Raw genomic sequence first — 113219 nt, 5'->3', positions numbered from 1 at the left:
GAAGCGCGTGCCGACTTCTCCGCCTTCCTCGAGTTCGGCGTGCTGGTAGTCGGCGAAACCGAAGCGGAAGCGGAGACGATCGATGAAGCCGCCACCCGTGCCGAAATCGGCCCGCGCATCCACGCGCGTCTGCTGCATGTCGATGACCGGCGCCTCGGGGGCTTCGTCGGATGCTGGATCGAAGCGGACGGGAACGCCGTAGACGCTGTCATAGTGGCTCACCGCCACGCCGATGCTGTCCTTGCCCGAAACATAGGCGAGGCCAACGGAACCATCCTTGGTCTCGGCAGCGGTGTTCGGCAAGCGGCCGCGGCGATCGCCTTCAGCTGCCTGCCCAAGCGCCTCGGCCTCTTCCCGAATGGGCTGGGCATAAATGTAGCCGCCGGTGCGCAGATCGTCCGATTTCGCCCAGCTGCCATCCACATGCGCAACCAGCCCGCTATTGCCCAGCGGCACGTCGGCGCTGGCAGCAATGTTGCGTGCCTTGGCGGCCGTCGCATAGGCGGCCGTCGCATCCAGGTGCACATGGCCCTCCGGGATCGTCGAAGGGATGCGGCCGTCCTGCACGTTCACCACCCCACCAATGGCGGCCGAACCGTAAAGCAGGGCCGCCGGGCCGCGCACCACCTCGATGCGGCGGGCGGTGAGCGGGTTGATGACGACGGCATGGTCCGCCGAGGTGTTGGAAACGTCAAAGCTGCCAATGCCGTCCGTCAGCATGCGGATGCGTTCGCCTTGAAACCCGCGAAGGATGGGGCGCGAAGCGTTGGGGCCAAAGCTGGTCGCCGAAACACCGGGGAGCCGGGCCAGCGTATCGCCAAGCGTCGGACGCACGGCGCTTTGGAGCGTCGCGCCGGAGAGGACACTCACGCCTGACAGGAGATCGACCTTGTTGCGGACGATGATGCCGGTGACGATGATGTCCTGGCCCTGATCGGGATGTACGTCATCGTCCGCGGGCCGCACGTCCCCGGCTGCCTGCGCGGCGTGGAGCGGCAACAAGGCGTACACAAGGGCAGGAAAGAGCAGGGGCAGCAGGCGACGCGACATCATTTTCTCCGATTTCGATGCTGCGGGGACTTAGATGTTATATTGTATCGTCGCAAGTGCGGATTCCAACGGCTCGTCGCGCCCATTTTTCAGTGGTGTCAGGGCCCAGTGCCCGAAAGGCGACCGCCCCGCCACCTGAGAGGGGTGGCGGGGCTGGTCATGAGGCATACCGGCAGTCGGAATTGCCGGCGCCGGGGGTTCGTCCCCCGAACTTCTTTTCACACCAGGCAGTTACGCGCTGGTGCGTGCCCTGTAATCCTCACGCATCTGGTCCAGGGGGACCAGACGCCCGCGGTTCTCGACATGCCAGAAGGTCCAGCCGTTGCAGCTGGGAAGGCCCTGAACGGCAGCACCCAATTGATGGATGGAGCCAGCCCGGCCACTTTCGAGCGCCAGTGACCCATCCGGCCGTACCCGCGCCCGATGGCGGCGCTGGCGATCGGTAAGGGTGGCACCCGGAGACAGCATTCCGGTTTCAACCAGAGCGCCGAAGGCAACGCGCGGCGCGGTGCGGGCCTCGCCGGTGATCACCCGGTCTTCCGCGGCCAGCGGCTCGACGGCGGCAATGCGCGCCTCGGCGACTTTCGCGTATTTTTCCTCACGCTCGATGCCGATGAAGTTGCGGCCCAATCGCTTGGCGACGGCGCCGGTGGTGCCGGATCCGAAGAAGGGATCGAGCACCAGCTGCCCCTCGTTCGTCGTCGCCAGCAGGATGCGATGCAGCAGCGCCTCGGGCTTCTGCGTCGGGTGGGCCTTCACGCCATCCACCTTCACTCGCTCCGAACCCGAGCAGATCGGCAGCACCCAGTCCGAGCGCATCTGCAGGTCTTCGTTCAGCGCCTTCATCGCCTTGTAGTTGAATGTGGGGCGGGCGCGCGGGCTCTTCGAAGCCCAGATCAGCGTTTCGTGGGCGTTGGTGAAACGCGTGCCCTTGAAGTTGGGCATCGGGTTCGCCTTACGCCAGACGATGTCGTTCAGCACCCAGAAGCCGAGGTCCTGCAGGATCGTGCCAACACGAAAGATGTTGTGATAGGTGCCGATCACCCACAGTCCGGCGTCGGGCTTCATTACCCGGTGCGCTTCGCGCAGCCAGTCACGGGTGAAGCGGTCATATTCCTCGAAGCTGCCGAACTTGTCCCAGCTGTCGGTCACCGCATCCACATGGCTGCCGTCGGGCCGGGTGAGATCGCCGCCGAGCTGCAGATTATAGGGCGGATCGGCGAAGACGAGGTCGACACTGGCGTCGGGCAGCTTCGCCATTTCGGCGAGGCTGTCGCCGATTATGATCCTGTTCTGACGCACCGAGAGACCCCCTGATTTCGTTTCGCCCTTAGGTTGGAGTCTCAGGGATTCAGTCGTCAAGTCATGGATTTATGGCAGACTCCTCGCATGTGGAATCGTCTGGCCGACGCACACATCATGTTGAGTCTGCCGGAATCCGCGAACCACCAGATATGGAGGCTGTTGCGCAAAAGACTCAGTTCAGGAGTTTCGAGATCGGGGCGAAGGATCGGCGGTGGTGCAGGTTCGGCCCCAAGCGGCTGAGGCCGGCCAGATGCTCGGCCGTGCCGTAGCCCATGTTGGTGCGCCAGCCGTATCCGGGATGGCCATGATCCAGCTCTCCCATGCGCCTGTCGCGCGCCACCTTTGCGGCGACTGCAGCCGCCGCAATGGAAGCGACGGTGGCATCTCCCTTGACGATGGCGCGGGCCGGAAAATCGAATCCCGGCAGCATGTTGCCGTCCACCAGCACCATCGCCGGCGGGCCCATCCGGGCGGCGAGTGCCGCCACCGCCCGCACCATGGCGAGGTGGCTGGCGCGCAGGATATTGAGGCGGTCGATCTCTTCGACCGAGGCCTCTGCCACGGCCACATATTGCAGGCTCGCGGCGATGGATTCGCGGCGCTTGCGCGGCACGGACTTCGAATCGCCCAGACCTTCAGGAACCGATTCGGCGCAGAGGCACGCGGCGGCCGCCATGACCGGCCCGGCAAGCGGACCCCGGCCGACCTCGTCGACGCCAAAGACCAGGCCGGAAAAGCCCGCCTCGATGCCCCAGCAGAGCCCGTTCACAGCAGCGCGAAATTGTGGCCAAGCGGGCCATGGCCCTGCCCCAGGCCGGGCGCTGCGGCCATCGCGGAGAGCACGAACCCACGCGCACGTTCCACCGCGACCGCCAGCGGCAGGCCGGCAGCAAGGCCCGTCGCCACGGCGCTGGCCAGCGTGCAACCGGTTCCATGCGTGCTGCGGGTGGCAATGCGCGGCGCCTCGAAGCGTTGCTGGCCATTGTGGCTTACCAGCCAGTCGACGACGCGCTCGCCCTCCAGATGCCCGCCCTTCGCCAGCACGGCGGCCGGCCCCATGCCGAGCAGTTCCTGCGCCGCCAGCAGCATGTCGGCCTCGTCCGCCACGTCGCTTCCGGCGAGCACCTCGAGCTCCGGCGCATTCGGCGTTACCACCGCCGCGTGGGGCAACAGGCGGCGGAGGAGCGCCTCAACGGCCTCTTCGGCCAGCAGCGAAGCCCCGCCCTTCGCGACCATCACCGGATCGAGCACGATGGGCGCGGATACCCCCATCAGGGCGTCGGCCACCGCCTCGACCGTTGCCGCATCTCCCAACATGCCGATCTTCACCGCATCGGCGCCGATATCCTCCAGCACAGCGCGGATCTGGCCCGCGACAATCCCGGGCGGCACCGGATGCACGGCGGAAACGCCCAGCGTGTTCTGCACGGTTATCGCCGTCACTGCCGTCGCCGCATAGCCGCCCAGCATCGTCACGGTCTTGATGTCGGCCTGAATCCCGGCGCCCCCGCCGGAATCCGAGCCGGCGATGATCAGCACGCGCGGCAGCCCGCGTCGGGCATTCGAGGGCACAACAGACCCCATCAGGCGGCCTTCGCCACCGCATCGCACACGGCCTCCACCGTCGCCGTCACCAGCGCCTCGTCCTGCCCTTCCGCCATCACCCGGATCAAGGGTTCGGTGCCTGACTTCCGCACCAGCAGCCTGCCCCGGCCTTCCAGCGCCCTTTCGGCGGCGGCGATGGCTTCCTTGACGCTCGCGGTTTCCAGCACGCGCGGTTCCTGCCGCACATTCTTCAACAGCTGCGGCCAGCGGGTGAAGCAGTTGAGCACCTCGCTGGCGGGCCGCGCCTCTTCCACCAGCACCGCCAGGATCTGCAAGGCCGCCAGCAGCCCGTCTCCGGTCGTGGCATGATCGGCCAGGATGATGTGCCCGGATTGCTCGCCGCCTACATTGCATCCGTGTGTGCGCATCGCCTCCAGCACGGCGCGATCCCCCACCGGCGTGCGAATCATCCTGAGGCCAAGTCCCTCCACGAACTTCTCGAGGCCGATGTTCGACATCACCGTCGCAACCAGCGCCCCGCCCTGCAGCGTGCCGGCCTGCTGCTGGTGCCGGGTGATCAGCGCCATCAGCTGGTCGCCGTCCACCACGCGCCCTTTTTCGTCGACGACGATCAGCCGGTCCGCATCGCCATCCAGCGCCAGGCCGATATGGGCGCCAGTTTCCAGCACCGTTTCCGCCAGCGTGGAGGGGTGGGTGGAGCCGACCTGATCGTTGATGTTGAAGCCATCCGGGGCAGCGCCGATGGTCGTCAACTCCGCGCCAAGCTCCCATAGCGCCTCGGGCGCGACGCGATAGGCAGCGCCATGGGCGCAATCGAGCACGACCTTCACACCGTCCAGCCGCAGATTCTCGGGGAAGGTGGACTTTACCGCGTGGATATAGCGGCCGCGGGCATCGTCGATCCGCCGTGCCCGGCCGATGGCGGGGCCGGCCGCCAGCGCGACATCTGCGTGCAGCATCTTCTCGATGGCCAGTTCCTGCTCGTCCGACAGCTTGTAGCCGTCCGGGCCGAACAGCTTGATTCCATTGTCGTAAAACGGATTGTGGCTGGCCGACAGCATCACCCCCAGATCGGCCCGCATTTCCCGTGTCAGCAGCGCCACTGCCGGAGTCGGCATCGGCCCCACCTGGATCACGTCCATACCGACGCTGGTGAAACCCGCGGTCAGCGCCTGTTCCAGCATATAGCCCGACAGCCGCGTGTCCTTGCCGATCAGCACCCGGTGTTTGTGGCTGCCCTTCAGGAACAGGGTGCCCGCCGCCTGCCCCACCTTCATCGCCAGTTCCGGCGTCATTGTCGGGCCGTTGGCCGGCCCCCTGATTCCATCCGTCCCGAAATAGCGCTTTGCCATCACTCGCCTCGCTTCTTAAGGCAGTGGCATAGGCCCATGGCCGGGACTCAAGCAAGCGAGCGGAGGCGAGAATGGAACGGCGCAAACTCGGAAATCTGGACGTATCGGCTCTGGGCCTCGGCTGCATGGGCATGGCAGGCGTCGCTGGCATGCAGGCGATGTATGGCCCGGTGGATCGGGCCGAGGCGATTACCACGCTGCATCGGGCGCTGGAGCTGGGGATCGATTTCCTCGACACCGCCGAAGTCTATGGCCCGTTCGCCAACGAGGAATTGCTGGGCGAGGCGCTGGCGGGCAAGCGCGACAAGGCGGTGATCGCCACAAAGTTCGGCTTCAACATCACCGACGGCAAGGTCGCCGGCGTGAACAGCCGGCCGGCGCATATCCGCGACGTCTGCGAAGCCAGCCTGAAGCGGCTGAGGACCGACCGCATCGACCTGTTCTATCAGCACCGGGTCGATCCCGCCGTGCCGATCGAAGATGTCGTCGGCACGCTCGCGGAGCTGAAGCGCGAAGGCAAGATCCTTGGCCTGGGCCTTTCCGAAGCCGGGCCCGAAACCATCCGCCGGGCGCACGCCACGCATCCGATCGACGCGCTGCAGAGCGAATGGTCGCTGTGGGAGCGCACCATCGAACCCGACATCATCCCGCTGATCCGCGAGCTGGGCATCGGCTTCGTGCCCTATTCGCCGCTGGGCCGCGGCTTCCTGACAGGCCAGGCGAAGCGCGCGGAGGAACTGCCCGATAGCGACTATCGCAAGAACGATCCGCGCTATCAGGGCGCCAATTTCGAGGCCAACATGAAGGCGGCGGATGCTGTGAAGGCGGTGGCCGCAAGGCATGGCGCGACGATGGCGCAGGTGGCGCTGGCGTGGCTTCTGGCGCAGGGGCCGGATGTGGTGCCGATCCCCGGCTCCAAGCGGCGCGTGACGCTGGAGGATAACGCCGGGGCCGCCGCGTTGAAGCTGACCGCCGACGATCTCGCCGCACTGGATGCGGCCTCTCCGGTCGGCGCCACGCAGGGAGACCGCTATGGCAGTGCGGCGATGATGAAGATGGTGCGCCTTTGATCGAGGCGTCGGCGGCGCTGCTGTTGGCCGCAGGATTGTGGGCCGGGGCGCAGAATGCGCTGGCCGGCGGCGGCAGCTTTGTCACCATCCCGGCGCTGATGGCGGCCGGGCTGGATGCGCGCGTCGCCAATCTCACCTCCACGGTGGCGGTGTTCCCCGGGCAGATCACCACCGCGCTTGCCAATCGCAGGCTGGTGTCTGGCATCGGCCCGTTCAGCTTCCTGATTCTGCTGGGAATCAGCCTGGTCGGCGGGGTGCTGGGGGCACTGCTGTTGCTGGCGACGCCCACAGATCTTTTCAGCAGGATGCTGCCCTGGCTGGTGCTGGTCGCTACCCTGCTGTTTGCCCGCGGCGCCTTCGGCAAGAAGCTGGGAGACGCCCATCTGAAGCCGCTCCCCTTCGGGCTCGGCCAGTTCGGCGTCGCCATCTATGGCGGCTATTTCGGCGGCGGCATCGGCTTTCTGATGCTGGCGCTGTTCACGCTGGCCGGCGCTGCGGTGAAGGAGGCGCAGGCCAACAAGAACGCGCTCGCGTCCGCGATGAATTTCTCGGGCGCGCTGGTGTTCATCCTGTCGGGCGAAGTCGACTGGAGCCACGCCCTGCCGCTCTGCGTCGGAACCGTCATCGGCGGCTATGCCGGTGCGCGGCTGATTGCCTATGTGCCGGACAAGGCCCTGAAACTGCTGGTGGTGCTGATCGGGCTGGCGCTGTTCGCAGGGCTGCTCTGGCGCGGATAGAGACCGAATATTTCGTTTGAAATATTCTGCACGTAATTAAAGTTCAATGTTGACGCCCGCGGACGGTTGCGCGAAAGGCCGCGACCGAAAGCGAGGAACCATGACGTTCGACAAATCCCGCCTGCCCAGCCGCCATGTGTCGGTCGGCCCCTCCAAGGCGCCGCACCGCTCCTATTATTATGCGATGGGTCTGACCGAGGAAGAGATTGCGAAACCCTTTGTCGGCGTCGTCTCGGCCGGAAACGACTCGGCCCCCTGCAACACCACGCTCGATTTGCAGGCCGATATCGCCCGCGAGGGCGTGATCGAGGGCGGCGGCATGCCGCGCCGCTTCAACACCATCACCGTCACCGACGGCATCGCCATGGGCCACCAGGGGATGAAGGCCAGCCTCGTCTCGCGCGAAGTGATCGCCGATTCCATCGAACTGTCGGTGCGCGGCCACTGCTATGATGCGCTTGTCGGCTTTGCCGGCTGCGACAAGAGCCTGCCCGGCATGATGATGGCGATGCTGCGCCTGAACGTCCCCTCGATCTTCGTCTATGGCGGCTCGATCCTGCCGGGCCACTTCCACGGCAAGGATGTGACGGTGAAGGACGTGTTCGAGGCGGTAGGCAAATATGCGGCGGGCAACTGCCCGCTGCACGAGCTGATCGCGCTGGAAAAGGTCGCCTGCCCCGGCCACGGCGCCTGCGGCGGCCAATATACCGCCAACACCATGGCCTGCGTGGCGGAAGCGATCGGCCTGTCGCTGCCCAGCTCCAACATGGTGCCAGCGCCCTATGAAAGCCGCGCCGACATCGCCCGCGATGCAGGGCGCGCCGTGATGCGGCTGCTCGAACAGAATATCCGCCCGCGCGACATCTGCACGCGGCAGGCCTTTGAAAACGCTGCCCGTGTCGTTGCCGCAACCGGCGGCAGCACCAACGGCGCGCTGCACCTGCCGGCGATGGCGCATGAGGCGGGGATCGAATTCACGCTGTTCGACGTCGCCGAGATCTTCAAGTCGACGCCCTACATCGCGGACCTGCAGCCGGGCGGGCAATATGTGGCCAAGGACATGCACGATGCCGGCGGCGTCTATATGGTGATGAAGACGCTGCTGGAGGGCGGCTTCCTGCACGGCGACTGCCTGACCGTCACCGGCAAGACGCTGGCGGAGAATATCGCGCAGGTGACGTGGAAGCCCGACCAGAAGGTCATCTACCCGGTTTCCAACCCCATCACCCCCACTGGCGGCGTGGTCGGCCTGCGCGGCAGCCTTGCGCCCGACGGCGCCATCGTGAAGGTCGCCGGGCTGCATGTGCTGGAATTCGAAGGCCCGGCGCGCGTCTTCGACTGCGAAGAGGATTGCTTCGCCGCCGTCGAAGCCCGGCAGATCAACGAGGGCGAAGTCATCCTCATCCGCTATGAAGGGCCCAAGGGCGGCCCCGGCATGCGCGAGATGCTGGCGACCACCGCCGCGCTTTATGGGCAAGGCATGGGCGACAAGGTGGCGCTGATCACCGATGGACGTTTCAGCGGCGCGACCCGCGGCTTCTGCATCGGCCATGTCGGCCCCGAAGCTGCCGAGGGCGGTCCCATCGCGCTGGTGGAAGACGGCGACCGTATCCGCATAGACGCCAGCACCGGTGTCATCGACCTGCTGGTGGACGACGCCACGCTGGCGCAGCGGCGGGCGGCGTGGAAGCCGCGTCTCAACGACTATCAGTCGGGTGCGCTCTATCGCTACAGCCAGACGGTCGGCCCGGCCTCCCTGGGGGCGGTGACGCATCCGGGCGGCAAGGCGGAAACCCATATGTTCGCCGACATCTGACGCGCGACTCTATTTCACCTGCAACTTGTCCCCCGTGCGGAGCAGCGCCTGCGCGGGGGCAAGATCCGGAACGCCGTTTCCGCCCAGATTGGCCCGGAAGAAGGCGCTAGTCGCCGCGCTGACCACAGCGGTTACGTGCGGGTTCGGCACGCCGCGCCCACGCCCGCCGCCGCCACTGAAGGCGGCATGGTCAGCGCCCTCCAGCCAGATACCGACGCTGGACTTGCCGGTCGCGCTAACAGGCAGCGCCTGGAACACCGCGGCTCGCGCTGCCGTCACTTCGCCGATGTCCTTGCCCTGTGCCATCGGGCTGCCGTCGGCGCTGCCGGTCGTCGCCAGCACCGGTATGGCGATGGCGCCGAACGCCGCCGGTGCAGCCGACGCCTGGTTGCGCGGGGGCATGGGGCTCAGCGCCGCGACCGCCTTGAAGCGCGGATCGCGATAGAGGGCGCCCATCGGGCCGAATTTCTGCCCGGCCACCGCCAGCACCGTATGCGCACCGAAACTATGCCCGGCAGCGCCCATCCGCGTTGCATCGCCGCGGCCCAGATCGCAGGCACCTATCCGCTCGCCCGCCTGCACGGCGTCGGCAACCCGGCTCATATCGGCGGCGCGGTCCGCCAGCTGACGCCCATTCGCTGCCGCCATCAATTGCTTCCGGGGATTGCCGCTGCCCTGCCAGACACTGGAATCCGATCCGGGATGCTGAACATGCACGACGAGGAATCCGGCCGCCGCCCACTGCTTCGCATAGGCCGTGCCTGCCTCTACCGAACCGCCCAGCCCGTGCGAAAAGAGGAGGACCGGCGCCCTCGCCTGCCCGGTTGCGGGCATCCGGACGCGGACAGGTATGGCGCGATCGCGCTTGCGGTCGGAAATTGTCCCGTCACAAACAGGGGCCGCAAGAGCAGGCGTCGCAAACGCCAGCATCAAGGGAAGAAGCAGTCGCATGAACAGGTTACGCGAGCGGGCGTCGCCGTCCCCCGTCAGCCCTCGCGAGCGATTTCCGCAGCCCGCAAGATCGCCGCCTCCACACGCGGATAGGTGCCGCAGCGGCAGATGTTGCTGATCGCCATCCGAATGTCGGCGCGGCTGGGGTTGGGGTTCGCTTTCAGCAGCGCCGACGCCGCCATGAGCATCCCCGACTGGCAGAAACCGCACTGCGGCACCTGCTTTTCCAGCCAGGCCATCTGCACCGGGTGCGAGCGATCGTCGGAAAGCCCCTCCACCGTCGTCACGAACGTGCCCTCGATGGTGCCGATCGGCACCTGGCAGCTGCGTTGCGCCACGCCATCGACATGCACGGTGCAGGCGCCACACAGCCCGGCGCCGCAGCCGAACTTGGTGCCGGTAAGATTCGACGCTTCCCGAAGCGCCCACAGCAGTGGCGTGTCGGGCTCCAGCTCATATTCTACGGGGTTGCCGTTCACGGTGAAGCGGGTCATGCCCCGCTTCATAGAGGTTCCGGAACGACGAGGGAAGCGAGACAAGAATGGCCTACACCTGCTTCAACTATTCGGTCGCAGACCATATCGCCCACATCCAGCTGTCACGGCCGCAGGCGCTGAACACGATGAACCGCGAATTCTGGGATGAAATCCCGGCCGTGTTCGCGGAAATCGACGCGGATGCCTCCATCCGCGCGGTGGTGATCTCGTCCACCGGCCGGCACTTCACCGCCGGGCTCGATCTCAATTTCGCCGGTTCCGCGCTGAAGGAGGATGGCGGCGACCTTGGCCGCGCGCGGGAAAAGTTCCGCCGCCACGTGAAATATATGCAGCAGCCGTTCAATGCGGTGGACGCCTGTCGCGTGCCGGTGATCGCCGCCATCCAGGGCGGCTGCATCGGCGGCGGCGTGGATTTCATCACCGCCTGCGACATCCGGCTGGGCAGCGCCGACTGCTTCTTCACGATCCAGGAAATAAACATCGCCATCGTCGCCGACGTGGGCACGCTGCAGCGCATCCCGCACCTGCTGCCGCAGGGGTTGATCCGCGAGCTCGCCTACACTGGCCGCCGCTGGAAGGCCGAGGAGGCTGCAGCGCAGGGATTCCTCAACAGGGTGCTGCCGGATGCCGACTCGACGCTGGCCGCCGCGATGGAGATGGCGCAGGAAATCGCCCGCAAGAGCCCGCTGGCGATTGCCGGCATCAAGCAGGTGCTGAATGCCGGCCGCGACATGAGCATCGAGCAGGGACTGGAGTATGTCGCGGTGTGGAACGCCGGCATGCTGCAGGGAGAGGATATGCGGCGCGCTGTCACCGCCCAGCTATCCAAGGGCGAAGCGGAGTTCGACGATCTCGTTGCCTGACAAGCGGGCACAACCGCAACAGTGTCGCAATAAGCCACAAAAGCTTGTCGCCTATGACCCTGTTGGGTATGGCGCGCTCCAACAGCTACGAATCCCGGGACAGAGGACTAGGGAATGACAAAGGGTTGGGCCTCGGCCCTCATCTCCAACGGCATCAAGGGCGCTGCCATTGCGGCAGCGCTTGCATTTGCCGGTACTACAATGGCCCAGGAAGCCGCACCTGTCGCAACGACTGCCGCTGAAACCGTTGCCCCGGTGGCGCCGCCGGCCCCGGCCGAAGTCGGCGCCGCAGTCGTCGCCGGCACAGCCGAACACGCCGCCGCGCAGAACAGCGCGATTGCCGGCTATGAGCGCATGAAGCCGACGGAAGGCATCGGCATGCCGGTGCCGAAGGGCATCGCCATCCAGGAACAGTTCACGCCAATTGGCAAGGAAGCCAAATGGATGCTGGAATATATCCTGAACCCGGTGATCGCCTTCATTTCGGTCTTCGTTCTGGCGCTGCTGGCATGGGTGATCATCCGCTACCGCTCCGGCGCGGTGGAAACGCCCTCCACCACCACGCACAACTTCACCATCGAAGTGGTGTGGACGCTGCTCCCGGCCTTCATCCTGCTGGCGATCGCCTTCCCCAGCTTCCGCCTGCTGGCAAACCAGTACAACCCGCCCAAGGCCGACGTGACCATCAAGGTGACCGGCTATCAGTGGTACTGGGGCTATGAATATCCCGACTATGGCGGCATCAGCTTTGACAGCGTCGTGCTGAGCAAGGAAGAAGCCGCGAAGAACGGCGATCCGTATCTGCTGGGCGTCGACAACCGCATCGTCGTCCCTGCCGGCAAGACGGTCAAGCTGCTGATCACCGCCGCTGACGTGCTGCACAGCTTTGCCGTGCCCAGCTTCTGGGTGAAGATGGACGCTGTTCCGGGCCGGATCAACGAAAGCTGGTTCAAGGTGGATCGCCCCGGCGTCTATTACGGCCAGTGCTCCGAGCTCTGCGGCACCAAGCACGGCTTCATGCCGATCACGGTGGAGGTGCTGCCCGAGGAAGACTTCAAGCGCTGGGTGCGCATGAAGCAGCAGCAGGACGGCATCGATCCGACCGGCCCCGGCATCGCCATCGAGCGCACGCCGATCACGCCGGCCGCCGCAGCCGCAGCCGTCCGCGCTGCCGTCGCGCCCGCCACTGCCCCGCAAGTTACCAGCACCGCGCCCGCCGCGGCGCCGGTCGCCTGAGAAGGACCCGACCATGGCAAGCACTGCCGATACCCATGCCCTTCAGGCGCACGGTGACAATCACGACCACGGTTCGCATGGCGTGCATTCGCACGACGATCACGACCACAAGCCTTCGTTCTTCGCGCGCTGGTTCCTGTCCACCAACCACAAGGACATCGGCACGCTCTACCTGATCTTCGCGATCTTCGCGGGGATCGTGGGCGGCGCACTTTCCGGCTTCATGCGCTGGGAGCTTGCCAATCCCGGCATGCAGGTGCTGCCCTGGTTCACCGACGGCAACATCGATGCCGCCTATCATCTGTGGAACGTGTTCATCACTGGCCACGGCCTCATCATGGTGTTCTTCATGGTGATGCCCGCCCTTATCGGCGGCTTCGGCAACTGGTTCGTGCCGATCATGATCGGCGCCCCCGACATGGCCTTCCCCCGGATGAACAACGTCTCCTACTGGCTGACGACTGTTGCCTTCGTGCTGCTCGGCATCTCGATGTTCGTCCCCGGCCCGGCCGGCTTCAACGGCGCCGGCACCGGCTGGACGGTCTATCCGCCGCTCTCCACCTCGGGCCACCCCGGACCTTCCGTCGATCTTGCGATCTTCGCGCTGCACCTCGCCGGTGCCGCCTCGATCCTGGGCGCCATCAACTTCATCACCACCATCTTCAACATGCGCGCGCCGGGCATGACCCTGCACAAGATGCCGCTGTTCGTGTGGTCGGTGCTGGTCACTGCCTTCCTGCTGCTGCTGTCGCTTCCGGTTCTGGCCGGCGCCATCACCATGCTGCTGACCGATCGCAACTTCGGCTCGACCTTCTTCGATCCGGCCGGCGGCGGTGATCCGATCCTGTACCAGCACCTGTTCTGGTTCTTCGGCCACCCCGAAGTGTACATCATGATCCTGCCCGCCTTTGGTATCGTCAGCCAGATCATCTCCACCTTCAGCCGCAAGCCCGTCTTCGGCTATCTGGGGATGGCCTATGCGATGGTCGCGATCGGCTTCGTCGGCTTTGTCGTGTGGGCGCACCACATGTTCACGGTCGGCCTCAGCGTGAACACCAAGATGTACTTCACCGCCGCCACGATGATCATTGCCGTGCCCACGGGCGTGAAGATCTTCTCGTGGATCGCCACCATGTGGGGCGGCAAGATGACCTTCCAGACCCCGATGCTGTGGGCGCTGGGTTTCATCTTCATGTTCACCGTGGGTGGCGTCACCGGCGTCGTCCTCTCGAACGGCGGCATCGACACCTACATGCACGACACCTATTATGTCGTCGCGCACTTCCACTATGTGCTCTCGCTGGGCGCGGTGTTCGGCCTGTTCGCGGGCTTCTACTACTGGTTCAGCAAGATGTCGGGCCGCGAGTACAACGAGCTGCTGGGCAAGCTGCACTTCTGGATATTCTTCATCGGCGTGAACGTGCTGTTCTTCCCGATGCACTTCCTGGGCCAGGACGGCATGCCCCGTCGTATCCCGGATTATCCCGAAGCCTTTGCCTATTGGAACCACATCGCCTCGCTCGGCTATGCGATCATGCTCGTCGGCATGGTGATCTTCTTCATCAATGTCTTCTGGTCGCTGCTGGCGGGCAAGAAGGCTGCCGCCAACCCATGGGGCGAAGGTGCCACCACGCTGGAGTGGACGCTCTCGTCACCGCCGCCGTTCCACCAGTTTGAAACGGTGCCGGACCTGCGCAACATGAAGGGCGCGCACTGAGGCCCCGATGGCGAGCAATCCCATCTCGACCGAACAGGAAAGGGCGCCGTCAGGCGCCCTTTCGACTGCTACCCTTACCAGTCCCGCCCTTTCGGCAGCGGACTGGAGCGACTATTGGGCGCTGCTGAAACCGCGCGTGATGACGCTGGTGGTGTTTACCGGCGCCTGCGGCCTGTTCGCCGCCCCCGGCCACCTCAATCCCTTCCTCAGCTTCGTGGCGATCCTGTGCATCGCCGTCGGCGCCGGGGCAGCTGCTGCCTATAACCAGTGGTGGGAAGCCGATATCGACGCGGTGATGAAGCGCACCGCCAGCCGGCCCCTTCCCGCCGGACGCCTCGGCCATGACGAAGCGTTGGGCTTTGCCACCATCCTTGCGGTCGGCTCGGTGGTCACGCTGGGCTTTGCCACCAATTGGGTGGCGGCTGCCTGGCTCGCCTTCTCCATCTTCTTCTACGCCGTCGTCTATACCATCTGGCTGAAGCCGCGCACGCCGCAGAACATCGTCATTGGCGGCGCTGCAGGCGCCTTCCCGCCGATCATCGGCTGGGCGGCCGTCACCGGCGACGTCACCGCGCTGCCGCTTCTGCTGTTCGCCATCGTCTTTGCCTGGACGCCGCCACACTTCTGGGCGCTCGCGCTGTTCGTGCGGATGGATTACGCCCGCGCCGGCATCCCGATGCTGCCGGTGACGCATGGCGTCCGCGAAACGCGCCGGCAGATCCTTGCCTATTCCCTGGTGCTGTTCGCCGTTTCCGTGGCGCCCTGGGCACTGGGGCTGCTGGGGCCGGTCTATGGCGTGCCGGTGACGCTGCTGGGCATCGCCTTCGTGGCGCTTTCCGCGCGGGTTGCCGCCAGCCGCACCGAAGCGGCCGGCGAAATGACGGCGGAAAAGACCCTCTTCAAATTCTCGCTCCTGTATCTTGCCGGGGTGTTCGCCGCGCTGGTCGCAGACAGGTGGATGGCATGAGCTGGACTCCGCAGGAAGAAGCCGCCTTCGTCGCCAAGCGCCGCCGGCGCAACCTGGTGATCGGGCTGGTGCTGGGCGCCTTCGCCCTGCTCTTCTATGGCATCACCATCAGCCGGATCGCCGGATGAGCACGGCTGCGCCCAATGCCAATCTTCGCATTGCGCTGGTTGCCGCCGCTATTGCGATCGGCATGGTCGGGCTGGCCTATGCCTCGGTGCCGCTCTATCGGATCTTCTGTCAGGTCACCGGCTTCGGTGGCACCACGCAAAAGGCCGAAATGCTGCCGTCTGCCGCACAAGTGCGGGCCGCGCACGGCCGGCAGATCAAGGTCCGCTTCGACGGCAATGTCCGCGGCCTGCCCTGGCAGTTCAGCCCGGCGGCGCCCGTCACCGTGAAGATCGGCGAGCAGAACATCATCTTCTACAAGGCAGTGAACCAATCTGCGGCGTCGACCACCGGGTCGGCCACCTTCAACGTCTCGCCGGACTCCGCGGGGAAGTATTTCTCCAAGATCCAGTGCTTCTGCTTCAACGAGCAGACGCTGGCCGCCGGGCAAACTGCCGACATGCCGGTCGTTTTCTTCGTCGATCCGGCGATCCTCGACGATCCGGACGCCCGCGACATCGACGAGATCACCCTTTCCTACACCTTCTATCCCGTGGCTGAACCCAGCCGCCCGCCGGCCATTCGTGCCACCGGCGAGCAGCAGATTCAGGCAAAGGTCAGCTGACGATATTGCCCTTTCCCCATGGTTGGGGTTAGGGCCGTTATAACGAACATTCAGGCCCCACAGCATTCAGGCGAGGCAACATGGCTTCCGGCAAGACCCACGATTTCCACATCCTTCCTCCCAGCCCCTGGCCGCTCATGGGCGCGATTTCCGCCATGGTCATGCTCGGCGGCTCGGTCTTCTGGTGGCACAAGGAGCCGTGGGGCGTTTGGGTTGCGGCCCTCGGCCTGCTGGGCGTTCTCGCCACCTTCTTCTTCTGGTTCTCCGACGTCCGCGACGAAGCGAATGCCGGCGATCACACGGCCGTGGTGCAGCTCCACCACCGCTATGGGATGATCCTGTTCATCGCGTCGGAAGTGATGTTCTTCGTCGCCTGGTTCTGGGCCTTCTTCTCCGCCGCGCTGTTCCCGCACAAGGGCGAGCCGATCGGAGGCGTCTGGCCGCCAGTCGGCATCGAGCCGCTGGACCCGTTCGTCTATCCGCTGCTCAACACGCTGATCCTGCTGCTTTCGGGCACGACCGTCACCTGGGCACACCACGCCCTCATCCATGGCGACCGCGAGGGGCTGAAGAAGGGGCTGTGGGTCACCATCATCCTGGGCGTGCTCTTCTCGTGCCTGCAGGCCTATGAATATTCGCACGCCACCTTCGGGTTTGCCGGCAACATCTATGGCGCCACCTTCTACATGGCGACCGGCTTCCATGGCTTCCACGTGATCGTCGGCACCATCTTCCTCGCCGTCTGCCTGTGGCGCGCCTATCTCGGCGACTTCACGCCGAAGCAGCACTTCGGCTTCGAAGCAGCCGCCTGGTACTGGCATTTCGTCGACGTGGTGTGGCTGTTCCTCTTCCTCACCATCTACATCTGGGGCTCCAATTTCGGAGCGGCCGTGGTTGCCCACCACTAAGCCCACGCCCCTCGGGACAAGGGAAGCCCCGGTGCGCAAGCGCCGGGGCTTTCCCGTTGTCCCCACGCTGATGGTGGCCATTGCCGTCCCCATCCTGATGGGTTTCGGCTTCTGGCAACTGCAGCGCCTGCAGTGGAAGGAGGCGCAACTGGTGCAACTGGCGGCAAACAGCCAGGCACCGCTCCTGAAAATCGACGGCCGAATCCCCGAAGATGCACAGTTCCGGCGGATTCAACTCACGCTCTCCTGCGACAGCCATCCGACTGCGCTCCGCGCCGGCCGCAACCTGAACGGAAAGAGCGGCTACTCCCATATCGCCAGCTGCCGCACCGACACCCAAGCACTGCTGGTGGATACGGGTTGGACAGAGCGCCCGGACCCGTCGACGCCGGGCGACGAACGGCGAACGATTGAGGGAACGCTCGTCCATGCCAACGAGGGCGGCTGGCTGCTCGTCGACGCCCGGGGTCAACCGCCGCTTGCCCCCAGCGCCCCGCCCGGCCTCGATACCATCTCCAACAACCACCTCAGCTACGCCATCCAGTGGTTCAGCTTCGCTGCCATCCTGCTGGTCATCTATGGCCTCTGGCTGCGTCGCTGGCTTGCACAACAGCCGCCAGCCGCCTAACCCCCCTCTCCGCCATGCAATATCTCAGCACGCGGGGGCAGGCCCCCATCCTCGACTTCAAGGGCGCAACGCTCGCAGGCCTCGCAACCGACGGCGGCCTCTACCTGCCGGCCAGCTGGCCGCAGCTGTCGCCGGAAACACTCGAGGGGCTGGCAACCGCCAGCTACGCGGAAACCGCCTTCACCGTGATGCGCCCCTTCGTCGAGGGCAGCCTGACCGACGCCGAGCTGAAAACCCTGATCGCCGCTGCCTATGGCAATTTCGGCCACGCCGCCGTCACCCCGCTGGTGCAACTGTCCGACAGGCACTGGCTGCTGGAGCTGTTCCACGGCCCCACGCTAGCCTTCAAGGACGTGGCGCTGCAGCTGCTGGGCAATTTCTTCGGCCACTTTCTCGGTGCCACCGATAAGCTCACGATCGTCGGCGCCACCAGCGGCGACACGGGTTCCGCCGCCATCGAGGCGGTCGCCGGCCGCCCCGGCATCGTCATCCACATGCTGCACCCGGCGGGCCGAGTCTCGGAAGTGCAGCGCCGGCAGATGACGACGGTGGCTGCCCCCAACGTCCACAACATCGCCGTCGACGGCAGCTTCGACGATTGCCAGGCGCTGGTGAAGGCGCTGTTCAACGATTCCGCCTTCCGCACCGAACAGTCGCTGTCGGCGGTCAACAGCATCAACTGGGCGCGGCTGCTCGCGCAGATCGTCTATTATGTCTATGCGGGCGTCCGCCTCGGCGCACCGCACCGGCAGGTCAGCTTCTCGGTTCCCACCGGCAATTTCGGCGACGTGTTCGCGGGCTATGCCGCCTACAAGATGGGCCTTCCCATCGCTAAGCTGGTGGTCGCCACCAACGTCAACGACATCCTCGCCCGAGCCCTGAACGAGGGCGACTATTCGGTCGGAACCGTCGCCGCAACGGCAACACCCTCGATGGACATCCAGGTCAGCTCCAACTTCGAGCGCCTCCTGTTCGATCTGCACGGCCGTAGCGGCGCCGCACTTGCCGCCGCCATGCAAGGCTTCGAGAAGAGCGGCAAACTCGCCCTCTCCGCCGAACAGCGTGCCCAGGCCTCCGCGCTGTTCCTGGCCGAGCGCGTCGACGAAACGCGGATGATGCAGGCGCTGCAATGGGCCTATGGCGAAACCGGCCAGCTGATCGATCCGCATAGCGCCGTCGGCCTGGCCGCCGCGCGCCGTCGCGAGACCGAGCTTGGAGGCCCCATCGTCACGCTCGCCACTGCCCACCCCGCCAAGTTCCCCGACGCGGTCGAGCGCGCCAGCGGTTTCCGCCCGTTGTTGCCACGCCGTGTGGCGCATCTTTTCGACCGGCAGGAACGCTATGATCGGCTGCCTGCTGACGCGGAGGCCTTGAAGACCTATATCCGCTCGAAAGCATGACCCCACAGCTCACCACCCTCGCCAATGGCCTCACCGTCGCCACCCTCGATATGCCGGGGCTGGAAACGGCCGCGCTCTCGCTCAACGCCGATGTCGGCGCCCGGAACGAAGGCGCCGGGGAGAACGGCCTTGCCCATCTGTTCGAGCATATGGTGTTCAAAGGTACCCGCTCGCGCTCGGCCCGCGCCATTGCCGAAGCGATCGAGGATGTCGGCGGCTCGCTGAACGCCTGGACCTCGCGCGACACCACCTGCTTCCACGCCCGCGTGCTGGCAAACGACGTGCCGCTGGCGCTGGAGCTGGTGACCGACCTGATCGCCAGCCCCAGCTTCACCGATGCCGATCTGGCGCTCGAACGCGAAGTCGTGCTCTCCGAAATCGGCGAAGCGCTGGAAACGCCGGACGACCTCGTCTTCGATCATCTGCAGGCAGCGGCCTTCCCGGCGCAAAGCCTCGGGCGGCCCATCCTCGGCACCCGGGAAAGCCTCGCAGCGCTGGATGGCGCCTCGCTCCGCAGCTGGCAGGGATCGCACTATCGCGGGGCAGGCCTCGTGCTGTCGGCGGCGGGCAAGGTCGATCACGACGCCATCGTCCGCCAGGCCGAAGCGATGCTGGGCGCCCTCCCCTCCGGCCGCCCCGGCGCCATCGAGCAGGCGAGCTGGGTCGGCGGCCGCATTTCCGACAGCAAGCGCAACGAGCAGACCCACATCGCGCTCGGCTTCAAGGGCTTCGGCCCGCTGGACCCGGCCTTCGATGCCGCCCGCCTGTTCGCTGCCGCGCTTGGCGGCGGGATGTCGTCGCGGCTGTTCCAGGAGCTGCGCGAGGAACGCGGCCTTGCCTATTCGGTCAGCGCTTCGCACGGCATCCACGCCGATGCCGGCGTCCTCACCCTCTATTGCGCGACCCGCCCCGCCGATGCCGACCGCGCTTTGGCGCTCGCCCGCGAAATCGCTGCCGCCACCGCTGCAGACCTGTCGCCGGCAGAACTCGCCCGCGCCCGCGCGCAAATGAAGGCCGGCGTGCTGATGGGCCTCGAAGGCTGTGCAGGTCAGGCCGACTGGCTGGGCGGCTCGCTCATCACCTATGGCCGCGTCATTCCGCCCTCCGAGCTGATCGCCGCGCTGGATGCCGTCACGGTGGAGCAGGTCCGCGCAGCCGGCGCTGCCATGCTGGCCACTCCGCCTGCCCTTGCGATCGTGGGGCCAAAGGCCACGAAGCTGGCGGCCTGATGGTCGCGCTCGCCACCCTTGTTGCCGAACCAACGCCGGATTTCGCCCTGCTGGACTCCGGCCACCGCCGCAAGCTGGAGCGTTGCGGCCCCTACCGCTTCATCCGCCCGGAACCGCAAGCGATGTGGGCGCCCGCCTCTGACGACTGGCACGCCGACGGCGAATTCACAGGCGGCTCCGACGAGGAAGGCGGCGGCCGCTGGCGGCTGTCCCCGAATGTCCCCGCCAGCTGGCCTATCGAGCAGGCCGGCGTACAGCTGCACGCCCAGTGCACGCCATTCCGCCATCTCGGCTTCTTCCCCGACATGGCGCCGCACTGGCAATCTTTGGCAGACGTCTCCGAAGGCGCCGAAGTGCTGAACCTGTTCGGCTATACCGGCGCCGCTTCGCTGATCGCAGCCAGCCGCGGCGCCAAGGTCGTGCATGTCGATGCCTCGAAAAAGGCAGTCGAACAGGCCCGCGCCAACGCCCAGCTATCCGGCCTCTCAGACAAGCCCATCCGCTGGATCACCGAAGATGCCCGCCGCTTCGTCGCCCGCGAGGTCCGGCGCGGCCGCCGCTATGATGCGATCCTGCTGGATCCCCCCAAGTTCGGCCGCGGCCCCGAAGGCGAGGTGTGGGAACTGACCGAACATCTCCCTGCCCTCATCGCTGATTGCGTGAAGCTGCTCGACGCCAACAGCCGTCTGCTGATCCTGACCACTTATGCCGTCCGGCTCTCCGCGCTGGCGCTGGACGGCCTGCTGAAGCCGCTCGCTGCCCACCTGCCCGGCGAAATCACCAGCGGCGAAATGGCCATCCGCGAGGAAGGCCGCGGGCTACTCCTCCCCACCGCCATCTTCACCCGCTGGAGCCGCTGAGCGCTATTCCACGTCTTCCTGCAGCTGCCAGTTCACGTTGGAAATCTGGCCCACGCAATAGGCGGGCTTGCCGTCGCGCTCGGCAGGGATGGGAGGATGATTTGTGAGCATCGCCTTCGTTCCGTCGTCGAACAGCATCGGTGGTTCCGCAACCAGCACCCGCAAATCCTTCACATGCCGGTCTGCCGTGCGCGAATAGGCAAGTTTCACTCCACCCTGAATGTTCGCCCGCCGTAGGCTCTGGGGGTAGTCCTCCGGCTCGATAGCCAGCCCCCGAACGCGCTGGCTGTCGGCCAGCAAGCAGTGATCGGCAGACAAGCTGGCGATTTTCGACATGCGAAGCCGCAGTTCACGGTCGCTGCCCAAGGCAGAAGCGCGGGCGGGCATCGACCTCCAGCGGGAGATGGCGTCGCCCGTATCTCCCATTCGCTCGGCTCGCACAGCCATCCGTCGTCCCTCAGCGGATTTCGGCCCGCCCGCCATGGGCGCCTTTTCCAGAACAAGTCGCGGCGTGAAATAGTAGGGCGAGATGATACCGGTCAGAAAAACGGCGCCGGATTTTACCGCCTCGGCCTCCATTTCTGCCGGCGAGGGCAGGGCAGGCGGCGGTTTCTGCGCGGCTGCACCAAAGGCTGAGCCCAGCAACATGCAGGCTATCACCAGCCTACGCATACAAGTCTTTCCCATCCCCCCCGATATTGTCACAGGCAATGAAGCACGGCCCGTCGCAACTGCCAGGCAAGCGGCTCGCGGTGCCGAAAATTTCGTGCCAGTATGGAAATATTCCCTGTTCGTGAGTTGGAGTAACCGCATGCTTTTCCGCCGATTGGGTTACACAATTCTGCTGGCCGGCACGCTGCTGGCGGCTCCGGCTTCCGCCCAGCTGCGCATGCTCTCGAACACACCACAGGCACCTGACCCGCTCGCCGCGCCGTCGATCCCCGATCCGCTGGTAGAGGCGCCGCCGTTGCGTCTGTCGCTGATGCAGGGCGATCAGGACAAGTTGGGCGACGACAAGTTCCAGCCTGAAATCGGCCAGGCCGGCAAGGATGTGATCTGGGTGCCCACGCCCGACAGCCTGGTGAAGGCGATGCTGACCGTCGCCGACGTGAAACCCACCGATTTCGTCGTCGATCTCGGTTCCGGAGACGGCCGCATCGCCATCGCCGCCGCCCGCGATTTCGGCGCCCGTTCGCAAGGCGTGGAGTTCAACCCCGATATGGTCGCACTCGCCCGCCGCAACGCGCAAAAGGCGGGTGTCGCCAACAAGGTGACCTTCCTGCAGGGCGACATCTTCGAGACCGATTTCACCGACGCCACCGTCGTCACCATGTATCTGCTGCCCAGCCTGAACCTGAAGCTGCGCGACACACTTTTGAAGATGAAGCCCGGCACCCGCATCGTCAGCCACGCCTTCACCATGGGCGAGTGGGAACCCGACCGCACCATCACCACCGACGACGCCAGCGGCTATTTCTGGCTGGTGCCCGCCAATGTCTCCGGCCGCTGGGCCTTTGAAGTCGGGAACGAGCGCTTCGCCACCGAGCTCGGCCAGCAGTTCCAGATGCTGAGCGTCGCCCGCGGCGGCCCCCTGCGCGACGGCCGCGTGAAGGGCACCGGCGTCCACTTCACGCGCGCCAACGGACAGGAGCTGGAAGGCGTGGTGCGTGGCGACCAGATGGTGGGCCGTGGCTGGGTAGCCACCCGCATCCGGACCGGCGGCTGAACTTTATCCGGAGATCCAGGCGTTGAACATGGATAGGGCGCAGCCGGCGCGGCGGCTGTCGGCAACGGATGTTGCGCTGATGATTGTCGGCATCGTCGTCGGCGCCGGAATCTTTCGGGTGCCGGCGGACGTGGCGGCTGCTTCCTCGAACAATTGGGAAGTGCTGGGCCTGTGGCTGGCGGGCGGCCTGGCCGCGCTCACGGGGGCACTCACCTATGCCGAGCTTGCCACTCGCTACCCCTCCATCGGTGGCGAGTTCCACTTCCTGCGCCTTGCCTTCGGTGCCCGCGTCGGCGCGCTGTTCGTCTGGGCACGGGTAGCGGTGATGCAGACCGGAGCGATTGCGACGGTAGGCTTCGTTGCCGGCGACTATGCCGCCGGGCTCTGGCCGAATGGCCCTTCGCCGGCCATGTGGGCAGGCATCGCCGTGCTCGCGGTGTCTTTCGGCAACATGATCAGCCTGGAGGCAGGCCGGCGCGGCCAGCAGATATTCGTCGCCATCGAGATATTCGCCATCGTCTCCGTGATCGCGGCCGCGGTGATGCTGGGGATCGGCGGCGGCGGCGCGGCGCAGGTTGCCGGCAGCGGCTCTGCCATGCCCGGCACCAGCCTCGGCCTTGCACTGGTTTTCATCATGCTCGCCTATGGCGGCTGGAACGAAGCCGCCTATCTCTCCGCCGAAACGAAGGGCGGCGGAAGCGGGCTGGTTGCTGCTCTGGTGCTCGGTCTCGGTCTCGTCACCCTGCTCTATCTTGCCGTCAACGCGGCGTTCCTGTTCGCCTTCGGCCGCGAGGGACTGGCGGGAACACCCGCCCCGGCAACATTGCTGCTGGATGCCGCCTTCGGCCCGGTTGGCGCAGCACTGGTGGCGGGCGCGGTCGTGGTCGCCTCGCTTTCCACCATGAACGCCACCGTCATCACCGGCGCCCGCGCCATGTGTGCGATGGGCCGCCACCTGCCGCTGTTCGGCCCGCTGGGGCAATGGGATCAGGCGCGCTCCGTGCCACGCCCCGCCCTGCTGGTGCAGGCGCTGGTGGCGCTGGCGCTGACAGCCTATGGCGCCACCACGCGCGACGGCTTTTCGGCGATGGTCGCCTTTGGGGCGCCCGTGTTCTGGCTGTTCCTGGCGCTGACGGCGCTGTCGCTGTTCATCCTGCGCCGCCGCCGGCCGGAAGTCGGCGGCTTCGCGGTGCCGCTCTATCCGATCGTGCCGCTCCTGTTCCTGGGGGTGTGCCTCACCATGCTCTGGTCGTCGCTGGGCTATGCCGCCTTCCTGCTCGGCCAGTCGGAGTCAGGGCGGTTGGCGGGTATCCTCGGTCTCGGGCTGCTGGTGGCGGGTATCCCGCTGGTCTGGAAGGCGCGCTAGCCCGCGGAGCCGGCGGCAGGCAGCTTCTTCAGCCTTGCCATCTCGCCGCGGAACTTCTGCAGATCGGCCCCGCCCAGCTGCGAGCCGCCCAGCAGCTTCACCGAACGCGGATCGACGGGCTTGCCGTTCATCCAGACTTCGTAATGGAGGTGCGGGCCGGTCGAGAGGCCGGTACTGCCGACCCGACCGATCTGCTGCCCCTGCGAAACCTGCTGACCGTTGCGGACGCCGATCGATTGCATGTGGGCATAGCGCGTGCGCATGCCCTTGCCATGGTCCAGCACCACCACATTGCCATAGCCGCCGCCCCAGCCCGCCAGCACCACGCGGCCGCCGGCCGAAGCGAGGATGGGCGTGCCGGCTCTGGCAGCGAAATCGACGCCCTGGTGCATGCGGCTATAGCCCAGCAGCGGGTGGAAGCGCATGCCGAAGCCGGAAGATTGGCGCGCACCCTGCACCGGCGTGCGGATCAGGCCCTTTCGGACGCCCTCGCCCGTCTGCCAGAAGAATTCGCCAGAGTTGCCCCAGCGCATCAAAGACACATTGGAGCGGCCGTTCATCAGCCCGGCATAGAGAAGCTGGCCCATCTCCGTCTCGCCGGTTTCGGCGCGGCGATGGGAAACGATGATCTCGAACTTGTCGCGCTTGCCGATGTCGCGCTGGATATCCATCGCATAGCCTAGCTGCCGCATATATTCCGCGACGATGTTCGCCGGCAGACCGGCTGCACGCGCCGCGCGCTGGAGCGAACCGCCCACCTCGCCCGTCACCCTGAGTGGCGTATTGTCGATGCGGATCGGGATATTCTTCACTGCCAGCTGGCCGTCGGCGCCCCGCTTGATTTCCACCTTGTTCTCGAAGCTGGCGCGATACGACAGGAACTCCAAGGGCCTTGGCACGGCCTTGCTCTCGCGCCGGCCCAGAACGATGTTCAGACCTGTCCCGGGCTTGCCGCCGCTAAGGCTGGAAATGCCGCGCAGCAGCCCGGAAATAACCTCCAGATCGTCGCGCCCTACACCGGCCCTACGCAGCGCCCCTTCCAGCCCCCCCGAACCTATGTTGGCGGAAAGCTCCACGCGTGGGCGTTCGGGCGTTTCGGCGAGCCGGCGGACCATCGCATTGGCTGGCACCTGCCGCCCGGTGACGCTGCCAAAGGCCAGCGGCGAAATCCTGTCAAAGCGGGCTTCCTCCAGCTTTGAAGGCGAAAGCGGTGGAGGCGCCGGAGCAACCAGCGACGGCGTGTGCGACCCCAGCGCCAGCGCAGTGCCGATCAGCAGGCCAAGCGTGCCGAAACCCCGCCACCAGCGGCCGGAGCCGATCGCGTCGCCCAGATCAACTACAAGATCGGTATCGTATATTTGTGCGGCTGTGCGCGCCAGCGCAGTGCCTGAAAGAGGAAGGCCGAAACGCGGAAGTTGCGGCGCGCGCGGAAGCGATATGCGGCCCGCAGGTGCCAAAGCGAAGTCAGCAGCCGTAGCCACGGTAGCCCCTTCGCGCCTGATCGCAGTCAGTTCCATGCATCGCGGTAGAACGACCCCTCACGCAACCCTTTCACCGGCCCGTCAACTGCAGGCCTTCTTCCCTCCAACCCGCCGGCAACGTTGATTGAAACCGATAAGTTGTTGGGTGTGAACCCTGAATCATTGCACTGCCGGGGTCAACAGCTCACACGAAAAGGTTCCATGCACCTGCGACGAAGCGCCCTGTCAGGTCGGTGAGCCGAATCACGGCTGCGGCGCATGACAAATCCTGTGTCAGAATGTCACAAATCCACCCCTTGCGCCGCTGAATCGGTCATGCCACAACATATGGCGTTGGAGCTGGTGGGAGAGGCGGTCATTCGCATCTGTCTTGCCGAATTCCGGGCGGCGCGTCGGGCAACAGCCCATGCCAATACCGGATCGGACCCTGAACTGAGGCCCGTCTCGAGGTTGGCCCGTTCAAATCGGCGAAGCAATCCCCATCTGCCTTTCATGCTGCAAGCGAACAGCCCCATGCTGCAGGCAGGTTGGCCGCACGAATGACCCAGCTGGGCGCCCAGCTGACGGCCGTTCTGGGGCCCACCAACACGGGGAAGACCCACCTCGCCGTCGAGCGCATGTGCGCCCATTCCGGCGGCATGATGGGCTTCCCGCTGCGCCTGCTTGCCCGCGAGGTCTATGATCGCGTCGTCGCACTGAAGGGCGCTACGCAAGTCGCCCTCGTCACCGGCGAGGAACGCATCGTCCCGCCGGGCGCCCGCTATTTCCTCTGCACCGCTGAATCCATGGTCACCGATCGCCAGTTCCCCTTCGTCGCCATCGACGAAGGGCAGATGGGCGCCGATCCGGAGCGCGGCCACGTCTTCACCAACGCCTTGCTGCATCTGCGCGGCACCGCGGAAACATTGATCCTCGGCGCCGAAACCCTGCGCCCGGTGCTGCGCCGGCTGCTGCCGGATGCCCATATCGTTGGCCGCCCGCGCTTTTCTGAGCTGAAATGGGCCGAGCCTAAAAAACTCTCCCGCCTGCCCGCCCGCTCCGCCATCGTCGCCTTCACCGCCGAAGATGTCTATGCGCTCGCGGAGATGCTGCGCCGGCACAAGGGCGGCGCTGCAGTGGTGATGGGCGGCCTCTCGCCGCGCACCCGCAACGCGCAGGTCGAGCTCTACCAGTCGGGCGAAGTCGATTATCTGGTCGCGACCGACGCCATCGGCATGGGCCTCAACATGGACATCGCCCATGTCGCCTTCGCCTCCCTTTCCAAGTTCGACGGCCGGCGGCACCGGCGGCTCCGTCCCGCCGAAATGGCACAGATCGCCGGTCGCGCCGGCCGACACCAGCGCGACGGCACCTTTGGCACGGTGCAGCTGGGTCGCGCCGAAGAAGGGGGCAGCCCTGCCTTCACCGAGGCGGAAATCACCGCCATCGAAGGCCATGAGTTCCCGCCACTGCAATCGCTCGTCTGGCGCAACGCCCGGCTCGATTTCGCCTCGCTGCACCGGCTGGTGATGAGCCTGGAGGCAACGCCCTCTTCCCCCGATCTCTGGAGGGGTGACGACGCCATCGACCTGCAGGTCCTGAAAAAGCTGGCGGGCGAGCCGTGGCTGATGGAGCGCGCCCAGGGACGCCCCGCTCTTCAGCGTATCTGGGCCGCCTGCGGCCTGCCCGATTACCGCCGCACCGGGCCGGAGGCGCATGCCCGCCTCGTCGGCCGCATGGTGCGCCACCTGACCGAAGGCCATGGCAATCTGCCGCCGGAGTGGATCCGCTCCGAGCTTGCCGTGCTGGACAATGTCGCCGGCGACATCGCCACCCTTTCCGACCGCATCGCCGCCGCCCGCACCTGGACCTATGTGGCCCACCGCGCTGATTGGCTGGAGGATTCGACCGGCTGGGCGGAAAAGGCGCGGGTGGTGGAGGACAAGCTCTCCGACGCGCTGCACCAGCGCCTCACCCAGCGCTTCGTCGATCGCCGCACCGCTGTGCTCCTGAAGGATCTGAAGCTGCGCGATCCCGACCTTCGCGTCGAAGTCGATCCCGACGGCGCCGTGGTCGTGGATGGCGCCATCATCGGCACGCTGAAGGGCTTTGCCTTCCTGCCAGATCCAACCGCCCGCGCCGGCGAGAAGAAGCTGCTGCTGGCCGCCGCCGAACGCCGCCTTTCCTCCGAGCTTTCCGCCCGCGCCCGCGCGCTGGCCGCCGCCGCAGACACCGAATTCGCGCTCGATTTCGAGGGCGGAATGCCGCCGCGCATTACCTGGCGGGGCGAACGGGTGGCGGCACTGCGCCGTGGCCGCGATGCGCTGAACCCGCGCATCGAACTGGACCGCAGCCTCGATACGCTCGCCGCGCCGCTGCGCGCTGCCGTGCAGGCTCGCCTTGCCACTTGGGCCGATGCCACCAAGAGCCGCCATCTGGCCGCTCTCACCCGGCTGGAAGCGCTGAAGGCGGAACTGTCTCCCCCGGCGCGCGGCCTTGTCGTGCAGCTTACCGAAACCATGGGCTCGCTGCCGCGCGCCAGCGTCGCCTCGCTGATCGCCAGCCTCACGCGTGCCGACCGCAGCGCCCTTGCCCGCGCCGGGGTACGGCTTGGCGTCACCCACGTCTTTGCGGCCGATGCGCTTCGCCCCGAGGCAACCCGCTGGCGACTGGCGCTGTGGGGCGTATCCGCCGGCGTCGCGCAAATGCCGCAGCCGCCGCGCCCCGGCCTCACCTCGGTCGTTGTCGACCCTGGCGCCCCTCCCGGCTTCTACGCGGTCGCCGGCTTCTGGGCGCTGGGCCGCTTTGCCGTTCGCGTGGATATGGCCGACCGCACCGCCCGCCTCGTCCATGCGCAGCGGCTGGCCGAAAAGGCCGGCGGCAGCGCCATCCGCACCGATCCCGGCCTGCTTTCCAGCCTGGGCCTCAGCGCCGCCGATTTCGCCGTGCTGATGCAGGCGCTGGGTTTCCGGGGCGCACAGGAACGCGGCTTTGCCTTTGCCCCCGCAAAGGCTCCGCGGGCTCGCCGCCGCGCCGGCGAGCCCGCACCCGCACCCTCTTCAAACGCCTTTGCCAATCTGGGCGCCATGCTCGCCAATCGTGGAGAGACACGCGACTTATGAGAAGGAGACTGCCGCTTGGTCTATGAACAGGGCATGCGCATCGACAAATGGCTGTGGTTCTCAAGGCTGCTGGGCAGCCGTTCAGAAGCGCAGAAACTCTGCGAAAGCCGGCGGCTCCGGCTGGATGGACGGGTGATAGATCGAAGCTGTGCCACTGTGCGAAGGGGGGCCGTCCTCTCCTTCTGCCGCGGCGACCAGGTGATTGCGGTCCGCGTGAATGGCCTGGCCGAACGGCGCGGCCCCTATAGCGAGGCCTGCCTGCTCTACACCCATCTGCTGAACGGCGCAGAGGCGGAGGCTTCAGCCGTTCAGCGCGAACTGCAGCCCGCCTGAACCGTCTGCCATCGACACTGCCCATTGACGCCCGGCCGCCTGCCACGCTAGCGCAAGGGCAGAAACAGAAACAGAAGAGTGCACACCCATGGCCTATGTCGTCACCGACGCCTGCATCCGCTGCAAGTATATGGATTGCGTGGAGGTTTGCCCCGTCGACTGTTTCTATGAGGGCGAGAATATGCTCGTCATCAACCCGAACGAGTGCATCGACTGCGGCGTCTGCGAACCGGAATGCCCGGCCGAAGCCATCGTGCCGGACACCGAGCCGAACCTCGACCAGTGGGTGGAACTGAACGCCAAGTTCAGCGCCGAATGGCCGAACATCACGGTGAAGGGCGACAGCCCGGCCGACGCCGACGAGTGGAAGGACAAGCCCGGCAAGTTCGAGAGCGAGTTCTCGGAAAAGCCCGGCACCGGAAGCTGATACGGAACCCCCGGCCGCACCGGGGGTTTTCTCCTTCGACTGAAGGAGACTGGCGATGCCGCAGGGCGACAAAACCGCCTATACCGACAAGCAGAAGCGCAAGGCTGCGCACATAGCCGAAAGCTACGCGGAAAAGGGCGTGCCGGAGGACGAGGCGGAAGCCCGCGCCTGGGCGACGGTGAACACGCAGGATGGCGGCGGCAGGAAATCGGGCGCGGGCCGGAAAACCTAGCTCATCGCCAGCACAAGGTTCCGCACCTGCGGATAGACCTGGGTTTCCCACTTCGAGCCCGAAAACACCCCGTAATGGCCGACCCCCGGCTGCAGATGATGCCGCTTCAGATGCGGCCGCAGGCTTGAGCAGAGCGTATGCGCCGCCGCCGTCTGCCCGACGGCGCAGATATCGTCGCGCTCCCCCTCTACCGTCAGCAGCGCCGTCCGCCGGATCGCAGAAGGGTCGACTGTCCGCCCGCGGTGCGTCAACTCACCCCGAGCCAGCAGCGCCCGCTGGAACACGGCGTCGATGGTTTCCAGATAATAGTCCGCATCCATATCGAGCACGGCATAATATTCGTCGTAGAAATCCCGAATCTTCGCCGCCGCCTCGGCCTCTGCGTCGGCCATATGCTGATACAGCTTTCGATGCTGGGCAAAATGCTTGTCCAGGTTCATCGACATGAAGGCCGTCAGCTGCAGGAAGCCGGGATAGACCCGCCGTCCACTGCCGGCATAGCGCCAGGGCACGCGTGAAATCAGATTGTCGCGAAACCATTCGAACGGCTTTTCCATCGCCAGTTCGTTGACCACCGTTGGCGCAATCCGGGTATCCACCGGCCCGCCCATCAGCGTCATCGTCCGCGGCTGCGCCGGGTCCTTGTCCTGCGCCATCAACGCAACTGCAGCAAGCGTCGGCACGCAGGGCTGGCAGACCGACAGCACATGCGAGTTCGGCCCCAGCTCCTGCAGGAAGCGGATCACATAATCGATATACTCTTCCAGCCCGAACCTGCCGGCGCTCAGCGGCACATCGCGGGCGTTCTTCCAGTCGGTGATATAGACGTCGTGGTCGGCCAGCAGCGTCTGCACCGTGGAGCGCAGCAGTGTCGCGAAATGCCCCGAAAGCGGCGCCACCACCAGCATCTTCGGCTGCACCTGCTCGCAATCCGGCTTGGAAAAATGCAAGAGATCTCCGAAGGGTAGCGACATCGCCACGTCTTCCCGCACGGGCACCATCGCATTGCCGCTCAGCACCGGCTCAATCGCATAGGGCGGCCGGTCGTGCGTTACCTTCGTGCCTTGATAGACATCCGCCAAAGCAAACATCCGCCGGGCAAGGTCACCCCCGCTCCATTCGCCCGGACAGCTATCGCGCCACGCCAGCGCGGATGCCGCCGCCCAGCGCGAGGGCGCCATCATGTCACTCCAGGCCTGGAAGGCAGCGTACAGCAAATCTTCCCTTTCAAACGGCCGCAAGTCCGATTCGGCTTCTCCAATGACGGAATATGTGCATAAAATGCTGCTCTGCACCATTCGCAAATGCACGGGGTGCGCAGAGGCAGGGGTGACGATGTCGAAACCGACCTTGACGATCTCCAGCAAGACCTATTCGGCCTGGTCCCTGCGCGGCTGGCTGCTGTGCCGTCTGGCCGGGCTTGATGTCGAACTGCTGCCGGTCCCGAACGACGCCAGCAACCGTGCCGAGCTTCTGCTGCTCTCGCCCTCGGTGCTGGTGCCACGCCTCACCCACAATGGGATGAGCGTGTGGGACACGCTGGCAATTGCCGAGACGCTGAACGAGATGTTTCCCAAGGCTGGCATGTTCCCGTCCGATCCGGTCGCCCGCGCGCACTGCCGGGCCATCTGCGGCGAGATCCACTCCGGTTTCTCCAACCTGCGCTCGGCGCTGCCGATGAACCTGAAGGTCCGGCATACGAAATTCCCGATCTTCTCCGGCGCCAGGCCCGATATCGAACGGATCGAGACCATCTGGCAGGATTGCCTGTCGCGCCATGGCGGGCCGTTTCTGTTCGGCGCCAGACCCACGGCGGCAGACGCCATGTATGCGCCCGTCACCCAGCGCTTCCTCACCTATGCCGTCGCGCTGTCGCCCAAAAGCGCCGCCTATTGCGAAACCATCACCGCCTGGGCGCCGATGGCCGAATGGATCGCAGCCGCGCAGGCGGAACCGGAAGATATGGAAGAACTGGACGTCGAGTTCTGATGCAGGGGTAAACCCATCCCGTGTGAAGGAGCAGGCAATGGACGCAACGCCAACCACGCTGTTCTCGCACAACAAGCCCGCAGACACCGAATGGCGCGCCGACGGCCTGCGCGACTTTTTCCTCTATCGCGACCTGGGCGTGGCAGACGCCACCGGGGGGCGCGTCATCGCGCATCTGGTAAAGGCGAACATGCCGCCGCAGGATGGCACCGGCTGGCACCGCCATGTCGCAGACTTCCAGATCGTCATCATGATGAAGGGCTGGGCACGCTTCATGTACGGAGACAAGGAGACGCTGGTGGAGGCGGGCGACTGCGTGCACCAGCAGCCCGGCCTCACCCACTATCTCTTCGATTACTCCCCAGACATGGAATATCTGGAGATCGTCGGCCCCGCCGATTTCGGGACGGTGGACGCGCCGGCGCCCTGCCCCGTGCCGCCGGTTACCGCGTGGAGCTAGCGATACCCAGCGCCTTCTTCACGTCGCGCCAGTCCACCAGCTTGTAGTTCTGCTGCTTCGCGTCGGCGGTGCAGACGGCGGCATCGGGGTCGTTAGGACCGTCGCCGTCGCAGGTGTCGTGCATGGCGATTGCGCCTTCCGGATAGCCGGCGATCGGCCCGCTCCAGGCGTCGAGGCCATCGGTCTCTGTTGCCGGATCGATGGCGCCGCCGGCCACCTTGAAGCGGCCGATCCACTGATAGCCGCCGTCCTTCATTTCCCACACCGGATAGGCACTGTCGCCCTGGCTGGAGGCAATCAGGAAGCTGCGGGACCCATCGCGCATGATGGTCAGGCCCTCCACGTCGGCGACCAGCCTCTTGCCGTCCACCGAAATGATCTGCACCGGCGCCGCCTTCGGGTCCTTCAGGCTCATCCGCCAGATGCCCACATCTTCCTCACCGACATAGAGGTCGCCGGTGGCGTCGTTCACGACGCAACCCTCGGTCTGGCTGGAGACCTTCCACTGTCCCTTCGGCGTCATTGCCGGCTTGCCGTCCTTGCGCTGGGAAACCGCATAGGCATGGATCGCGCCCGACTTGTTGTTGGCGATCACGAAGGTCTCGCCGCCGAACTGGCCCATGCAAAAGCCATAGGGTTCGCCAAAGGCCGCCTCGGTCGGCATATGACCCCAGCGCGACAGCTTCAGCGTCACCGGATCGAGAAGCCAGGTGCGAACGCCGTAAACGCCGCGGTCGGCGGCCGCCACCAGCACCTGCGGCTTGCCACCGGCGGTGAAGCTGCGCTGGTCGACGTTGTTCATCGGCCCGACGGCAAAAAACTGCAGCATCTTGCCCTGCAAATCGTGGACATAGAGCCCCTTCGACTTGTCGGTGCCGATCCAGAGCGCCCGAGCAGGATCGGCCGGATCGCGCCACAGCACAGGGTCGTCGGCATCGACGGTTGGATTGTCGGCAACGATGGTCTCGGCAGCAGCGGGCACCGCGACAGTGGTGATTCTCTCCACCTGTGCGGGCGCTGGCTCCGCCGCCTTCTGCTGGCCGCAGGCAGCCAGCGCCAGCAGCGCGACAGGGGCAAGGGTACGCAGTTCCAAGGTCAGTCCTTCACTTCAGCAGTGCATTGCAGCCCATCCGGCCCCAGCCGATCAGCCGGCATCGGCTGGTCCGGCACCTGCGCCGGGCCGGTGCAGCGGCGAACGGCAGGCAGCGCCGTCTTCACGTCTTCCAGCCGATTCTGTCCATTGGCGGCCTTTATCAGGTCGAAACCGTCATAAAGCTCACCGGTATTCAGGTGCGAGCGCAGGCTCAGCCGGTCGCCGCTCACGTTCACGATCTGGAACAGGCTGGTGTCCTCGGCCACCCTGTCGGGCTGCGTGCGGGAACGGTCGTTCAGGCCATACATTTTCGCGCCCGCCACAGAAACCATATAGACCGGCCCCTGCAGCGCCCCGCCCGCGCGCGCCTTCGCGCTCGCCTCGCGGCCCTGCTCCGCCGTCAGCCGGCTATAGCAATGATCGTGGCCCTGCAGCACCAGATCGACGTTGCGCTTTTCGAAGATCGGCTTCCACGCCGCCTTCAGCACGGCGGTGTCGTTCGGCCGGGCACAGGTGAAGATCGGCTGGTGGACCATCACGATATTCCAGCGCGCCTTGCTCGCCGCCAGCGTCGCGTCCAGCCAGCCGGTCTGCGGCTTCAGCGTGCCCAGATCCAGAGCCGAGGTGCCATCCAGCACGATGAAGCGCACGCCCTGCCAGTCGAGGAAATAGCTGGTGCCTTCCGCCCCCGGCGCACCGTTCTGCGGCAGGGCGAAATTCACCGGCCAATGCGGCCCCAGCTTGCGCGCCTCCTTGCCACCCGGCAGTGGCACATCGACATATTCATGGTTGCCCGGCGCCGGCACCTGCGGAATGCTTGCCAGCGCCCAGCCGCCCGCCTGGAACCACTGACCCCATTCGTCGTCGTGCAGCATCTCGTCGCGGCTGGCGACCAGATCGCCTGCATGCAGCATCAGCTCGGGATTGCCCGCCTGCAGCAAAGCCCGACGCCAGGCCAGCGAGCCGATGTCCAGGATATGGTTTTGGGTATCGCCCAGATAGATGAAGCTGAACGGCTTCGCGTGCGCCGACGCTGTGCGGAACTGGTGCCATTCGCTCCAGCCCGCCGCGCCCTTCACCCGATAGGCATAGGCGGTATCCGGGGTAAGCCCCTTGAAGCGCACCTGATGCTGGCGTGCCTCGCCATTTTCGCTGACGGTGGCAAAGCTGATGCCCGTAACCGTCTCGGCCTTGGCGCCAAATCCGGGCGACGGCTTCATCCGCGCGATCTGCGCCTCCGGCTGGCCCCCGGCCATGTCGGTCCGCCAGCTCACCGCCATTTCCGTCGTCGGGTTGGCGCCCGGGTTCAGGATCACCCGGTCAGGGATATTGCGCGGCGCATAGGGCCTGCCGGGAGCAGGCGGCGCCTGCTCCACCGTCTTCAGGTCGATCACCACGGAAGGCACGGCGACTTGCGCCAAGGCTGGGGCGGCGATCAGCGCCGCCGCCAACAGCATTGCCCGCATCAGAAGTTCGCCTTCACACCGAACTTCGCGGTCCACTTATACTCTTCATACTGCAGCAGCCGCCGCGTCGAAGGCCCGTTCTGATAGGCGACATACTTGGCGTTGTTCAGGTTCACCAGATCGGCAAAGACGGTGAAATTGTCGGTCACGCGCAGCTTTGCCGACAGGTCCAGCTGGAAGTGCGGGCGCACATAGCGGTCTTCCTCGGCCGACGGCCCCACTTCGTCCAGATAGCTGTCGCGATAGGCGCCGGCGATCCGGAACGAGGCGATACCCTTGTCATAGCCCAGCACCGCGTTGAAATTGTGCTTGGACGACGCCGGCAGCGGGATGCGGCGGCCATCGGCCAGATCGCCCTTCGCGTCGGTGTAGGTGTAGTTCAGGTTCACCAGCAGACCGTCGAACGGGGCAGGCAACAGGGTGAAGGCCTGCGAATAGCTGGCTTCCAGGCCCAGCACCCGGGCGCTGTCGCCATTCATCGGAATGGTCGCCTCGGTATAAGGGATGCCGTTGAACGTGCCGTTTTCGAAATTGGTGTCGACGATGAAGTCCTGCACCGACTTCCAGAAAACGCCCGCCTGGATCACCGCCTTGGGCGCAAAATAATACTCCAGCGTCGCGTCGGCGTTCCAGGCGCGATAGGGCTTCAGATCGGGGTTGCCGAAGGTGCCCTCGCGCTCGCCCTCGTCATTCTCCTCGATCAGGAAGCGCGGCGCCATCTTGCCGAAGCTCGGCCGCGCCAGCGACTTGTAGACACCGGCCCGCGCCACGATGTCGGGATTGAGATCGGCGCGCAGGTTCAGGCTGGGGAGCCAGTCGGTATAGCTGTGGCGCACCTGCACCGGGGTCGCAAAGATCGTGTCCTCGTCCAGCACGACGCCGTTCCAGGTCCCACCCTCTTCGACCACATCGACGCGGTTGCCAAACATGTTCACCTGCGTGCTTTCCACCCGCAGACCACCAACGATGCGCAGTGTCTCGTTCTGGAAGCGGCCCTGCAGATAGGTCGCCAGCACATCTTCCTTGGCGTCATAATTCTCGGCAATGTTGGCAAGATCGGTGTCGAACTGGTTCAGTTCCAGATTGCCGCCATTTGCGTCCAGGAAATCCCGCGTCTTGCCGAGGTCGGGCACCGGGGCGATGTCGGCCAGCCCATAGCTCGGCTTGCCCAGCACGTCGGCCAGCGTGAAATCGCCATCATAGCCGTCATAGATGCCTCGTTGACGACCTGAACCCCATCGAGGCAGGCCGGCTGCCCGATGGCTCGCCCGATCTCTATTTCCGGGGGTTCTATTGCTGGAATTCCGAGGTGGGGGCGAAGACACTGGGGATGGCGAGCTTTTACCTCCGTGCCGTCTGCCAGAACCGCAATCTTTGGGGTGTGGAGGATTTCGAGGAGATCACGATCCGCCACTCCAAATATGCTGCATCGCGCTTTGCTCAGGAGGCGGCACCGGCGCTGACGAAGTTCGCAAACTCTTCGCCCACGCCATTCCTCAACGGCATCAAGAGCGCCCGGGAACGGATTGTCGCCCGCAGCGATGATGATCGTCAGGACTTCCTGCGCAAGCGCGGGTTTTCCAAGGCCGAGACCGCCAGGATCATCGACAGCGTTCTGACCGAGGAAGGCCGCAAACCCGAAAGCATCTTCGATTTTGTGCAGGGCATCACCGCCATGGCACGCGGCAAGACGCACCAGGATGCGCGGCTAGAGATGGAGGGCAAGGCGAAAAAGCTTCTCGATATCGCGGCTTAGCCCGGCCCGCAGATGCTGACCGGCGCCGTCCTCGAGTGAGAGGGCGGCGCTGATTTCATGACGGGTTTGAGGCTGGGGGAGGTCTTCCGGCCACCCGTCGTGGAGTAATTATCATGGCCACTACCAATACGAAGATCAGCCTTGCGGCTTCCCGCGACATTCCGTTCAACCTGCTGCAACTGAGCCAGTCGAACGTCCGCCGCGTGAAGGCCGGTGTATCGATCGAGGAGCTTGCGGGCGATATCGCGCGCCGGGGCCTTCTGCAGGGCCTGAGCGTTCGCGCCGTCGTCGATGACGATGGCAATCCGACCGACCGGTTCGAGATTCCGGCCGGCGGCCGCCGCTACCGGGCGCTGGAACTGCTGGTCAAGCAGAAGCGGCTGGCAAAGACTGCACCTGTGCCCTGCATCGTTCGGGAAGGCGGGATCGCTGAGGAAGACTCGCTCGCCGAGAATGTGCAGCGTGCACCATTGCACCCCCTGGACCAGTTCCGAGCCTTTCTTGCCCTGCGCGAAAAGGGCCAGTCCGAGGAAGAGATCGCAGCCGCCTTCTTTGTGCCGGTGGCGGTCGTGAAGCAGCGGCTGAAGCTGGCATCGGTATCTCCGCGCCTGCTAGAGATCTATGCCGAAGACGGCATCGCACTCGACCAGCTGATGGCGTTTACCGTCTCCTGTGACCATGAACGGCAGGAGCAGGTGTTCGAGCGAATGAGCCAGGGCTATGACAAGCAGCCCTATACCATTCGCCGCATGCTGACCGAGAACGCCATCCGGGCGTCGGACCGGCGGGCGAAGTTCATCGGCATCGACGCCTATGTGGAAGCCGGCGGCACCGTCATGCGCGACCTGTTCCAGGGTGATGAAGGTGGCTGGCTGCAGGATGTGCAGCTGGTCGACCTGATGGTGGCGGAAAAGCTGAACGAAGCCGCAGTCAGCGTGGGCGGCGAAGGCTGGAAGTGGGTCGAGGCCGCACCGGACTTTCCATATGGCCACCAATATGGCTTGCGGCATGTGCGCGGCGAGCAGGTCCCGATGACGCCGGAAGAGCAAGCCGAGCGTGACGCCTGTCAGTCGACGTTCGACGAACTGACCGAGCAATATGCCGACTATGATGAACTGCCGGACGAGGTTGACGAGCAGCTTGGCGAACTGGAGCAGAAGCTGGACATGCTCGATGCGCGACCGATCCGGTTCGATCCGGATGACGTTGTGCGGGCTGGCGCATTCATCAGCATTGCCAACAACGGCGAGCTGAGAATCGAGCGCGGATACGTCCGGCCCGAAGATGAGCTGCCTGTTACTGGCAGCGAAGAACTGCGTGGCGCGGAAGAGACCACCACGTCCGGCGATGGATATCAGCAAGTTTCCGGCGACGCGGAAACAGGCGATAATGGTGCTTCCGGAGCCGCCAGCGCTGACCATGCCGACGACGATGAAGACGGTCTTGCCCCGATGTCCGACAGGCTTGTGTCCGAACTGACGGCGCATCGCACGCTCGGGCTGCGGCACATGCTGGGGGACCGTCCCGATATAGCGTTTCTGGCGGCACTTCATGCACTGACCCTGCGCACCTTCTACCACTACGGGTCGGACAGCTGCCTGGAGCTGGAACTGAAGAGCGTGACGTTCGGGTCGCAGGCACCGGGTCTGAACGACAGCGTGTCGGCCGACGCCATCCGCGCCCGGCATGAGGCGTGGGCGGAAGCCCTGCCGAAGGAGTCTGACGAGCTGTGGGATACCTTGCAGGCGTGGGATGGCGACAGCCAGTCCGCGCTGTTCGCGCATGTCGTCAGCCAGTCGGTGAACGCGGTGCAGGAGCCGTGGAACAGGCGCCCGCGCGCGCTGGCACATGCCGATCAGCTGGCACAGTCGGTCGGGCTAGACCTGGCGGCACTTGGGTGGAAGCCAACAGTCGACGGCTTTTTCGGGCGGGTGACCAAGGCCCGCATCCGGGAGGCTGTGACCGAGGCCAAGGGAGCCGCGGCGGCTGATCGTATGGCGAATCTGAAGAAGGGCGAGATGGCGGCCGAAGCGGAAAACATGCTGGCAGACAGCGGCTGGCTGCCTTCCATTCTCCGGACGCGTGGGATGACGGATGCGTCGGCGCATGAAGTGGAAGCCGACACTTGCACGACCGAACCCGCCGGAGAGGAATCGGCGGCGAAGGACGGCGAACCGGCCATGGATGCGGATGAGGCAAGCGCCGAAGATATATCGGACGAACTGCCCCACGCGCAGGCCGCCGAGTAAATACTTCCTGACCGATACTGGCCCGCTGGCAACGGCGGGCCATTTTTCTGGAGGCATGTATGGCAACGACCGCCAAAGACATCGCCCACGAACTGGCGGACCGCGCGGAAGCGGTCTGCCGCCAATATTTGTCGAACGGACGACGGCAGGGCAGCTACTGGATGGTGGGCAGTGTCCACAACGAACCGGGCCGCTCCATGTTCGTGAGGTTGGCGGATGGGCCGAAGGGTCGTGCCGGAAAGTGGACCGACGCGGCCACAGGTGCGCATGGCGATCTTATCGATGTGATCCAGCAGGCGCGTGGCTTGCACGGGTTCACCGATGCGATGGCAGAAGCGCGGCGGTTCCTGTCATTGCCGGATACCGTCCCGCCAGGGGTCTCCCGATGGGCTAAGGCCAGCCAGACAAAAACCGGCACTTCAGATTCGCTGCGCTCTGCTTTGCGTCTTTTTGCCATGGCGCGGCCGATCGAAGGCACGCTGGCAGACACCTATCTGCGAAGACGTGGTATTATCCCGGAAGCGCTTCCGGGGACGCTGCGATTCCACCCGGAATGCTATTATCGCCCCGACAGCAGAAATTCGACCGAACGATGGCCGGCAATGTTGGCGGCAGTGACCGACAATCGCGGCAAAATCACTGGTATTCATCGTACATGGCTGCAACACGACGGGAGTGGCAAAGCGCCTCTCGCAACACCAAGGCGCGCTATGGGTCATCTGCTTGGCAATGGCGTCCGGTTCGGAGCAGCCGACGATATCATGGCCGTAGGCGAAGGCATTGAGACCATGCTGTCCATCCGCACAGCGCTTCCACACCTGCCGGTAGTCGCCTGTCTTTCAGCTGCACATTTGGCAGCCTTTGATCCACCTTCCAGCATTCGCCGCCTCTATATAGCGCATGACCGCGATGCCGCCGGCCTGCATGCCCGTGATCGCTTGGCGTCACGCCTGTCAGACAGTCCAATCGAGATCATCTCGCTGTCGCCCCGCCGGCACGATTTCAACGACGACCTTTGCATGTTGGGATTGGTCGGAACCCGGGACGCATTGCAGCCGCAGCTTGCCGCCGAAGATGCCGAACGCCTGATCGCCAACAGCCTCTGACGACACCTGATCGTCTGCAGGATTGCTGGTTCTGCCCATGGAGCATCCAATTCCATGGCCGCGCCCGGGCCTTCTTCAGGGCGAGGGGCCGGCAACTGCCCCAGACCGGCAATGGCTGCGGCGGACTATTTTCCGGCGCGAGCCTGAGGGCCCGCTTTCCATCGCGATTCAAAATAGCCCGCCTTCGCCATCCTCCGCTGCGCTCCGGCCCGGACGAAGGGGTCCGGGTGCAGGTCCGGGCCAGCCGCCGGCGAGCCGCTCGCCACGAAGGCCGCGAGAGGCGCGGCCACGGAAAAGGAGCGCCGCCATGGACCATTCGCACGAGCATCAACCCGACATTACATCCACCGCCCACGTGCTGGAGGAACTGCAACTGTTCGGCTACCGCCCATTCTCAGACGAACCCGATCCACGGCCATTGCCCGAAGGATACCGCGTCGCCGGCGCAATTGCCGACATCTTCGACGCGCTGGTGGCGACGCTCGAAGACACCCGGCTCGAACCCGATCTGGAAGGCCTGCTATGGTCCACCGTCAACCTGTTCCACCGTGCCGCCGACCGCATCGAACGTGAACTCGACGACAATGAACAGGCGCAGCGCCAGAGCCAGCGCGATCAGGATGGAAGCGAAATCCGCTCCGTTGAACTGGAACGGCTGTTGGCCGAAGGCCAGACGATGCTGGAACGGCGCGACGCCTTCGAACTGATGCGCGATCAGGCCGCCGACCAATATGAACGCCACACAGGATCATGTTGGCGTCCGCGCAATGGCTCCATGGTCAACCACCGCAACCTGACCTCGGCCGTCATCGACAGCCGTGACTTCCTGATGGCCCGCCAGCGCGCCAAATCGCAAATCCTGCTTCCGGAAGGCCCGAAGGTGGCATTCTCCGGTGGGGACAGCGACGACCACATCGCCATCTGGGCACGCCTCGATCAGGCGCACGCCAAGCACCCGGACATGGTGCTGATCCACGGTGGCAGCCCCAAAGGCGCCGAGAAGATCGCGTCGCGCTGGGCAGACGCCCGGCACATCCCCCAGGTCGCGTTCAAGCCGGACTGGTCCAAACACGCCAAGGCCGCTCCGTTCCGCCGCAATGACCAGATTCTTGACGCCATGCCTATCGGGGTCATCATCTTCCCCGGCACAGGCATCCAGGACAACCTTGCCGACAAGGCCCGCAAGCTGGGCATCCCGGTCTGGAGGGCGACATGAGCGCCCCAATCTGCTATGCTGGCGTTCGCGCCTGGGTGGAGGTGGATGGCGCAATCGTTGGCGTTTTTCACCGGAGGCGAAAGCCATGACCATCCTTCCCATCCTGCTGGCGATCACCGCCATCTTGATGCTGTGCTGGTTGCTGTTCACGCTAGCTGTCTATGCACTGCCGCTGTTCATGGGCGTTACGGCGGGCGCTCTAGCCCATGAAACTGGCGCAGGATGGCCGGGCGCAATCCTCATCGGCGCACTTGCCGCAGCGGTCACGCTGGTGGCCGGCAACCTGCTTTTTACCAAGGCCCGGAACCCTCTAGCCAGACTTGCGGTCGCAATGCTGTTCGTCGCGCCGGCGGCAGTCGCGGGCTATTATGCGTCCCAAGGCATAGTGCGGCACACCGAACCATCCGAAGCCTGGCAGCTGGCATTCTCCATCATCGGTGCAATCGCGGTTGGCGGCACGGCGTTTGTTCGCGTCACGCAACTCTCCGCCGCCCGGCAGCCGGGCGGGAAACCGCTGCCCGGCTAATCGCCGTTTAAGGCGATGTTCGGACAGAGATTGACAATGGCCTCTCCGTCCGTCGTCAATCCGGGCTGAAAGCACTGTTTGAAGCGGGTCAGCGGATCCTTCCCGACATACGCGAAATCTTTGGAACCTGGTCCTCCGAGCCAACATGACGGGCTGCCCAAAAGCCATGCCAGGGAAATTCACCGGCAGAAGCGCAACTCGGCACGATCCACATCTTGCCAGAGCACAGGGCTCCATTTCCGGGAAAATCTCTGACACCGGACAATGAAGGCAGCGGGTGGCCTGCGATAAACCTGTCATTCCCCGCCCGTTCCATACAGCCTCTCTCAGGGCGTGATCTGGCCGAAGACCGGCTTCGCCTCGCCTGCCTAAGGCGCAACAGTTCCGTCACGACTTTCTTCCCCTGCCGGCTCCGCCGTCATTCCTCGCGGAAACAAGAAACTCCCATCCTGCACTGTCTATGGCCCTGCGGCTGCGCCGGCAGGCGTCTCCGACCGGACGATACGCCATCGAGGCCGCAATGGTGCGGGCTCGAGGGAGAAGACAGGAACCTTATCATGGCCACCATCGGCACCTTCAAGAAGTCCGGCGAAGAGTTCACCGGCGAAATCGTCACCCTCAGCGTTCAGGCGAAAGGCGTTCGGATCGTTCCCGACACCCGCGCCACCGGCGAAAACGCCCCCAGCCACCGGGTTCTGGTGGGCCGCGCCGAAATCGGCGCCGCATGGTCAAAGCGCTCCAACGAGGGCCGCGACTATCTCGGCCTGAAGCTCGACGACCCCAGCTTCACCAACCCCATCTACGCCAACCTCTTCGACGACGAAGAAGGCGAAACCTTCAGCCTCATCTGGTCTCGCCCAACCCGCCGCAACGGCGACTAGCCCGGATCAGCGTCCCCGCCCGGGTAACCGGGCGGGGACTTGCTTTACAGACCCCTCAGACAGATTCGGCGGGCCGAAATTGGAATGATATGAAACGCGTCGGTCCAATCTTTCGATCAGCCGAGCGGAGATGGAAAGGCAGCATTGCACGTCAAAAGTACTCTGCCGGTGAGTGAGGTTCCCGCCCGATACGGGAAGCCTTCAAATTTGATGATCGTCTCGCGGGAGCATTTGACCCTGTAGCGTCAAGTGATGCATGGTTCGACCACATTGTAGCTGGCCAAATGGACACTTCATGACCAACCTTCGCATCGGTGACCTTGCGCGATCGACCGGCACGACCGTGGAGACGATCCGCTATTATGAGCGCATCAGGCTCCTGGCAAAGCCTGGGAGGACCGAAGGGAATTATCGGACCTATGGCGCACGCGATTTGAAGCGTCTGAACTTCATTCGGCATGCCCGAGGCCTAGGGTTCGAGGTTTCTGAAATCCGTTCCCTGCTGGACCTCGCCGACCATCCTGACCGGGACTGCGGCGAAGCGGACACAATCGCCACCGGCCATCTGAACGCGGTCGAGGACAAGATCGAGCAGCTTCAGCTGCTGCGCGCGGAACTCACGCGCATGGTCGGCGCGTGCCGTGGTGGGCGCGCTGCCGACTGCCGCGTGCTGGAGGTGCTGGGAGACCACAGCCTGTGCGAGGCTGACCACAAGAGTGCTTGACCCTGTAGTGGCTACAGGGTGCATGGTTGCCCCGGATACGAGTCGGAGAGCATGACGTGGCAGGTTGCACGGATGGTTGCGGAACGGATGCGCGTACGGCGCCGGCGTCGCCGGCGTGGCGTCGCGCGCTGTGGATCGCGCTGGCCGTCAATGCCGGCATGTTCATGATCGAGCTGATCGGCGGGCACATGGCGGGATCCGTGGCTCTGAAGGCCGATGCGCTCGATTTCCTGGGGGACGCGGCCAACTATGCGATTGCGCTTCTGGTCGCGGGCATGGCGCTGGTCTGGCGGGCGCGCGCTGCGCTGCTGAAAGGCCTGGTGCTGATCAGCTTCGGCGGGTGGGTCGCGTTCACGGCCATCGAGCGGGCGCTGGAAGGCGCGCCGCCGCAGGCGTTCGCGATGGGCGCGATCGGCGTGCTCGCGCTGGCCGCCAATGTCGGCGTTGCGCTGATGCTCTACCGCTTCCGGGAGGGCGACGCGAACATGCGGTCGGTGTGGATCTGCTCGCGCAACGACGCCATCGGCAATGTCGCCGTGGTGGCCGCAGCCGTTGGTGTCTTCGGCACCGGCAGCTTTTGGCCCGACATTATCGTGGCCGGCATCCTGGCCGCGCTCGGCCTGTGGGGCGGAACCCAGATCGTGAAGCAGGCGCTGGGCGAGCTGGCGCTGCCAGACGAACGGTTGCGCCGGGCATGACCACGACCGCCGGCATGATCGCGCCGCCTCCGCTTATCTATCTGGCGGGCGCAGCGGCCGGGCTGCTGGCCGACTGGCTTCTGCAGCTCGATCCGCTGCCGTTGCCAGGCATTGTCCGCTGGACGCTGTTCGCTGTCCTCGCGGTCGCCGGAGCCGCCGTCATCGCCGCGGCGCTCGGCCGGTTCGGGCAGGCAAAGACGCCCCCCGAGCCCTGGAAGCCGACGACGGCGCTTGCAACGGACGGCATCTACGCCCGCACCCGAAATCCCATGTACCTCGGCATGGCACTGCTGCTTATCGCTGTCGCGGTCGGGTTCGCAAGCCTGGGCACGCTGCTGATGACCCCGCTTGTAATCCTCGTCGTTGACCGCTTCGTCATCGCCCGCGAGGAACGCTACCTGACCGGCCTGTTCAGCGCGCCATACTCGGACTACCGACGGCAGGTGCGCCGGTGGTTGTGAGCACCCCGGCGTTGCCGAACCGACGGAGATCGGGCATGGGCCGACACGTGTCGCGCCCGAGCCTCTTCACCGGATTTCTGCGTCGCATGGCAGCGCTGCTGATGCTGGTTGCCGCCGCCGCGCTGGCGCCGGCGGCGATCGCCGGCTCGTTCGAGCTCGGCACCGATGCCGCAAAGCTTGCCGCGTCCAGCTTCTCGATCGATGCCGATGGCTGCGTCACCGACCCGAGCCTCACCTCGACCGACCAGCAACCGACCGACGCCGAGCATTGCCCGGCCTGCTGTCTGCATCACCACGGTCCCAATGGCCTGATGACCGATGTGCCGATGGTTGCGCCCTTCGCGCCGTCGCGCGCGGCGTGGACGGGCTGGGAGCCCTCGGGCCTCGTCGAGGCGCCCGAACCTGTCTTGATCCAGCCCCCTCGAGCCTGACAGCCCGCCCCTTCGCCTGATGGCGAAGCCTGGATGCTGTCTTGCTGACGAGGTTTTCCCATGCCGTTTTTCCGGCCCGTGTCGTCGGGCCCTGTCCGCGCAGGCGCAGTCGCGCTTGCCCTTCTGCTGTCATCGCCGGCATGGTCCGCACCACCGCTCACGGTCGAACAGGCTGTCCGCGAAGCCCGCGAGCGCGCCCCCTATGCCCGCGAACTCAGTGAACGCGTCCGCGCCGAGGAAGGGCGCGTCCAGCAAGCGGGCGCCCGGCCCAATCCGGAAGTCGATTTGCTGGTCGAGAATTTCGCCGGCTCGCGGGGCTTGTCGGGCACAGGGCGTGCCGAGACCACAGGCTCGCTGGCGCTGCCGGTGGAGCTTGGTGGCAAGCGCGGTGCGCGGATCGGGTCTGCCACTGCGACGCTCGAGTTGGAACGGGCCGAGACGGACGCATCCCTCCTCGATCTCGACCTCGCGGTCAGGCAGGCGCATGTCCTTGCCGCCGAGGCGGCAGCCGGTGCGCAACTTGCGGCGAGCGAGCTCGAAATCGCCCGCGCGCTGGAGGACACGGTCGGCAAGCTTGTCGCCGCCGGCCGCGAGCCGCCACTGCGGCAGGTGACGGCCGCAACCGAACGGGCGCAGGCGGAAGCGGCGGCGAGGCTGGCGGAGGCCGAGACACGCGCGACTCGGGAACGCCTCGCGGCTCTGCTGGGGCGGCCGACGGTCGACTTCGAGGTGGCGGCGCTGGCCACCGACAGTTTTTCGCAAGCTGTTGGCGTGCTGACCCCTGCCGGGCCCGACCTGCGGGCGGCCGACCTTCAGGTGGGTGCCGCCCAGCAGCGGCTTCGCCTGGCGCGGACCGAACGCGTGCCCGATGTGCGGCTGTCACTGGGGGTCCGCAGGCTCGCGGCCGAAGACGCGACTGCCATGGTCGCTGGCGTCGCCATTCCCTTCCCGCTGTTCAACCGCAACGGCGGCAACATAGCGGCGGCTGCCGCAGACGCCCGGTCCGCCGAAGCCCAGCGGGAGCGCCGGGTGCGCGAGGCCGAAGCCCGGCTAGCCGCCGCCGATGCCCGCGCCCGCGCCGCCGTCGAGCGGGTCGCGACCTACGAGACGCAGGTCGTGCCTGGCGCGGCCGAAGCCTTGCGCATCGCCCGGCTCGGCTATGCGGCGGGCCGCTTTCCCTATGTCGACCTGCTGCAGGCGCAGCGGGGCCTGGCGGCCGCCCGCCGCGACCGGCTCGCCGCCGCGCGCGACGCCGCCCTTGCACTCGCCGAGCGCGACCGCGCTGGCGGCCTGACACCTTCTCCGGAGATGCAACCATGACCCGAACCCAGATCAGCCTTGCCGCCCTGGCGCTGGCGCTCGCCGCCGGTGCCGGTGGCTTCGCGCTCAGCCGCGCGCTTCCGTCGGACCCGCCGGCCGCCGCCGCCAATTCCGAAGCCGATGGCCATACGGAAGACGAAGCGAAGAGAGAGACAGAAGGAGACGTCCCCGAAGGCATCATCGCCGCCGACGCGGCACAGATCAGGGCTGCCGGAATCGAGATCGCCCGCGTCAGCGAACAGCCGGTCAGTGCCGAGGTGCTGGCGTCCGGCACGCTGATCCCCGCGACTGATGCCACCGGCCATGTGACCGCGCGCACCAGCGGCACCGTCACGCGCCTCGTTGCCAAGCTCGGCGACCGCGTCCGCGCCGGCCAGGGGCTCGCCGTCATCGACAGCCGCGAGGTGGCCGAAGCGCAGGCGGCCTATGCGACCTCTGCCCGCGCCGAAGCACTGGGGCGCGCGACGTTCCGGCGGGAGGAAACTCTCTACAATCAGAAGGTCACCGCGCGGGCCGACTATGAGCAAGCCCGCGCCGCCTACGACAAGGCGCGGATCGAGGCGCAATTGGGTGCGGAAGGGGTGCGGGCGCTCGGCGTCACCCCCGGCAGCGGCTCTCGCCTGTTCACGCTGGTCGCGCCGGTCTCCGGAGAAGTGGCAAGCGTCAGCATCACGCCGGGCGAGTTCGTCTCGCCGGAGCGCGAGCTGTTCCAGATCGTCGACCGCCGGCAGGTCTGGGCGGAACTCCGCGTGCCCGCCGCCGAGCTGGCGAACGTGCGCGCCGGCCAGGCGGTCCGTGTGACCGTGCAGGGCTCCGATCACGATCACCCGGCGCGCATCCGCTTCCTCTCCCCCAGCGTCGATCCGGGCTCCGGCTCGGCACGCGCCATCGCCGTCGTCCAGAACCCGGACGGGGAGCTTCGCGTCGGCCAGACGGTGACGGCGCGGATCGCAACCGGGGGCGCGGGTCCGCTGAAACCCGCCGTCCCGCGTGCGGCAATCCAGGAGGTGGAGGGCAAACAGGTCGTGTTCGTCCGCACTGCCAGCGGCTTCGAGGCCCGAACCGTCACCACCGGTGCCGGCAGCGATGCCGCGCTCCCGATCCTTTCCGGGCTGAAGCCCGGCGAACAGGTCGCGGTCGTCAACTCCTTCGTCCTCAAGGCCGAGCTCGGGAAATCCGAAGCCGAGCACGCGCACTGAAAGGCCCGGCAATGCTCACCAACATCGTCAACGCGTCCGTCACCCGGCGCTATCTCGTCGTCCTGCTGACGCTTATCGCCGCCATCTATGGTGGGACCCAGCTGGCGCGGCTGCCCATTGATGCCGTGCCCGACATCACCAACAAGCAGGTGCAGATCAACACCGTCGCCCCGGCGCTCGGGCCGACGGAAATGGAGCGGCAGGTCACCTACCCGATCGAGACGGCGATGGCCGGCATCCCCGGCCTCGAAAGCACGCGCTCCATCTCGCGCAACGGCTTTTCCCAGGTGACGGTCGTGTTCGAGGAATCGACCGATCTCTACTTCGCGCGCCAGCAGGCGACGGAACGGCTGGCGCAGGCGCGATCGGCGCTGCCGCCAGGCGTCGACCCGACGGTCGGCCCCGTCACCACGGGGCTTGGCGAAGTGCTGATGTGGGCGGTCGACTTCCAGCATCCGGCCGGCAAAGGCGCGCCGCGCGCTGCAACGGGCGAGCCGGGCTGGCAGCCCGCCTCGCGAAACGGCGCGGGCGGCTATCTGACGCCCGAAGGCCAGCTGCTGCGCACGCCCGAGGAACAGGCGACCTATCTGCGCACAGTGCAGGACTGGATCATCCGCCCGCAGATGCGCACCGTGCCCGGCGTCGCCGGCGTCGATGCGATCGGCGGCTATGTGAAGCAATATCTGGTCGCGCCCGACACCGCGCGGCTCGCCGCCGCCGGGCTGAGCTTGAGCGATCTGGTTGCAGCGCTCGAGCGCGCGAACCTGTCGAGCGGCGCCGGCGTCGTCGAACAGGGCGGCGAAGGCCTGGTGGTGCGTGCCGACGCCCGCGTGTCGCGCGGCGCCGATATCGCCGATCTGGTGGTCGCCAACCGCGACGGCACGCCGGTCCGCGTCCGCGATGTGGCGGCCGTCTCGATCGGGCAGGAGCCCCGCACCGGGGCCGCCAGCCTCGATGGCCACGAGGCCGTCATTGGCACCGTGCTGATGCTGGCGGGCGCCAACAGCCGCGAGGTCGCCAAGGCCTCCTCCGAGCGCATCGCCGAGATCAACAAGGCGCTGCCGTCCGGCATCATCGTCACCCCGGTGCTGGATCGCTCGGTGCTGGTCGACGCCACCATCGCCACGGTCACCAAGAACCTCGCCGAAGGCGCGCTGCTCGTCATCGTCGTGCTGTTCCTGCTGCTCGGCAACATCCGCGCCGCGATTATCACCGCGCTCGTCATTCCGCTATCGATGCTGCTGGCCGCGACCGGCATGGTGAAGGGCGGCATATCGGGCAACCTCATGAGCCTCGGTGCGCTCGACTTCGGCTTGATCGTCGACGGCGCAGTCATCATCGTCGAAAACTGCCTGCGGCGCCTTGCCGAACAGCAGCACCGCCTGGGACGCTTGCTGACGCAGCCGGAACGACTTTCAGAAGTGAAGGAAGCGACTGTCGAGATGGTTCGCCCCTCGGTGTTCGGGCAGGCGATCATCATCCTCGTCTACCTGCCGCTGCTGGCCTTCGAAGGCGTGGAGGGCAAGATGTTCCAGCCCATGGCGATCACCGTCATGCTGGCATTGGCGGCCGCCTTCGTGTTGTCGCTCACCTTCGTGCCGGCAATCGTCGCGCTGCTGGTGACCGGCAAGGTCGAGGAGAAGGACGGCCGCATCGTCGCCAAGGCCCGCTCCGGCTATGCGCCGATGCTCGAATGGTCGCTGCAGAAGCCGTGGATGGCGATCGGCAGTGGCGTGGCGGCGTTCGCCATCGCCGCCTTGCTGTTCACCACGCTCGGCCGCGAGTTCATCCCACAGCTCGACGAGAAGAATTTCGCACTGCACGCCGTGCGAATCCCGTCGGCCTCGGTCGAGCAGTCGAACGCGATGCAACTTGCCGTCGAGCGCACGATCCTGTCGGCGCCCGAAGTGCAGCTGGTATTCTCCAAGACCGGCACCGCCGAAGTCGCGACCGATCCGATGCCGGGCAATGTGTCGGATGCGTTCGTCATCCTGAAGCCGCGCGACGAATGGCCGGACCCGTCGAAGACCAAGGCGGAATTCGTGGCCGATGTGGAGGCAAAGCTGAACCGCAACCTCGGCAACGCCTATGAGTTCTCGCAGCCGATCCAGATGCGCTTCAACGAGCTGATCGCCGGAGTCCGGTCGGATGTGGCGGTGAAGCTCTACGGTGAGGACTTCGCGGTGATGGAGCCTGCCGCGCAGCAGATCGCGTCAGCACTCCGCGCGGTGCCTGGCGCAGCAGATGTGAAGGTGGAGCAGACGGAAGGGCTGCCGGCGCTGAAAGTCGTGTTCGACCGGGCTGCGATCGCCGCCTATGGCCTTTCAGCGGGCGACGTCGCCGATGTCGTCCAGATCGCGCTCGGCGGGCGCGAGGCGGGGCTGGTGTTCGAAGGCGACCGGCGGTTCGATGTCGTCGTGCGGCTTCCCGAGGCCGAGCGGCGCGAGCTGGCCGCACTTGGCGCGATCCCTGTAGCACTCCCGGCCGAACCGGGCGCGGGCGGCCCCGATGGCAAGCCGATCACGGTGCGCTCGGTGGCACTGGGGCAGCTGGTTCGGTTCGAAGTCGAGAACGGCCCGAACCAGGTCAGTCGGGAGAATGGCAAGCGGCGGATCGTCATCCAGGCCAATGTCCGCGGCCGCGACTTGGGCGGGTTCGTGACCGAGGCGCAGGCCGCCGTCGACGAACAGGTGGGGCTGCCGGCGGGCAGCTTCATCGAATGGGGCGGCCAGTATCAGAACCTCGCCCGCGCCGAACAGCGGCTGACGCTGGTGATCCCGGCCGTCATCGCCGCAATCTTCGCGCTGCTCTATGCAGCACTTGGATCGGCGCGGCTTGCGGCGATGGTGTTCTCGGCGGTGCCGCTGGCGCTGTCGGGCGGCGTCATCCTGCTCTGGTTGCGCGGTATGCCCTTCTCGGTCTCGGCCGCGGTCGGGTTCATCGCGCTGTCGGGCGTCGCGGTGCTGAACGGCCTCGTCATGATGTCCAGCATCCAGAAGCTGCTGGCCGAAGGCCGCGAGGTGGAAGATGCGGTGCGTGACGGTGCCATGCTGCGCCTGCGGCCGGTGATGATGACGGCGCTGGTCGCCAGCGTCGGGTTCGTGCCCATGGCGCTTGCAACCGGCACCGGCGCCGAAGTGCAGCGCCCTATCGCGACCGTCGTCATCGGCGGGCTGATTACCGCAACGCTGCTGACGCTGGTCGTGCTTCCTGCGCTCGCAAAGCTGGTGCTGTCGCGCCAGCCTGGGGCCGAGGATCAAGTCGTTCCGATGCCTGCCGAGTGAACAGCGCAACAGCACAGAGGGAACCTATCGACATGGGAGCAGGTCATGATCACACCGCCGGCGCCAGCAGCCGCAGACTAAGCTGGGCGCTGGGCCTCACCGCCAGTTTCGTCGTCGTCGAGCTTGTCGGCGCCTGGTGGTTCAACAGCCTCGCTCTGCTGTCGGACGCGGCGCACATGTTCACAGACACGGCCGCGCTTGCCATCGCGCTGGTGGCGATCCGCATCGGCCAGAAGCCCGCCGACGACAAGCGCACGTTCGGCTACCGCCGCTTCGAGATCTTAGCCGCCGCGTTCAACGCCATCCTGCTTTTCCTGGTGGCCGGCTACATCCTCTACGAAGGCATCGGCCGCTTCTTCGAACCGCAGGAGGTGCAGTCGCTCGGCATGCTCGCCGTGGCGACCGCCGGCCTCATCGTCAACCTCATCTCCATGCGCATCCTGGCGCCCGCGAAGGACGCCAGCATGAACGTGAAGGGCGCCTTCCTCGAAGTCTGGGCCGACATGCTCGGCTCGGTTGGCGTGATCGCGGCCGCCGCCGCCATCTGGTTGACTGGCGCGCAGTGGATCGACCCGCTGATCGCCATCGCCATCGGCCTGATGGTGCTGCCGCGCACCTGGGTGCTGCTACGCGACACCATGAATGTGCTGCTGCAAGGCGTGCCGCACGGTTTCGACCTGCAGGCTGTGCGAAACGCGATCGGCGCCCACCCGGAAGTCGCCGGCGTCCATGATCTTCACCTGTGGTCGCTTACGGGGAATGACGGGACGCTGACTGCGCACCTCACACTGGCAGCGGGAGCCGATCCCGACCTTGTCCGCGAGGGCGTGGCGGCGGGGCTGGAAGAGAAGTTCGCCATCCACCATGTCACGCTGCAGACCGAAGGGCGCGACTACGGGGACGAGACGTCCACGCACCGCTAGCCCCATCTGCTCTACCGTCAGGCGGGGCAGGCCGGCGGTGCGGGCTGCGAAGCCGGTGCTGTCTTGCCTGGCGCCAGCTTTCGCGACGACCAGTGGATATGCGCGATGCGCCAGTCCGCCCCGGTCCGGCGCAACAGCATCGTCTCGGTTCCGATCCGCACATCGCCATCCCCAATTGGCGTGGATAGCGTCTCGGTCGCGACGAGGGTCATCTCCATGCCGATCAGGCAGCGTCGTCCCATATAGCGCGTAGCGGTTTTCGCGGCATGGGCGGCGTCGCCGGCCAGATGGCCTCCTGCATATTCCTTGGCCGAACGTTCGACGTGGCCGGCTTCGAATATCAGGGCATCCGCCGCCAGCAACGACGTGGCCGCCGCCGCATCGTTGCGTACGAGGGCCTGATGGAATCCGTCTACGGCCGACACCGGATCCGGCGCAGCCCAAGCTGCGGAGGCCGAAAGGCCCAAGGCCGCCAAGGTGACGAGATTGCGGAATGTCATTCGATCATCCTTCCATGGGTGATAGCAGGCCGATCCAGGCAACGAGGCCGAGGATGACGAGGGCCAGGCCGAACTCGACACGCAGGCTGTGGCGCAAATGGCTGTCCGATTGCGGGCCGGGTGTCGCCAAGGCGGGCGCGAACCGGAACCGGTTGAGGGCAGCAAGGCCCAGCATTGCGGCGAAGGCGACCAGCTTCAACGCCATGAGCTGCGCCCAGGGCGTCGTCAGGGACGACAGGTTCAGCGGCATGCCGAGGATCAGCAGCGCGTTGCCAACTCCCGTCACCAGCAACAGCCCCACGACGAGGCTTCCCGTGCAGTGGAACCTGCCCAACGCCCCGACCAGCAGGGCGCGAGCCTCCGGCAGCGCGCGGGACCGTGCGCCCAGCAACAGGAAGGCGGCCAGTGCTCCCGCCCACAGCCCGGCGGCCAGCAAGTGCAGGATCGTGCTCCCTAGATGCAGCCAGCCGAGCCAGCCCTCCGAGGCGCCCGCGTGGCCGAACCAGGCGAGCGTGGCGAGGGCGACTGCTGCTGTAACTATGGGTCCAGCCAGTCGGGTGGGGGCGAACATCATGATACCGACGAACAGGGTGAGCGCCGCGGCACGCAGCAGCAGCGCCAAACCCAGGCCGGGCAGCGCGAGGATCGTGCCCAGAGCCTCGCGATCGAGCGAATGCATAGGCACCGCAAACATGCGGCTGGCCATCACGAACAGACCCGCGACCGACGTCACCGCCGCAACCAGCGCAAGGATGATCAGGAGAGCCCGGAGGCTCCGTTGCCAGTGCGAGCGGTGCTTGCCTGCCAGCCCGTGCCACCCGAAGGCTGAAAGACCGAAGAGCAAGCCGAGCGAAGAATAAAGCGCGAACCGAACTACTGCCGCCAGCGGATCCCCCATGTCGATCGGCTCAGCGAACGGTGAAGCTGACGGACCCCGTCACACGGTGCGTGTCGCCGCCCACCCCGAACCAGTCCAGCCGATAGGACCCCGGGGTCAAGGCAGCTGCCGGTGTGACCGTCATGACCTTGCCGTCATCCGACAGCGCCGCCTCTGCCCGGACCGGCCCGGCTCCGTGGCCGGGCATCGCAGCCATGCCGGTCTTTGCCAGCGTTGCACCCGACATCTTCTCGAACAGCCGCTCGCTGAACGTCAGGCTTATGGCCTTTGGCGAAGCGACCGTTGCACCTGCCGCAGGTATGGAGCCCACAACCTTCGGATGCGCCAGCACCGGCGTTGCGGCGAGCGCAATGACGGCGAGCAAAAGGGTGGCGCGTAGGTTCATTTTGATCTCCTAAGGACAAATGTCGTGGGCAGATGTCAGACGAAACGCCAGCTTCTGCCGTCACGGTCGAACGCCATGACGTCGAAGGGCTCGCGGCGACCGTCTGGCACTTCCATTCCGGGTGACCCGATCGGCATGCCCGGCACGGCAAGGCCGAATGGCGCTTTCGGCCCCATCGCCCGCATCTTCGCAATCGCCGCGAATGGCACATGGCCTTCCACCGGATGTCGGTCGATCATGGCCGTGTGGCAGGACCAGAGCGCTTCCGGTACACCGGCACGCTGCTTGAGCGCCGGCATATGGGGCTGGTCCACCGTGCGAACGGCGTAGCCGGCCTGCTCGGCCAGTGCGGCCCACTTCAGGCAGCAGTCGCAGCCGGCATCGCGGAACATTGTGATCTGCGGGCGGGTCGACGCCAGAACAGGCGAAGCCGTCATGCCAAGCATGGCTGCCAAGACCGTTCGTCGTGCAATGCCGTTCTGTTCGAAGGTCATGTCGCTGATACGCAGGCGCGCACGCCTCCCCTCACATTGGATGCGGGCTTTGTTGCTGCCCTGCGTATCGGCATAGTGAAAGCACCGCACGGTGCGCAGGAGCTGCCATGACCGACCGTCTCGATTCCCTGCTGTCCCGCCTCGCCGAGGCCCCGCTCGATCGGGACCTTTCGACGCTCGAACCGCGCGTCTGGCGCCGGATTGCGGCAGCCGAGCGTGCCTTGCCGTTGGCCGGATGGCGGCTTCCCGCGGTGTCCGCGCTGGGGGCGCTGCTGGTCGGGATTGCATCGACCTCGGTGGCAACGGCGCGGCCTGCCGACACCTCGCCTTTCTCCTCAACCGTCGCCCTGGCGCCGTCCACCCTGCTGGAAGCCTCCCGATGAGCCGGCCGTGGCGGCAGACGCTTCTGATTATCCTCGTGGCACTGCTGGCTGGCATGGCCGGCACCTGGCTTGGGCCGCGCATCCTGCCGGCCGCCAACGGCAGTGGCGCTTCGCTGCATGCCTCCGTGCATCGCGACCTCGATCTTTCGCCGGCGCAGACCGCGCAGATCGAGGCGCTGGAGCGGGATTTCGCCGTTCGGCGCCAGGCGCTCGAACTGGAAATGCGGCAGGCTAATGCCGAGCTCGCGGCCGCCATCGCCAGCGAAGGTGCCTATGGTCCGAAGGTGACGGCGGCCGTCGACCATTTCCATGGCGCGATGGGCGAGCTGCAGAAGGCGACGATCGAGCATGTCTTCGCCATGCGGGCGGTACTGACGCCGGCCCAGGCAGCCCGTTTCGACCGGACGGTGGTGGATACGCTGACCGCCGATCCGAAGTGACTTCGGCGCGAGACGGCGACAGCGACGGCGCGCTCGCCCGTCGCGCCGCCGCCGGCGACGAGCCGGCGTTCGGAACACTGATGCGCCGCCACAAGGACAGCATCTACCGGACGCTGCGGCGGCTGACCGGCGATCCCGATGAGGCCTATGATCTGGCGCAGGAGGCATTCGTGTCGGCCTGGCGGAACATCGCGCGCTTCGATCCCGAGCGCCCGTTCCTGCCGTGGGTGCAGCGCATCGCGCTCAACAAAGTTCGCGATGCGGCGCGGCGCCGGGCCGTGCGCCGCTTCCTCCTGGGTCCCGCGACCGACGACGAGGTTCTTCGGGTCGTGGATGATGCGCCGCTGCAAGATGCGCAACTGGAAGGGCGGCAGGCCGTCGCTCAGCTGGACCGGGCCATCGCCGATCTGCCCTACGCGCTGCGTGCGCCGCTCGTGCTCACCGCGCTCGAAGGGCTGAGCCACGCCGAGGCTGGCACGCAGCTCGGCATCAGCGCCAAGGCGGTTGAGACCAAGGTGGCACGGGCGCGCCGGCAGCTTGCGACTATGCTCCTCCTTTGAGGGGGCGGGCGATGCCGTGCGTAGAGCATGGCAGACATCCCATGGATCCGAGGACATGATGCCACGCAAAGCATATCGGTTTCAGGCGGTCGCCGCCGCAACGCTGCTGCTGTCGGCGACCAGCGCCTTCGCCGCCGACGTGACCGTCGATCTCGTGACCAAGCGCGAGCGGCTGGAGGTGAATCCGGGCCGTCGCGACACGGTTGTCACGCTGAATGGCAACGTGCCCGGCCCGGTGCTGCGCTTCCGGGAAGGCGACACCGTCACCGTCAACCTGAAGAATGAGCTGCCGGAAATGACGGCCATCCACTGGCATGGCTTGCTGATCCCCGGCCATCACGACGGCGCGCCGGGCTTCAACGGCTTTCAGGGCGTGGCCAGCGGCGAGACCTACACCTACCAGTTCACGCTGCGCCAGTCAGGAACCTACTGGTACCACAGCCACGCCTCCACGCAGGAACAGGCGGGGCAATATGGCGCGCTTATCATCGACCCGAAGGACGGGCCCGAGGTCGCCGTTGACCGCGAGCATGTCATTCTGCTGACCGAGCATACGCCGGAAGACCCTGAGCGGATCATCCGCAACCTGAAAGCGGACGCCGGCTACTACAATATGAACAAGCGCACCTTCCCGGAAATGCTGCGCGACGCCGGCAAGTTCGGGCTCGGCAAGACGCTGTCCGACCGCGCCGCATGGGGCCGCATGCGGATGGACCCGACCGACATCGCCGACGTCTCCAATTACACGCTGCTGGTGAACGGCCAGCCGACCGCGCGCAAACCCTTCTTCGAGATGAAGGCCGGCGAGAAGGTCCGGCTGCGCTTTATCAACGGCTCGGCCATGAGCTTCATGGACGTGCGCATCCCCGGCCTGATGATGACGGTGATTGCCGCCGACGGCCGCATGGTGGAGCCGGTCAAGGTCGACGAGTTCCGAATGGGGGTGGCCGAGACTTACGACGTGATCGTCGAGCCAAAGGACGACCGGGCCTTTCCGCTGTGGGTGGAAACGATCGACCGTCGCGCGAACGCGCTCGCCGTCATGGGACCGCGTGCGGACATGGCGGTGGCCGTGCCCCAGCCGCGCCCAATGCAGATCCTGATGATGGGCGAGATGGGCCATGCGATGGGCGGCGATGCCGCGCCGTCCGCGGCCGCAAGCGGCCACGCCGGCCATGCCATGGCAGGCGCCGACAGCATGACCGCGACCCTGAATGCGGCTGCCAAGCGGCAGCCGCACGCCATGGCCGGGATGGAAATGGCGCAGGCCCAGCCGCAGGCGGGCACCTGCACCCCCGCACATGCCGCCATGGGCCACTGCAAGATGCCCGGAGCGGCCCAAGCCCCGGCTCCCGCTTCCAGCTGCACGCCGGAACATGCTGCCATGGGCCATTGCACCATGCCGACCGCGCCGTCCCCGGCTCAGAAACCGGCTGCGAGCTGCACGCCGGAACACGCCGCCATGGGGCATTGCACCATGCCCGCGACTGCGCCCGCTGCCGATCCCAAATGCCCGCCCGAGCATGCAGCGATGGGGCATTGCACCCCGCGCCCGGCGCCTAAGTCCGACGGACCCCGCACCGGCACGGCCGTCGCACTCGCGCAGAAGCCCGATGGCGGCACCCCCTTCCCCCGCGTCGACTATGGCTACGGCCGGGACCCGATGGCGGGCATGGACCACAGCAAGATGGACCATGGCGCCGATCTGGGCCGCGAAGGCGACACCGACGGCTCCGGCCGCGTGTTCGGCTGGGCCACCGGCGCTCCCTATGGCAGCCGGGTGCTCTCGATGAACGACCTGGTCGCCGCCACCCCGAACCGCGACGCGCGCGCGCCGACGCGCGAGATCGTGATCCGCATCACCGGCAATATGGAGCGCTACATGTGGTCGCTGAACGGCGTGCCGTTCGATCAGTCGCCCCCGGTCGACGTGCAGTTCGGCGAACGGGTGCGGATCACCTTCGTGAACGAGACGATGATGGCGCACCCGATGCACCTGCATGGCATGTTCTTCGAGATCGAGAATGGCGCGCCGGCCGATCGGATGCCGGAGAAGAATGTGATCGCCGTCGCCCCCGGCCGCACCCAGTCGGTCGTGCTCACCGCCGACGAGCCCGGCGAATGGCCGCTGCACTGCCACCTGCTGTTCCACATGGATTCCGGCATGATGAAGAAGCTGGTCGTCGCGAACGTCGCCGCCCCCACCGCGTCGACCGCCAGCCTGCACGCCGGACACTGAGCGGATGCGCATCCTCGCAATCGCGGCCTTGCTGGCCGCCGTGCCTGCCGCTGCACAGGATCCGGGCCGGCCGAACCCCGGGTCCGGCGAGACCGGGCAGGGACTCGCCGAACACTTCCATGGCGGTCGGACGCTCACCTTCACGCAAGCGCAGGTGGACTACAGCCGGCAGAATGGTGCTGACGTCGTCAACTGGGATGCGGAAGGCTGGATCGGCGGCGACATCCACAAATTCTGGTGGAAGACCGAAGGCGAGCAGAACGGCCCACGCTTGGAGCAAGCCGAGATCCAGGCCCTCTACAGCCGGAATGTCTGGACCTTCTTCGATGTGCAGGGCGGCATCCGCACCGATATCGAGCCCGATGCGCGCGCCTATGCCGTGATCGGCATCCAGGGCCTAGCCCCGCAGCTGATCGAGACCGAGCTGCATGCCTTCATCGGCTTCAAGGGCGATGTCAGCATCCGGTTCAAGCAATCCTTCGACGTCAAGCTGACCAACCGCTTTGTTCTTCAGCCGCAGTTGGAGACGGACGTCTACCTGAACGACGTTCCGGAGCGCCTGATCGGCTCGGGATTCTCGATCATCGAGACCGGGGTCCAGGCCCGCTACGAGATCAACCGGAAGTTCGCCCCGACGCTCGCGGTTATCTACGAAAGCCGCCTCGGTAAATCCGCCCGCCTTGCCCGTGAAGCGGGTGAGGATGCGGGCGGATGGTCAGTGCGGGGAGGCGTGCGGTTCTGGTTTTAAGGTCCAACGCGGCACATTAAGCGATTTTGAAGTGCGTACCCATGTAACAACCACCGCAAGGAGACAGTCATGACCAAGCAGATCATCCTGATGTCGCTCGCAACGCTGCTCGCGACCCCAGCGCTCGCAGCCGAGCCGGCGGCAGGCGAAAAGAAGTGTTGCTGCGACAAGATGAAGGCGGAAGGCGCCGCAACCGATCATGGCGCCATGGGCCACAGCACGCCCGCTCCGAAATGATCAAAGTGTCGGCGGAGCCATAGCTTCGCCGACACCATATGAAAGCTCATGGTGGCGCGTCCGCAGTCGCCCATCACTGGTTGCGGGTGCGATCCCGAACACGAAGAGGCCGACCTTTAGTGCACCAGCTGCTTGCCGGCCAATAAATCAAGGCGTCGCAACGCGAGCCAATCGCTGAAGGCCATGCTCGGCGATAGTCCGACCGCTGGCAGGGCGGACTAGGCTTTCACGCGCGGCCTACAAAGCCGCCAGGCGTGCTGCTCCTTTGCCTGCTGCGGGGTGTCGCTATATCGCGCGTATTCATAGCAGGCGACCGATTGGAGGCTTGACCCCGGACCATGGTCCGGGGCGCATAGGAACGCCCGGAGGTGATTCTTGGGCAAGATCGACCATCAGATGCGCATCGGCGACCTTGCCCGGTCCGCTGGCGTCGGCATCGACACGATCCGCCACTATGAACGGCTGGGACTGCTGCCAGACCCAGGCCGCCGCCCGTCCGGCTATCGCAGCTACGGCAGCGCGGAGCGGGACAGATTGCGGTTCATCCGACGCGGCAAGGAGCTGGGCTTTAGCCTGGCTGAAATCGCAACCCTGCTGGCGCTCGGCTCGAACAGCGAAGCCCGTGCCGGCGACATCCTCGAACTCACCCGGAGCCGCATCGACAAAGTCGGGCGCCAGCTCGCGGACCTCCGGCGCATCGAACGTGCGTTGGCCGCCCTGGCAGACGATTGCCCGATCGACGCTCCGGCAGAAGCCTGTCCGATCCTCGTTCACCTGAATGGCGTGCGTCCGAACCCGGCCGCCGGCCACGTCACTCCTTCGCGGCCACAACAAGGAGCCAATCCCATGGACATGAAGCATTGCATCGACCTCTGTCACGATTGCCACCGCGTCTGCCTCGAAACGCTGGCCCATTGCCTGAGCCTTGGTGGGAAACATGCCGAAGCCGGCCACATCAACGCGCTGCTTGATTGTATCACCACCTGCTCGGCCTGTGTCGATCTGATGACACGCAACTCGCCGATCCATGCCCAGATGTGCGCAACGTGCGCCGAAGCTTGCCGCCGCTGCGCTGAAAGCTGTGAAGCGATGGACGATCCCCAGTGCCGCCGTTGCGCCGAAGTTTGCCGTGCCTGCGAAGCGAGCTGCCGCGAGATGGGGGCGCTCGCCCATCACCACGCCTGAACCTTCCAAGCTTCCGGCGGAGCCACTCCGCCGGAAGCGACTTCTTTTCTTGAAAGGACCATCACATGCGATCGTCACACATTCTTCTCGCCGCCTTTCTCGCATTCGCGGTCCCGGCTGCTTTCGCACCGGCCGCGGCGCAGGGGATCCAGCACAGCCTCTTGATGCGTGGTCACATTGTGGACATCACCGATGGGGTCATCACGCTGTGCATCGGACGTGCCGACGGCGCGACGCCGGGCCAGGTGCTCGACGTCGCCCGAGTGGTTCCGACCAACCCCGCCCCCAAATCGGTCCCCACCTTCACCCGCCGCGACATCGGACATGTGCGGATCGACAGCATTGTCGACGAACATTTCGCCCGCGCGTCGATCGTGAGCGGCGCCCCTCAGGTGCATGACATCGTGGAATTGCGTCGCAAGTGAAATGGGGCGCCTTTGGGCGCCCGCTGTCGTTCAAAGGAGGCCTACATGACGACTGGTCAAACAACTGCGATCGGGATCACCCGAGCCGCGATTACAGGCGGCCTGTTCCTCGCAACGCTCTTCGCCCTTTGCTGGGGTGCTGCCATCGCAGGGATCGAGTTCACGCATGCGTTCCTGGCGCTGTTCACCCCGTCCGCCGTCGGGACGCCGGGCGCTTTCGGGATGGGGATCCTGTGCGCCGCGCTCGGTGGCGCCGTTGGGGGTGCCGTGCTTGCGCTGTTCTGGAATGCGGCAGGACGCCTGGGGCTCGGCTGACGAGTTGACCCCGACATTGTGTCAAGGTGCAGGTTCGCGCCGGACTCGAGTTTGGAGATGACGATGGCAGACCTGCACCAACATGGCGCATCCGGCCACGCCCATAACTGCTGTGGAGCGGGCGGGGCCGACACGGACACAAAGACGGCTCGCGATCCGGTCTGCGGCATGATGGTCGATCCGCACGCGTCTCCGCATCGCGCTGAGCATGCAGGGCGACCCTACTATTTCTGCTCAGCCGGGTGCCGCACCAAGTTCATCGCCAATCCGGCACAGTATCTGGGAGATGCACCCCCGCCGCCGGTCGCGCCCGCCGGCACGATCTACACCTGTCCCATGCATCCCGAGATCCGGCAGGAGGGACCAGGATCATGCCCGATCTGCGGCATGGCGCTGGAGCCCGAGATGCCAGGTGCAGACACTGGGCCGAACCCCGAACTCGTCGACTTCACCCGTCGCTTCAAGATCGGGCTCGCGCTCACCATTCCTGTCCTCATCCTCGAGATGGGCGGGCATCTCCTCGGCCTCCACCGATACATCGCGCCACAGCTATCGAATTGGCTGCAGCTGCTGTTCGCGACGCCAGTGGTCCTGTGGGCAGGATGGCCCTTCTTCGAGCGCGGCTGGGCCTCGATCAAAAGCCGCAACCTGAACATGTTCACGCTGATCGCACTCGGCACTGGGGCAGCACTCCTCTACAGCCTTGTTGCCACGATCGCGCCCCAGCTTTTCCCACCATCATTCCGCAACATGGACGGCTCGGTCCCAGCCTATTTCGAGCCCGCGGCGGTCATCGTCGTTCTGGTACTGCTCGGCCAGATGCTGGAGCTGCGCGCGCGCGAGGCAACGGGCGGCGCGATCCGGGCGCTGCTCGATCTCGCACCCAAGATTGCAAGGCGCGTCGCCGCCGACGGCAGCGATGCCGAAATCCCGCTCGACGATGTGCAAGTCGGCGATCGGCTGCGGGTGCGACCCGGGGAGGCCGTCCCGGTGGACGGCAGCCTGCTGGAAGGCCGTTCGACCCTCGACGAATCCATGGTGACCGGCGAGTCCCTGCCTGTCTCGAAGGTGGAGGGCGACCGGCTGATTGCCGGAACGATGAACCAGACCGGTGCGTTCACCATGACCGCCGAGCGAGTCGGCCGCGATACGCTCCTCTCGCAGATCGTGGCCATGGTCGCCTCCGCGCAGCGCAGCCGGGCCCCGATCCAGCGCCTCGCCGATCGCGTATCGGGCTGGTTCGTCCCCGCCGTGATCCTGATCGCGCTCATCGCCTTTGCAGTATGGGCACTTGTCGGGCCCGAGCCGCGCCTCTCCTACGCCTTTGTCGTCGCCGTCTCGGTGCTCATCATCGCTTGCCCCTGCGCGCTGGGGCTGGCCACGCCCATGTCCATCATGGTCGGCGTCGGCCGCGGTGCGCAGGCCGGCGTCCTCATCAAGAATGCGGAGGCGCTGGAACGGCTGGAGAAGGTCGATACCCTGCTCGTCGACAAGACAGGCACGCTCACCGAAGGCAAGCCGCGCGTCGCCGGCATCAATGCGGCGGATGGAGTCGACGGGGCGGAGCTGCTCTCGCTTGCTGCCGCGCTCGAACGCCAGAGCCAGCATCCGCTCGCTGCCGCCATTGTCGCCGAGGCCGCCGCGCGGGGACTTGCGCTTCTGCCGGTCAGCGACTTCGACGCCCCATCCGGCAAAGGGGTGATCGGCACGGTTTCGGGGCGGCGAATCGCGATCGGCAAGCCCGCATACCTCGCCGAGCTGGGTGTCGACACGGCCGGTCTTACCGAGGCCGCAGACGCCGCGCGGCGCGAAGGCGCAACGGCCGTTCTGGTCGCCATCGACGGCCGCCCGGCCGGAAGCATCGCCATTGCCGACCAGGTGAAGGCGTCGACGCCCGAGGCGCTTGCAGCCTTTCGCCAGCTCGGCATCCGGGTGGTCATGCTGACTGGGGACAACCGCACGACAGCATACGCCATCGCACGCCGCCTCGGCATCACCGACTTCGAAGCCGACGTCATGCCGGCCGACAAGCAGGCAACGGTCGAACGCATGCGGCGCGAGGGCCGTGTCGTCGCCATGGCCGGTGACGGCGTCAACGATGCACCGGCGCTTGCCGCAGCAGATGTCGGCATCGCGATGGGCGGAGGCACCGACGTGGCCATCGAAAGTGCAGGCGTCACCCTCATGGGCGGTGACCTGATGGGTATCGTCCGGGCGCGCCGTCTCAGCCGTGCGACCATGCGCAACATCCGGCAAAATCTGGTTTTCGCCTTCATCTACAACGCAGCAGGTGTGCCCCTCGCCGCCGGCGTCCTCTTCCCGACCTTCGGCCTGCTGCTGTCGCCGATCATCGCGGCCGCCGCCATGGCACTCTCATCGGTCAGCGTCGTCGGCAACGCGCTTCGGCTGAGGAGCGTCGATCTGCGCTGACCGTCAGTCGATGTTTGAGCAAAGTTCGATTTGAAGACACGATTGGATATTGAGCTGTTCGCATTCCCAGGCGCACTTTGTCCGAATGGTACCTTTCCTCAAGGCAAGACAACTACCTTCAATTTCGGGGTCAGCGACACCGCTCAATCGATCAGACATCAATGTAAGGGGGACGCACGCAGCCGCGGATATAGGGCATTTCGGAATATATAGGTTTTCCCACAAATTCTTTGCCGCCGCCGCCGAATGCGCCAGTAGGGGATAGTGGGTGGTCACCGGCGCCAAGCGACCGATGACACCTAAGCAGATGTGGAAAAGGCGCTTTCATTTGGAGCGTGATCCGCGGATGCGCGATCTGGCGCTGTTCGATCTGGCCATCGACAGCAAGCTGCGCGGCTGCGACGTTGTCACCATTCGCTTCGGCGACGTTGTCAGGGGCGGCAAGGTGAAGTGCCACGAGATGGTGGTGCAGGAGAAGAGCGGCAGGCCGGTGCAGTTAGAGCAGACGGAACCCGCCCGCAACAGCCTGACCCAATGGAGGGAGCGCCAGGGCGACACGCTGGCAGATTTCGTGTTCCCGAGCCGAGTGGACGCCACCGATCACCTCAGCACGCGGCAGTATGCACGACTGGTCGACGAGTGGGTCGCCGCGATCGGGCTTCAGCAAAAAGACTAGGCCACCCACTCGCTCAGGCGGACCAAGCCATGGATCATCTAAAAGCGCACCGGTAACTTCCGCGCAGTCCAGATTCTGCTTGGCCATACCAAGATCGAGATGACGGTTCGATATCTCGGCGTTGAACTGGAAGATGCCCTCCTGCTCGCTAAGGCGACGGAGATTTGATCCGCCAGACGGCCGCTGCCACCGATTGAAGCAGACGGCGGGCACTTGAGGGCGCAACCAACCTGCGGGTCATCGCCCGCGGGACTGGCAGCTCTTGGCCCTTACAAGCCGTCAGCGGCCATAACGCTATCAGCCCCTTTTCCGTCGTTCAAGACCACCTTTACGAATGACCGCTTTCGACGGCACTTGCAGACTTCCCAATGTCCGAAAAGTCGGCGGAACCAGACGCGCTCAGTTTGGATGTAAAACGTTGATGTTTTGCGCGGCCATTTTGGCAATTGCTTTTTGCATTCTTCCAGCCTCTCAGGCACCCGGTTCTAAAAGTGCCAGAAGCGCGACATCCAGAGCGCATGCCAACTCGTATAAGGTTATGATAGTTGGATTCCGCCGACCGCGTTCAAGGCTGCTGATATATTGCTGGCTGAAGCCAGAGCGAGCCTCAACATCTTCCTGTGTCAGGCCTTTTTCGTGCCTGATGCGGGCGAAGTTATGGCCGACTAGTTTGCGCATATCCATGCGCCATCAGATCGCGGCTTACACACTATGAGTTTATCAACTATAATGTGTATCGGCTTTGGCTGTTTCTGAATTGATACCCCAAGGTCAGGTTCTGGCTTGGAAAGTGCCTCAAAACAGTCAACAAAGCCGTCAGGTTGGAAAAAGGATGTCGCCATGGTCGAATCCAGCCCTGTCACCCTCGATGAGCCACCCGCCGCGGAGGCATTGACAGCATATGACCACGCGCATTTGGCGCTCTATCTGCGGCTACTGGATTTTGCCCAGTCCGGTGGTGATTGGCAGCAGGGCGTGTGGGAAATATTCGAAGTTGATCCCTCCATTGATCCGGAACGAAGCAAACATGTCTACGAGGCGCACCTGGCCCGCGCCCGATGGATAAGTGAAAAAGGCTATCGCGGACTGGTATCCGGTAGCTGAAAAACAACCCAGTGATGCGCTCCGGGCATCACGTCCCGCAGCTTTTGTAGCTTCCGACCCCTTCGAAAATCCCTCACATCCTGAAGACTTTGCATGGTTAACGGACCGGGAGGATTCGATGACTGGAGAGGGTTCGCGCTGGCGCTCGGCTGACGCATATCGCCGTATCGAACGGTTATCCCCATCGGACATTGCGTGGGAATTCCTGCGACGAAACCCGGACTACATCCGTGACTATGAGGCATTCGCCAGTTCGGGAAACGCCGCACCGCTAGCAGAGGAACTCTGCCTGCACTGGGGGTTGCGATTTCCCGGTCGATCCGGCGCTCCATCCCCCTGACGTTGCGGTTTTCTGGTCGCCACAGCTTGATACCGGCAGTGTCATTCTTCAGCCGGCGTCCCCGCTCTTTGGCGAGGAGGCAGGTCAACCAGCTATTGCGTCCCCCAAGGCCCAAGTGGATGAACTCGGGCTCAATTATCGGCTTCCGATTGGCGCGGACGACGCATTGAACGTGCTGAAAGTGGATGGCCAGACGGATAGCAAACTGGTTGCCATCGTCCCGCTGTCGATCGATGGCTTTGGCCGCTTGGCGGCGCTTCAACGCCTTCTTGCCCTGTTGCACAATCGGGCCATTCCACCCGACACCCGGATGACAGGGCAGCAGCGAACGCGTGCAGCAAAAATGTTGCGTGCATCGGATGGCCGGGCAGAAGGCGCCAGCCAGCAGGACATAGCGCGCCAGCTGCTGCGCATGGCGCGGCAGGATCGTCACGCCTGGCAGGAATCCTCCGCTCGTTTCGCCGTCATGGCTCTGCTGCGGGATGCCCGGGATATGATTTCGGGTGGTTATCGCAAACTGCTTCGTCATCGCATCCAGCCGTAGTTTTTGGCAGGCTGCGCGCGGTGTGAGAATTCCGCACCCCTAACCTCCGCACACCCTCTCACCGTTTCCAATGCGCCATGGTCGTCGCTGCCCGCCGCAGATGATCGGCGGCTTTCACAAGCAGCCGGAGACCCGATAATGCCCGCCGATTCCGCACCCCTCCCGCCACGCTACCTCCGCACCAAGGAGGCGGCGCATTTTCTGAGCCTGTCCGCCAGGACGCTGGAGAAGCACAGGACCTATGGAACTGGGCCAGCCTATCACAAGCTTGGCGGCCGGGTGGTCTACGCGCTCGACGACCTCGAAACCTGGGTGAACCGTGGCGCTGTTACGTCGACGTCAGACCCAAGAGGCTCCGTATTGCCCGCCCGCCGCCATGCCGGCCTGCCATCAATGGCGGCCCCCTATCGCCCTTTCCCGGCGCGTTGATCGGGAACCTGTGATGACCACCCAGGCACACCATCGAACGGAACGTCGGCAACTGGAGCTGTTCCGCGCGCTGCCCGGCAAGTTTGCGGCCCGCGATGCCCAGGATTTAATGGCCTATCCGTTCTTTTCGCTGAGCAAATCGCACCGTGTTGTGCCGATCAACTTTCAGGCTGGCGGCGTGTCGATCCGGGTTGAGGCGGTGCCGGACCATGGCATGGCGACGATCTGGGATGCGGACATATTGATCTGGGCCGCCAGCCAGATTGTGGAGGCCCGCGATGTCGGTGAATCCACCTCGCGTCTGATGGCAACGACGCCCTATGACATCCTGACCTTCACCGGCCGCGGCACGTCTGCACGGGATTATCAGCGCCTGAAGGCAGCGCTCGACCGACTGCAATCGACCACCGTTTCCACGACTATTCGCCAGCCTGCCGAAGGTCGGCGCCACCGTTTTTCCTGGATCAATGAATGGCAGGAGCGCACAAGGCGCGACGGTCGGCCGGCTGGTATCGAGCTGATCCTGCCCGACTGGTTCTATGCCGGCGTGCTGAACGATGCGCTCATCCTCACCATCGATCGCGGCTATTTTGATCTGACGGGCGGTCTCGACCGCTGGCTCTATCGCCTGGTGCGAAAGCATGGTGGACGGCAGGGCAATGGCTGGCGGTTTGATTTCCGGCACCTGCACCTGAAGTCCGGCAGCCTTGCGCCCTTCAAGCGGTTCGCCTTCGAATTGCGGGACATCATCCGCCGCCAGCCATTGCCCGGTTATACGCTCAGCACAGAGATTGAGCGCAGCGGCCGGGTGCTACTGGCCTTCCAGCCTGCCACCTGTGGACAATTTCCGGACAATATCGTGCTATCGGGAACCCGCGCTATCGTGCCATCAGGAACCCGATTGTCGTGCTATCGGGAACTGGAATCAGGCTCAAACCATTCCCGTGGCAGCAGAATTCGGGCGCCTAACGACTCTAACCCAGAATCTAACATAGAAGATTGCGATAGAGTCGCTGGGGATAAGTCGCCGAATATTCGATCTGGCGATCTGGTTGCCGGGAAGGGGAAGCGGCCATGAGCCAAGCCCCCGGCTATCCGCGCCCGGAAACGCTGACGCAGGTCGATCTGGTGTGGATCGAGAAGCGGCTGCAGCACTGGATCCGCTTCGGCCGTCCGGTTCGCGACGACATCCGGGACCGCAGACGGCGCACCATCTCCTTCCGTCCCGGCAGTGTGTTCGCCTTCATCCAGTGGGCGGCCAACGACTATGGCACCATCTTGTCCCGGATCGATATCCTGCGGGCAGTTGGCGCTGGAGAAGCGCTTCAGACTGTCCCCAATGTAAGGCCAGGCGGCGAGTTGCTGCTGTCCATGGACGGCTGGCCCAAGGTGCAGAGCGTGCTCCAGCACATTGATGTTATCGAGGCTGCCGACATTGACCCTTGCGAGGTGTCACCAGATCACTGGCGCCACTTGCACCATTGTCTGACCGCGAAAATCGCGCCTCGCGCCTACACGAGGACGCGTCATGCGGCATGGCTCAAGCGGCGGGAAATCGAGCGATGACCCGGCTCGGATATGCACGTCTGACATGGTTTGCAACGCTTGCTATCGCTGCCACCGCGCTGTTTACCGTGCCGGTGAAACTGGTGTGGAACGCATCGGCCAGTGTGCCGGTCGGCTTTTACTCGATCAGCAAGGCCGATGCGCCAAAAATTGGCGACCTTGTGTTGATCAGGCCTTCCCAACCCATCGCCCGTTTTATGGCCGAACGCCAATATGTCGGTCCCCGCACGCCACTTCTCAAACATGTGGTGGCGGTTCCGGGCCAGCAGGTTTGCCGCTTCGGTGTGCGGATCATCATCGACGGCAACTATCGTGGCAGTGCGCTTTCGCACGACCGGACCGGGCGCCTGCTGCCCGTATGGCAGGGGTGCCATACCCTTCAATCCGGCCAGCTCTTCCTTATGAACCATGCCATCCCGAACAGTCTGGACGGCCGCTATTTCGGGCCGACGGATGCTACTGCCGTAATCGGACGCGCCATCCCGCTGTTCGAGCGTTCGCGCCCAGTCGCATTCGGTCAGCAGCAGAACCGCCCGCTTTCAGCACAAACACCACAACAGAAGGAGACCTGAAATGTCACAGATAGGCACGTTCGAGCGCCGTGAGAACGGCTTTGCCGGACGCATCGACACCCTGATGCTGGCCAGGGACATCACCCTTGATATCGCCGAAGTTCAGGATAGCGAGAACGCGCCCGACTATCGTGTGCACGCGGGCGATACGGATGGCCCGGAAATCGGCGCCGGCTGGAAACGCACCGGCGAACGGGCTGGAGACTATGTCGCCGTCATCATCGATGATCCGCTTTTGCCTCAGCCGATCCGCGCCAATCTATTTCGGGACAGCGTCGATGGTGCGTCCTGGTCCCTGCACTGGAACCGGACCGACAGGACGGGCGGAAAGCGCTGAATCATGTCCCGTATCGGCACCTTTTCCCGCGTCGGTTTGCTGCTTTGCTGTGCATCACTTGTCAGCGGGATTGCCAATGCGCGGCCGGTCAGCACGGCATTGGACAGAGTCTCATTGGCCACCGCGATTGCAGAAGCATCTGGCAGATTCGGCATTCCCGAGAGCTGGATTCGTGGTGTGATGCGCGCCGAAAGCGCCGGAAATCCGCACGCCATATCTGTCAAGGGCGCGATGGGTTTGATGCAGTTGATGCCCGCCACCTGGGCTGAATTGAAACTGCGATATGGGCTTGGAAACGATCCCTTTCACCCACCGGATAACATCTTGGCGGGCACGGCCTATCTGCGGGAGTTGCATGATCGCTACGGATCGCCGGGATTTCTGGCGGCTTATAATGCCGGCCCCGGTCGTTACGAACAGCATCTGCGGGGCCGCCCATTACCAACAGAAACGCGCGATTATGTAACAGCGCTTGCACCACTGATGGGCTTTGGCGCGACCAAAAATACCGGGAAAATGGCCGCAATCGATCCCCTTGCATGGACGCGATCCGCCATCTTCGCCGCATCAAATCAGAGCCAATCGACCGCAAAAAAGGCGCTGGCCGATGACAATGTCGGCCCGGACTTTGAGCAGAGGGAAGACCTTCCAGCAGTGTCGCCGGCCGCCAGTTCACCCGCCAACGAAATAGCTCCAGCTAAGTCATCTGGAGGCATATTCATCGCCCGATCCCGCCCGGAATCTAGGCCATGAACCCGATCGGCATCATTCCTGGGCCCGGATACCATGGCGTGCAAAATGGTCTGAAACTGTGGAAGTCACTCAGAACAGGTTTTCGATGGCAAGATAAAAGGGCGCGAGGTGCGCGCTCGGTCGGTTGTGAGAAATCAATCACTTATGCAGGAATTTCGCGAGGTGCAGTGCAAGCATGGCACCTCGCAAACAATTCATTATCAGCATCTTTCCAAAGGCCTATCGCGATGCGCGGGGCTTTGCGATGAGCGAAGAAGATGATTTCAGCATACGGCCAGGTCGCATCAGGTCATCGCGTTCTCAGCGAGCGCGCCCATTTATTGCGCAAGTGCTTGTCGCTGTTCGCAGGCAGGGCGGAACAGTGCGCAATGCGACATCAGGCAGGAAAGCAGCCAGACATCGCTTTGGCCAAGGCAAACGAGCTGCCATCCAGGCCAATGCCCGCATAAGCGCCCGTTCGCGGATTGTTGTCGTGAAGGCACATGTCGTTCGCCATACAGCACGCCCCTCTTCGCTCGCCGACCACATCAATTATCTTCGGCGCGAAGGCGTCACGCGTGACGGGGAGAAAGCCAATCTGTTTGGCCGTGACAGCCAAGTTACTGATCTCAACGATTTTGCTGAACGCTGTGGGGAAGACCGCCACCACTTCCGTTTCATCGTCTCTCCGGAAGATGCTGTCGAAATGGTAGACCTGCGCTCATTCACACGCGACCTGATGAGCCAAATGTCCAGTGATCTCGGAACCGATCTGCACTGGGTTGCAATCGACCACTGGAACACTGACAATCCCCATGTCCACATCCTGCTTCGCGGCAAAACGGCGGGCGCCGAAGACCTGGTGATATCCCGCGACTATATCAGTGAGGGAATGCGCGACAGAGCCCGCGAACTTGTCACACTGGAGCTCGGGCCGAGAACGGATCAACAGATCCAGCATCACATCCAGCGACAGGTTGATGCTGAACGCTGGACGCAACTCGACCGGCAAATGCAGCAGGATCAGGATCGCCATGGAATCATCGACGTCGCGCCAGTTCCCGGCCGTACGCCTGATGGCATCGACGTTGCCAAGGTCGGACGGCTCCGCAAACTCGAAACACTGGGTCTCGCCAGCCAGATTGGCGCCGGCCAGTGGGCATTGGCTGAGCAGGCCGAGTCCACGCTGCGGGAGCTTGGCGAGCGCGGTGACATCATCAAGCGTATGCACCGGGCACTGGGCGAGCGCGGCATAGAGCGCGGCAGCGCGTCTTTCGTGCTTGCGGGCGAAAGCATCGATCAGCCCGTTATCGGTCGCCTCGTCGCGCGCGGCCTGGACGATGAGCTGAAGGGCAGCGCCTTTGCCATCGTTGATGGGACTGATGGGCGCACCCACCACATCCGCCTACCCGATCTGGAGGCGTCTTCCGACGCCGCACCTGGCGCCATTGTGGAGTTGCGCGCATTTGATGACGCGCGGGGGGATCGCCGGATGGCGCTCGCGGTCCGATCGGATATCGGTATCAACCGGCAGGTGAACGCGATCGGTGCCACCTGGCTCGACCGCCAGTCGATTGCGCGCGATCCACCCTCACTGTCAGACGGCGGCTTCGGCGCGGAAGTGCGCGACGCAATGGAGCGGCGTGCGGTGTATCTGGTGGGGGAAGGCCTTGCCGAGCAACGCGGCCGGCGCATTATCTTCGCCGCCCGGCTGCTGGATACGCTGAGCCAGCGCGAGCAGGACCAGCTCGCTGGCAGGATAGCCGGCGAGACGGGACTTCCGTACAACCCGTCGGCGCCCGGCGAACATGTGTCGGGCAGCTACCAGCGGCGAATTGCGCTCACGTCCGGCCGTTTCGCGATGATCGGCAACGGGTTCGGCTTCCAGCTCGTGCCCTGGTCGCCGGCGCTGGAACGGCATCTGGGCCGGGAGGTGTCGGGCATTATGCGCGATAGTGGCGGAATCGACTGGAGCTTTGCCCGTAAGCGGGAACTGGGCCTGTGATGTCCGCCCATCCGTTCTGCACGACATCCTAACCGGCGGCGCGCCCTGATCCCGAACACCGTTGCGGCCATTGGAAAACCCATGATCTGCAAAGTCGCCACTGTCCGAAGGGCTGCCCATGTCCGCCACCCGCATCCTGTGGGGCCAGATCCTCGCCGTGTTCCTGATCGTCCTCACGGGCGTGTGGGCCGCCACGCAGTATGTCGCCTGGAGGCTGGGATTTCAGGAAGGGCTCGGAACCCCATGGTTCGAGCTCGCTGGCTGGCCGGTCTATTATCCGCCCGCCTTCTTCTGGTGGTGGTATCTCTTCGACGCATACGCACCTGGGATTTTCGCGCGCGGCGGACTGATGGCCGCGTCCGGCGGGGTCGCATCGATTGCGGTGGCAATCGCCATGTCCGTCTGGCGCGCCCGTGAAGCGCGCAAGGTCGAAACCTACGGCTCCGCTCGCTGGGCGAGCCGGGACGAGGTGCGGGCAGCGCGGCTGCTTGGCCCGGACGGGGTAGTGCTTGGCAAACTCGGTAGCGACTATCTGCGCCATGACGGCCCCGAACATGTGCTGTGCTTCGCGCCCACCCGTTCCGGCAAGGGCGTTGGCTTAGTCATCCCGACGCTGCTGACCTGGCCGGGATCAGCCATCGTTCACGACATCAAGGGCGAGAACTGGCAGCTGACGGCAGGCTTCCGCGCCCGGCATGGGCGCGTGCTGCTGTTCGACCCCACCAATCCCAAGTCCGCCGCCTACAACCCGCTGCTGGAAGTCCGTCGCGGCGCCTGGGAGGTGCGCGACGTCCAGAATATCGCCGACATCCTGGTTGATCCGGAGGGTTCGCTGGAAAAGCGCAACCATTGGGAGAAGACCAGCCACGCGCTGCTGGTGGGCGCCATCCTCCATGTACTCTATGCTGAAAAGGACAAGACATTGGCGGGCGTCGCCGCCTTCCTCTCCGATCCGCGGCGCACCATCGCTGTGACGCTCGAAGCCATGATGAAGACGTCGCATCTGGGAGACGCCGGCCCGCACCCTGTCATCGCCAGTGCGGCGCGTGAGCTTCTGAACAAGTCCGAAAATGAAATGTCCGGCGTGCTGTCGACGGCCATGTCCTTCCTTGGGCTCTACCGTGATCCGGTAGTCGCGGAAGTGACGCGCCGCTGTGACTGGCGGATTGGTGATCTGGTGACCGGCCCGCAGCCAACCACCCTCTACCTTGTGGTTCCACCGTCCGACATCAACCGCACCAAGCCGCTGATCCGGCTGCTGCTCAATCAGGTGGGGCGCAGGCTGACCGAGGATCTCAGTGGCCGGGCTGACCGGCATCGCCTGCTGTTGATGCTGGACGAGTTTCCGGCGCTCGGACGGCTCGACTTCTTCGAGAGCGCCCTCGCGTTCATGGCAGGCTATGGCCTCAAATCCTTCCTGATCGCCCAGTCACTGAACCAGATCGAGAAGGCCTATGGGCCGAACAACTCCATCCTCGATAACTGCCATGTCCGCGTCAGCTTCGCGACCAACGACGAACGCACCGCCAAGCGAGTGTCCGACGCACTTGGTACAGCGACCGAAATGCGGGCCATGAAAAACTATGCCGGCCATCGCCTCAGTCCCTGGCTGGGTCATCTGATGGTGTCGCGATCCGAGACCGCCCGTCCGCTGTTGACACCGGGCGAGGTTATGCAGCTGTCGCCAACGGACGAGATTGTGATGGTGGCCGGCACACCACCAATCCGCGCCAGCAAGGCGCGCTACTTTGAGGACAGGCGGCTGCAGGGCCGGATCAGCGCGCCGCCGGTTCCGAAAGCACCAGCAGTGACGGTGCCGGATCCCTGGAACCAGCTTCCGATTCCGCCACGACCAATCGTCATTCCAGCCCAGCTGACAAAGCATAGCAAAAAGCAGGCTTCCAGTGGCGGCGAGGAACAGCAGCATGCAATGAGCCTGGGCGAAAAGCTGCCTCCGCCCGAAAATCCCATTGAGCCCAATGAATTCGACCTGGATGGCGCGCCGAGCGAGCCCGACGCGGACGTGGAATTTGCACGGCTGCAAAACCAGATGCGGCAGGTCGCGCGTCAGGCTTTCATGGACCCGGGCTCGGACAGGGGACTCTAGCATGCGCCCGAAACAGCCCCGCAAACGCCGGCTTTCGGTCTATCTGGAGCCAAACCTGCTTGTCGCGCTGGAGGAGCGCGCGGCGCGGCGTGACCATTCCCTGTCGATGATCGCCGAAGCCGCGGTTGCCGCCTTTCTCTCCCCCGACGATGGCGAGCGGCGGGAAGCAGCTATCGCCAAACGGCTGGACCAGATTGACCGGCGGATCGCCCGCATCGAGCGCGACCAGACCATAGCCGTCGAGACGATGGCCATGTTCGTGCGCTTCTGGCTCACCACGACGCCGGCTTTGCCGGAACCGCAGGCCGCAGCAGCGCGCGCCAAGGGCTTTCAGCGCTACGATGCCTTCCTCGCGGCGCTCAGCCGGCGCATGGCCAGCAGCTCCAGACTCGCCCGCGAACTGGCCGAGGATATCGCGTCAACCGGTCCAACGACAGACATGGAACGCTAATGGCCGGGGCTGCCATCTGCGCCACGGCCTGTCTTTGCACGCCAGTGCCCTACGCCCGGCAATAGCTGTTGAATCCCGTCTAAATCCGGTTCTCTTACTCGGCCCCAACAGGGGCAGCAGCGGCTGGCCCTGAACCAAGAGGGCAGCAGATGCGCGGTTCACATCATCAGGGAGAGGGTCTCAACCGCAGCGCGCGGATGCTGCGCACCGCGCTTGGGCCCGCCATTGCGGCACTGCTGGATGACCCCGCTGTCGTCGAAGTGATGCTGAACCCCGATGGCCGCCTCTGGTCTGACCGGCTGTCGCAAGGTCTCGCCGATACGGGGGAGCGGCTGTCGGCATCGGACGGCGAGCGGATCATCCGGCTGGTGGCCCACCATGTCGGCGCCGAAGTCCATGCCGGCGCGCCGCGTGTGTCGGCAGAGCTACCTGGGACCGGAGAGCGGTTTGAAGGCCTGCTGCCGCCCGTCGTGCAGGCGCCCACTTTTGCGATCCGTAAACCCGCCGTCGCAGTGTTCACCCTCGACGATTATGTGGCGGCCGGCACCTTGCGGCCGCCAGAGGCAGCCCTGCTGCGGGACGCCGTCCACAGCCGCCTCAACATCCTGGTTGCCGGCGGCACCTCCACCGGCAAGACGACATTGACCAACGCTCTCTTGGCGGAAGTCGCGGGAACCGGCGACCGCGTCGTGCTGATCGAGGACACCCGCGAGCTGCAATGCACCGCGCCAAATCTTGTCTCATTGCGAACCAAGGATGGCGTCGCCACGCTTTCCGATCTTGTCCGCTCCGCGCTGCGGCTGCGGCCGGACCGGATTCCCATCGGCGAAGTGCGCGGCGCTGAAGCACTGGACCTGCTGAAGGCCTGGGGCACCGGCCATCCCGGCGGCATCGCCACCATCCACGCCGGTAGCGCCATGGGCGCGCTGCGGCGACTGGAGCAACTGATCCAGGAAGCGGTGGTGACTGTCCCGCGTGCGCTAATCGCCGAAACCATCGACCTCATCGCCGTGCTGTCCGGGCGCGGCAGCGAACGCCGGCTTGTCGAACTCGCCCGTGTGCCGGGTCTTGGCCTTGACGGTGACTATCGCCTGATCCCGGCAACCGCGCCGGCGGCCGTTCCCACCCTTCTCACCCTCGCAGGAGACCTTGCATGACCCGCTTGCTTACCCTTGCCAACCAGCACCGTCGCCGGTTTGCCGAACGCACCTCGCTGCTGGCGATCACCTTCATGCTCGCACCCGCCGCCTGGGCCGGCGGCGCTTCCATGCCCTGGGAGCAGCCGCTGGAGCAGATCCTGCAATCGATCGAAGGCCCGGTTGCCAAGATCGTCGCGGTGATCATCATCATCGTCACCGGCCTGACGCTGGCGTTCGGCGACACATCGGGCGGGTTTCGGCGGCTCATCCAGATCGTATTTGGCCTGTCGATCGCCTTTGCGGCCTCGTCCTTCTTCCTCTCCTTCTTCAGCTTCGGCGGCGGAGCGCTGGTATGACCGGGATGGAAGAGGTGCCCGGTTACAGCGTTCCCGTGCACCGGGCGCTGACCGACCCAATCCTGTTGGCGGGCGCGCCGCGCTCGCTCGCCATCGTGAATGGCACGCTGGCGGCTGCCCTTGGGCTTGGCCTGCGCCTCTGGCTGGTCGGGCTGGCGATTGGAGCCATCGGCCATTTGCTGGCGGTCTGGGGCGCCCGGCGCGACCCGCTCTTTGTCGAGGTGGGACGGCGGCATCTGCGCCTGCCGTCCCATCTGGCGGTTTGAGGGCTGGCACCCCCATGTTCCACCTCGCCGAATACCGTCGCCACGCCACACGGCTCGCGGACTATCTGCCTTGGGCAGCCCTTGTCGCGCCGGGAATCGTTCTCAACAAGGACGGCAGCTTCCAGCGCACGGCGCGGTTTCGGGGGCCGGACCTCGATTCCGCCGTGCCGGCCGAGTTGGTGGCGGTTGCTGGCCGGCTCAACAATGCGCTGCGGCGACTGGGCTCCGGCTGGGCGCTGTTCGTCGACGCCCATCGCCATGCCGCCACGTCCTATCCCGAGAGCAGTTTTCCCGATGCTGCATCCGCACTGGTGGATGCCGAGCGCAAGGCAATGTTCGAAGAGGAAGGCGCGCATTTTGAATCGAGCCATTACCTGACCTTCTGCTGGTTGCCGCCGCCCGAAGATGCGAGCCGGGCGGAGCAGTGGATGTACGAAGGCCGCAACAGCCGGAACCTTGACCCGCACGAACTGCTGGCCGGCTTCCGTGACCGGACCGACCGCCTGCTTGGCCTCATTGATCCGCTCATGCCGGAATGCGCCTGGCTCGATGACGGCGAGACGCTGGGCTTCCTGCACAACAGCATTTCGACACAGCGGCAGCGGGTCGGAGTGCCCGAGACCCCGATGTATCTGGACGCGCTGCTGCCCGATCAGCCGCTCAGCTGCGGGCTGGAACCACGGCTGGGTAACGCGCATCTGCGCATTCTGACCATCACCGGTTTCCCCACCCAGACCACGCCCGGCCTGCTGGACGATCTGAACCGTCTGGCTTTCCCCTATCGCTGGTCGACCCGAGCGCTGCTGCTCAACAAGACCGACGCGACCAAACTTCTCTCCCGCATCCGCCGCCAATGGTTCGCCAAGCGCAAGTCGATCGCTGCCATTCTGAAAGAGGTGATGACCAACGAGGCTTCCGTGCTGGTGGATTCGGACGCCGCCAACAAGGCCGCCGACGCTGACCTGGCATTGCAGGAGCTGGGTGCCGACCATGCCGGGATGGCCTATGTGACCGCGACCGTCACCGTCTGGGACGAGAATCCGCGAGCGGCAAACGAGAAGCTGCGGCTGGTCGAGAAGATCATCCAAGGCCGCGACTTCACCGCCATCCCGGAAACGGTCAACGCGGTGGATGCCTGGCTCGGGAGCCTGCCGGGCCATGTCTATGCCAATGTCCGTCAGCCGCCGATTTCAACGCTGAACCTTGCCCATATGATTCCGCTGTCGGCAGTGTGGGCAGGCGAGCCGGGCGATGCGCATCTCGGCGGGCCGCCATTGCTGTTTGGCAAGACGCAAGGGTCAACCCCGTTCCGGCTATCGCTCCATGTCGGCGACGTCGGCCATATGCTGGTCGTCGGGCCGACCGGTGCCGGAAAATCCGTGCTGCTGGCCCTGATGGCCTTGCAGTTCCGCCGCTATCCCGGCGCCCGCGTCTTTGCATTCGACTTCGGCGGATCGGTGCGTGTGGCCACGCTGGCGATGGGCGGAGACTGGCATGACCTTGGCGGCAGCATCGCGCCTGCCGCCGACGAAGAACCTGACCGGCCGCTTAGCCTGCAACCGCTGGCCCGCGTCGACCGGGTGCCGGATCGCGCCTGGGCCGCCGACTGGGTGGCCGCCATCCTCACCCGCGAAGGCGTGGAACTGACCCCCGACGTAAAGGAACATCTGTGGTCGGCGCTGTCGTCGCTTGGCACCGCGCTGCCATCCGAGCGGACGCTGACCGGCCTTGCCGTGCTGCTGCAATCCCGCCAGCTGAAGCAGGCGCTGGCGCCCTATTGCGTCGGTGGTCCCCATGGTCGCCTCCTCGACGGCGAAACCGAGCATCTAGGAAGCGCGTCGGTACAGGCGTTCGAGACCGATGGCCTGATCGGAACGCCCGCCGCGCCCGCCGTGCTCTCCTATCTGTTCCACCGGATCGAGGACCGGCTCGATGGCGCGCCCACCCTCATCATCATCGATGAAGGCTGGCTGGCGCTCGATGATGCCGCATTCGCCAGCCAGTTGCGCGAATGGCTGAAGACACTGCGCAAGAAGAATGCCTCGGTCATCTTCGCCACCCAGTCGCTGTCCGATATCGATGCTTCACCTCTGGCGCCGGTGCTGATCGAAAGCTGCCACACAAGGCTGTTGCTCCCCAACGAGCGCGCTATCGAACCACAGATCAGCGCTGTCTATCGCCGCTTTGGTCTCAACGACCGGCAGATCGATATCCTCGCGCGCGCCACACCAAAGCGCGATTATTACTGCCAGTCCCGACGCGGCAACCGGCTGTTCGAACTCGGGCTGTCCGATGTCGCGCTCGCGCTCTGTGCGGCATCCGCGAAATCAGACCAGCCCGCCATCACCGCTCTGCATGCTGAACATGGCAGCGATGGGTTCCTGGCCGCCTGGCTTCGCCATCGCGGCCTTGGGTGGGCCGCAGATCTCGTCCCCGATCTTGTCCCAGAGGAGAATGACCAATGAACGGCAAATCCCACTCCGCGCGGATCGCGGTGGCATGGCTGCTGAGTGCAAGCATCATCCCTGTGATTGTGCCTGCACCGGCCCACGCCATCGTCGTGTTCGACCCCTCCAACTACACCCAGAATGTGCTGACCGCCGTCCGCTCGCTGCAGCAGGTGACCAACCAGATCACCTCCCTGCAGAACGAGGCGACAATGCTGATCAATCAGGGCAAAAACCTCGCCAGCCTGCCCTATTCGGCGCTCGCCCAGTTGCAGCAGTCGATCCAGAAGACGCAACAGCTGCTCGCCGAAGCCCAGTCGATCGCTTACGATGTCCAGCAGATCGACCAGGCGTTTCAGCAGCATTATGCCCAGGTCGATCCGGCCGCCACCGACGCCCAGTTGATCGCCAACGCCAAATCCCGCTGGCAGACCAGCGTTGGGGCGTTGCAGGATGCAATGCGGGTGCAGGCCGGCATCGTCCAGAACATGGACGCCAGCAAAGGCGAGATGGCCGCCCTCGTCGGCGAAAGTCAGGGGGCGTCGGGCGCGTTGCAGGCAGCCCAGGCCGGGAACCAGATCCTTGCCCTTCAGGCGCAACAGCTGGCCGACCTGACCGCAGTGACAGCCGCCAATGGCCGAGCGATGGCGCTTCAGGCCGCCGAACAGGCAGCGGCTGCCGAACAGGGCCGCGAACACCGCAAGCGCTTCCTGACCCCCGGCACCACCTATCAGCCGGGCCAGGCCAAGATGTTCTACGAGTGACAGGGCGATGGACAGCCGCACCCTTGCACGTACCGGCGCGTTCGCGTTCGTCGGCATCGCCGTCACGCTGACGGCGGTGCAGTTTACCCACAGGGAGCGGCGGGAAGAGCCGCTGGCCATAGTGCAGGCGCCGCCGCTTCCCGATCCCCGTCGCGCGGCGCTCCGCGCCTGCCGCGATATGGGGGAGGCAGCGTCCCGCGACCCATCCTGCCTGAACCTCTGGTCCGAGAACCGGGACCGGTTTCTGGGGCAGGATATCGAACGATCGCCAACTGCCCTGAGCCGGAGGGCTGATCATGGGCGGCACCGGCATCATCGACCAGTTTCTGGAGGTCTTCACCTCTTACATCGACGCCGGGTTCGGCCTGCTGTCGGGCGAGGTCGCGTTCATCGCCACTACCCTCATCGTCATCGACGTGACGCTCGCCGCGCTGTTCTGGTCCTGGGGTGCCGACGACGACATCATGGCGCGCTTGATCAAGAAGACGCTGTTCGTGGGCGTGTTCGCCTATCTCATCTCCAACTGGAACGGGCTGGCGAAGATCATCTACGAAAGCTTCGCCGGCCTCGGTCTGCTGGCAAGCGGCTCCGGCCTACCACCCGAAGACCTGCTACGGCCCGGCAAGGTGGCACAGATCGGGCTCGACGCCAGCCTGCCGTTGCTGGAATCCGTCTCCGACCTGCTGGGCTGGGTCTCCTTCTTCGAGAACTTCATCCAGATCATTTGCCTGCTGTTCGCCTGGGCGCTGATCCTGCTCGCTTTCTTCCTGCTGGCAATCCAGCTGTTCGTGACGCTGATCGAGTTCAAGCTGACGACGCTGGCAGGGTTCGTGCTGATCCCGTTCGGCCTGTTCGGCAAATCCGCCTTCATGGCCGAGCGCGTGCTGGGCAATGTCATCTCGTCCGGCATCAAGGTTCTGGTGCTCGCCGTCATCATCGGCATCGGCTCCACGCTGTTCTCCACCTTCACCCAAGGGTTCGGCGGTGAAATCCCGACCATCGATGAGGCGATGACCATCGTGCTGGCAGCGCTCTCGCTACTGGGTCTGGGCATCTTCGCGCCGGGCATCGCCAACGGCATCGTGTCCGGCGGCCCACAGCTGTCCGCAGGCGCGGCGGTCGGCACGACCATGGCCGCTGGCGGCATGGTGGCAGCCGGCGTTGCAACCGGTGGCATGGCGGCAGCGGGCGGTTCGGCAGTCCTTGGCCGCACGGCAGCCGCAGCCCGGGGCGGCGCATCCATGGCAGCCGGTGCATCGGAGGCCTATTCCGCCGGAAGCGCCGGGCGCAGCGGGCTTAGCGCTGTTGCAGGCGGTCTCGGCAATGTTACCCGCACCGGCGCACAGGCTGCTGTGTCCCCTCTCCAGCGCGAAGCTTCCAGTGGCAGTTCATCAGGCGCCGCATCGTCGGCCGCTTCGAACGAACCGCCCGCCTGGGCCAACCGACTGCGCCGCTCCCAGCGTCTGTCGCAAGGGACGCAGGCCACCCTCCATGCCATCCGCGCCGGCGACAGCCACGGCGGCGGCTCCTCCATCTCGCTCAGTGAAGGAAACAGCTGATGTTCCGGCGATCCGCCGTCCACTATGGCAAAACGCCAGAGCCCGAAACGCCCTACCAGCGCGCGGCGCAGGTGTGGGATGACCGCATCGGCTCGGCCCGCGTTCAGGCGCGCAACTGGCGGCTGATGGCATTCGCCTGCCTGGGGCTGGTGGGCGGCCTGTCCGCCGCCCTCGTCTGGCAGGCAACCCGCGGCACCATCGTCCCCTGGGTGGTGGAGGTCGACAAGCTTGGCCAGACCTCCGCTGTAGGTCCGGCAACCGAAGGGTTCCTGCCGTCCGATCCGCAGATTGCCTATCAGCTGTCGCGGTTCATGGAACAGGTACGCGGTATCGCCACGGATCCCATCATCGTGCGCCAGAACTGGCTGCGCGCCTACGACATGACGACAAGGCGTGGCGCACTCGTGCTGAGCGACCATGCCCGCGCCAATGACCCCTTCTCCCGCGTCGGCAAGGAACAGGTGTCGGTCGAGGTCAACTCGGTCATCCGGGCGTCGCCATCATCATTCCGCATCGCCTGGACCGAACGCAGCTATCGCGACGGATCGCTCATGGACACCGCCCGCTGGAGCGCGATCCTGACGGTTGCCGTGCAGCCGCCCAGCGACCCCGAACGCCTACAAGCCAATCCACTCGGCATCTACGTCGACGCCATCAACTGGTCGAAGGAGCTTGGATCATGACCCGGCCATTGTGTTTGCTGCTGCTTATTTCCACGACGGTCATCGCCGGTTGCGCGACGACGGCGACATCCGCGCCGGTGCCGCAGGTGAAGTCAGAGGTGCAGGCTTTGGCGGCCGCACCACCTGCGACGGACACCCCTGTCGCGCTCGGACCACCGCAACAACTCATAGTGGAAGTGCCCGTGCCCCTGCCGCTTCCCGGCCAGCTGAAACCACTTCCCGCAGCTGCCCGCACGCCGGAGCCGGCATCGCCTGCCACCCGCATCCTTCAGGCCAACGCCGCCTCCCGCATGGAGCCGGTACGCGACGGGTTCATAAACGCCATGCAGGTCTGGCCGTTTGTCGATGGCGCCCTCTATCAGCTCTACACCGCACCCGGCCACGTTACCGACATCGCGCTCGAACCTGGCGAAAAGCTGGTTGGCCCCGGGCCGGTCGCCGCCGGCGATACTGTGCGCTGGATCATAGGCGACACCGAAAGCGGCACGGGAGCTGCAAAGCAGGTCCATATCCTCGTGAAGCCCACCCGTTCCGACATTGGAACCAATCTTGTCATCAACACCGACCGCCGCACCTACCACCTTGAACTGCGGGCAACGGAACGGACATGGATGGCGTCCGTCCGGTGGGATTATCCGCAGCGGGCCTTGCTTGCACCACCACAGGGCAAGGCGGAACCGGAACGGCAAGCAGCCGCCGGGGTCGATCCCGCCAGTCTCGATTTTGGTTATGTCCTTTCCGGTGACCGCCCGGCCTGGCGGCCCGTGCGCGCGTTCAATGATGGGAGCCAAGTCTACATCGAGTTTGATCGCAGCATCGCCCAGGGCGAGATGCCACCGCTGTTTCAGGTGGGCGCAGACGGCAAGTCGCTGGAGCTGATCAACTACCGCGTGCGCGGGAATTACATGATCGTCGACCAGCTGTTCTCGATTGCCGAGCTGCGGATGGGAAGCGGCAAGCGGCAGGCCAGCGTCCGCATCCAGCGCGATGTCGGACACCGGCCATGAGCGACGACCCGCCACCGCCGGCAGCAGCGCCGGAAAGCTCATCAGCAGTTTCGTCGGATGAAAAATCCGCCATTGGGGAGACGCAAAGCGAGCGTCCGCGCTTGAAGGAAGTCGCCGACGCCATGCGCCTGCGACCGACACTTCCGCCAGTCACGCGGCTCTCACGCAAAGCCCTTCTCGGTCTTGGCATTATCGTCAGCATCGGTCTGGGTGGAGCGCTGGTCTATGCCCTGCAGGGCCGCGAAAATGCGAAGCGGCCGCCAGAGCTGGTGCCGACCGACAATCGCACCACACCCGATGGTCTGGCCCAGCTGCCCCGCGACTATAGCGGAATACCGCGCCTAGGGCCGCCGCTGCCCGGTGATCTCGGTAGGCCGATCCTGCGTGCCCAACAGCAGGGCAAAGATGTGCCCGTGCCGGGCATTGCGACCTCCACGCCCCCCGTCCAGCCCGTGGACCCAGCAGTTCAGCAGCGACAGCAGGAGCGCGAAGCTGCCCGGACCGCAAAGCTGTTCGCAACAGGCTCCTCCACTGCATCTTCTGAAACACCTTCGGTCCTGGCGGACGGCCTGCCCATCAATGCTGGTCAGCCGCCCGGTGCCGCTCAGCCCGCCGCACCTGTCGATCGACGCCAAGCATTCCTTGGCCAGCGAAGTGAGCCTGCCACCTCCGCCGAACGGATCACCGCGCCAACCTCCCGGCAAATCCTTCAGGCCGGTGCCATCATTCCCATCGCGCTCCTCACCGGCATTCGCTCCGACTTGCCCGGTCAGGTGACAGCCCACGTCACCAGCAACGTCCACGACAGCCCTACCGGCAGGATCGTCCTCATCCCGCAGGGCACCCGTGTCATCGGCGACTATGATTCCGGGATCGCTTTCGGACAGCAGCGCGTGCTACTGGCCTGGAACCGGCTGGTCTTCCCCGATGGCCGCTCGCTCAGTCTGGATCGCCAGCCCGGCACCGATGCGCAAGGGCAGGCCGGAATGCAGGATGGCGTAGATCGCCACTGGGGCCAGATGCTTCGGGCCAGCCTCCTCTCCACCATATTAGGCGTCGGCGCCGAACTGGGAGCCGGTTCCGACGACAACGCCATCCTCCGCGCCCTGCGCCGTGGGGCCGCCGACAGCATTACTGACACCGGCCGCCAAGTCGTCGACCGGCAGCTCGATGTGTCGCCCACGCTCACGGTGCGAGCCGGCTTCACCGCGCGCATTCTCGTGACGCGCGATCTCATTATCGAACCCTATGGAGCTATCCCATGAAAAGGCTGAAGCTCGGTCCCATCTCTGACGAGCGGCCCGTCAAGGTAACCGTCGAACTGCCGGCCGCGCTGTATCGCGATCTCATCGCCTATGGTGAACAATTGGCGCAGGAAACCGGCACAGCTGCGCCGGAACCCGCCCGACTCATTCCCGCTATGATCGGCCAGTTCATTTCAGCAGACAGGGCATTTGCTAAATCACGTTCAAAATGAACTCCTAGCTGCCTATTTTCGAGTATCCCGTCAGCATAATAATGGGAAAAATAGGTTGCCTGGTCAGACGATCCGGATGGGGAAATTCTAGCGCGATACGAGCTAAAAGCTGACGTTCTTTGGAACCTATATGATTAGGCCAAATAATGACTTGGACATCATCGTCAGAAATTGGCGGAATGCCGAACTAACCGAGAAATGTAATGCCTATATTTTCTACAATAACGATTCACGAATACCGTAGGTATATTTTCTTCAATCATTTTATATGAGATCGAATGTATGTTACTTGACGAATAGCTTTTCTTGCAACGTAAGTTCGACCCTGCGGTCGTCCGGATATGATGTTAGTACGGCGACACTCAACAGTTGTTCCCAAAAATTCCATTGAGGTATTATTTAGGTATTCCGCAACATCGAGTCTCTGATTACTGCAATAGGTGGTCCTCGATCGCACGAAGCATGCTCGAGAACCCCTTGCCTTGCGAGTAAAGCAAGATCTTGCTGCCACGATGTTCGCGAATGAAATCTGTAGCTGCATGTTTGGCAGCCAACCAGGTCATCACGAAAATATCGGAATTCTCAGCAAGTGCTCGCAAGCGCGCGGTGCCACCATGATCGGCGTTGGTGTCGACGGTCACCAACGGTGTGACTTCCTCGAGCGCGGCCTTTGCCTGCCGACTCGAGGACTCGGTCAGCGAGTAAATGGCGATACGAAGGCCAGCCAATCGGCTTGCGAGGGTATCTTCGGCCGGTACGATATCGGATGTTGGTGGCGGGGGAAGTGCCCAGCCAAGCTCGCTCGACAAGACGGTGACGGCGACGCGCTGCAGGCGGGTCAGGCGCCCCATAATCGGCGCGGTTCGAGCAAGGATGCGATGCAGTAACTGTTCTCGCGCCGCCGCGTCAGGTGACGCGGCATTCATGAAGCCCTCGACGAGTTCCAGCACCCAGTAGATCATGTCGATGCCATATCCGTCGCCGGCGATCTCATCGATGTCGGCGATCAACTCGTGATATAATTTCGCATCGAGGCTGGAGCCGAGCAACGCTTCGACAAGCACTTGGCTCGACTCATATATGGCAGCCCCCCGCGCGCTCCCCATCGCGAACAGGGTCAGTAACCCACCGTAGACCGGCGACATGGCCGCTCTTGGAAATGCCTCGTCGCGCTGCAGCCAGGCCACCAGATAGGGGAGCGCCTGGGTTGTTCGCTCGGCGGCGAGATCTTCGTTCTGGACAGCCTCGAGCGCCGCGACGAGCGCTCGGACAGCTACCGGGTCGGCAGCGGACGCACCGATGTCCCATTCGTCCTTACCTTGGCGCGCAAACTCGAGTGCGCTCGTGAACCCAGGATCAGCAACGCGCCCGAGCCAACTCAACCACGAATCCGGCGGCGCGGTCTGCGCAGTTCCTTCGGCCGCTTGAACAATGGTCCGAAACGGCATCGTCTCGCGCAGCAGCGCCAGTTCGTCAGGATTGAGCCGCTCCAGCGCTGCCATTGCTTCGGCGAGCAGATCTAGGCTATCCACCGCCTCGACTTGGATCAAGGCTTCACGCGCCGCTTCGAGGGGAGCTTCGGCTTCGACGTCCGGCGGCGCTACGGGCGAGTGCGTCGGCAGCAACGCAAATATCCAGCCAAGATCTAGCGCGTGATCGGCGAGCAGGGCGACAAGGCCCCGGCGCCCTCCATCTGACAGCGCTTCGAGACCGAGAAGACGCCACCCCCCTGCCCGCAGCGATGCCGGTACGGAGGCGATGCGCATCGCTTGGACGAAGGGCTGGACCGACACGGTGAACGCCGTGCGCGTGGCCTCTTGGTCATTTGCTTCGAAGGGACCGGCAACATGCGTTTGGTAGAGGGCTTCGAGGAGGATCGCCGTAATCGCCGGAGTCCTGCGCGCGGCGCACAGTCTCCCGAATTCCGGGAGCGCCGTAATCACACTCCAATCCTCAAAGGTTGCCAGCAGTTGGACCTCGAGGAATTTGACGTTGAGCGCGTCGAGGCGAAGTTCGCCACGAAGCCGCTCGAGCACGAGCATCGCCGCATCGCGCCGACCGACGTTCAGATAATCCTGGAACCGCGCAAGTAACCAAGAGGTCGGAAGCGGCGCCGAGCGTTGCAATTCCGGCGCGCGGGCCAATGTATCACGCGCACGAAGCACGGCGCGCAAGGCCGCAATGCGCGACCGGTTATCGCCGGGCAGGCGCATAATCCCGGTGACGGCTGGCATGGTCAGCATCAACCGCGCACCGACCGGGTCTGTGGGATCGAAGGACTCCGGCACACCATCGAACGCAGTGAGCGTTGGCCCGGCAAAAGCGAGCAAAACCAGCTTGAGGCGGCGCCAATCCGCCACGGTCGATGCGGCGACATCGATCTGCATCGCGCCCGCCCCGTCTATGAACGGTGCGAGCCCACCCGGAAAGGCCTCGGCGCCAACAGTCTGGGTGACCGCTGCGCACAGTGCTTCGATGTCGGTGCCGGTGCCCGCGCAGGGGGCCAACGCGGCGAGGTCGGCGAGAACGGCCTGGGCGGCAGCAAGATTGGCGCCGATCATGCCATCTGGCCTTCCCAGCGCGATTCGAGTTCAATCGACTGTTCGGCGACCACGGCCGGATCTGTGCGCAGGACAAGATGCTCGCCGTTGATCGAGATGCCGTTAAGCGTGAGATTCATCGACCCACTTAGGAAATAATCTGCGCCGAGCAGGCCTTTTGCGTGGAAGCTCTTCTCGACAGTCCATTTGATCTGGTCGCCAAAGCGCGCCTTCAGCGCCTGCAGACGTGCGATGACATAGTCATTGTGCCCGTCTTCGCGGATGACTAGCCTGATCTGGACGCCGCGGGTCAGGAGCGCGCGCAAAAGTTGCGACAGGCGGATCGGAGCTGCGGGCCAGTCCGGCTCGAGGGCGGCGAACTCGCGCGCCGAATTGTCGACGATCTCGACGTCGCTGATCCAGGCGAAGAACAGCCAGATCTTCGGGCTCGGGTGGATAAGTTCGGCGATGAACAGGCTCTGGAACAGGTCGCGCACTGCGCGCGATTGAGCCGGCCCGTGAAGGTCGCGCGAGGGATGAGGCATCAGCGCGCGCAACCGGTCGCGCACGATCGGCCGGGCTAGTTGCTGGAGCAACGCCTGCTGCAAACGTCCTCCCCCGCCGGTAGCGCCGACGCCGGCAGTTCCGTCCGGGGCATGCCCGTTGCCATCGGGGTCTTCCTCGGCGTCGGCGTCTTCGGTGTCTTCGGCATCGGGGGGCGTCGGTGGCATAGCGCCGAAGACATCGTTCATGACGGCACCAAAAACGGCTTCGATGCGATCGTCGTCAAGCAGATCGGCAATCGACTCCGCAAGCGGACGCTTGGTGCTCGACGCATCGGCAAGCAAGGCCGAGAGCAGAAACTGGACTAGCCATTCGCGCTGGAACTGATTGACGTCGTTGGGTAGGTCCGGGTCGAGCCGGATCAGATCTCGCACATAGGCGAGCTTGCTGGTCGCCAGCACGTCAAGCGGAAGGGTGTTGCCAGCCAGCGTTTCGGCATTGGGCAGCGCCAGGTCGAGACGGAAGCCATCGACCTCCAGTTCGAACCCAACCGCGGCCGGTCGATCGTCGTCGCTCATGAACTGCAGTGTGACGGCAAAGTCGTCCTGAAGAATCCGGACGTTCGCTTGCGCCGTTCCGGCGAAGCGGCGAACGCTCACGCTCGAGCGAAATCGGTGCAAGTGGAAGTCGATAGCGCGCACATGGTGCTGCCACTCCGATCGCGTCGGAACCGGTACACCCAGCGCGTCGCCATTGGCAACAATGTCAGATTGCCACAACAGCCGCGCATTGCTGCTCGGCAAGGCCTCGGTTCGCGCGGCTCGTTCGAGCCTCACGGTCCAAGGCCGAAACACCAGCAACGGCGCGCTATCGACCCGTTCATTGAGGCTGCCCGTGAACGTCCCGACGAACTCGTGCTCAAGGGCGTAGTCGCTGATCCGGCGGTCCTGTTCCGGGAACGCCGGGTCGACCGGGATCCAGTGCGACAGCGCTCCACGCTCATGCGCGAAGCGGCGGGTCTGCATCTCGCAGATCGTCGTACAGGCGGTTGGTGACGTCGAGATCGTCGGTGAACAGGAACGCACGCCGTCCAACAGTCCCGGAGGTATTGGTCGCGCCTGGCGGATCGAGCAGTCGCGGCAGCAGCATCGACGTCTGGATCGTGGTCGAGAGCAGCGACGCGCGCGATGCCGGATCGCCCCTCAACAGGATCTGATATTCCGCTCCTTGCTCCTCGAACTCCTCGAGCGTCGGGGTGATCTCGACGACATCGTCGAGTGCGGCGCCGGTCAAGTCCGAGAAGAAGCGCGCCGCATCGCCAAGCGTTGCGGACAGCCCGACCCAAGTGATCGGCGCACCCAGGAGATGCCGCCATCGGCGCAATGTCAGCGCGGCTTGCGCGCCTGTCGCTCCCTCATAGGTATGCACTTCGTCGAGGAGCGCGAGCAATGGCTTGCGGGCAGCCGGAAGGCCAACACCGAAGAGGCCGCGCATCCAATGGTCGGACAGGCGCTGATTGAGGATCTCGGTGGTGGTGAACAGAATGTCCGGGGGGGTGCGTTGCAGCCGGGTGCGGGTCAGCACGATCTGGTCGTCACCGATCTGCGCGCCGCATCCCTGTTGGACGCAGACGAGGCGCTCGGTGCCTGTAGCAATGTCGGCGCCTCGCCAAACGAGTTCGCCGTCGCAGAGCGTGCAGCGCATCCAGGGGCAAATGAAATCCTCGCCACGACGGACCCAGCTTTTGTCAGTGAGTTCCTGGCGTGTAGCCCGGGTCGGTGTCTTGCCGAACAGCGCCCCTATGACAAGCGGTCGGCGGCCATGCGCCGCGAGCGTCTGATCGATCGTCCGCGCCATGCGAAACGCTTCGGCGAACTGGTCCTTGAGCAATTCGATCCGCGGGTAGATCGCGATGGCCTTGACCCAATGGTCGCTGCCGGTCGCCTCGCCGATCCGGATCATGCCGGGGAGATAGAACGCGATCGTCTTCCCGCTGCCGGTCCCCGCGGTGACAATCGTCCCGCCATCGTCAGTCGCCGCTGACAAGCGCAGCGCGGCGCGCTCCTGGAATCCGGCTAGGCGCATGCCCGCCCGAGACGTCAGTGCGCTCCACAAATCCTGACGAAGCGGCGAGCTGCCGAGGACTGCCTGATGCTCGGCCAGGATGTCGGCAGGCAGGCGACGGCGTTGGGGGAAGCGCCGCGGCCGACAATCGACCCTGAAGTCGGCAACGAGTGACGGCGCGCCTTTCCAGACCGCCGAACGCATCAACGCTCAGCAGGTGATCAGTATCGATCGCGGCTTTCATCGGTGGTCGGTGATGTTTGCGCGCAAGACACTCTTCGGAACTGGCCGTTTCGCAGTCCGGATCGATGGACGTCCCGGCACCGATGAGCGCGATATCGACATGTTCGGCGACGCTAACACGGACTGGAACCTGCGCACCGTTGCGCTGATGGCGCGCGCCGGCATTCTGCGCTTGCTTGGAACTCCCTTTCCGAGGATCCAGGAAGACGGTGACTGGCTCGAGATCGAGATCATCGACGATCATCATCTCGACCTGGCCGTGTGGAAGGATCTTGTGGAACCGGTGCGCCGTGAGGGATGGCTCGCCGCCAAACGCAATCTCGATCTTATGCGCGATTATTTGCGCGACGCGCGATGCCCGGCGACGATTCTCGAAGACCTTTATGGCCCCCACCGGGTCGGGCGCACCTGCAGCCGCTGCAGCCTCTGTCGCTCGGACGAGACCTGCCGACTTCAGAGCGTTGCGGTCGGAGAACCCCGTGGCCCCTGGACCGAGGCGCTCGATCCGCTGGTCGCTGATCTGCTCGATCGCGATCTTAGGCTGCTTGTCAGCTACGATCCCGCCGATCTGGCGCGCAATGCATCGCGCCGCCTCGGCGAAACGTTGCAACGCCTTCAGCAGGCGCGTCTCGCCAAGCTGATCACGCTTGGCGTCCAGCCGTTCGACATGCCACGCGTCCTCAAATTCGCGGAAAAATCGGCGTTCTTTGTCAGCGATCTCACATCGCTTGCGTTATCGCGACTGCCGCGTGGTCCCGAACTCGTGATGGTCGGCGACCGGCAAATGTTGGAGCCGCAAAACCTCGCGCCGCGATCCGACAATCCCCGAATTTTTCTGGCGCCGGTCGATCAGCTCGCCCCCGATGGCCGAAGATTGAAAGATGTCTTTGGAGGTCGAACCCTGACGCTCGACGAATTTAATGCAAGAGTGGCCCAATGAGCATTGTTACGACTGCCCAAGCCGCGTCAGCGCGACGCTGTCCTTGCAGTCTTCGTAGGGCTTCTCCTCGACCAGGGGCGCGCTGTAGACGAGGACATTGTGGAGAGTCTCCTCAAGGTCGGCGGCACCCCGATCGAAAGCGCGCAACGAGTTCAGCGCCAATGCCTCCAGACGCACCAATTCCTCGGCGCGGAACATGCCCTTCTTGACGCCGCGTTGAAGTTTAGGGTTCTCGATCGCTTGCGGCACGCGGATCGACGTGAAGTAGCGCAGACCCAAGCCCTCGCCGGGCAGATAGTAATTCTGTTTGGCGTCCTTGAATGCGCGGAGCAGCGGCGAGGTGGTGTCGAAACTGGCGATGTCATAGCCGTGGAAGCTGTCGATATCGTCGGCCTTGGCGAAGCCCAGGATATGCAGCCGGGTCGACGCCGGCACCGCTTCACGGATCGCCTCGAGCACCAGCTTGATCTCGGGCGATTTGAGCGGAACCATGCCGCCGATCGCGAGATAGTCATAGCCCATCGTCACCAGCCGCCGCGCGGCCTCGGCCATGCTGCCCGGAGACCAGCCCTGGACCACGCCTAGAGGCGTAAAGCTCGCATCGATCGCCTTCGCCTCGCGGCGGAAGGCATCGGCATTTTCAAGCGTGATCTCGAAGCGCGCCTTGGCGTCGTCGGTGCCGCCGCTCATCCCCTGTCCGGCGGGGTTGAAATCGAAGATGATGTGATCGACCGAGCAGCCATGGGTGAAGCCGCATTCGTCGTAGAACTCGGCCATCTCCCCAGCCGAATAGGGCGGACGCTCTTCCTGGACATAGGTGAAGGCGCCGCAGTCGCCGAAGATGTCAAGATGCGCGAACTCAGGCTTGTCCAGCCGTAGGAACTTGCGCACGCCGACCAGGTGGAAACGGCGCGCCTGGCTGGCGGTATATTTGCCCTTCACGCGGTGGTCACCGACGATGCCGCGCGAGACCAATACGCCGTCATAGGGCGCATAACCCAGGATCTCGTGCGGATAAGCGTCGTCCCAATAGGGCTGACGCTCGGCCGGACTGCGGTCTCCGATGAAGTCGAACGCCGGATCGACATAATCGAGGCTGTCGGCGAAGATGAACTTCATGGGGCAGCACGCGCCAGGTCGCGCTCGACATGCATCAGATGGTCGCTGAGTTTGGTGATGTGCTGCGAGGTCGACTGGATTTCGTTCCAGACCAGACCCAAGCCCTCCCAGGTGCCGCTGGTCCAGCAGCAATGCGGCGCCAGCCGCTGCAGGGTCGCGCGGACGGCAGCGGCCTTGTCGGCGGCGGCATCGGCGCGCAGCATGACCGTATCCATCAACGCGCCCATCGCGCGAATGCCGGCCGAATGCATGAGCCGGCTTTCGGTGGCGGGCTTACCCCATGCAACGGGGAAGGTGTCGCGCACCGCGGTCCAGTAGAGCAGCATCGCGCCGTACATGGCTTCGGTGTCGTTGCCATCACCGTTATGCCTGTACTGGCCAAGCGCGCCGGCAGGGGTCTTAAGGCTCGACTTCATGGTCTCGATCAGCGCGTTATCGGAGACGATACCAATGCGGTCCTTGGCATCGGACTCGCGCTTGATAAGTTTGAAGAAGGGCGACTTCGGGTCGGTGTTGAGTGCCTCGCACAAGATGCTTGGCAGTTGCTTCGCGGCGAGGTTGCGCGGCAGCAATACGCTGACCTCGGGCAACAGTTCGTTGATGAGGCCGGTAGGCAGCTTGCGCGCCTTGTTGACCAGGATGAACTGCTCGCGCTGAATAGTGAGTTCGTCCGAGATAAAGCCGATCACTGGCACAACGATCGAGCGATCCTTGGCCGCGCCAAGTGCCAGTGAGCGCTGCTGGCCGTCGACGATCCAAGCGGCGCGATGGCCTTCGGGATAGAGCGGGATCTTGAGCGTGCCGGTTTCGCCGACTTCGCAAGCCTGATCGGGAGAACGGCCGCGCGAGCGCACGAACTCAACCTCGGGCGACATAGCCAGGATGATTGCGTTGGGAAACAGCACTGGGCCGCTATCCAGGAACGCGGTGATTTCCTTGACATGATCGCGGATCTCGCGGCGCTGGAAGCCCTTGAGCTCCTGCTCGTCGCGGTGGATGCGACTGATGTCGGCGATGCGGCTGATGTCTGATCCGTAGAGGAAGAAGGCGAAAACGCCGGTCCCCTCCCCCTGTTCCGAGCGCACGGCGCGGACCTTGAGATACTCGCGGGCGGTCATGCCTTCTCTCCTCGCACCCGGCGGGCAAGATCGGCGAACCGCCCCTGCTCACAGGCTACGCCGAGATCGTCGCGCAGGCACCGCAGCAGCCGCGCGGTGCTGCCGCGCTCGGCGTCCCAATGCTCCCGGATAAGGTCCAAAACCGCCGCATCATCAAGTCGCTGCCGGTCGAACCGTGCCGCCATGCGCCAGCCACTGATCGCGGCCGCAACAGCCGCGCGATGTTCGCCGGCCGACCGGCCATCGGTCTCACCAACGACATATTCGGCAAAGTGATGGAGCGCGCGCCCGGCAAAGTCGCCGCGCGTGCCGCGCACCGGGCTGTCGGGCCCATCAAGCCGGTCGTCATAGGGCATGACGAACGGCCGGAGCGCCGGCGCCACGCGTACCAGCGGCGCACGCGTGAACAGCCGCAGCCGCGCCAGCACCTCAACAGGCAGAGCACAAAGGTCGCCCGCGATCATCTCGATATAGGCGTCAGACAAAGCCGCGCATATCAGCCTGTCTGTCGAAGCGACCGCCGATGCCAGCGGCTGCGAGAAAGGCGAAGCTTCACAAAGCGTATGCCACCATTCTGCAACCGAGTAGTCCCCCAGCACCCGCGATGCGATGCTGTCGGGCGCATCGACCAGCACGGTGCAGGCATAGGGCGGGACACGCCTCTCGGCGCTCACCAGCCCAAGTCCTGCTGAGACGATCAGCAGTCGAGCGTTGAGCAAGTCGGCAGCGAGCAGGGCTTCCTGAAATGAGCGGCCGCCGTAAATCTCGCGCGCCGGAAAGACGTCTGCCATCGCAGACAAGTGCGCCACCCAGTCACACGCGAACTCGGCGATAGGCGCTAGGGGGCGCGCAGACACATGGAGACTTTCGGGGATTGGCTTGCGCTTGCGATTCGTACAGGTGGTGATCACGAGCGTCATTAAAAACGGCCCCCTAGCCGCCATTGTTTGGTGCATTAATTCATAAAGATCGATAGAGGTTTTGACAACATTTAATGCTGATATGCACGCTGAGATTTTGCCCAATAAATGCATCGTTCTGCGTTTTTTTTGCCGTTGAATTTGGACGCATACCCACCAGAGCAAGCCCGGCTAATACCGCCAATGGTAGACCGGTTTATTGAGGCCGATGGGGCGTTCTCCAGATTGCGCCCTCGATAGGTTGGAGCATATCCCAGCGATTGGAAGGCATCGAGTGAGTTCCCAACTGTCCAACTGCAACTACCGCTACAAATTTTCTACGCACACAGAAATTGCCATGCCGCTGTCGCGCACAATATTTTCCGCTTCAGATTTGGATTTTTCGCTGCCAACTATTACAGTTTTGATCAACTCTGGACTAATGATGTTAAGAACCTGAACTTCAGCACCCTCATCCGTGGGCATGTGGTCCAACAGTGAGTACTTTTCTCGTACAGATCCCCCAATACCAATTCGATCCTCGAACATTTTCCTTAACGCCCATGGGCCGCCTCTGAAGCCACGATGCTTTAGAATTTCCCGGGATGCCGCATTCGCCCAGCAAAACCTACATTCATGAGTCCACAAAATACTAGAATCTAGTTCAAGTATAGCCCACTCACAGAGATACTGGAGCTTTTTTGCTCTAAACATTGACCAATTTATAGAGTGGATCGATAGAGATAATCCGTTTAGCCGTCCATCAAGCCGCATCTCATCTGTTGCGACGTATGAAATTTCATGCTTTTCGAGAATTTCTCGAGATGCAAGTCCATTTATTAAAATACTCCGGACATTTTCAAATGGAGTAAAATGATATAGAAGTGAAATTTCTCTACACTCAACTTCTTGTTTAATTTCGTCAATATAGTTCACCTCTATTTACCCCACTAAATATCGAACGTAGATTATTTTCGAACATCAGTTGTCAAAAAGTCGTTTGTAGTTTTGATTTATTGTTACGAAATTTCTATTTCTAACAATTTCAATGAATGATGACTTTTCTGACAAAGCCAATTCGAGTTCGCCTCGCTTGACCAGCGAAACATAGAGCGCCACCGAATTCGCTTGGCAATTAATCGATTTTTGTGGATTGAATGCGATGTCCGTGAACACATCATAATCGGTCACCGCACTAGCTAGATCAGAGTGACGGCTAAGAGCGTTTATATACACCCAATCGTAGAAGGCCGTTGGTGGATCGTTGGGCCAATCATCACCAAAAAAACGAAATCCAGTTAGTCTTCCAGCGTCAGATAATCTTCGATCGCGCTTGGCATCAAACGATGACTTGTCGAGCAAATCGAGGAACGGCCCTCCGTACTCGAAAACTTTTGATGCTTGAAATGCACACTCGACTGTTATGATCTTTCCGAACTTCGCCGTTTTGAACGTCAGGTTGAAAGCGCTCAGCTGCACGCCCAAATTGACTTGAGACATTCGGGAAACTTCTAGAATTCTCGATTCTGGATGAACTCTCAGAATTACGTCATGTAGCGATCTCATCGACATTTGCCTGCGCGCCAGAGCCGTCCCAGCAAACCAAGTGAAATCGAATGCTTCCACCTTGACAAATGCCGTTTCTGAATCATCAACAAAAAATGCGGGCCGGTTTGCCATGTCAGCACAAGAGTCCTTTAGAAAAGTCTTGGGACAGTATCTCAAATTTGCAAGAGTGCTGCCCTGTATTCACCGTATTTGACTCCTTTTTCGCCGGTTTCGCATGCGGTTGGCTAAGCGGCGCCATATTCCAACGACTACCCTGCCCAGATCTGACAAAGGTGTAGTAAATTGTAACATTGGCAATTCGACATTACCCGTCCACCGCTTCCAACTTTCCTTCATCCAAAGGCAGTTGCAATGCCTTGGCACCTACCCAAGGTGCGGTCATCCAGATGTCCCATTCCATCGGCTCAGTCAGGATTACCGGCATGGCCTTGGGGTGGACCTGCCGGACAAGATCGTTCGGCTCGGTCGTCAAAAACCCATAGAGATCGGCCGTCACTTCGCCCTCCGCCAGTTTCCGGACTGACGTCCACCGCGTCCACAACCCGGCGAAGAACATCGGCTGATCGGGATCCACTGCCGCAAACCACTGCTTGCGGCTCTTGCCGTCTGCATCACGGGCCGGCTCCGCAAAGGCTGTGACGGGAACGAGGCAGCGGTTCTCCACCCCGAGCCAGCGCCGCCAGTGCGGGGATGCGGTGTTGCGGATGTTGGTGACGCCGCGATCGGTCTTCTTGCCCTCCAGCGCAAACGCCGGGGACGGCATACCCCAGCGCGCCATCACCAGTTCGAGTTCACCCGCTGTCCCATTGCGGATGATGGGTGCCTCCTGATCGGGATAGATTGTCGCCAGGGCAGGAAGATTGCCGACGCGATCCGATATCTTCGGGAACAGGCGGCGGACGGCCTCCTGGTTGGTGGTGGCGCTATACAAATTGCACATGCCGCCACCCTGCCACCGTAAATCTGCGCTGTCATCCAGACTCATGTTCTTTCTTTGTTCCGTTTTGTTCGATATGCTCCGCACATGCGACGCCCTGACACCATCGAGCATATGTATCTGGATTTCGACGGCTTTTTCGCGTCCGTCGAACAGCAGATCGATTCGCGGCTGCGTGGGCGGCCGGTGGGGGTCATCCCCTATGTCGGCGGCACACGGGCGATCCTGATTGCCTGTTCGCGCGAGGCGAAGGCGCGTGGCGTCAAGAACATCATGCCTGTGGACGAAGCGAAGTCGATCTGCCCCGATCTCATCCTGGTGCCGCAGAAGCCGGAGATGTACCGCCGCGCCCACAATGCGCTGGTGGCGGAAATCCACGCCGTCATTCCCATCGATACCGTGAAGTCCATCGACGAGCTTGCCTGTCGGCTTGGCACCGACGATATCGCTGACCCCTATGGGCTGGCCCAGCGGATCAAGCGCGCAATCCGCTATGGCATCGGCGCCAGTATCACCTGTTCCATGGGGTTCGCCGCCAATCGGCATCTGGCCAAGATCGCATGCGCCGTTGGAAAGCCGGACGGCTGCACCGTGTGGCGCCCGCAGGACATGCCCGGGCCGTTGATCCGCATCCCGCTGGAGGATGTGCCAGGCGTTGGCCGCCGTATGGCCCAGCGGCTGGCGATTGCCGGCGTTGAGACAACTGACTGCCTGTTACGCCTTGCCCCCAAACAGGCGCGAGCGCTTTGGCGCAATGTGTCGGGCGAACGGCTTTGGTATGCGCTCCATGGCTATGCCATCGAGGCACCGCCCAGCCAGCGCGGCATGTTCGGCCATATGCGGGTGCTACCACCCGAAGGCCGTACCTTGCCTGCCGCGCGGGAAATCGCCCGCCTGCTGGCTGTGAAGGCCGCCAGACGCATGCGGCGGGAAGGCTACACCAGCAGCCTGCTGATGCTGCACGCCAGCCTGAAGGACGGCTGGTGGGGCGGGGAACGCGCCATGCGGCAAGTGCAGGATGACGCCGCCGTTCTGCAGTCTCTCCTGCTTTTATGGTCCGAGCTTCAGACCACAGCCGGCAAAAGCCGCCAGATCTTCCGCATAGGTGTCACGCTTGGCGCACTGACCCCGGCCGGCGAGCGGCAGCTGGATCTGCTCGACGATGACGATGAAGACCGCCAGCGCTGGGAACGGCTGGGGCGTGCCATCGATGGTGCCAACGCCAAGTTCGGGCGAACGCTCGTCAGCGTCGGCCCATGGAATCCGCCGAAAGGCGGCAATGTCGGCGGGAAAATCAGCTTCACACGCATTCCGTCAGCCGAGGACTTCGCATGAGTTGGGCCGACACCCTCCAGGTACTGGACCTCGATCCATGCGATCGACTGGAAATGACATGCCTTCGCTGTGGGCATCTGCGCTACATCGAGATCGCCAGGCTTCAGGCGCACCCGCTGCACCGGCAGCTCTATCTCCGCGAGGTGGGAGCCCGTTCCCGCTGTCGCGCCCGGGGATGTCGCGGGCTTATGCGCATGGCCCTGCCACGGCCGCACCAGACGAGTGGGTTTGTGGGCGGTTTGGCCTGATCGTGTTGACCCCATGATTTCATGCTGAGGCGATTAGAGCGCGCGGTTGTTGATGCGCATGAAAGAGGAGCAGGGTACATTTGTCAGGGGGCGGTCCTGATGGCCACCTGAGGCGTGATTTGCGAACGGGCCATATCCAGCAGGCGTTGAAGCGCGGGATTCTCGTTGTTTTCCAGCCACACCGCGCTGAATGGGAGAATTTCGTGAGCAATAGGGACATAGGCAATGCCGGGAAATGCGGCCGCGATAGTCGCCTGGCTTGTCAGCGTGATCCCGATTCCGAGCGCCACCAGATGAAGCAAATTGTCTCGACCAACGCTTTGTTGCTTGATATCTGGATGATACCCCAAATCAGCAAGGCGCTTAATGAGATAGTCGTGTATTTCTTGGCCTGGCGGCGATTCACTCACGATAAAGCGGTCTCCCGCTAAATCATTTATGTCGATTTGCTCCTGCGAAGCCAACGGATGAATTGCCGGCAGCACGGCGTAAATGCGCTCATTCCAGAATTGCTGATGAACGCAGCCTGCCCATCCTGCATTTCCAGTAAGGAAAGCGATATCTGTATTGCTTTTGCGAATGGCGGCCACGTGCTCCGACGGATTGCACTCGATGAAAGTTAGCCGAACATGTTCGTATTGACGGCAGTATGTGTTGAACAACTCGGGCAAAAACCCTGACGCAAGCGATGAGAAAATTCCGATCCGCAGATCGCCCTGTTCGCCATCACTGCGTTGCTTGATTGCTGCCTTGGCCAACCCAATCTGAGATATGATTTTACGCGACCGATCGACAAAATCCCGACCAGCAGCAGTGAGCCGGACGCCAGACGAGTTGCGAACGAACAACGCACTATCAAGCTCATATTCAAGTTCTCGAATCTGCCGACTAATAGCAGATTCCTGGACCCCAAGAGCCGCCGCTGCCTTTCGCAGGCTTCCATATTCGGATGCAGCGATAACAAATTCGATCTGGCGCAATTGAACAGACATCACACAGCACCTGAACGCGACAAAGACCCAGCATGACGTTGCGGCAAGACAGCGATGCTAACAATAGACAATCGGCAAGATCACTGCCGATTTATACATGCTAACCATTTATTATGGGCTTACCCTGAATTATTGAGCGAATTCATATCCCATCAGCTTCCTCATTTTCTCCGCAGGCTGGTCGGCCGTCAGCACCAGCGCATGAGCAATGTGGACGTATCGCTGGGTGCCGCCTTGCCCGGCATGCATAGGCAGCCCGCGTTTGGCGCAAAGGCTGCCTAGTCCGCTCAACTGATCATCAATTCTGTCGACCAGGTGCTCAAGGCGAGGAGGCGGCGAAAGAGCCGTCAGGGTCAATTGCTTACAAGGCGCTTACAATTAGAATGTTTTGTCGACTGTAAGCAGCGCCAACTTCCCGATATGATCAGCAACTATCTGCGAATATTCGGAAAAATTGGAGCGGGCGAAGGGATTCGAACCCTCGACTTCAACCTTGGCAAAATATTTCGGCCACTTTTCCCAAACTTTCCTAAGTACGATTATCTACGCTAAATCAGATATTTATGATGTTCCCCTTTACGATTGTCTCCGCCCATAATACCCTCGAAACGCTTAAATCTGGAGACAAAATGGAGACAAAGCACCCCTCTGGAATCTTTGTCTCCAAATGGAGGGTCAAATATGCCGACAGCGAAGTTGAACAAGCGCAATGTGGATGCATTCGCGCCGCCTAAAGATAAACAGGCAGTCCTGTGGGACAGCGAGATCCGGGGCTTCGGCTTGCGGGCGCTGCCATCGGGGCTCAAGACCTTCATCGTTCAGTACCGCAACATCGAAGGGATCAAGCGGCGCATCAATCTTGGCCGTTATGGCGTCATAACGACGGAGCAGGCTCGGGATCTGGCGAAGATCAAGCTTGGCGAAGTTGCTGGTGGTCAGGATCCAGCAGAGGCAATTCACCAGGCCCGTAGTGGCATGACCGTCGCCGAGATCTGCGACTGGTATCTGGTTGAAGCCCGCGCCGGCAACATTCTTGGCCGCAAGAACCGTCCAATCAAGGCCTCCTCGCTCGCGATGGACGAGAGCAGGATCAACACGCACATAAAACCGATTCTAGGCCATCGCATGGCGAAAAGGCTGACAATTGCGGATGTCGAGCAGATGCAGGCTGATGTCCGAGACGGTAAAACCGCCAAGGCTAGGGGTAACGGCCGTGGTGGGCGGCCCGCTGGCGGACCTGGCGTCGCGTCGCGGTGCCTCGGGTCGCTGCAAGCCATTTTGGGTCATGCCAAGCACAAGGGGCTGATTGCGGAGCACCCAACTAGAGGAGCCAAGAAACTCGCAATCAACAAGAAAACGAGACGGCTCAGCACTGCCGAACTCGTCGCGTTCGGTAAAGCCATCGCCTATGCCGAACGTAATGGCGAAAATCCGACAGCACTTGCGGTGGTACGGACACTTGCGCTGACAGGATACAGACGGGAAGAGGCGCAGTCGATGAAGCGCGCCTGGGTGCATGCGGAGGGCGGGTTTGTCTCCTTCCCGGATACCAAAACCGATGCTCAGGTCCGCTCGATCGGCCCAGAAGCACTGAAGGTCGTTCTCGCTCAACCCGAGATTGTTGGTAACCCCTACGTGTTCCCGTCAATGACGGGCGCTGGCGCATACCAGGCTGCACCAGCCTGTTTTCGGAGAGTTTGCCAGTGGGCGGGAATTGAGGGCGCAACACTTCATACCCTTCGCCACACTTTCGGCAGCATTGCGGGCGAGCTCGGATTCACGGAACTGACGATACGGGCCATGCTTGGGCATGCTTCGCAGAACGTCACCCAGGACTACATCCATATTGATGAGGCGCTGAAGCTGGCGGTTCGCAAGACGTCGGACGAAATCGCCCGACTGCTGGCCGAGGGCGCTGAAGCATTGCGGCCGGTCAGATCGCATGCCGCTGTTGAAAATTAACCTTAAAGGTGTATTGCGAATGGGAAGACCCTGATCGATGTCGTGCTGACATTGTTCGAGAAGGATTGAAGGTGACGCAGCCACGGATTCATCCCGAGACCGGCCAGGTCCTCCGCCGCGACGCTCGTTTGCAGACGGTCAGCGTTGGGTCGATGTCGCGCGAAGTCGAGGTGCCGGGCTGGTATCCCGAGGACGATAGTGATTCCATCCATTCAGGGGCGGAGCTGCAGGCTCTGGATCAGGCCCATCTCGAACTGCGAACGGCTTACGCGGCGCGCGTCAAGGCTGTTCGCAAGAAGCTCGGCCTCACCCAGGAAGAGGCAGGCCGGATTATCGGTGGCGGACGGCGCGCATTCCAGAAGTATGAAAGCGGGGCCACACCGCCCAGCGAAGCCGCAGTAGGCTTGATCGAGATTCTGGACCGCCATCCAGAGGAATTGGAAACCCTCCGCAACCTGCGCAGCCTCGCCCCGCGGGAGGGTGTTGGCGGCCGCCTCACGCCGACCGGCAAGAGACAGACACCGGCGACGGGCGTTCGAAATGCTGCGGCATGAGCCCAGCCCAGGCGGTCGGATGGCCCCGGGACAACAATCGCGCTTCAATTTTTAGGAAGCATAACGTATCGCTGTTCGCGTCACAGGTTTGCGACGCGAGGGGATGGAAAGTAGAATAGATGTCAAACGCCAAGCAAATACTGGCGATGTTACGCAGTCGCGCGGAAGGTGACGACGCGCAGTTCTATTCTATTGCCTTGCAAGTTGCCGCATCGGAAGCCCGTCAAGGGCACCGTGACACTGCGAATGAACTTCGTTCCGCAGTCGATGCCGCCCGCGGCGCGGGCGGGGTCAAGGCATCAATTCCCGTGTCTTTTGCTGCCCCGCGCGGCGATCTCGAAGGACTGCTCGACTATCGCGATCCTGTGGTTGATCTTCAGGACGTTGTTCTGAGCGCGTCGGTGTCCGAGCGGCTCAATGGGATGCTGTTGCAGCAGCGCAAACGCGATTGGCTGCGCGAACATGGCAAGGTTCCGTCAAGAAGCCTGCTGTTCGTCGGCCCCCCGGGATCCGGCAAGACCATGACGGCAGAGGCGATCGCAGGTGAGCTGAAGCTTCCGCTCTTTATCATTCGACTTGAAACACTGATCACCCGTTATATGGGTGAGACCGCAGCAAAACTGCGTCTGGTTTTCGATGAGACCCGGCGTCGGCGCGGGGTCTATTTGTTCGATGAATTCGACGCTGTCGGCGGTCATCGCACCGCGACCAACGACGTCGCTGAAATGCGTCGTGTCCTCAACAGCTTCCTCCAGTTCATGGAAGAGAAGACCTCGACGGACAGCCCGATCATCGCAGCCACCAATCATCCGGAGCTGCTGGACCGGGCGCTCCTCCGCAGGTTCGACGACGTGCTCGAATTTGAGATGCCGACCGCAGCGCAGATTCGCGCGGTGATCAAGGCCAACCTCAAACCCCTCAAGTTCCAGCGCGCAGGGTGGGCCGCGATCGAGGAGGCGGCGCGCGGGCTTAGCCAGGCCGAAGTCGCACGCGCAGCGGATGAAGTCGTCAAGACCGCGATCCTCGAGCAGAGGAAGCAGACGACCACCCAGGAGGTCGTCGCCAAGCTCACTGAGCGCCAGGCCATGCGAACGGCGTTTGCGGCGAAGCTCTGATTCCTGTGAGCGAACACAACCGACCGCACATCGATATCACACCGCTTGCCCAGCGACGTACCTTCAAGTCGCCAGGCAGTAACGCACGGCAGCGCGCGCTAAACAGAGTGCGTGCGGATCACGGTCTCCGCCTCATCGCGGAAATTGGCAATGCCTTTGCGGAAGCTGAGGCCGGACAGCGTGGCCTGCCCGAACAGCCAGTGGACCTTGAGCCTGCTGGCGGCGTTTTCATTGAGGTTGAACTCAATCGCGGCACAGCCGCCACCAACCTTGAACGGCAAAGGGAAGGCACACGGCAAGCGGCCGAAATCATCGACGAGAACGGAGTACGCCGCATTGCCCTGTTTGTCCCGGATGACATGCGCGATGCCTTTTCCCAAGTCTTTGAGGACTACACAAACGGGGAACTGAGCGAAAAGGGATCGCCGCCCAAGAAGACCCGGGTCGAACCTATCGAGCACATTCGCGCGGCACGCCTGCAAAGTTTCTGGCGCGACGTTCCCGAGGCATTGCCGGAAGACCCCCAAGCGCAGATGTGGTGGGCGCTCTGGTGCTTCAACGATCGCATCGACAGAGTTCTGGGCAGCGCCGCGGTTTTGGGGCTGCATGTCGGCAACCCCGACACCTTTCTGCGTTTTCCGGAGACGACGGTGATCCCGGCATACGGACGGCGCGCATCAATCGAGATGTTGCTGTTCGCAACCGCAGGCATTTCGGAGCTGCGTCGCGCGAGCGACAGCCCGCTGGTGTTTACCCGAGACCTGAAGGACGACGTTCCGGCATTTATCGATGATCTCGCAGAGCGTGTAACCTGGCCCGGCAATGACGCGCCGGCGGTCTGCCTGCTCGACACAGGGGTCAATCGGGCACATCCCCTGATAGAACCCGCTCTGTCGCCAGAAGATCTGATGGCGATCGACACGGCCTGGGGCGGGGACGATCACGAACACGGCGCTGGCCATGGGACCGGCATGGCGGGTCTTGCCTTGCATGGGGATTTTGTAGGTCCGCTCACGAGCGATCAGCCAATCGAGCTCACCCACCGTCTGGAATCAGTCAAGATTCTGCCCCCTCCCGGTGTGCCGGACAATGATCCCCATTCCTATGGGCCGATCACCCAGAGCGCCATTCTGCTCGCGGAGATCAACAACCCTGATCGTGACCGTGTTTTCTGCATGGCGGTCACCAACGAGGGGCGCAGCGGATCAGACGCGACGGCGTGGAGCGCGGCCATCGACCAGGCGGCGGCCGGAGCGGAGTCGGACGATGACGAAAATCCGTCGCCTCGGCGGCTGATACTGCTCTCTGCTGGTAATATTCCCGACAATTCCATTGCCGCCGAAATCGCAGATGCTGATGCTTTCCCGGCAGAAGACCCGTCCCAGGCGTGGAATGCCCTCACGATCGGCGGATATACGGACAAGACCGGGATCGGCGAGGCAGGCTACGACGGTTGGACCACGATGGCACCTGTTGGTGCCGTCAGTCCTTACAGCCGGACATCCTTCCTCTGGGACACCAGCCAATCTCCGTTCAAACCCGAACTCGTCTTCGAGGCCGGGAACAGGGCGCTCAGCCCGTGCGGTGCGGAAGCGGTAGCGGGACTCGATTCCCTTTCCCTCCTTACGGCCTCTCGCCTCGTCGCCCAGAAGCCGCTGGACGCATTTTGGGCGACAAGTGCCGCAACCGCTCAGGCGGCCCGAATGGCAGCTCAGCTGACTGCGGCCTACCCGCATTACTGGCCGGAAACGATCCGTGCGCTGATGGTGCATAGTGCCCGTTGGACCGGGCACATGGATCAACTCGTCGCGCAGTGCGCGACAAAGCGAGAAAAGGCCGACTGCCTCAGGCGGTTCGGTTACGGCATCCCCGATCTGGGGCGTGCGATGGCGTCGGCCATCGATGATCTCGCCCTGGTCGCACAAAACACGATACGTCCGTTCCGCATGGAAGGCAGCAGCTTGCGATTCAACGAGTCGCATATCTATCAGCTCCCCTGGCCCCAGGATGTGCTTGAGGCGCTCGACAACACTCGGGTGAGATTAAAAGTTGCCCTCTCCTATTTCGTGGAACCTAACCCCAGCTTTGCCACCAATCTGGACCCGGCACGCTACCAGTCCTTCGGCCTACGTTTCGATCTCAAGCGCTCACGTGAGACGATTGGGAACTTCAATCGCCGCAACAATGCCGAAGGATACGACAAAGACGCTCCGCGCGCGGTCAATGAAACGAACGACGGCTGGCTATTTGGCGAAAAGCAGATCTCGTCGGGTTCGCTGCATGTCGACATCTGGGAGGGGCCTGCTGTCGAACTTGCCGCCCGCAATGCTCTATATGTCCATCCGATCTCGGGATGGTGGCGAGAGCGCAAATCGCTCGGAAGATATGACCAAGAGGCGCGCTACGCGCTTGTGATCAGCCTTGAGACGCCGGGCGTTGAAGTCGACCTACACACGCCAATTTCCGCGTTGGTCCCCGTGCTGGTCGAGGTCCCCATCGAGATCTGAATAGCGAGCAAGGCCAATGCCGAAGCCTTCGATCCGGGCCATTCAACGCCTCTACGCCATGTCGGGCAATCGCTGTGCCTTTTCCGGCTGTACTGCGCTCATCATCGAAGACAGCCCAGGGATGGCCGGCATCAACATGGGCGAAATCTGCCATATTCGCGCCAGCAAAGCAGGTGGTGAACGCTATGATCCCGACCAAACCGATGTGGAGCGGCACGGCTACGAGAACCTCATCCTGCTATGTCGTCGTCATCACAAGCTGATCGACTCAGACACGATTGAATTCTCCGTGGCCAAGCTCCTCGCGATGAAGCAGGAGCACGAGCAGTTGGCTGGCCGTCCAGAGAGGACAGCGGACAGGTTTTCAGCAAAGCGCCTTCTTGATGCGATGGACCGCATCACAATCCCCGACAACAAGGGCACCGTGGTCATTGTCGGCGCTGGCTCCAATGTCAGCATTCGTCAGCCGCGGTCCCGTGTCACGATGCCCCCCCTTGCAGGGACCATCGGTGCTGATCGCGATATGGTACGGTACACGAAGTATCTCGCGAAGCAGTATAATGAATTCGCCTCGTGGGCTCCGCATCGTACCGAAAAATTTCGGCCCGCGGCGATCTATGCAAACATCACGAAAGAGTTTGGCTCGAAGCTCGAACTCATCCCGGATGATCGGTTCGGCAGCGTCTGCGCCTACCTTCAGCAAAGAATTACGCGCACCCGGCTGGGCCGGATGCGGAATGCGGAGGGACATCGCTGCTACGCGTCATTCGATGAGTTCTTGGACAAAGGCAAACAGCATCACTGAAGTTCAGGCGTGTCTGATGACCGGCCCACCGCCACCGCGACTACAGGTCCAGCTCAACGCCGGTGTGCTGCTCAATCTTCTTCTTGATCAGCCCTTTGGCGAGCGCCTTCAGGAGTTCGATGCTGAAACCGCCAGCCTGTTTGGCCCCGGCCTTTGTCTCGCGCCAGATGGCAGGGTCGCGGATGGTGTCGAGGAAGTCATGGCCGGCCCAGGTGATCTGACCGATCTGCCAGACCGCACCGGACAGCTTCGCCTGAATCGTGATGAGACCCGCCTCGTCCAGCAGAGCCAGATGGTATTCGATCAGCTCAGCCTGCTCGCGCGGCATTTTGCCTGCACCATCTTCGCCGAGTATCTCGGCGATCTCCGGCGTCAACAAATCGAATGCGCGCCGACCGTCCTCGATCTCCAGCAGCAGGTTGCGGACCAGATCCATGTCACGTTTCATGGCATCGATCTTAACTACAGACCCGCCGAAAGGACAGCGATCTATCGTTGCCTTCCGCGCGCCAGGCATGGGCCTACCGGCATCATCGGCGTTCACGCGCGAACGAGGTGATAGCGTCCATTTTTCCGGGCACCGACAAATTGCAGGAGATTGCAGGCGCACAGTCCTGCAAGATCGCGCCGCGCCGACTTGATGCTCACCCGCCAATGCGCGGCAACATCGCGCGCCCTCGTCGATAAACCGCGCGCGACTCGGTCGAGTATCCAGCGCTGACGCTCATTGAGCCCGCTCGTTATTGGGTCATTTACAGGGCCACTTTCAGGGTCATTTATAGTGTCAGAATTCGGCCAATATCTGCCCGCAGACATTTCTTCCCGGTGGCCTTGCCCGAACGATGTTATGCCCGGCCCTATTTTGGAAGCCTCCGCCGAAGACGATTGCTGGCTTTCGATGATGCCCAGGACGAACGCCCGGATGACCGGAGACGTCGCAACCAAACGCAAGAAGAAGACCGTGTCTGGTCCATGTTGCGCGGCCATCCAGTGCTTGGCGGACCGCTCACTCGCATGGGTCAGACGCATCAGTTGCTTGACTGCGCGATGCGTATCGCCATGTTCCTTGCGCAGCAGATTGGCGATGACTTCGGCATAGGCCTGGCGGCTGGCGAGCGCGCCTTCCCATGCTGGCAACTTCCTGCCCTTTTTCGGCAACATCTTCCGGTCCTTTCCCACATATACTGTTGAGAGTGCGGGAATGCCGGAGAGGTCCGTGTTTCGCGCTGCAGCGGTTGGCCGCCCTGGCCACTGCAGTCCGGATTTCGAAAGGGGCGCGCATTGGCGAGTTGGGATCAAGAAGACGCGCCAAGCGACGCCGAACAGCAGCCCACCGTGCGGGCGGCCGAATACGTCCGGATGTCCACCGACCATCAGAAATACTCGACCGAAAATCAGGCCGACGCGATCCGCCACTATGCGGCGTCTCGGGGCATCGAAATCGTCCGCACCTATGCCGACGACGGCAAAAGCGGCCTTTCGATCGATGGCCGCGCCTCACTGCAACGACTGATCGCTGACGTCGAATCAGGCGTCGCCGACTTCGAGATGATCCTGGTCTATGATGTCAGCCGCTGGGGCCGTTTCCAGGACGCGGACGAGAGCGCCTACTACGAATATATCTGTCGCCGGGCCGGAATTCAGATCGCCTATTGCGCCGAACAGTTCGAGAATGACGGGTCGCCGATGAGCACCATGTTCAAGGGCTTCAAGCGCGCCATGGCTGGCGAATACAGCCGCGAGCTTTCGGTCAAGGTTTTCGCCGGCCAGGGGCGGCTCATCGAGAAAGGCTATCGCCAGGGCGGTCCCGCCGGTTTCGGCCTGCGCCGGACGCTGATAGATGAGCACGGCAACACCAAGGCGGTTCTCGGCCGCGGCGAGCAGAAGAGTCTCCAGACCGACCGCGTCATCCTGACACCCGGACCGCCAGAAGAAATCGGCGTGGTGCACGAGATATACCGGGCTTTCGTCCATGACGGACGAACTGAACGCGAGATTGTCGAGGATCTGAATGATCGCGGCATCCTGTCCGACCTCCAGCGTCCGTGGACGCGCGGCACTGTCCACCAGCTCCTGATCAATGAAAAATATGTCGGCGACAATGTCTGGAATCGCCGTTCTTTCAAGCTGAAGAAGAAGCGGGTTCGCAATGCCCCGGACATGTGGATCAGGTCACAGGGCGCATTCGAGGGGATCGTTGAACGGGAGCTGTTCGAGGCGGCCCATTCGATTATCGCTGCGCGCTCGTTCCGCCTGTCCGACGAGGAGATGCTGGAAGCTTTGCGAGGACTCTACGCCAGCAAAGGCCTGCTGTCCGGCATCATTATCGACGAATGCGAAGGATTGCCGTCGAGCAGCGCCTTCAGCTTGCGATTTGGCAGTCTCCTGCGCGCTTACAGCCTGGTGGGTTTTTCGCCGGAGCGCGATTACCGCTACGTTGCAATCAACAAGGCGCTCCGCCGCCTGCACCCTGACATTGTCCGCGACATATTGACTGGCCTTCACGCCCAGGGGAGCGATGCCTGGCAGGACCTCGCCAGCGACAGCATCCGCGTGAATGGCGAGTTCAGCCTCGCCATTGTTCTGGTGCGCTGCACACCGACACCGACCGGCCTCCTGCGGTGGAAGATCCGCTTCGACACCAGCCACCTCGCAGACATTACCATCGTTGTGCGCATGGACATGCACAACCGCGCGCCGTTTGACTATTATCTGTTCCCGAGAATTGACGTCGCAAGCGAACGGCTGCGGCTGGCTGAAGATAACGACCTGCACCTCGACGCCTATCGCTTCGACACGCTGGATTTCTTCTATGACATCACGGCGCCCGTCGCCATTCCGGAGGCTGCTTGATGCCCGTTATGCGCCCCCAGCAGATCGAGATGATCCCAGTCTCCAAGATTACGGTGCTCAATCCGCGCTCGCGCAACAAGCGTCAGCACCGTGAGATCGTGAACAACATCGAGTCGATCGGATTGAAGCGGCCGATCACCGTGAGTCGCCATCAGGGTCCGGGCGGGCCTCGCTATGATCTCGTCTGCGGCGAAGGCCGGCTCGAAGCATTTCAGATGCTGGGCCAGACGGAAATTCCCGCAGTCGTCATCGAGGCGAGCGAGAGCGATTGTCTGGTGATGAGCCTGGTCGAGAACATCGCACGCCGGACGCCGCGCCCGATCGATGTGATGCGCGAGATCGGCGCCCTGCGCGGGCGCGGGTATAATGAAACCCAGATCGGGCAAAAAATCGGGGTCAGCAGTTCATGGGTCAGCATGATCGTCTCGCTGCTGGAGCGGGGCGAGGAACGGCTCGTTGCGGCGGTGGAAACGGGTCTCATCCCGATTAGCCTGGCAATGGAAATCTCCCGCGCGGAATCCGAGGAATCGCAGAACCTGCTGCTCGATGCCTATGAGACAGGCAAGCTGCGCGGCAAGAAGCTGGCTTCGGTGCGAAGGCTACTCGAGCTGCGGATGCGCGGGCACAACAAATCGATGCCGGCAGGAAAGCTCGGTCGGCGTTCCGCAAATCGCAAGTTGACCGCGAGTGACCTCATGCAGGTTTACCAGCGGGAATCGGAGAAGCAGCGCCTGCTCGTCAAGAAGTCCGATTTCACACAGACCCGGCTGCTGTTCATCGTCGAGGCCATCAAGGATCTGCTGGGCGACGACGGATTTCTGACCTTGCTGCGTGCAGAGGCGCTCGAGACGATGCCGCGCGCGCTTGCCATGCGAATTGCAGGTGAGAGCGATGACTGACTGGTCCGAACCCAACACACCAGACATGGAACCCGGCTCGGATCACCGTGTCCGGCTCGGCTTTGAACGCGAGACCGTCACCGTCGCACTCGATCAGCTCGTTCCCTTGAAGATACTCCAGCATGGCGTGCGCGAGAGCAAAAAGTTCGCCCAGATCCTTAGTTCGATCAAGGCGATCGGGATTGTCGAAGCTCCCGCAGTCGCGCCCGATCCCAAGAATGCGGGCAAGTATTTCCTGCTCGATGGGCATCTGCGGGTCGAAGCCTTGCGCCAGCTCGAAATTCCGACGGTTGAATGCCTCGTCGCCAATGACGATGAGACTTACACCTACAACAAGCGCGTCAACCGCCTCCCACCGGTTCAGGAACATCGGATGATCGTGCGCGCCATCGAGCGCGGGGTGACCGAAGCCGTCATCGCCGACGCGCTCGGTCTCGAAGTGCAGTCGATCCGCGCGCGCTTCCGCCTGCTCGATGGCATCTGCACTGAGGCAGCCGATGCCCTCAAGGATACGAATTGCTCGATGAAGGTGTTCGATCTGCTGCGACGCATGACAGCGCTGCGGCAGATTGAGGCAGCCGACCTGATGATCGGGCAGAACAATTTCTCGCTGATGTTCGCACGCGCGCTGCTCGCGGCGACGACCGAAGAGCAGCTGGGTCCCGCAGGCAAGAAGGCGCGCAAGCCCGACGTGACTGGCCCGACCAGCCAGCAGATCAGCCGGATGGAGCGCGAGCTTGCCGCTCTGCAAACGCAGGTCAAATCGGTCGAGGAAACCTACGGCATCGACAACCTCCATTTGACCTTCGCGCGGGGCTATCTCGGAAAGCTGTTGGCAAACGCGCGCATCGTCCGTTGGCTCTCGGTTCACCGCGCGGAATACCTGACCGAGTTTCAGCGCATTGCGGAGATAGATAGTCTTGGCCGTCTGGCCACGCCCAACGCGGAATGAGAGAATGGGGACCCGGACCCGATAAGCGCGGGGACCATGGGAGACGCCGCACTGAGGGGCGGATCGAGCATGGCGGTGGGAATGGCGGCGAACCCGCAAGAAGCCCACCAGGTCGGCCGTCATATGGACCGACCGCGTGCGTGCTTTGGGCGCACGATGGAGGCGGGCGTGCGTTGAAGAGTGAGATTTTCACGCACGCCCGTCATTTTGTCTCAACTGATGCGCGATGAATTGCTGACAAATGCTATGGCCCCGCCCGGAGGCGGGGCCGTCGCTGGTGCTTCAGCTCGGCGGGTTCCAGATGATGACCTTCTTCGAAGGATCATCGCCCGGCGCGTTGGCGATGTTGCCATAGATGGTGCCGAATTCGGGAGCCGAGAGCGAGACCGAGACATATTCGGCGCCGGTGTTCTGCGAGAAGCGCTTCCAGCCTGCGCCCAGCTCGAAGCCGTTCTTGCGGCTGACGATGCGGTAGTCGGGTTCGCTGTCCTTGGTCTTGCGGTTGTTGGGGATGATCGCGATCGGCGCGGAGACGGTCAGCGTTGCGAGGTTGCCTTCGAAGCTGTCGTCGGACTTCACGGTGAGGTTTGCGATGGTAGCCATGTCGTTTCTCCTAAAGGTGGTCGGGGACCATCCCCGATGGCGCCAAACGAAGGGGCCGGGAGCCGCCGTCACCGCAGCGTCAGCGAAGGGCGAACCCTGCACGGGGTTGACGGCATTAGGCGTGACGAGACCCGCAGACAGGCGACAAGGAGGGGTGGTTTTCGCGCCGCCCGAGAACGAACGCCAGTGGGCAATCGCCGCTTTTCATCGACCAGAAGTCGGAGGCTTCCTCCCGCCGGATCACTGCATGGAGCGCAGAAGCAATAACCCCTCACATGCAGCCTTTGGCTGATAGAGAGAGGCGTCGTCGCCTTGGACATTGGACGGTCAACAGCGGAGGGCACGCGCTGCATTACGCAAGTCGCAATGTGCAATATCAGCTCTCATGTTGACTTTTGTACAGAATATGAGCATATGAAGCCATGAAAGGATGTGCCGACATGGGTATCCAAGCTGCAGCCAAAGCGCCTGCAAAGGGACTTGATCGCAAGGATCTGACGGGGCCAGCCCTGCGGACGTTCTTCCGCATTGCCGATGCCTGGGGCCTGAAAGAGCAGGAGCAGATGCGCTTGCTCGGTCTGGAGAGCCGCTCGACCTTCCAATCCTGGAAGCGCGGCGTGGTCGCGGCGCTGCCCAAGGATGCGCTGGAACGGATTTCCTATGTCATGGGCATCTACAAAGGCCTGCAAATCCTGCTGCCCAAGACGGCCGATGAGTGGGTGCGCAAACCCAACAAGGCGCAAGTTTTCGGCGGCGCCTCGGCGCTTGACCGGATGATGTCGGGCAATGTCGCCGACCTCTATGTCGTGCGTCAGTATGTTGACGGGCAGCGCGGCTGACCCGTGGACATTCCCACGTCTGAAGTCCGCTGGACGCCCTGCTACCGCATCATCCCCAGCAGATTTCCCCCGATCTCGCTGTTCGAGGCGGTCGCCGATCCTGCCGATCTCGAAGCGGTCTATGCCATCGAGGCGATGACCAACGACCGCCTGCGCGACGAGGCAGGCGAGCTGTCGCTCGTGCCGCCTGAAGACCGTGTCTCAGGCCCCGGTTCCACGCCGATCATGGCGGCGTTCACCCACCTCAATCCGGTCGGCGACCGCTTCACCGACGGCAGCTACGGCGTCTTCTATGCCGGACGAACACTGGCAACCGCAATCGCCGAGACCCGCCATCACCGCACGCATTTCCTTGAGGCAACCGACGAACCGGCGCAGGAACTCGACATGCGGGTTTATGCTGTGGATATTGATGCCACCTTGCATGACATCCGCGGGCAGCGAGAGGCGCTGCCAGCACTGTACCATCCGAGCAGCTATGCCGTGTCTCAGGAAACCGCGCGGACCTTGCGCGATGGAGGGTCGGACGGGATGGTCTATGAAAGCGTCCGCGATCCTGACGGCGAATGTGCCGCTGTGTTTCGGCCTAGACTGTTGGCAAATTGCCGACAGGAGCGGCACCTTTGCTATGTGTGGGATGGCCGCGCGATCAAGACGGTTTTCGAAAAGCGTATGCTGGAAAGCTGAGTTTTTGCATTTTAGCGCAAGGTCTTCGGGCATTTTGGGCAGACCGGAGCCTGTCCGACCCGGTAAAAATCCGGCGAGGAAAGCGCGACGGAGGCTGAAGATCTAGAATGGCAGCTTCACAGTGAACCGCGCCGGGTTTGCCGGAGGCTTGTTGGTTTGAGTCACGCTGCCACATCCAAAGCGGTGATGGCAGCATAATATTGTTCTTCGGCTTCGGCAGGCGGGATGTTGCCGATGGGTTCGAGCAGCCGCCGATGATTGAACCAGTCGACCCATTCGAGTGTCGCGTATTCGACGGCTTCGAAGTTGCACCACGGCCCCCGCCTGTGGATTACCTCGGCCTTGTAGAGGCCGTTGATCGTCTCAGCCAAAGCGTTGTCATAGCTATCGCCGACGCTGCCGACCGAGGGTTCGATCCCGGCTTCGGCGAGCCGCTCTGTGTATCTGATCGAGACATACTGACTGCCGCGATCGGAATGATGGATGAGACCGCCGCTGCGCGTCGGCCGGCGCTTGTGAAGGGCTTGTTCGAGAGCGTCGAGCACGAAGCTTGCATGTGCTGTCCGGCTGACCCGCCAGCCAACGATCCGCCGTGCGAACGTGTCGATGACAAACGCGACGTAGACGAGCCCTGCCCAGGTCGCGACATAGGTAAAATCCGAGACCCACAGCATGTTAGGTGCCGGTGCCCGAAACTGTCGATTGACCCGGTCCAGCGGGCATGGTGCAGACCGGTCGCTGATGGTGGTGCGCACCGGCTTGCCCCGTATCACGCCCGCCAGGCCCATCGCCCGCATCAGCCGGGCAACCGTGCAACGCGCGACATCAAAGCCCTCGCGCTGCATCTGACGCCAGACCTTGCGGACGCCATAGACACGGAAGTTGGCCTCAAACACGCGTCGCACCTCGATCCTGAGCGCGGCATCACGTCGAGCACGCGCCGACAGGCGCAATGGATCAGTCCGCTTCGCGGCATGCGCATGGTAGGTCGATGGGGCGATCGGCAGCACCCTGCAGATCGGCTCGACCCCATGGACAGCGCGCTGATCATCGATAAATGCGATCATCGTTTGAACGGGCGGTCGAGCTCCGCCATCGCAAAATACGCCGATGCCTTGCGCAGGATCTCATTGGCCTGGCGCAGTTCGCGGTTCTCGCGTTCCAACGCTCTCAGCTGCGCGGCGACTTCCGTTGGAACGCCGGCCCGCTTGCCGGCATCAACTTCCGCCTTCTTGACCCACTCATGCAGCGTCTGCGCCGCACAACCGATCTTCGCCGCAATCGACACCACCGCCGCCCAGCGTGACGCGTGATCCTTCTCGTGATCCAGCACCATCCGTACCGCACGCTCGCGAACTTCCGGCGCATACTTGTTCGTCGTCTTGCTCATACAGGCTCCACCTTCTCAGGAGTTGGAGCCTCCGGCAAACCCGGCGCGGTTCACAGCCGCGAAAAGTGGCGCAGCGGATGTTCGAATGGGTCGGCGTGGGCTGCCGGTACTGACCCTTACGATCGCTCTGCCTTTGAACTTTCGATGCCCATGTGGGGACCGAGTAAGTTCGGAAATTTATCTGCAGGTGGCTTTTGGCACTACGAATGGAAATCCTGCCTATCAACCTACCGTTTGGACATTGATGAGGCGTTTATCACATGAGATGCAACACATGATGTTGCTACTTGTCCGCCGTCAGCACCAATGGCACAGATTTGAGGTTGTGATTTAAGGAGGATCTGGGCTTCGTCGTAGTGACGAAGGAACGAAGATGAAGCCCAGATCCTCCAATGTAAAATCGCCCGCCAAGGCC

The 113219-nt window shown here is 63.8% G+C and carries 111 protein-coding genes, 5 pseudogenes and 1 other annotated feature (1 of these 117 running past the window's edge); of the genes and pseudogenes, 83 read left to right on the top strand and 33 right to left on the bottom strand.

Going from position 1 to position 113219, the window contains the following annotated elements; translation table 11 throughout:
• From IM784_RS13230 to glmM, 5 genes are all read right to left on the bottom strand, one after another.
• Positions 1 to 966, bottom strand: partial view of a TonB-dependent receptor gene (locus tag IM784_RS13230; protein WP_207791763.1) — the 5' end (the start) only. Its footprint begins 1017 nt before the window's first position; the window shows 966 of its 1983 coding nt (coding positions 1-966); its start codon is at positions 964 to 966; its stop codon lies off the left edge, out of view.
• 315 nt (positions 967 to 1281) lie between these two features.
• Positions 1282 to 2397: a site-specific DNA-methyltransferase gene (locus tag IM784_RS13225; RefSeq protein WP_328799545.1), complete on the bottom strand. Its 1116-nt coding sequence runs from the start codon at positions 2395 to 2397 to the stop codon at positions 1282 to 1284.
• A 130-nt stretch (positions 2398 to 2527) separates the two neighbouring features.
• A complete protein-coding gene (locus tag IM784_RS13220) occupies positions 2528 to 3124 on the bottom strand; it encodes a ribonuclease HII (protein ID WP_199555814.1) in 597 nt (198 codons plus the stop codon).
• Positions 3121 to 3939: a bifunctional hydroxymethylpyrimidine kinase/phosphomethylpyrimidine kinase gene (gene thiD / locus IM784_RS13215; RefSeq protein ID WP_199555813.1), complete on the bottom strand. Its 819-nt coding sequence runs from the start codon at positions 3937 to 3939 to the stop codon at positions 3121 to 3123. Before thiD ends, IM784_RS13220 begins: the two co-directional genes overlap by 4 nt.
• On the bottom strand, positions 3939 to 5273 hold the full coding sequence (gene glmM, locus IM784_RS13210; protein ID WP_199555812.1) for a phosphoglucosamine mutase: 1335 nt from the start codon (positions 5271 to 5273) through the stop codon (positions 3939 to 3941). The genes thiD and glmM overlap by 1 nt, the downstream gene beginning before the upstream one ends.
• 71 nt (positions 5274 to 5344) lie before the next feature.
• Between glmM and IM784_RS13205 the strand changes: the two genes are divergently transcribed.
• The 3 genes from IM784_RS13205 to ilvD all read left to right on the top strand — a co-directional run bounded on the left by IM784_RS13205 (position 5345) and on the right by ilvD (position 8896).
• Positions 5345 to 6343, top strand: coding sequence for an aldo/keto reductase (locus tag IM784_RS13205; protein WP_199555811.1), 999 nt, complete (start codon positions 5345 to 5347; stop codon positions 6341 to 6343).
• Positions 6340 to 7080 carry a sulfite exporter TauE/SafE family protein gene (locus IM784_RS13200; protein WP_199555810.1) on the top strand — a complete coding sequence of 247 codons (741 nt, stop codon included), beginning with the start codon at positions 6340 to 6342 and terminating at the stop codon, positions 7078 to 7080. Before IM784_RS13205 ends, IM784_RS13200 begins: the two co-directional genes overlap by 4 nt.
• Positions 7081 to 7180: 100 nt before the next feature.
• Entirely contained in the window at positions 7181 to 8896 is a 1716-nt protein-coding gene (gene ilvD, locus IM784_RS13195; protein WP_199555809.1) for a dihydroxy-acid dehydratase, read from the top strand.
• Positions 8897 to 8905: 9 nt separating this feature from the next.
• Here the strand turns inward: ilvD and IM784_RS13190 are convergent, their stop codons facing one another.
• Positions 8906 to 9847 carry an alpha/beta hydrolase family protein gene (locus tag IM784_RS13190; protein WP_199555808.1) on the bottom strand — a complete coding sequence of 314 codons (942 nt, stop codon included), beginning with the start codon at positions 9845 to 9847 and terminating at the stop codon, positions 8906 to 8908.
• Between the two features lie 35 nt (positions 9848 to 9882).
• Positions 9883 to 10341 (bottom strand): (2Fe-2S)-binding protein, encoded by a 459-nt coding sequence (locus tag IM784_RS13185; RefSeq protein WP_199555807.1) that lies wholly within the window; start codon positions 10339 to 10341, stop codon positions 9883 to 9885.
• 47 nt (positions 10342 to 10388) lie between these two features.
• Between IM784_RS13185 and IM784_RS13180 the strand changes: the two genes are divergently transcribed.
• The 11 genes from IM784_RS13180 to IM784_RS13135 all read left to right on the top strand — a co-directional run bounded on the left by IM784_RS13180 (position 10389) and on the right by IM784_RS13135 (position 20882).
• Entirely contained in the window at positions 10389 to 11207 is an 819-nt protein-coding gene (locus tag IM784_RS13180) for a crotonase/enoyl-CoA hydratase family protein (protein WP_199555806.1), read from the top strand.
• A gap of 114 nt (positions 11208 to 11321) precedes the next feature.
• The gene (gene coxB / locus IM784_RS13175; RefSeq protein ID WP_235977249.1) at positions 11322 to 12443 is read left to right on the top strand and encodes a cytochrome c oxidase subunit II; all 1122 of its coding nucleotides are present in this window, start codon (positions 11322 to 11324) and stop codon (positions 12441 to 12443) included.
• 13 nt (positions 12444 to 12456) lie between these two features.
• Positions 12457 to 14160 (top strand): cytochrome c oxidase subunit I, encoded by a 1704-nt coding sequence (ctaD, locus tag IM784_RS13170; protein ID WP_199555805.1) that lies wholly within the window; start codon positions 12457 to 12459, stop codon positions 14158 to 14160.
• 7 nt (positions 14161 to 14167) lie between these two features.
• Positions 14168 to 15127 (top strand): heme o synthase, encoded by a 960-nt coding sequence (locus IM784_RS13165; protein WP_199555804.1) that lies wholly within the window; start codon positions 14168 to 14170, stop codon positions 15125 to 15127.
• Positions 15124 to 15255: a hypothetical protein gene (locus tag IM784_RS17455; protein WP_268920855.1), complete on the top strand. Its 132-nt coding sequence runs from the start codon at positions 15124 to 15126 to the stop codon at positions 15253 to 15255. The genes IM784_RS13165 and IM784_RS17455 overlap by 4 nt, the downstream gene beginning before the upstream one ends.
• On the top strand, positions 15252 to 15857 hold the full coding sequence (locus tag IM784_RS13160) for a cytochrome c oxidase assembly protein (RefSeq protein ID WP_199555803.1): 606 nt from the start codon (positions 15252 to 15254) through the stop codon (positions 15855 to 15857). Before IM784_RS17455 ends, IM784_RS13160 begins: the two co-directional genes overlap by 4 nt.
• Positions 15858 to 15937: 80 nt before the next feature.
• Positions 15938 to 16765, top strand: a complete 828-nt coding sequence (locus IM784_RS13155) for a cytochrome c oxidase subunit 3 (protein WP_199555802.1) — start codon at positions 15938 to 15940, stop codon at positions 16763 to 16765.
• Between the two features lie 31 nt (positions 16766 to 16796).
• Positions 16797 to 17393, top strand: a complete 597-nt coding sequence (locus IM784_RS13150; RefSeq protein WP_199555801.1) for an SURF1 family protein — start codon at positions 16797 to 16799, stop codon at positions 17391 to 17393.
• Positions 17394 to 17407: 14 nt separating this feature from the next.
• Complete coding sequence (gene thrC / locus IM784_RS13145) at positions 17408 to 18793, top strand: threonine synthase (RefSeq protein ID WP_199555800.1); 1386 nt, start codon at positions 17408 to 17410, stop codon at positions 18791 to 18793.
• Positions 18790 to 20022, top strand: coding sequence for a M16 family metallopeptidase (locus IM784_RS13140; protein ID WP_199555799.1), 1233 nt, complete (start codon positions 18790 to 18792; stop codon positions 20020 to 20022). The genes thrC and IM784_RS13140 overlap by 4 nt, the downstream gene beginning before the upstream one ends.
• Positions 20022 to 20882: a class I SAM-dependent methyltransferase gene (locus IM784_RS13135; RefSeq protein WP_199555798.1), complete on the top strand. Its 861-nt coding sequence runs from the start codon at positions 20022 to 20024 to the stop codon at positions 20880 to 20882. The genes IM784_RS13140 and IM784_RS13135 overlap by 1 nt, the downstream gene beginning before the upstream one ends.
• A gap of 3 nt (positions 20883 to 20885) precedes the next feature.
• Here the strand turns inward: IM784_RS13135 and IM784_RS13130 are convergent, their stop codons facing one another.
• Positions 20886 to 21554: an energy transducer TonB gene (locus tag IM784_RS13130; RefSeq protein ID WP_199555797.1), complete on the bottom strand. Its 669-nt coding sequence runs from the start codon at positions 21552 to 21554 to the stop codon at positions 20886 to 20888.
• Positions 21555 to 21708: 154 nt separating this feature from the next.
• Here IM784_RS13130 and IM784_RS13125 point away from each other — a divergent pair, with 154 nt between their 5' ends.
• Both IM784_RS13125 and IM784_RS13120 read left to right on the top strand, forming a co-directional pair.
• Positions 21709 to 22608: a class I SAM-dependent methyltransferase gene (locus IM784_RS13125; RefSeq protein ID WP_235977238.1), complete on the top strand. Its 900-nt coding sequence runs from the start codon at positions 21709 to 21711 to the stop codon at positions 22606 to 22608.
• A gap of 28 nt (positions 22609 to 22636) precedes the next feature.
• Positions 22637 to 23974: an APC family permease gene (locus IM784_RS13120; protein WP_199555796.1), complete on the top strand. Its 1338-nt coding sequence runs from the start codon at positions 22637 to 22639 to the stop codon at positions 23972 to 23974.
• Here IM784_RS13120 and IM784_RS13115 read toward each other — a convergent pair.
• Entirely contained in the window at positions 23971 to 25455 is a 1485-nt protein-coding gene (locus tag IM784_RS13115) for a M23 family metallopeptidase (protein WP_199555795.1), read from the bottom strand. The two genes, IM784_RS13120 and IM784_RS13115, sit on opposite strands and share 4 nt — an antisense overlap.
• A gap of 539 nt (positions 25456 to 25994) precedes the next feature.
• Here IM784_RS13115 and IM784_RS13110 point away from each other — a divergent pair.
• From IM784_RS13110 to IM784_RS13095, 4 genes and pseudogenes are all read left to right on the top strand, one after another.
• On the top strand, positions 25995 to 28556 hold the full coding sequence (locus tag IM784_RS13110) for a helicase-related protein (protein WP_199555794.1): 2562 nt from the start codon (positions 25995 to 25997) through the stop codon (positions 28554 to 28556).
• A 15-nt stretch (positions 28557 to 28571) separates the two neighbouring features.
• The gene (locus IM784_RS13105) at positions 28572 to 28889 is read left to right on the top strand and encodes a S4 domain-containing protein (RefSeq protein ID WP_235977236.1); all 318 of its coding nucleotides are present in this window, start codon (positions 28572 to 28574) and stop codon (positions 28887 to 28889) included.
• A gap of 88 nt (positions 28890 to 28977) precedes the next feature.
• Positions 28978 to 29316, top strand: coding sequence for a ferredoxin FdxA (gene fdxA, locus IM784_RS13100; RefSeq protein WP_199555793.1), 339 nt, complete (start codon positions 28978 to 28980; stop codon positions 29314 to 29316).
• A 55-nt stretch (positions 29317 to 29371) separates the two neighbouring features.
• Positions 29372 to 29539: pseudogene (locus IM784_RS13095) on the top strand (plasmid stabilization protein); the annotation flags it as partial.
• Positions 29540 to 29544: 5 nt separating this feature from the next.
• Here IM784_RS13095 and IM784_RS13090 read toward each other — a convergent pair.
• Positions 29545 to 30732: a polyhydroxyalkanoate depolymerase gene (locus IM784_RS13090; RefSeq protein ID WP_408015297.1), complete on the bottom strand. Its 1188-nt coding sequence runs from the start codon at positions 30730 to 30732 to the stop codon at positions 29545 to 29547.
• A gap of 151 nt (positions 30733 to 30883) precedes the next feature.
• On the opposite strand from IM784_RS13090, the gene IM784_RS13085 reads away from it, so the two are divergent.
• Together IM784_RS13085 and IM784_RS13080 are read left to right on the top strand one after the other, a co-directional pair.
• Positions 30884 to 31537, top strand: coding sequence for a glutathione S-transferase (locus tag IM784_RS13085; RefSeq protein WP_199555791.1), 654 nt, complete (start codon positions 30884 to 30886; stop codon positions 31535 to 31537).
• Positions 31538 to 31574: 37 nt separating this feature from the next.
• Entirely contained in the window at positions 31575 to 31997 is a 423-nt protein-coding gene (locus IM784_RS13080; RefSeq protein WP_199555790.1) for a cupin domain-containing protein, read from the top strand.
• Here the strand turns inward: IM784_RS13080 and IM784_RS13075 are convergent.
• From IM784_RS13075 to IM784_RS13065, 3 genes are read right to left on the bottom strand one after another with little or no spacing between them, the layout of a single operon-like run.
• Positions 31981 to 33090: a phytase gene (locus tag IM784_RS13075; protein ID WP_235977232.1), complete on the bottom strand. Its 1110-nt coding sequence runs from the start codon at positions 33088 to 33090 to the stop codon at positions 31981 to 31983. The genes IM784_RS13080 and IM784_RS13075 overlap by 17 nt on opposite strands.
• A 2-nt stretch (positions 33091 to 33092) precedes the next feature.
• A complete protein-coding gene (locus IM784_RS13070) occupies positions 33093 to 34556 on the bottom strand; it encodes a purple acid phosphatase family protein (RefSeq protein ID WP_199555789.1) in 1464 nt (487 codons plus the stop codon).
• Positions 34556 to 35881, bottom strand: coding sequence for a TonB-dependent receptor domain-containing protein (locus IM784_RS13065; protein ID WP_199555788.1), 1326 nt, complete (start codon positions 35879 to 35881; stop codon positions 34556 to 34558). The genes IM784_RS13070 and IM784_RS13065 overlap by 1 nt, the downstream gene beginning before the upstream one ends.
• Between IM784_RS13065 and IM784_RS13060 the strand changes: the two are divergent.
• From IM784_RS13060 to IM784_RS12995, 14 genes and pseudogenes are all read left to right on the top strand, one after another.
• Positions 35773 to 36312, top strand: a pseudogene (locus IM784_RS13060) (DUF932 domain-containing protein); the annotation flags it as partial. The gene IM784_RS13065 and the pseudogene IM784_RS13060 overlap by 109 nt on opposite strands.
• A 113-nt stretch (positions 36313 to 36425) precedes the next feature.
• Positions 36426 to 38561, top strand: coding sequence for a ParB/RepB/Spo0J family partition protein (locus IM784_RS13055; protein ID WP_199555787.1), 2136 nt, complete (start codon positions 36426 to 36428; stop codon positions 38559 to 38561).
• Positions 38562 to 38620: 59 nt separating this feature from the next.
• The gene (locus IM784_RS13050) at positions 38621 to 39667 is read left to right on the top strand and encodes a DUF7146 domain-containing protein (RefSeq protein WP_199555786.1); all 1047 of its coding nucleotides are present in this window, start codon (positions 38621 to 38623) and stop codon (positions 39665 to 39667) included.
• A gap of 307 nt (positions 39668 to 39974) precedes the next feature.
• Positions 39975 to 40883: a DUF2493 domain-containing protein gene (locus tag IM784_RS13045; RefSeq protein ID WP_199555785.1), complete on the top strand. Its 909-nt coding sequence runs from the start codon at positions 39975 to 39977 to the stop codon at positions 40881 to 40883.
• A gap of 85 nt (positions 40884 to 40968) precedes the next feature.
• Entirely contained in the window at positions 40969 to 41409 is a 441-nt protein-coding gene (locus IM784_RS13040) for a hypothetical protein (protein WP_199555784.1), read from the top strand.
• A gap of 557 nt (positions 41410 to 41966) precedes the next feature.
• Positions 41967 to 42290: a DUF736 domain-containing protein gene (locus tag IM784_RS13035; RefSeq protein ID WP_199555783.1), complete on the top strand. Its 324-nt coding sequence runs from the start codon at positions 41967 to 41969 to the stop codon at positions 42288 to 42290.
• A 295-nt stretch (positions 42291 to 42585) separates the two neighbouring features.
• Entirely contained in the window at positions 42586 to 43014 is a 429-nt protein-coding gene (locus tag IM784_RS13030) for a MerR family transcriptional regulator (RefSeq protein WP_199555782.1), read from the top strand.
• 56 nt (positions 43015 to 43070) lie between these two features.
• Positions 43071 to 43712 carry a cation transporter gene (locus IM784_RS13025; protein WP_199555781.1) on the top strand — a complete coding sequence of 214 codons (642 nt, stop codon included), beginning with the start codon at positions 43071 to 43073 and terminating at the stop codon, positions 43710 to 43712.
• Positions 43709 to 44173 (top strand): methyltransferase family protein, encoded by a 465-nt coding sequence (locus IM784_RS13020; RefSeq protein WP_199555780.1) that lies wholly within the window; start codon positions 43709 to 43711, stop codon positions 44171 to 44173. Before IM784_RS13025 ends, IM784_RS13020 begins: the two co-directional genes overlap by 4 nt.
• Before the next feature lie 47 nt (positions 44174 to 44220).
• The gene (locus IM784_RS13015; protein WP_199555779.1) at positions 44221 to 44604 is read left to right on the top strand and encodes a hypothetical protein; all 384 of its coding nucleotides are present in this window, start codon (positions 44221 to 44223) and stop codon (positions 44602 to 44604) included.
• Between the two features lie 78 nt (positions 44605 to 44682).
• Positions 44683 to 45924: a TolC family protein gene (locus IM784_RS13010; protein ID WP_199555778.1), complete on the top strand. Its 1242-nt coding sequence runs from the start codon at positions 44683 to 44685 to the stop codon at positions 45922 to 45924.
• Positions 45921 to 47123, top strand: a complete 1203-nt coding sequence (locus IM784_RS13005) for an efflux RND transporter periplasmic adaptor subunit (RefSeq protein ID WP_199555777.1) — start codon at positions 45921 to 45923, stop codon at positions 47121 to 47123. Before IM784_RS13010 ends, IM784_RS13005 begins: the two co-directional genes overlap by 4 nt.
• A gap of 11 nt (positions 47124 to 47134) precedes the next feature.
• A complete protein-coding gene (locus IM784_RS13000) occupies positions 47135 to 50407 on the top strand; it encodes an efflux RND transporter permease subunit (protein WP_199555776.1) in 3273 nt (1090 codons plus the stop codon).
• A 32-nt stretch (positions 50408 to 50439) separates the two neighbouring features.
• A complete protein-coding gene (locus IM784_RS12995) occupies positions 50440 to 51330 on the top strand; it encodes a cation diffusion facilitator family transporter (protein WP_199555775.1) in 891 nt (296 codons plus the stop codon).
• Between the two features lie 17 nt (positions 51331 to 51347).
• Here the strand turns inward: IM784_RS12995 and IM784_RS12990 are convergent, their stop codons facing one another.
• From IM784_RS12990 to IM784_RS12975, 4 genes are read right to left on the bottom strand one after another with little or no spacing between them, the layout of a single operon-like run.
• Complete coding sequence (locus IM784_RS12990) at positions 51348 to 51830, bottom strand: nuclear transport factor 2 family protein (RefSeq protein WP_199555774.1); 483 nt, start codon at positions 51828 to 51830, stop codon at positions 51348 to 51350.
• Between the two features lie 4 nt (positions 51831 to 51834).
• Positions 51835 to 52728 carry a copper homeostasis membrane protein CopD gene (gene copD / locus IM784_RS12985; protein WP_199555773.1) on the bottom strand — a complete coding sequence of 298 codons (894 nt, stop codon included), beginning with the start codon at positions 52726 to 52728 and terminating at the stop codon, positions 51835 to 51837.
• Positions 52729 to 52738: 10 nt separating this feature from the next.
• The gene (gene copC, locus IM784_RS12980) at positions 52739 to 53113 is read right to left on the bottom strand and encodes a copper homeostasis periplasmic binding protein CopC (RefSeq protein ID WP_199555772.1); all 375 of its coding nucleotides are present in this window, start codon (positions 53111 to 53113) and stop codon (positions 52739 to 52741) included.
• Positions 53114 to 53148: 35 nt separating this feature from the next.
• Positions 53149 to 53550, bottom strand: coding sequence for a DUF411 domain-containing protein (locus IM784_RS12975; RefSeq protein WP_235977213.1), 402 nt, complete (start codon positions 53548 to 53550; stop codon positions 53149 to 53151).
• Positions 53551 to 53714: 164 nt separating this feature from the next.
• On the opposite strand from IM784_RS12975, the gene IM784_RS12970 reads away from it, so the two are divergent.
• The 11 genes and pseudogenes from IM784_RS12970 (at position 53715) to IM784_RS17770 (ending at position 63413) form a co-directional block, all read left to right on the top strand.
• Positions 53715 to 53990, top strand: a complete 276-nt coding sequence (locus IM784_RS12970; RefSeq protein WP_199555771.1) for a hypothetical protein — start codon at positions 53715 to 53717, stop codon at positions 53988 to 53990.
• Complete coding sequence (locus IM784_RS12965; protein WP_199555770.1) at positions 53987 to 54430, top strand: Spy/CpxP family protein refolding chaperone; 444 nt, start codon at positions 53987 to 53989, stop codon at positions 54428 to 54430. Before IM784_RS12970 ends, IM784_RS12965 begins: the two co-directional genes overlap by 4 nt.
• Entirely contained in the window at positions 54427 to 54990 is a 564-nt protein-coding gene (locus IM784_RS12960; protein WP_199555769.1) for an RNA polymerase sigma factor, read from the top strand. Before IM784_RS12965 ends, IM784_RS12960 begins: the two co-directional genes overlap by 4 nt.
• 55 nt (positions 54991 to 55045) lie before the next feature.
• Positions 55046 to 57229 carry a multicopper oxidase domain-containing protein gene (locus IM784_RS12955; RefSeq protein WP_199555768.1) on the top strand — a complete coding sequence of 728 codons (2184 nt, stop codon included), beginning with the start codon at positions 55046 to 55048 and terminating at the stop codon, positions 57227 to 57229.
• 4 nt (positions 57230 to 57233) lie between these two features.
• Positions 57234 to 57977, top strand: coding sequence for a copper resistance protein B (locus IM784_RS12950; protein ID WP_199555767.1), 744 nt, complete (start codon positions 57234 to 57236; stop codon positions 57975 to 57977).
• A 69-nt stretch (positions 57978 to 58046) separates the two neighbouring features.
• Positions 58047 to 58214, top strand: a complete 168-nt coding sequence (locus tag IM784_RS12945) for a hypothetical protein (RefSeq protein ID WP_199555766.1) — start codon at positions 58047 to 58049, stop codon at positions 58212 to 58214.
• Between the two features lie 375 nt (positions 58215 to 58589).
• Positions 58590 to 59399 carry a MerR family DNA-binding protein gene (locus IM784_RS12940; protein ID WP_199555765.1) on the top strand — a complete coding sequence of 270 codons (810 nt, stop codon included), beginning with the start codon at positions 58590 to 58592 and terminating at the stop codon, positions 59397 to 59399.
• 164 nt (positions 59400 to 59563) lie between these two features.
• On the top strand, positions 59564 to 59824 hold the full coding sequence (locus tag IM784_RS12935) for a hypothetical protein (RefSeq protein ID WP_328799536.1): 261 nt from the start codon (positions 59564 to 59566) through the stop codon (positions 59822 to 59824).
• A gap of 45 nt (positions 59825 to 59869) precedes the next feature.
• On the top strand, positions 59870 to 60139 hold the full coding sequence (locus IM784_RS12930) for a hypothetical protein (protein WP_199555763.1): 270 nt from the start codon (positions 59870 to 59872) through the stop codon (positions 60137 to 60139).
• 63 nt (positions 60140 to 60202) lie between these two features.
• A complete protein-coding gene (locus IM784_RS12925; RefSeq protein WP_268920854.1) occupies positions 60203 to 62569 on the top strand; it encodes a heavy metal translocating P-type ATPase in 2367 nt (788 codons plus the stop codon).
• Positions 62570 to 62837: 268 nt separating this feature from the next.
• Positions 62838 to 63413, top strand: a pseudogene (locus tag IM784_RS17770) (tyrosine-type recombinase/integrase).
• 303 nt (positions 63414 to 63716) lie between these two features.
• On the opposite strand, the gene IM784_RS12915 reads toward IM784_RS17770, so the two are convergent.
• Positions 63717 to 63923, bottom strand: a complete 207-nt coding sequence (locus IM784_RS12915) for a helix-turn-helix domain-containing protein (RefSeq protein ID WP_235977315.1) — start codon at positions 63921 to 63923, stop codon at positions 63717 to 63719.
• A gap of 162 nt (positions 63924 to 64085) precedes the next feature.
• Here IM784_RS12915 and IM784_RS12910 point away from each other — a divergent pair, with 162 nt between their 5' ends.
• From IM784_RS12910 to IM784_RS12805, 23 genes and pseudogenes are all read left to right on the top strand, one after another.
• The gene (locus IM784_RS12910) at positions 64086 to 64349 is read left to right on the top strand and encodes a DUF2285 domain-containing protein (RefSeq protein ID WP_199555760.1); all 264 of its coding nucleotides are present in this window, start codon (positions 64086 to 64088) and stop codon (positions 64347 to 64349) included.
• 118 nt (positions 64350 to 64467) lie between these two features.
• Positions 64468 to 64689, top strand: a complete 222-nt coding sequence (locus IM784_RS17300; RefSeq protein WP_235977313.1) for a transcriptional regulator domain-containing protein — start codon at positions 64468 to 64470, stop codon at positions 64687 to 64689.
• A gap of 115 nt (positions 64690 to 64804) precedes the next feature.
• Positions 64805 to 65233 (top strand): DUF2285 domain-containing protein, encoded by a 429-nt coding sequence (locus IM784_RS17295; protein WP_199555759.1) that lies wholly within the window; start codon positions 64805 to 64807, stop codon positions 65231 to 65233.
• Between the two features lie 138 nt (positions 65234 to 65371).
• Positions 65372 to 65662, top strand: coding sequence for a helix-turn-helix transcriptional regulator (locus IM784_RS12900; protein ID WP_199555758.1), 291 nt, complete (start codon positions 65372 to 65374; stop codon positions 65660 to 65662).
• Between the two features lie 13 nt (positions 65663 to 65675).
• Positions 65676 to 66509 (top strand): annotated as a pseudogene (locus IM784_RS12895) (replication initiator protein A); the annotation flags it as partial.
• A gap of 227 nt (positions 66510 to 66736) precedes the next feature.
• The gene (locus tag IM784_RS12890) at positions 66737 to 67228 is read left to right on the top strand and encodes a DUF2840 domain-containing protein (protein ID WP_199555756.1); all 492 of its coding nucleotides are present in this window, start codon (positions 66737 to 66739) and stop codon (positions 67226 to 67228) included.
• Complete coding sequence (locus IM784_RS12885) at positions 67225 to 67800, top strand: S26 family signal peptidase (RefSeq protein WP_199555755.1); 576 nt, start codon at positions 67225 to 67227, stop codon at positions 67798 to 67800. Before IM784_RS12890 ends, IM784_RS12885 begins: the two co-directional genes overlap by 4 nt.
• Before the next feature lies 1 nt (position 67801).
• A complete protein-coding gene (locus tag IM784_RS12880) occupies positions 67802 to 68137 on the top strand; it encodes a DUF736 domain-containing protein (protein WP_199555754.1) in 336 nt (111 codons plus the stop codon).
• Between the two features lie 3 nt (positions 68138 to 68140).
• Complete coding sequence (locus IM784_RS12875) at positions 68141 to 68890, top strand: lytic transglycosylase domain-containing protein (protein WP_199555753.1); 750 nt, start codon at positions 68141 to 68143, stop codon at positions 68888 to 68890.
• Between the two features lie 244 nt (positions 68891 to 69134).
• Complete coding sequence (locus IM784_RS12870; protein ID WP_199555752.1) at positions 69135 to 70874, top strand: relaxase/mobilization nuclease domain-containing protein; 1740 nt, start codon at positions 69135 to 69137, stop codon at positions 70872 to 70874.
• Positions 70875 to 70992: 118 nt separating this feature from the next.
• Positions 70993 to 72981 (top strand): conjugal transfer protein TraG, encoded by a 1989-nt coding sequence (locus IM784_RS12865; protein WP_199555751.1) that lies wholly within the window; start codon positions 70993 to 70995, stop codon positions 72979 to 72981.
• A 1-nt stretch (position 72982) separates the two neighbouring features.
• Positions 72983 to 73432, top strand: a complete 450-nt coding sequence (locus IM784_RS12860) for a CopG family transcriptional regulator (RefSeq protein ID WP_199555750.1) — start codon at positions 72983 to 72985, stop codon at positions 73430 to 73432.
• A gap of 149 nt (positions 73433 to 73581) precedes the next feature.
• Positions 73582 to 74589, top strand: coding sequence for a P-type conjugative transfer ATPase TrbB (gene trbB, locus IM784_RS12855; protein WP_199555749.1), 1008 nt, complete (start codon positions 73582 to 73584; stop codon positions 74587 to 74589).
• Positions 74586 to 74927 (top strand): TrbC/VirB2 family protein, encoded by a 342-nt coding sequence (locus IM784_RS12850; protein WP_199555748.1) that lies wholly within the window; start codon positions 74586 to 74588, stop codon positions 74925 to 74927. The genes trbB and IM784_RS12850 overlap by 4 nt, the downstream gene beginning before the upstream one ends.
• On the top strand, positions 74924 to 75193 hold the full coding sequence (locus tag IM784_RS12845) for a VirB3 family type IV secretion system protein (RefSeq protein ID WP_199555747.1): 270 nt from the start codon (positions 74924 to 74926) through the stop codon (positions 75191 to 75193). The genes IM784_RS12850 and IM784_RS12845 overlap by 4 nt, the downstream gene beginning before the upstream one ends.
• 14 nt (positions 75194 to 75207) lie before the next feature.
• Positions 75208 to 77658, top strand: a complete 2451-nt coding sequence (gene trbE, locus IM784_RS12840; protein ID WP_199555746.1) for a conjugal transfer protein TrbE — start codon at positions 75208 to 75210, stop codon at positions 77656 to 77658.
• Positions 77655 to 78404, top strand: coding sequence for a P-type conjugative transfer protein TrbJ (trbJ, locus tag IM784_RS12835; protein ID WP_199555745.1), 750 nt, complete (start codon positions 77655 to 77657; stop codon positions 78402 to 78404). The genes trbE and trbJ overlap by 4 nt, the downstream gene beginning before the upstream one ends.
• A gap of 7 nt (positions 78405 to 78411) precedes the next feature.
• Positions 78412 to 78666 (top strand): annotated as a pseudogene (gene trbK-alt / locus IM784_RS12830) (putative entry exclusion protein TrbK-alt); the annotation flags it as partial.
• A 34-nt stretch (positions 78667 to 78700) separates the two neighbouring features.
• Positions 78701 to 79963 (top strand): P-type conjugative transfer protein TrbL, encoded by a 1263-nt coding sequence (gene trbL / locus IM784_RS12825; RefSeq protein WP_199555744.1) that lies wholly within the window; start codon positions 78701 to 78703, stop codon positions 79961 to 79963.
• Positions 79963 to 80646 carry a conjugal transfer protein TrbF gene (gene trbF, locus IM784_RS12820; protein WP_199555743.1) on the top strand — a complete coding sequence of 228 codons (684 nt, stop codon included), beginning with the start codon at positions 79963 to 79965 and terminating at the stop codon, positions 80644 to 80646. Before trbL ends, trbF begins: the two co-directional genes overlap by 1 nt.
• Positions 80643 to 81653: a P-type conjugative transfer protein TrbG gene (gene trbG / locus IM784_RS12815; RefSeq protein ID WP_199555742.1), complete on the top strand. Its 1011-nt coding sequence runs from the start codon at positions 80643 to 80645 to the stop codon at positions 81651 to 81653. The genes trbF and trbG overlap by 4 nt, the downstream gene beginning before the upstream one ends.
• Positions 81650 to 82918 carry a TrbI/VirB10 family protein gene (locus tag IM784_RS12810; RefSeq protein ID WP_199555741.1) on the top strand — a complete coding sequence of 423 codons (1269 nt, stop codon included), beginning with the start codon at positions 81650 to 81652 and terminating at the stop codon, positions 82916 to 82918. The genes trbG and IM784_RS12810 overlap by 4 nt, the downstream gene beginning before the upstream one ends.
• Positions 82915 to 83130: a DUF2274 domain-containing protein gene (locus IM784_RS12805; protein ID WP_199555740.1), complete on the top strand. Its 216-nt coding sequence runs from the start codon at positions 82915 to 82917 to the stop codon at positions 83128 to 83130. The genes IM784_RS12810 and IM784_RS12805 overlap by 4 nt, the downstream gene beginning before the upstream one ends.
• A gap of 428 nt (positions 83131 to 83558) precedes the next feature.
• On the opposite strand, the gene dpdD is transcribed toward IM784_RS12805, so the two are convergent.
• The 3 genes from dpdD to IM784_RS12790 are packed head-to-tail and all read right to left on the bottom strand — an operon-like array spanning position 83559 to position 88442.
• Positions 83559 to 85691: a protein DpdD gene (dpdD, locus tag IM784_RS12800; protein ID WP_199555739.1), complete on the bottom strand. Its 2133-nt coding sequence runs from the start codon at positions 85689 to 85691 to the stop codon at positions 83559 to 83561.
• A complete protein-coding gene (gene dpdK / locus IM784_RS12795; protein WP_199555738.1) occupies positions 85688 to 87199 on the bottom strand; it encodes a phospholipase D-like domain-containing protein DpdK in 1512 nt (503 codons plus the stop codon). The genes dpdD and dpdK overlap by 4 nt, the downstream gene beginning before the upstream one ends.
• On the bottom strand, positions 87174 to 88442 hold the full coding sequence (locus IM784_RS12790; protein WP_199555737.1) for a DEAD/DEAH box helicase: 1269 nt from the start codon (positions 88440 to 88442) through the stop codon (positions 87174 to 87176). Before IM784_RS12790 ends, dpdK begins: the two co-directional genes overlap by 26 nt.
• Before the next feature lie 13 nt (positions 88443 to 88455).
• On the opposite strand from IM784_RS12790, the gene IM784_RS12785 reads away from it, so the two are divergent.
• On the top strand, positions 88456 to 89421 hold the full coding sequence (locus tag IM784_RS12785) for a hypothetical protein (protein WP_199555736.1): 966 nt from the start codon (positions 88456 to 88458) through the stop codon (positions 89419 to 89421).
• Between the two features lie 6 nt (positions 89422 to 89427).
• On the opposite strand, the gene dpdA is transcribed toward IM784_RS12785, so the two are convergent.
• The 3 genes from dpdA to IM784_RS12770 are packed head-to-tail and all read right to left on the bottom strand — an operon-like array spanning position 89428 to position 92578.
• Entirely contained in the window at positions 89428 to 90540 is a 1113-nt protein-coding gene (gene dpdA / locus IM784_RS12780) for a tRNA-guanine transglycosylase DpdA (RefSeq protein ID WP_199555735.1), read from the bottom strand.
• Positions 90537 to 91658, bottom strand: coding sequence for a DGQHR domain-containing protein DpdB (dbpB, locus tag IM784_RS12775; protein ID WP_199555734.1), 1122 nt, complete (start codon positions 91656 to 91658; stop codon positions 90537 to 90539). Before dbpB ends, dpdA begins: the two co-directional genes overlap by 4 nt.
• On the bottom strand, positions 91655 to 92578 hold the full coding sequence (locus tag IM784_RS12770) for a hypothetical protein (protein ID WP_199555733.1): 924 nt from the start codon (positions 92576 to 92578) through the stop codon (positions 91655 to 91657). Before IM784_RS12770 ends, dbpB begins: the two co-directional genes overlap by 4 nt.
• 108 nt (positions 92579 to 92686) lie before the next feature.
• Between IM784_RS12770 and IM784_RS17765 the strand changes: the two genes are divergently transcribed.
• Positions 92687 to 92818 carry a DUF2274 domain-containing protein gene (locus IM784_RS17765; protein ID WP_199555732.1) on the top strand — a complete coding sequence of 44 codons (132 nt, stop codon included), beginning with the start codon at positions 92687 to 92689 and terminating at the stop codon, positions 92816 to 92818.
• Positions 92819 to 92884: 66 nt separating this feature from the next.
• Here the strand turns inward: IM784_RS17765 and IM784_RS12760 are convergent, their stop codons facing one another.
• The 3 genes from IM784_RS12760 to IM784_RS12750 form a co-directional block, all read right to left on the bottom strand.
• Positions 92885 to 93493: a DarT ssDNA thymidine ADP-ribosyltransferase family protein gene (locus IM784_RS12760; RefSeq protein WP_199555731.1), complete on the bottom strand. Its 609-nt coding sequence runs from the start codon at positions 93491 to 93493 to the stop codon at positions 92885 to 92887.
• 45 nt (positions 93494 to 93538) lie between these two features.
• Positions 93539 to 94237 (bottom strand): DarT1-associated NADAR antitoxin family protein, encoded by a 699-nt coding sequence (locus tag IM784_RS12755; protein ID WP_199555730.1) that lies wholly within the window; start codon positions 94235 to 94237, stop codon positions 93539 to 93541.
• A gap of 193 nt (positions 94238 to 94430) precedes the next feature.
• Positions 94431 to 95111 (bottom strand): SOS response-associated peptidase, encoded by a 681-nt coding sequence (locus tag IM784_RS12750; protein ID WP_235977212.1) that lies wholly within the window; start codon positions 95109 to 95111, stop codon positions 94431 to 94433.
• Positions 95112 to 95150: 39 nt separating this feature from the next.
• Between IM784_RS12750 and IM784_RS12745 the strand changes: the two genes are divergently transcribed.
• Positions 95151 to 96398 carry a Y-family DNA polymerase gene (locus tag IM784_RS12745; RefSeq protein WP_199555729.1) on the top strand — a complete coding sequence of 416 codons (1248 nt, stop codon included), beginning with the start codon at positions 95151 to 95153 and terminating at the stop codon, positions 96396 to 96398.
• A gap of 331 nt (positions 96399 to 96729) precedes the next feature.
• Here IM784_RS12745 and IM784_RS12740 read toward each other — a convergent pair whose 3' ends face one another.
• Positions 96730 to 97638, bottom strand: a complete 909-nt coding sequence (locus IM784_RS12740; RefSeq protein WP_199555728.1) for a LysR family transcriptional regulator — start codon at positions 97636 to 97638, stop codon at positions 96730 to 96732.
• 681 nt (positions 97639 to 98319) lie between these two features.
• Here IM784_RS12740 and IM784_RS12735 point away from each other — a divergent pair.
• The 3 genes from IM784_RS12735 (at position 98320) to IM784_RS12725 (ending at position 101269) form a co-directional block, all read left to right on the top strand.
• Positions 98320 to 99600 carry a tyrosine-type recombinase/integrase gene (locus tag IM784_RS12735; protein WP_066284207.1) on the top strand — a complete coding sequence of 427 codons (1281 nt, stop codon included), beginning with the start codon at positions 98320 to 98322 and terminating at the stop codon, positions 99598 to 99600.
• A gap of 71 nt (positions 99601 to 99671) precedes the next feature.
• Entirely contained in the window at positions 99672 to 100154 is a 483-nt protein-coding gene (locus IM784_RS12730; RefSeq protein WP_199555727.1) for a type II TA system antitoxin MqsA family protein, read from the top strand.
• Positions 100155 to 100273: 119 nt separating this feature from the next.
• A complete protein-coding gene (locus tag IM784_RS12725) occupies positions 100274 to 101269 on the top strand; it encodes an AAA family ATPase (RefSeq protein ID WP_013831743.1) in 996 nt (331 codons plus the stop codon).
• A 98-nt stretch (positions 101270 to 101367) separates the two neighbouring features.
• Here the strand turns inward: IM784_RS12725 and IM784_RS17290 are convergent, their stop codons facing one another.
• Entirely contained in the window at positions 101368 to 101649 is a 282-nt protein-coding gene (locus IM784_RS17290) for a hypothetical protein (RefSeq protein ID WP_235977211.1), read from the bottom strand.
• Here IM784_RS17290 and IM784_RS12720 point away from each other — a divergent pair.
• Both IM784_RS12720 and IM784_RS12715 read left to right on the top strand, forming a co-directional pair.
• Positions 101629 to 103776 carry a S8 family peptidase gene (locus IM784_RS12720; RefSeq protein ID WP_235977210.1) on the top strand — a complete coding sequence of 716 codons (2148 nt, stop codon included), beginning with the start codon at positions 101629 to 101631 and terminating at the stop codon, positions 103774 to 103776. The two genes, IM784_RS17290 and IM784_RS12720, sit on opposite strands and share 21 nt — an antisense overlap.
• A gap of 16 nt (positions 103777 to 103792) precedes the next feature.
• A complete protein-coding gene (locus tag IM784_RS12715; RefSeq protein ID WP_199555725.1) occupies positions 103793 to 104581 on the top strand; it encodes an HNH endonuclease in 789 nt (262 codons plus the stop codon).
• A gap of 40 nt (positions 104582 to 104621) precedes the next feature.
• On the opposite strand, the gene IM784_RS12710 is transcribed toward IM784_RS12715, so the two are convergent.
• A complete protein-coding gene (locus IM784_RS12710) occupies positions 104622 to 105029 on the bottom strand; it encodes a DUF2513 domain-containing protein (RefSeq protein WP_066284193.1) in 408 nt (135 codons plus the stop codon).
• Positions 105030 to 105121: 92 nt separating this feature from the next.
• Positions 105122 to 105742 (bottom strand): DeoR/GlpR family DNA-binding transcription regulator, encoded by a 621-nt coding sequence (locus IM784_RS12705; RefSeq protein WP_082730407.1) that lies wholly within the window; start codon positions 105740 to 105742, stop codon positions 105122 to 105124.
• A gap of 198 nt (positions 105743 to 105940) precedes the next feature.
• Here IM784_RS12705 and IM784_RS12700 point away from each other — a divergent pair, with 198 nt between their 5' ends.
• Genes IM784_RS12700 through IM784_RS12690 form a run of 3 tightly spaced genes read left to right on the top strand, consistent with a single transcriptional unit; the run spans position 105941 to position 109285 of the window.
• A complete protein-coding gene (locus IM784_RS12700) occupies positions 105941 to 107434 on the top strand; it encodes a recombinase family protein (RefSeq protein ID WP_199555946.1) in 1494 nt (497 codons plus the stop codon).
• Positions 107434 to 108333, top strand: a complete 900-nt coding sequence (locus IM784_RS12695; RefSeq protein WP_066284190.1) for a plasmid partitioning protein RepB C-terminal domain-containing protein — start codon at positions 107434 to 107436, stop codon at positions 108331 to 108333. Before IM784_RS12700 ends, IM784_RS12695 begins: the two co-directional genes overlap by 1 nt.
• Positions 108326 to 109285 carry a plasmid partitioning protein RepB C-terminal domain-containing protein gene (locus tag IM784_RS12690; protein ID WP_199555724.1) on the top strand — a complete coding sequence of 320 codons (960 nt, stop codon included), beginning with the start codon at positions 108326 to 108328 and terminating at the stop codon, positions 109283 to 109285. Before IM784_RS12695 ends, IM784_RS12690 begins: the two co-directional genes overlap by 8 nt.
• Before the next feature lie 282 nt (positions 109286 to 109567).
• On the opposite strand, the gene IM784_RS12685 is transcribed toward IM784_RS12690, so the two are convergent.
• Complete coding sequence (locus tag IM784_RS12685) at positions 109568 to 109888, bottom strand: DUF736 domain-containing protein (RefSeq protein ID WP_006966713.1); 321 nt, start codon at positions 109886 to 109888, stop codon at positions 109568 to 109570.
• A 440-nt stretch (positions 109889 to 110328) separates the two neighbouring features.
• On the opposite strand from IM784_RS12685, the gene IM784_RS12680 reads away from it, so the two are divergent.
• Positions 110329 to 110727, top strand: coding sequence for an antitoxin Xre-like helix-turn-helix domain-containing protein (locus IM784_RS12680; RefSeq protein WP_013831738.1), 399 nt, complete (start codon positions 110329 to 110331; stop codon positions 110725 to 110727).
• Between the two features lie 3 nt (positions 110728 to 110730).
• Positions 110731 to 111414: an RES family NAD+ phosphorylase gene (locus IM784_RS12675; RefSeq protein WP_199555723.1), complete on the top strand. Its 684-nt coding sequence runs from the start codon at positions 110731 to 110733 to the stop codon at positions 111412 to 111414.
• A gap of 161 nt (positions 111415 to 111575) precedes the next feature.
• Here IM784_RS12675 and IM784_RS12670 read toward each other — a convergent pair.
• Positions 111576 to 112804 (bottom strand): IS3 family transposase gene (locus tag IM784_RS12670; RefSeq protein ID WP_199555722.1). Its coding sequence is split into 2 segments (ribosomal slippage): positions 111576 to 112516 and positions 112516 to 112804, totalling 1230 coding nucleotides; the frame shifts between segments, so codons are not numbered across the junction.
• Positions 112407 to 112523 (bottom strand) — a sequence feature (AL1L pseudoknot). Its footprint overlaps the gene before it by 117 nt.
• Positions 112805 to 113219: the final 415 nt, after the last annotated feature.

Source organism: Sandaracinobacteroides hominis (assembly GCF_016464365.1).
GTDB classification, from domain to species: Bacteria; Pseudomonadota; Alphaproteobacteria; order Sphingomonadales; family Sphingomonadaceae; genus Sandaracinobacteroides; species Sandaracinobacteroides hominis.
Note: the sequence above shows the minus strand (reverse complement) of the source record. Positions and strands in the feature narration are given on the sequence as shown.

Bases quoted from the DNA above. Each gene is read 5' to 3' on its own strand.
- glmM (WP_199555812.1), bottom strand. From the start codon at position 5,273: ATGGCAAAGCGCTATTTCGGGACGGATGGAATCAGGGGGCCGGCCAAC.
- IM784_RS13165 (WP_199555804.1), top strand. From the start codon at position 14,168: ATGGCGAGCAATCCCATCTCGACCGAACAGGAAAGGGCGCCGTCAGGC.
- IM784_RS13085 (WP_199555791.1), top strand. From the start codon at position 30,884: ATGTCGAAACCGACCTTGACGATCTCCAGCAAGACCTATTCGGCCTGG.
- IM784_RS12945 (WP_199555766.1), top strand. From the start codon at position 58,047: ATGACCAAGCAGATCATCCTGATGTCGCTCGCAACGCTGCTCGCGACC.
- IM784_RS13205 (WP_199555811.1), top strand. From the start codon at position 5,345: ATGGAACGGCGCAAACTCGGAAATCTGGACGTATCGGCTCTGGGCCTC.
- IM784_RS12925 (WP_268920854.1), top strand. From the start codon at position 60,203: ATGGCAGACCTGCACCAACATGGCGCATCCGGCCACGCCCATAACTGC.
- IM784_RS12770 (WP_199555733.1), bottom strand. From the start codon at position 92,578: ATGACGCTCGTGATCACCACCTGTACGAATCGCAAGCGCAAGCCAATC.
- IM784_RS12695 (WP_066284190.1), top strand. From the start codon at position 107,434: ATGCCCGTTATGCGCCCCCAGCAGATCGAGATGATCCCAGTCTCCAAG.
- ctaD (WP_199555805.1), top strand. From the start codon at position 12,457: ATGGCAAGCACTGCCGATACCCATGCCCTTCAGGCGCACGGTGACAAT.
- IM784_RS17300 (WP_235977313.1), top strand. From the start codon at position 64,468: ATGACTGGAGAGGGTTCGCGCTGGCGCTCGGCTGACGCATATCGCCGT.
- IM784_RS13020 (WP_199555780.1), top strand. From the start codon at position 43,709: ATGACCACGACCGCCGGCATGATCGCGCCGCCTCCGCTTATCTATCTG.
- IM784_RS12915 (WP_235977315.1), bottom strand. From the start codon at position 63,923: ATGCGCAAACTAGTCGGCCATAACTTCGCCCGCATCAGGCACGAAAAA.
- copC (WP_199555772.1), bottom strand. From the start codon at position 53,113: ATGAACCTACGCGCCACCCTTTTGCTCGCCGTCATTGCGCTCGCCGCA.
- IM784_RS12990 (WP_199555774.1), bottom strand. From the start codon at position 51,830: ATGACATTCCGCAATCTCGTCACCTTGGCGGCCTTGGGCCTTTCGGCC.
- IM784_RS12705 (WP_082730407.1), bottom strand. From the start codon at position 105,742: ATGTTGCCGAAAAAGGGCAGGAAGTTGCCAGCATGGGAAGGCGCGCTC.
- IM784_RS12710 (WP_066284193.1), bottom strand. From the start codon at position 105,029: ATGAAACGTGACATGGATCTGGTCCGCAACCTGCTGCTGGAGATCGAG.
- IM784_RS12995 (WP_199555775.1), top strand. From the start codon at position 50,440: ATGGGAGCAGGTCATGATCACACCGCCGGCGCCAGCAGCCGCAGACTA.
- IM784_RS12965 (WP_199555770.1), top strand. From the start codon at position 53,987: ATGAGCCGGCCGTGGCGGCAGACGCTTCTGATTATCCTCGTGGCACTG.
- IM784_RS12805 (WP_199555740.1), top strand. From the start codon at position 82,915: ATGAAAAGGCTGAAGCTCGGTCCCATCTCTGACGAGCGGCCCGTCAAG.
- IM784_RS12890 (WP_199555756.1), top strand. From the start codon at position 66,737: ATGAGCCAAGCCCCCGGCTATCCGCGCCCGGAAACGCTGACGCAGGTC.
- IM784_RS13120 (WP_199555796.1), top strand. From the start codon at position 22,637: ATGGATAGGGCGCAGCCGGCGCGGCGGCTGTCGGCAACGGATGTTGCG.
- IM784_RS13155 (WP_199555802.1), top strand. From the start codon at position 15,938: ATGGCTTCCGGCAAGACCCACGATTTCCACATCCTTCCTCCCAGCCCC.
- IM784_RS12975 (WP_235977213.1), bottom strand. From the start codon at position 53,550: ATGACGGCTTCGCCTGTTCTGGCGTCGACCCGCCCGCAGATCACAATG.
- trbE (WP_199555746.1), top strand. From the start codon at position 75,208: ATGTTCCACCTCGCCGAATACCGTCGCCACGCCACACGGCTCGCGGAC.
- trbL (WP_199555744.1), top strand. From the start codon at position 78,701: ATGGGCGGCACCGGCATCATCGACCAGTTTCTGGAGGTCTTCACCTCT.
- IM784_RS12950 (WP_199555767.1), top strand. From the start codon at position 57,234: ATGCGCATCCTCGCAATCGCGGCCTTGCTGGCCGCCGTGCCTGCCGCT.
- IM784_RS12930 (WP_199555763.1), top strand. From the start codon at position 59,870: ATGACGACTGGTCAAACAACTGCGATCGGGATCACCCGAGCCGCGATT.
- IM784_RS12735 (WP_066284207.1), top strand. From the start codon at position 98,320: ATGCCGACAGCGAAGTTGAACAAGCGCAATGTGGATGCATTCGCGCCG.
- IM784_RS12790 (WP_199555737.1), bottom strand. From the start codon at position 88,442: ATGCGTTCGGCGGTCTGGAAAGGCGCGCCGTCACTCGTTGCCGACTTC.
- IM784_RS13055 (WP_199555787.1), top strand. From the start codon at position 36,426: ATGGCCACTACCAATACGAAGATCAGCCTTGCGGCTTCCCGCGACATT.
- IM784_RS13030 (WP_199555782.1), top strand. From the start codon at position 42,586: ATGACCAACCTTCGCATCGGTGACCTTGCGCGATCGACCGGCACGACC.
- IM784_RS12685 (WP_006966713.1), bottom strand. From the start codon at position 109,888: ATGGCTACCATCGCAAACCTCACCGTGAAGTCCGACGACAGCTTCGAA.
- IM784_RS12970 (WP_199555771.1), top strand. From the start codon at position 53,715: ATGACCGACCGTCTCGATTCCCTGCTGTCCCGCCTCGCCGAGGCCCCG.
- IM784_RS17765 (WP_199555732.1), top strand. From the start codon at position 92,687: ATGCATCGTTCTGCGTTTTTTTTGCCGTTGAATTTGGACGCATACCCA.
- IM784_RS13090 (WP_408015297.1), bottom strand. From the start codon at position 30,732: ATGATGGCGCCCTCGCGCTGGGCGGCGGCATCCGCGCTGGCGTGGCGC.
- copD (WP_199555773.1), bottom strand. From the start codon at position 52,728: ATGGGGGATCCGCTGGCGGCAGTAGTTCGGTTCGCGCTTTATTCTTCG.
- IM784_RS12850 (WP_199555748.1), top strand. From the start codon at position 74,586: ATGACCCGCTTGCTTACCCTTGCCAACCAGCACCGTCGCCGGTTTGCC.
- IM784_RS13035 (WP_199555783.1), top strand. From the start codon at position 41,967: ATGGCCACCATCGGCACCTTCAAGAAGTCCGGCGAAGAGTTCACCGGC.
- thiD (WP_199555813.1), bottom strand. From the start codon at position 3,939: ATGGGGTCTGTTGTGCCCTCGAATGCCCGACGCGGGCTGCCGCGCGTG.
- dpdK (WP_199555738.1), bottom strand. From the start codon at position 87,199: ATGCAGACCCGCCGCTTCGCGCATGAGCGTGGAGCGCTGTCGCACTGG.
- IM784_RS13080 (WP_199555790.1), top strand. From the start codon at position 31,575: ATGGACGCAACGCCAACCACGCTGTTCTCGCACAACAAGCCCGCAGAC.
- IM784_RS13110 (WP_199555794.1), top strand. From the start codon at position 25,995: ATGACCCAGCTGGGCGCCCAGCTGACGGCCGTTCTGGGGCCCACCAAC.
- IM784_RS12860 (WP_199555750.1), top strand. From the start codon at position 72,983: ATGCGCCCGAAACAGCCCCGCAAACGCCGGCTTTCGGTCTATCTGGAG.
- dpdA (WP_199555735.1), bottom strand. From the start codon at position 90,540: ATGAAGTTCATCTTCGCCGACAGCCTCGATTATGTCGATCCGGCGTTC.
- IM784_RS13040 (WP_199555784.1), top strand. From the start codon at position 40,969: ATGACCATCCTTCCCATCCTGCTGGCGATCACCGCCATCTTGATGCTG.
- IM784_RS12740 (WP_199555728.1), bottom strand. From the start codon at position 97,638: ATGTCTGTTCAATTGCGCCAGATCGAATTTGTTATCGCTGCATCCGAA.
- IM784_RS13135 (WP_199555798.1), top strand. From the start codon at position 20,022: ATGGTCGCGCTCGCCACCCTTGTTGCCGAACCAACGCCGGATTTCGCC.
- dbpB (WP_199555734.1), bottom strand. From the start codon at position 91,658: ATGACCGCCCGCGAGTATCTCAAGGTCCGCGCCGTGCGCTCGGAACAG.
- IM784_RS12725 (WP_013831743.1), top strand. From the start codon at position 100,274: ATGTCAAACGCCAAGCAAATACTGGCGATGTTACGCAGTCGCGCGGAA.
- trbF (WP_199555743.1), top strand. From the start codon at position 79,963: ATGTTCCGGCGATCCGCCGTCCACTATGGCAAAACGCCAGAGCCCGAA.
- IM784_RS13045 (WP_199555785.1), top strand. From the start codon at position 39,975: ATGGACCATTCGCACGAGCATCAACCCGACATTACATCCACCGCCCAC.
- thrC (WP_199555800.1), top strand. From the start codon at position 17,408: ATGCAATATCTCAGCACGCGGGGGCAGGCCCCCATCCTCGACTTCAAG.
- IM784_RS12845 (WP_199555747.1), top strand. From the start codon at position 74,924: ATGACCGGGATGGAAGAGGTGCCCGGTTACAGCGTTCCCGTGCACCGG.
- IM784_RS13130 (WP_199555797.1), bottom strand. From the start codon at position 21,554: ATGCGTAGGCTGGTGATAGCCTGCATGTTGCTGGGCTCAGCCTTTGGT.
- IM784_RS12715 (WP_199555725.1), top strand. From the start codon at position 103,793: ATGCCGAAGCCTTCGATCCGGGCCATTCAACGCCTCTACGCCATGTCG.
- IM784_RS12875 (WP_199555753.1), top strand. From the start codon at position 68,141: ATGTCCCGTATCGGCACCTTTTCCCGCGTCGGTTTGCTGCTTTGCTGT.
- IM784_RS12680 (WP_013831738.1), top strand. From the start codon at position 110,329: ATGGGTATCCAAGCTGCAGCCAAAGCGCCTGCAAAGGGACTTGATCGC.
- IM784_RS12880 (WP_199555754.1), top strand. From the start codon at position 67,802: ATGTCACAGATAGGCACGTTCGAGCGCCGTGAGAACGGCTTTGCCGGA.
- IM784_RS13005 (WP_199555777.1), top strand. From the start codon at position 45,921: ATGACCCGAACCCAGATCAGCCTTGCCGCCCTGGCGCTGGCGCTCGCC.
- IM784_RS12885 (WP_199555755.1), top strand. From the start codon at position 67,225: ATGACCCGGCTCGGATATGCACGTCTGACATGGTTTGCAACGCTTGCT.
- trbB (WP_199555749.1), top strand. From the start codon at position 73,582: ATGCGCGGTTCACATCATCAGGGAGAGGGTCTCAACCGCAGCGCGCGG.
- IM784_RS17455 (WP_268920855.1), top strand. From the start codon at position 15,124: ATGAGCTGGACTCCGCAGGAAGAAGCCGCCTTCGTCGCCAAGCGCCGC.
- IM784_RS13070 (WP_199555789.1), bottom strand. From the start codon at position 34,556: ATGCGGGCAATGCTGTTGGCGGCGGCGCTGATCGCCGCCCCAGCCTTG.
- coxB (WP_235977249.1), top strand. From the start codon at position 11,322: ATGACAAAGGGTTGGGCCTCGGCCCTCATCTCCAACGGCATCAAGGGC.
- IM784_RS13050 (WP_199555786.1), top strand. From the start codon at position 38,621: ATGGCAACGACCGCCAAAGACATCGCCCACGAACTGGCGGACCGCGCG.
- IM784_RS12700 (WP_199555946.1), top strand. From the start codon at position 105,941: ATGTCCACCGACCATCAGAAATACTCGACCGAAAATCAGGCCGACGCG.
- IM784_RS12690 (WP_199555724.1), top strand. From the start codon at position 108,326: ATGACTGACTGGTCCGAACCCAACACACCAGACATGGAACCCGGCTCG.
- IM784_RS12810 (WP_199555741.1), top strand. From the start codon at position 81,650: ATGAGCGACGACCCGCCACCGCCGGCAGCAGCGCCGGAAAGCTCATCA.
- IM784_RS13000 (WP_199555776.1), top strand. From the start codon at position 47,135: ATGCTCACCAACATCGTCAACGCGTCCGTCACCCGGCGCTATCTCGTC.
- IM784_RS12870 (WP_199555752.1), top strand. From the start codon at position 69,135: ATGAGCGAAGAAGATGATTTCAGCATACGGCCAGGTCGCATCAGGTCA.
- IM784_RS13190 (WP_199555808.1), bottom strand. From the start codon at position 9,847: ATGCGACTGCTTCTTCCCTTGATGCTGGCGTTTGCGACGCCTGCTCTT.
- IM784_RS13180 (WP_199555806.1), top strand. From the start codon at position 10,389: ATGGCCTACACCTGCTTCAACTATTCGGTCGCAGACCATATCGCCCAC.
- fdxA (WP_199555793.1), top strand. From the start codon at position 28,978: ATGGCCTATGTCGTCACCGACGCCTGCATCCGCTGCAAGTATATGGAT.
- IM784_RS12720 (WP_235977210.1), top strand. From the start codon at position 101,629: ATGCGCGATGCCTTTTCCCAAGTCTTTGAGGACTACACAAACGGGGAA.
- ilvD (WP_199555809.1), top strand. From the start codon at position 7,181: ATGACGTTCGACAAATCCCGCCTGCCCAGCCGCCATGTGTCGGTCGGC.
- IM784_RS12900 (WP_199555758.1), top strand. From the start codon at position 65,372: ATGCCCGCCGATTCCGCACCCCTCCCGCCACGCTACCTCCGCACCAAG.
- IM784_RS12750 (WP_235977212.1), bottom strand. From the start codon at position 95,111: ATGAGTCTGGATGACAGCGCAGATTTACGGTGGCAGGGTGGCGGCATG.
- IM784_RS13160 (WP_199555803.1), top strand. From the start codon at position 15,252: ATGAGCACGGCTGCGCCCAATGCCAATCTTCGCATTGCGCTGGTTGCC.
- trbG (WP_199555742.1), top strand. From the start codon at position 80,643: ATGACCCGGCCATTGTGTTTGCTGCTGCTTATTTCCACGACGGTCATC.
- IM784_RS13185 (WP_199555807.1), bottom strand. From the start codon at position 10,341: ATGACCCGCTTCACCGTGAACGGCAACCCCGTAGAATATGAGCTGGAG.
- IM784_RS12935 (WP_328799536.1), top strand. From the start codon at position 59,564: ATGCGTGGTCACATTGTGGACATCACCGATGGGGTCATCACGCTGTGC.
- IM784_RS12755 (WP_199555730.1), bottom strand. From the start codon at position 94,237: ATGGCAAACCGGCCCGCATTTTTTGTTGATGATTCAGAAACGGCATTT.
- dpdD (WP_199555739.1), bottom strand. From the start codon at position 85,691: ATGATCGGCGCCAATCTTGCTGCCGCCCAGGCCGTTCTCGCCGACCTC.
- trbJ (WP_199555745.1), top strand. From the start codon at position 77,655: ATGAACGGCAAATCCCACTCCGCGCGGATCGCGGTGGCATGGCTGCTG.
- IM784_RS12910 (WP_199555760.1), top strand. From the start codon at position 64,086: ATGGTCGAATCCAGCCCTGTCACCCTCGATGAGCCACCCGCCGCGGAG.
- IM784_RS12865 (WP_199555751.1), top strand. From the start codon at position 70,993: ATGTCCGCCACCCGCATCCTGTGGGGCCAGATCCTCGCCGTGTTCCTG.
- IM784_RS13140 (WP_199555799.1), top strand. From the start codon at position 18,790: ATGACCCCACAGCTCACCACCCTCGCCAATGGCCTCACCGTCGCCACC.
- IM784_RS12955 (WP_199555768.1), top strand. From the start codon at position 55,046: ATGATGCCACGCAAAGCATATCGGTTTCAGGCGGTCGCCGCCGCAACG.
- IM784_RS12745 (WP_199555729.1), top strand. From the start codon at position 95,151: ATGCGACGCCCTGACACCATCGAGCATATGTATCTGGATTTCGACGGC.